Raw genomic sequence first — 111,511 nt, forward strand, 5'->3', positions numbered from 1 at the left:
GCCGCCGGGTCCACGCTGCGCGTCACCGCGGCCCACCCCGGCTACACGTCCACCGGGATCCAGGGCGGCACCGGCAACGCCGCCTTCACCCGGCTCGCCCAGGTCGGCAACGCGCTCCTGGGCATGCCCGCCTGGCAGGGCGCGCTGCCCACGCTCTACGCCGCGACCATGGACCTGCCCGGCAACAGCTACGTCGGGCCGCACCGGGCCCGCGAGCTGAACGGCTGGCCGACGCTGGTCGGACGGTCCCGGACGGCCAGCGACCCCGACCTCGCCCGGGAGCTGTGGGCGGCGTCGGAGCGGCTGACGGGTGTCGCGTGGGCCCTCGGCGGACCCGGCTGAGCGAGGGCTACTCGGCGGTGACCGAGGTGATCTCGACCTTGTCCTTGGGCGAGCCGTCGGGGCCGCCGTCGGTGGTGCCCTTGTCGGCGATCGCCTTGACGACCTTCAGGCCGGCCTCGTCGATGGTGCCGAAGACGGTGTACGACGGGGGCAGCGGGCTGTCGCCGTACACGATGAAGAACTGCGAGCCGTTGGTGTTGGGGCCGGCGTTGGCCATGGCGAGCGTGCCGGGGCCGTAGGTCTCGGTGCCGTCGAGCTCGTCGTCGAACGCGTAGCCGGGACCCCCCGAGCCGGTGGCCGTCGGGTCGCCGCACTGCAGGACGAAGATGCCCTGCGTGGTGAGGCGGTGGCACTCGGTGTCGTCGAAGTAGCCCTGGTCGGCCAGCGAGACGAACGAGTTGACCGTGCAGGGCGTCTTGTCGGCGTCCAACGTGGCCGCGATGTCCCCGGCGTTCGTGGCGATCGTGGCCGCGACCTCGCCGCTGACCGCCGCCTTGTCCGGCGGCAGGTCGACCTTCTTGGCCGGTGCCTGGCCGTCGGCGGTGTAGGTGCACGCCGGGCCGGTGGCCTCGCGGGTCGGGGCGGAGGCCTTGCTGGTCGGGGCCGTGTCCGTGGCGCTCGACGAGTCGTCCGAGGAGCAGCCGGCGAGGGCGAGGACGGCCACGCAGGTGGCCAGGGCGGCGAGGGGTCGCTTCAGCATGGGGACGATCGTAGAGGGGCGGTCTCAGGCGTTCAGCCCGCGGGCCGCCACCCGCCACGCCCGCAGCTCGCCCGACTCCTCGGCGTACACCGTGTCCACGAGGTTCACCGCGGCGCACACGTGGTTGGGCACGACGTCGACCTGGCTGCCGAGAGGCGGCAGCGGGGCGCCGCCGAGGTCGACGACCGCGTGGTGCTCGGACAGGAGGACGATCCGGGCGTCCGGGTGGTCGAGCAACCGCCCGAAGCCCGTGGCGTACGGCGCCCGGTCGGCGCCCAGCACCTTGCTCCCGGCGTCGAGCACCACGCGGCCGTGCGCGTGGCTGACCACGGTGCTGCGGCAGGTCAGGGCGATGTCCTCGGGCGGGCAGCTCCCGAGCTCCCACTGCTGGGCGTCCCCGAAGACGTAGACGCCCGGGCGGAGCTCGCTCAGCACCCCCGTGTCGGCGTGGGCCAGGCTGGGCGTGGAGCCGCCGCTGAGCACCTCGGGCTCGAGGCCGACCGCCCGCAGCGCCGCGGCGGCCCGGGCGAGGGCGTCGGCCTCGTCGGCCGCGGCGCCGGCGAGCGCGTCCGGGGCGTAGCTGTGGCCGGGGAACGTGAAGACGCCGCGGACGCCCAGCCCGGTGCGGGTCGCGGTGGCGGCGACGGTGCCCGCCTCGTCGGGGGCGACCCCACTGCGGTGGTGGCCCGAGTCGACCTCGACCAGCACCTCCGCCGTGGTGGCGCCGAGCAGCCGGGCCGCGTTGGCGACGCCCTCGACCGAGTCGACGCCGAAGGCGACCCGCGCGTCGATCGCGAGGTCCCGCAGGCGGGTCGCGCTCGCGTCGTCGAGCCAGAGGGGGTAGGCGATGAACACGTCGGTGACGCCGTTGCGGACGAAGGTCTCGGCCTCGCCGATCGTGGCGACGGTGATGCCGACCGCGCCCGAGGCGAGCTGCAGCCGGGCGATCTCGACGCTCTTGTGGGTCTTGACGTGCGGCCGCAGCGCCACGCCCGCGGTGGCGGCGTGCTCGGCGACGCGGCGGACGTTGCGGCGCAGCCGGGGCAGGTCGACCCGCAACCAGGGTGTCGAGGGGGTCGGCGCCATCACTGCTCCTCGTGCGTGTCCGGGTCCCCGTCGAAGAGCCGGCCGTCCGGACGGCCGAGCGCCGTGATCGCCGCGACCTCGTCGTCGGTGAGCGCGAAGCCGAAGACGTCGAGGTTCTGCCGCTGGCGCTCGGGGGTGGCCGACTTGGGGATCGGCACCGAGCCGAGCTGCACCTGCCAGCGCAGGATCACCTGGCCCGGGGTGACGTCGTACTTCTCGGCGGCGGCGGCGACCGGCGGCTCGGTGAAGGGTGCCTGGCGCTTGCCCAGCGGGCTCCAGGACTCGGTGCGGATGCCGAGCCGCTCGTGCACGGCGCGCATCTCGACCTGGGGGAAGTAGGGGTGCAGCTCCACCTGGTTGACCACCGGCGTCACGCCGGTCTCGTCGATGATCCGGGTGAGGTGCTCCTCGGTGAAGTTCGAGACGCCGATCGAGCGGATCAGCCCCTCCTTCTGGAGGTCGACCAGCGCCCGCCACGCGTCGGGGTAGCGGCCCACGCCCGGGTTCGGCCAGTGGATCAGGTGCAGGTCGAGGTGGTCGAGGCCCAGCCGCTCCAGCGAGGCCCGCACGCTGAGCAGCGCGTCGTCGTAGGCGTGGTGGCGGCCGGGCAGCTTGCTGGTCACCACGATCTCGTCGCGCGGCACGCCGGAGCGGCGGATCGCCTCGCCGACCTCCTGCTCGTTGCCGTAGTTCACGGCCGTGTCGAGCAGGCGGTAGCCGTTCTCCAGCGCGGACACGACGGCGGAGATGCCGTCGTCGCCGGTGAGCGGGTAGGTGCCGAAGCCGATCGCCGGGATCGTGGTGCCGTCGTGGAGGGAGTACGTCGGGAGCTCAGCCATGCCGCCCAATCTACGACGGGTCCGCGGCGGGCCTACGAGGACGCGGGCACGGCCGTGTGGTCGGGATCGCCGTGCGTGCGGCGGTCCTCCTTCATCTCCGCCTCGAACAGGTGGCGGCGACCGCCGACCAGCTCCTCGCGCGCCCGCTCCTCGAGCGAGCGGAACGCGGCGTAGTAGCCGTCGTCGTACTCCTCGACGACCTGGAAGGTCCAGCGGCCCTCGAGGATGTTGCGGCCCACCAGCTCGCGCTCGATCCGGTCCGCGAGCTCGGCGTGCCCGGCCTCGCGCAGCCCGTCGACGCCCTCGCCGAGGGTGAGGTCGGCGGTCCCGGACAGGCGGTGGAAGGCGTAGAGGTGGCCGCGCGCCGCCTCCACCGCCTCGAGCGCCTCGGAGACCTTGCCCAGCGCCTCGACGGTGGCGTCGGAGACGCCGTCGGGGCGGCGGTGCTCGGGGGAGGGGCGGTCGGCGTGGGCGGACGGGTCGGTCATGGGGTGGCCTCCAGGGCGGCGAGCAGGGCGGACGGGTCGGCGACCGTGACGGTGGCGCCAGGGTGGCGGATCAGGCCGGTGGGGTCGATCCCCTTGACCGGCGTGCGGAAGGTGACGCAGACGGCGCGCTCGCCGTTGGTCGCGAAGGTGACGCCACGGTCCGTGAGCGACAGGTGGGCCGGGCCGGCGGTGCGCAGCCACGCGAAGCCGCCCGTGACGGTCGCCGACGCGACGTTGGCGAGCGGCGTGCGCAGCGACCACGGGCCGAAGCGGACGCGGAGCTGGCCGTCGGCGACCTCGACCCAGGTGGTGGCCGGCACGACGCCGAAGAGGAGGGCGGGCAACCGGTAGGACCGGTCGAAGGCGAAGCGGAACCGGCTCATCCCGTGAGCCTAGGGGCGCGCCCGGCACGGCCGATCCCTCCCCGCGGGTGAGGAGCCGCCTTGGGCCGGGCCCCTAGGTTGGCGCCATGACCAACGAGAACCTCGAAGCAGTCCAGGCCGTCGTCGACCGCGTCTCGTCCTACCAGGAGAGCGCCCCCGAGGGGACCGTCGAGAAGGAGCTCCGCGACGGCTTCGCCGAGACCGGCGTCCAGGTCGACGACGCCGACGTGGCCAAGCTCGTCGCCGCGATCGAGGCCGGCGACGGCAGCGTCTCGGCGCAGGACGTGCTGGCCTGATCCTGGACGGCCTGGGTCGCGTCTGGGACGACGTCGTCGGCACCCAGCCGCCACCGACGTCGCCGGTCGTGTGGGTGACCGGCCTGGTGGCGCTGGTGCTCGTCGCCGTGCCGGTGACCTGGTCGATCGGCCGGCACGTCGTGACGATCGCCCACGAGGGCTCACACGGAGTCGCGGCGCTCCTGAGCGGCCGCCGGCTCGCCGGCATCCGCCTGCACTCGGACACCTCGGGGCTGACGGTCTCCCGCGGCCGGCCGACGGGCCCGGGGATGGTCGCGACGGCGGCCGCCGGCTACGTCGGCCCGGGGCTGCTGGGTCTCGGCGCGGCGTACCTCCTGCGCGAGCGGCACGCCCTCGCGGTGCTCTGGCTGGCGGTGCTGCTGCTCGGCCTGCTGCTGCTCCAGATCCGCAACTTCTACGGGCTGTACGCCGTGCTCGTCGCCGGCCTGGGCGTCTTCGCCGTTTCCTGGTGGGCCGACGAGCAGCTGCAGTCGTGGGTGGCGTACGCCGGCACGTGGTTCCTCCTGCTGGCGGCGCCGCGACCGGTGCTCGAGCTCCAGGCGCAGCGCCGCCGCGGCCGCGCCCGCACCTCGGACGCCGACACGCTCGCCCGGCTGACCCGCGTCCCCGGGCTGGTCTGGGTGGGCGTCTTCCTGCTCGTGACCGTCGGCTGCCTGGTGCTCGGTGCCGGGTGGCTGCTGGCCCGCGCGCGCTGAGGCCGGGTCAGGGCAGCTGCACGGCGAGGGCGACGACGTCGTCGAAGCCGCTGCCGAACTGCATGCTCACCGCGTCGATGACCGCCTGCGGGCCCTCGTGGTGCCGGGCGGCGAGGACGTCGCCGAGCTCGTCCATCTGGACGTCCAGGTCGACGCCGGGCAGCTCGATGACGCCGTCGGAGTAGAAGAGCACCGTCGAGCCGGTGGGCACCTCGATCGTGCTGTCGTGGCGCCGGCCGTCGTACAGGTCGCGGTAGCCGAACAGCAGGCCCTGGTCCTCGGCGCTGAGCTCGAGGCGCCGGACCGAGCCGTCGGGCCCGGCCAGCAGCGGTGGCGGGTGGCCGGCGGAGGTCCAGGTCATCGACCAGGCACCGGTCGTCGCGTGCCGCGAGAGGAACGCGAGCACGGCCGTGCCGCGGGCGTCGACGTCGAGGGCCTGGCAGGCCGACTCGAAGTGGGTGAAGACGTCGGCCGGCCCGGCTCCCGGGCGGTCGAAGGCGGCCTGGCGAAGCATCGCGCGGGCCTGGCCCATGACGGCGGCCGCCGGGATGTCGTGGCCGATCACGTCGCCGACGGTCACGGCGACGACCAGGTCGTGCTCGGGGTCGGTCGGGGGCAGCACGATGGCGTCGTACCAGTCGCCGCCCACCCACTCCTCGGCCGTGGCGGCGACGTAGCACGCGGCCATCGGTAGCCCGGGCACGTCCGGCAGGGTGGTCAGCATGGCCTGCTGCAGCTGGTGGGCCACGCCGGTCCGCCGCTCGATGAGCTGGGCGCGCTCGAGCGCCTGGCCGACGTACGACCCGAGCGCCATCGCCATCAGGCACTCCTGCTCGTCGAGCGCGCGGGGCACGTCCCAGAGCATCTCGATGACGCCCACGAGCCCGCTCGACCCGGTGACCGGCACGCAGAGGACGGCGCGGACCTCGGAGTCGGCGTGGTGCTCGCGCAGCGCGGCGAGGTCCTGCACGCCGAAGGCGACCGTGGCGTCCTCGGCGAGGTCGTCCTGCGCCACGAGCGCGCCGCGCTCGGCCGCCTCGAGCACGGCGGGGGAGATCCCCTCGCCCTGCAGGTCGTCGATCAGGTGCAGCCAGACCAGGCGGAAGCCCTCGATCCCGTCGACCAGGTGCTGGAGGCGGGTGCGGACGCCGAGCTCGGTGCGCGTCTCGTTGAGCGACTCGGCGATGGACAGCATGCGTCGCGAGCGCGCGATCTCGGTCGTGAGCTGCGCCTCGATCCGGTCGCGGCGCTCGCGGTCGCGCTGGGCATCCAGGCGGGCGACCCGGAGCCGGATCTCGTTGCTGCAGTCGCGGGCGAGGTCCTCCAGCAGGGTGAGGTGCTCGGGGGTCCAGTCCCGCGGCTCGCCGTCGATCGCGCAGAGGGAGCCGAGGACGTAGCCGTCGTCGTCGGTCAGCGGGAAGCCGGCGTACGCCACCACGCCGAGCTCGGAGACGGCCAGGTTGTCGGCGACGAGTGGCTCGCGCGACGCGTCGGAGATGACCAGCGGCTCCGCCGAGGTGACGACGTGCTGGCAGAAGGAGTGGCTCAGCGGGGTCGCCCGCCGCTCGGCCCACGGCATCGGCAGTCCGCACATGCCGGGGAACAGCTGCTCGTCGCCTGTCACCAGCGACACGAGGGCCACCGGCACCTCGAGGAGCTCGCGGACCCGGTGGGCGAACCGCTCCATCGCCGGGTCGGACTCCTGACTCAGCCCGAGCTCCCGGAGCGCGGCGATCCGCCCGGCGTCGCCCAGGGGGCGTCGGGAGGGGTCGGCGTCACGCCGGGCCGAGTCCGAGAGAACGGTCACGACCAAAACGCTACCGGGCCCGGAGCCGCTCCGTGCCGTTCTGGGTGAACGGGGCGGGGCTAGGTTGGCCACGTGAAACTGGGAATCCACTACGCCAACTTCAGCCACCCCGACTGGTCCGCGCGCCTCACCGAGCGCCTCACCGAGACGGCGCGGGTCGCCGACCAGGGCGGCGTCGACCTGCTGACGGTGATGGACCACTGGTTCCAGATGGAGAACCTCGGCGGCCCGCCGGAGCCGATGCTGGAGGGCTACACCACGCTCGGCTACCTCGCCGCCGTCACGGAGCGGGTGCGGCTCAGCCTGCTGGTCACGGGCGTGACCTACCGGCACCCGGGTCTCCTCGCCAAGACCGTCACCACGCTCGACGTGCTCTCGGGCGGCCGCGCGATGCTCGGCATCGGGGCGGCGTGGTACGACCGCGAGCACCACGGCCTCGGCGTGCCCTTCCCCTCGACGTCGGAGCGCTTCGAGCGGCTCGAGGAGACGCTGCAGGTCGTGCACCAGATGTGGAGCGACGAGGACGGCGCGTACGCCGGCACGCACTACCGGCTCGCCGAGACGGTCTGCGTCCCGCCGCCGGTCCAGCGCCCGCACCCGCCGATCCTAATCGGGGGCAGCGGCGAGAAGAAGACGCTCCGGCTGGTCGCGCAGTACGCCGACGCCTGCAACCTCTTCGGCGAGAGCGCCGAGGTCGTCGCCCACAAGCTCGACGTGCTCCGCGGCCACTGCGACACCCTCGGCCGCGACTACGACGAGATCGAGAAGACCGTCATCGCGATGGGCGACCCGCTCGGCGACCCGGACGGCTTCGTCCGCGACGCCGCGGCGTACGCCGCCCTCGGCATCACCCTGCTCACCACGATGCCGTCCGGCGACGACCCGGTCGCCGGCACCACCGAGGTCTGCGAGCGGATCGTGCCGCGGCTGGCCCAGCTGGGCTGACCCCGGCGCTCGCTAGGGTCGGGGCGTGGCTCTCGAACGACTGGCGCTGATCTCGGACGTGCACGGCAACCTCACCGCCCTCGAGGCGGTGCTGGCGGACATCGACGCCCGGGGGATCACGCGGATCTTCAACCTCGGCGACTACGTGGGCAAGGGTCCGCGCGGCCGCGAGGTCGTCGAGCTGTGCCGCGAGCGGTGCGAGGTCAACATCCTGGGCAACTGGGACGACTTCCTCCCGGACCCGGCTCGCGAGTTCGACAACGACGCGTTGCGCTGGTGGCTCGACCAGCTGGGGCCGGGGCAGGGCGAGTGGCTGCGCGCGCTGCCGTTCAGCCACGACTTCGTGATGAGCGGGCGCCGGATCCGGCTGTTCCACGCCTCCGAGGAGACGGTGCACCGGCGGGTGCGCTTCGACCACGACGAGGCGGAGTTCCTCGGCCTGTTCACCAACACCCCGGCGACCGGCGACGGCCCCGTGCCCGACGTCGTGGGGTACGCCGACACCCACGACCCGTACTACGAGACCGACCGCGAGCGCCGCACCGTCTTCAACACCGGCAGCGTCGGCAACTGCATGGGGGATCCCACCCCGGTCTACGTCGTCCTCGAGGGCGAGATGGACTCCGAGGTCGACGCGCCGTTCTCGATCACGTTCGTCCGCGTTCCCTACGACTGGGAGGCCGAGCTGGCCGTCGCGGCCGAGATGGGGCTGCCGCACCTCGACGGCTACACCGTCGAGATCCGCGACGGCGTCTACCGCGGCAACCTCGCGGCCGGCGAGGAGCCGGACTACCACCGCTCGCCCCGGCCGTGACCCGACGCGTCCTCGTCTACGGCGTCACCGGGTCCGGCAAGAGCACCGCCGCCGCCCGGATCGCCGAGCGGACCGGCCTGCCGCTGACGCTCGTCGACGAGCTCACCTGGCTGCCCGGCTGGGTGCCGCTCGAGGTCGAGGCGCAGCGCGAGCTCTTCGCGGAGATCGTCGCGGGGGAGCGGTGGGTGCTCGACTCGGCGTACAGCCACTGGATCGACCTCGTCCTGGCCCGCACGGACCTGGTCGTCGGCCTCGACTACCCGCGCTGGCTCTCGCTCTCCCGGCTGGTCCGGCGCACCGTGCGGCGCGCGACCGACAAGCGGCCGGTCTGCAACGGCAACACCGAGTCGTGGCGCCAGCTCCTGTCGCGGGACTCCATCGTGGGCTGGCACTTCCAGTCGTTCGCGCGCAAGCGCGCCCGGATGCGGGCGTGGGCCGGCGACCCGACGAAGCCCGAGGTGCTGCTCTTCCGGCGGCCCCGTGACCTGGAGCGCTGGATCGCGACGCTCGGCTGAGCCGTCAGGCCCCCGCCCGGGCGCGGGCCGCCTGGCGCACCAGGTGGTCGCGCTCGGCGACGACGGTGGCGCGCCGGGCCGCCTCGGCGTACGCCGTCGCCGCGGCCGCCAGGTCGCCGCCGAGCTCGTGCAGGTGACCGCGGACCGCGTGCCAGCGGTGTCGGTCACCGAGCACGTCGCGCAGCCGCTCGGTCTCGCGGAGCCCGGCCTCGGGACCGAGCGCGTGACCCACGGCCACCGCCCGCGCCAGCACGGCGGCGGGATCCCGGCGGACCGGGTCGTCGGTGAGGGCGACGAGGTCGTCGTACCACGCCAGCACCTGGGGCCAGTCGGTCTCCTCGGCGCTCGCGGCGTCGTCGTGCAGGGCCGCGATGGCCGCCTCGACCTGGTAGCGGCCGGGCCGCCCCGCGGCCAGCGCGGACTGCAGCACGCGCACCCCCTCGGCGATCTCCCTCGTGTCCCAGCGCGAGCGGTCCTGGCGGTCGAGCGTGACGATCCGGCCCTGCGCGTCGAGCCGGGCCGGGAGACGAGCGTGGTGGAGCAGCATCAGCGCCAGCAGCCCCCGCGCCTCGGGCTCGTCGGTCGCGAGGGTGAGCTGGCGGGCCAGCCGGATCGCCTCGGCGGCCAGGTCGACACGACCCGCGTGCGCGGTCGAGTAGACGAGGTAGAGCACCCGGAGCACGACGGCCAGGTCGCCGGGCCGGTCGAGCCGCACCCCGGCGAGCGAGCGCTTGGCCCGGCTGATCCGCTGCGCCATCGTCGCCTCGGGCACGAAGAAGGCCTCGGCGATCTCGCGGGTGGTCAGCCCGCCCACGGCCCGCAGCGCCAGCGCCACCTGGGAGGCGGGGGAGAGGTCCGGGTGGCAGCAGCAGAACAGGAGCAGCAGGGTGTCGTCGCCCTCCTCCGTCACCCCGGGCTCCGGCGCGGCCGCGGTCGGCTGCTCCCGGCGCCGCCGGGCCGCCTCGCTGCGGCGGGCGTCGACGAGCCGCCTCGTCGCCACCGTGGTCAGCCATGCGCGCGCATCCCGCGGCGGGTGGTCGGGCCACACGCGGAGCGCCTCGAGCAGCGCCTCCTGCAGGGCGTCCTCGGCCGCGTCGAAGTCCTCCCCACGACGCACCAGCCCCGCGAGCACCCGGGGGACGAGGGCGCGCAGGGCGGCCTCGTCCACGACGGGTGTCGGGTGCTCGGTCATCGGTCCGGTCGTCCGGTCAGTCGTCGGCGGGACCGTCGGACATGACCTCGCGCACGTCGATCCACTCGTACATCGGCTCGCCGCCCTGGCCCGGCTCCGAGGAGACGTACGCCGCCAGCTCGAGCGCCCGCTCGCGGGACTCGACGTCGACCATGTACCAGCCGGCCACCAGGTCGCTTGTCTCGGGCGAGGGGCCGTCGGTGGTGACCGGAGCGGCATCCGGGCCGCCGTACCGCACGAAGGTGCGCTCGGGGGTGAGCGCCTGCGCGTCGACGAACTCGCCGGTCTCGACGAGCATCTCGCTGACGTGCCGCAGGAAGGCCATGTGCGCCTCGACGTCCTCGGGCGCCCACTGGTCCAGCGGGGGAGAGGGACGGTGCTGCTCGGGGCCACCGCGGTAGTGCTTGAGGAGCAGGTACTTCGGCATCGTTGCCTCCTGGGTCGTGGGCCGCGTCCGTCACGGTCCTCACGTGGTGAGCGGAGCGGGGCGGCGGTCCTCGACATGCAACCACGGGTCTCCGACGAAATTCTCGGAGAAGATCTTTAGCGTACCCTTGCGGGTACGTACCTAACCGGATACATTCTTTCCCATGGACGCCATCCTGCACGCACTCGCCGACGGCAGTCGGCGCACCGTGCTCGAGATGCTCCGCGAGGGCCCGGCGACCGCCGGCGACCTCGCGGAGGCGCTGCCGATCGCCCGCCCGGGCGTGTCGCGGCACCTGCGGGTGCTGCGCGAGGCCGGCCTGGTCGACGTCCGCCAGGAGGCGCAGCGCCGGATCTACAGCCTGCGACCCCAGCCGCTCGCCGAGGTGGACGACTGGCTGGGGGAGTACCGCGCGTTGTGGCAGCACCGCCTCGACGCCCTGCACACCGAGATCGCTCGGGGGAAGAAGGAACGGACATGACGAGCACGGAGACCACCAGCACCGGGACCATGCGCGACCTCGACGGCGTCACGGGCGCCGTCCGCGTCGAGGACGTCTACGACACCGACATCGACGACCTGTGGGCCGCGTGCACCACGCCGGCGCGGCTCTCGCGCTGGATCGCCGAGGTGGCGGGCGAGCTGCGCGAGGGCGCGACGTTCGACGCGGTGCTGACCAGCACCTGGTCCGGCCCGGTCCGGATCGACGTCTGCGACGCGCCGAGGCACCTGCTGCTGACGATGGAGCCGGGCGCCGCCGACGAGACCCGGGTCGAGGCCTGGCTGACGACCGAGGGGAGCGGCACGCGGCTCGTCGTCGAGGAGCGCGGGCTCCCGCTGGACAAGATGCACTTCTACGCGGCCGGTTGGCAGGCGCACGTCGACGACCTCGGTCGCTCGCTGGTCACCGACGGCGCCGTGCACCCGGACGGCTGGTCCGCCGAGGCGCCGGCGGCGGGTTGGCGGGCGCGCTGGGACGAGCTGACCCCGGCGTACCGCGAGGCCTCGGGCGGCTGAGCTGAGGTGATCTAGGGTCCTCCTGACCGTCCGACCTCGGGAGTCCCATGAGAGCCGACCACTACGACTCGTTCGCGGAGAGCTACGCCCACCAGAACGAGACCGGCCTGTTCAACGCCCACTACGAGAAGCCCGCGATGCTCGCGCTCGCCGGTGACGTCGCCGGGCGCCGCGTCCTCGACGCAGGGTGCGGCGCCGGCCCGATGGCCGCGGCCCTCCGCGAGCGCGGGGCGGCCGTGACCGGCTTCGACGCCAGCCCCGCCATGGTGCGGCTGGCCCGGAGCCGTCTCGGGGACGACGTGCCGGTGCTCGTGGCCGATCTCACCGCGCCGCTGCCGTTCGGCGACGAGGAGTTCGACGACGTCGTCGCGTCGCTGGTGCTGCACTACCTGGAGGACTGGTCGGGACCGCTCGCCGAGCTGCGCCGCGTGCTGCGGCCCGGTGGGCGGCTGCTGGTGTCGGTGAACCACCCCGTCATCCGGCCGGTCGTGTACCCCGACGAGGACTACTTCGCGACTTCGGCCTACACCGAGGACTACGAGTTCGGCGACCAGACCGTCCCGCTGACCTTCTGGCACCGGCCGCTGCACGCGATGACCGACGCGTTCGGTCGGGCCGGCTTCCGCATCGTGACGATCGGCGAGCCGCCGTACGACCCCGCGACGCCGCGCGAGCTGCTGCCCGAGGGCCTCGGCGACCGGACGGCGTTCCTGTGCTTCCTGTTCTTCGTGCTGGAGACGGCGTAGGCGAGGGGAGTGGTGCCCATGGACGATCCGGACCCGGGCTCACGCGGCGACGCGAGCGCGCCGTGGCAGACGCTCTCGGCGGGCTTCGAGCAGGCCCGTGCGCGCGAGGACTCGTTGGACCGGCTGGTGGAGTGGCCGGCGCAGCGCGCGCTGCTCGGTGACGTCACCGGGCTGGCCGTCCTCGACGCCGGCTGCGGCAACGGGGCGAAGATCGTGCAGCTCGCCGACGAGGGCGCGGCCGCGGCGGTCGGCGTGGACATCAGCGGCAACTTCCTCGACGTGCCAGCAGGCGTGGAGCTGCTGGTGGGCGACCTGTCCGACCTGGCCGCCGTCCCGGGGCTCGCGGGACGGCGCTTCGACCGGATCCTGTTCCTGCAGTCCTTCGGGTACGCCGCCGACGGCGTGCGGGCCCTGCGGACCGCCCGGCAGATGCTCACCGAGGACGGCTTCATCCTGCTCACGCGCACGCAGCCGGTCCGCTACGCGCTGGAGCAGGCGGAGCGGAACGGCACGTCGCTGGGCGAGGAGTACTTCGCCACGGAGCCGTTCACGTACCGCCACCGTGGCTGGGACGAGCAGGTGGTGCTCACCAAGCGTCCGTACACGATGTCGGACCTGCTCAACACCTTCAGTGCCGCCGGCCTGTGGCCGGAGACGACGGTCGAGCCGCAGCTGTCCGCCGAGGCCGCGGAGCGTCACCCGCACAAGCAGGCGGTGCTGAACGCCTACCTCGGCATCCTGGTGTTCAAGCTGCGGCCGCTGCCGACCGCGTGGTTGGAGGAGCGGCTCGATCAACACTAACTGACATAATGCCAGTTATCGGCGGTATGTCGTGAGGGCAGCCGTACGCCTCTTCCGGGCGCTCAGACGACGCCCGCACCACAGTGCCACGACACCGGCGCCCGCCACCGCGAACGTCGCGGCCGCCGCGAGCTGACCCAGCTCCAGCGCCGGCGAGTCGGGACGCTCGGCGTCGACGAGGTCGAACGACCGGCCCCAGAGGAACCAGTACGCCACGAAGCCGACCCCGGACGCGACGCCCAGGCTGGCCGTCGAGAACGTCACCCAGCGAGGCTGGGGCGAGCTCAGCAGCATGATGCACGTCGTCAGGACCAGCAACGGCGCACCCGCGAGCGCTGCGGTGAACGCGAGGTCGCCCAGGGTCTGCACGGCTCCAGTCTGCGTCACCCGGCGTGCCGGGTTGTCGCAGCCCCACCGGATCAGGCCGGGCCGGAGCTCTCGCCCTGGAGCCGGTCGATGTGCTCGGACGCCTCGGCCTTGGTGAGCGACGCCGGCAGCGTCTCGCCGTGGTCGCGGGCCAGGGTGTCGAGGTAGCTCTTCTGGGCGCCGGTCATCGGCTCGTCGCCGGTCACCCAGTCCTGCGGGTCCTTCTCGGTCGTGTTGTTGGCGTCGCCGCCGATGGTCTCCTCGGTGGCGCCGATCTCTTCGGTCGAATGCGTGTTCGATTCAGTCATGGGGCGACCGTACCCGGCCATCCCCACGACAAACCCACGGACGTGGAAGAGTCCTTCACTCGTAGTGGTACCGGCACGCCGCGACCCGGATCTCCCCGTCCGCCATCTTGTAGACCAAGCGGTGCTCGTCGGTGATGCGCCGCGACCAGTAGCCGTGGAAGCCGTGCTTGAGCGGCTCGGGCTTGCCGATCCCCTCGTTGCCGCCGCGCTGCACGTCCTTCAGCAGCGTGTTGATGCGGCGCAGCACCTTGCGGTCCTGGGTCTGCCACCACACGTAGTCCGCCCGGGCCGCCTCGTCCCAGACGAGCCTCACTCGACGAGGTCGTGGGGCGTGCCGGCGCCCGACTCGAGGCGCTCGATGGAGGCCAGCAGCCGGCGGGCGTTGGCCGGGTTGCGCAGGAGGTACGCCGTCTCCTTGAGCGACTCGTAGTCCTCCAGCGAGACGATCACGACCGGCTCGTGACCCGCCCGGGTGATGACGACCTCCTCCCGGTCGTCCACGACCGCGCTGAGCGTCTCGGCGTAGCGGGCTCGGGACTCGGAGTAGGACATGGTGCGCATCGGGGCTCCTCGTGACGGCGTACAGAAAAGTGTACGTCGAACACCTGTCGGACGCCAGGTCCGTCAGACTGGCTCCATGTCCTCCTCTCGCGCGCTGAGCTTCGGGTCGGTGGCGGCGACGTACGAACGCTTCCGGCCGGGCTACCCCGACGCGCTCGTCGACGCGGTCCTGGCGTACGCCGGCAGGCCGGTCCGCACGGCGCTCGAGGTCGGCGCCGGCACCGGCAAGGCGACGCGGGCCTTCGCCGCCCGCGGCATCCACGTGACGGCCACCGACCCGGACGCCGCGATGCTGGCCGAGCTGCGCCGGCACGTCCCGCCGTCCGTGACGACCCTGCGCGCGGCCTTCGAGGACCTGCCGCTGACCGAGCGGCGCGACCTGGTGCTCGCCGCGGCGTCGCTGCACTGGACCGAGCCGCTCGGCCGCTGGGAGCGGATGGCGGCGCTGCTGCACCCGGAGGGCACGGTCGCCTCCTTCGGCGGACAGCTGCACCTGGCCGACCCGCGGGTCGAGCAGGACGTGCGCGCGGCCCGGGCCGAGCACCTGGTCGAGGACGGGTTCCCGTCGCCGGACGGCACCGCGGACGAACAGGCGGAGACGGCGATGGAGTGGCCCGGGACCGAGCTGCTGGTCTCGGACCTCTTCACCGACGTGCGGCAGGTCGTCGTGGAGCGCCGCCTGGAGCAGTCGCGGGAGGAGTACGTCGGCCACCTGTCGACGATCTCGGCCTACCTCCAGCTCTCCCCCGACGTCCGCGCGCTGGTCCTCGACCGGATCCGGCAGGCGCTGCCGGAGCGCGTCGTCCTCGACGGCGACCTCACGCTGCACCTGGCGCGCCGGGCGTAATCCGGTGGCACTCCGCACGCGGGGTGACGAAGACTCCGTGCCATGACGTCGAGCGATCTCTGGGACGAGGACACGGCCGCGCGGTACGACGAGGCCTCGGCCGACATGTTCGCGCCGGACGTGCTGGACCCGGCGGTCGACCGCCTGGCCGCGCTGGCGGGCGGCGGCCGGGTGCTCGAGCTCGCGGTCGGCACGGGACGCGTGGCGATCCCGCTGGTGGCACGCGGCCTCGAGGTCGTCGGCATCGAGCTGTCGCAGCCGATGGTCGACCAGCTGCACCGCAAGTCCCCCGACCTGCCGGTCACCGTCGGCGACATGGCGACGACGACCGTGCCGGGCGAGTTCGCCCTCGTCTACGTGGTGTGGAACAGCATCAGCAACGTGCGCACCCAGGACGAGCAGATCGCCTGCTTCGCCAACGCGGCCCGCCACCTGGTGCCCGGTGGGCGCTTCGTCATCGAGCTGTGGATCCCCGGGATCCGCCGGTTCCCGCCGGGCCAGGCGGCCGTGCCGTTCCACCTCGACGAGCGGCACGCGGGCTTCGACACCTACGACATGGCCACCCAGCAGGGCACCTCGCACCACTACACGCGCCAGCCCGACGGGACCACGAGGTACGGCGCGAGCAACTTCCGCTACATCTGGCCGGCCGAGTGCGACCTGATGGCGCGCCTCGCCGGCCTCGAGCTCGAGAGCCGCCACGCCGACTGGCAGGGCGCGCCGTTCACCAACGACAGCGAGAGCCACGTGTCGGTCTGGCGCAAGCCCGCCTGACCCGGGCGCTCAGCCGCCGACGTACGCCGCCAGGTGCTGCCCGGTGAGCGTCGAGGCGTCCGCGACGAGCTGCGCCGGCGTGCCCTCGAAGACGACGAGACCGCCGTCGTGACCGGCGCCGGGGCCGAGGTCGATGATCCAGTCGGCGTGCGCCATCACGGCCTGGTGGTGCTCGATCACGACCACCGAGCGCCCGGACTCGACGAGCCGGTCCAGCAGGCCGAGCAGGTTCTCGACGTCGGCGAGGTGCAGCCCGGTGGTCGGCTCGTCGAGGACGTAGACGTCGCCCTTCTCCGCCATCTGCACCGCCAGCTTGAGCCGCTGCCGCTCCCCTCCCGACAGGGTCGTCAGCGGCTGGCCCAGGGTGACATAACCCAGCCCCACGTCCGCGAGCCGGTCGAGCACCTTGGCGGCCGCCGGCGTGGCCGCGTCGCCGGAGCCGAAGAACGCCAGGGCCTCGTCGACCGACATCGCGAGCACCTCGGCGATGTTCCGGCCGCCGAGGGTGTACTCCAGCACGGCCGCCTGGAAGCGCCGCCCCTCGCACTCCTCGCACGGCGACTCGACGGTGGCCATCACGCCGAGGTCGGTGAAGATGACGCCCGCGCCGTTGCAGGACGGGCAGGCGCCCTCGGAGTTGGAGGAGAACAGCGCCGGCTTGACGCCGTTCGCCTTCGCGAAGGCCTTGCGGATCGGCTCGAGGAGACCGGTGTACGTCGCCGGGTTGCTGCGCCGCGAGCCCTTGATCGCCCCCTGGTCGATCACGACGACGCCGTCGCGACCGGCCACCGAGCCGTGGACCAGCGAGCTCTTGCCGGACCCGGCCACCCCGGTGACGACGGTCAGCACGCCCAGCGGCAGGTCGACGTCGACGTCGCGCAGGTTGTGGGTGGAGGCGCCCCGGACCTCGAGCGCCCCCGTGGACTCGCGCACCGTCTCCTTGAGCCGGGCCCGGTCGTCGAGGTGGCGACCGGTGGTGGTGTCGCTGCCGCGCAGTCCCTCGACCGTGCCCTCGAAGCACACCTCTCCCCCGCCGGAGCCGGCGCCGGGGCCGAGGTCGACGACGTGGTCGGCGATCGCGATCGTCTCGGGCTTGTGCTCGACGACCAGCACGGTGTTGCCCTTGTCGCGCAGCTGCAGCAGCAGCGCGTTCATCCGCTCGATGTCGTGCGGGTGCAGCCCGATCGTCGGCTCGTCGAAGACGTAGGTGACGTCCGTGAGCGACGAGCCGAGGTGCCGGATCATCTTGGTCCGCTGGGCCTCTCCCCCGGACAGGGTCCCGGCGGGTCGGTCCAGCGAGAGGTAGCCGAGCCCGATCCCGGTGAACGAGTCCAGCAGGTGCTGCAGCCCCGCGAGCAGCGGCGCGACCGACGGCTCGTCCAGGTCGCGGACCCAGGCCGCGAGGTCGCTGATCTGCATCGTGCAGAGGTCGGCGATGTTCCTGCCGTCGATCTTCGAGGCCAGCGCCTCCTTCGTCAGCCGGGTGCCCCCGCAGTCCGGGCAGGACTGGAAGGTGACGGCGCGCTCGACGAAGCGGCGCACGTGCGGCTGCATCGCCTCGGGGTCCTTGGACAGCATCGACTTCTGGATCTTCGGGATGATCCCGTCGAAGGTCAGGTTGATGCCCTCGACCTTGATCTTGGTCGGCTCCGCGTAGAGCATCGTCTCGAGCTGCTTCTTGGTGAACGACGCGATCGGCTTGTCCATCGGCAGCCCGACGCCCTCGAAGAGCCGGCCGTACCACCCGTCCATCGAGTAGCCCGGGATCGTCAGGGCCCCGTCGCTGAGCGACTTCGACGCGTCGTACAACGCCGTCAGGTCGATGTCGCTCACGTTGCCGGTGCCCTCGCACCTCGGGCACATCCCGCCGAGGTAGACCGCGTCCTTGACCGCCTTCTTCTCGACCCGGCCGGCCTTCTCGGTCGACATCATCCCGCTGGCGCGGCGGGTGGGGACGTTGAAGGAGAAGGCGGTCGGCGGGCCGACGTACGGCGCCCCGAGCCGGCTGAACAGGATGCGCAGCATCGCGTGGGCGTCGGTGGCGGTCCCGACGGTGGAGCGCGGGTTGGCGCCCATCCGCTCCTGGTCCACGATGATCGCGGTCGTGAGGCCCTCGAGCCGGTCGACGTCCGGGCGGGACTGCTGCGGCATGAAGCCCTGGACGAACGCGCTGTAGGTCTCGTTGATCATCCGCGACGACTCCGCGGCGATCGTGGCGAAGACCAGCGAGCTCTTGCCGGAGCCGGAGACGCCGGTGAAGACGGTCAGCCGGCGCTTCGGCAGCTCGACGGTGACGTCCTTGAGGTTGTTCTCCCGGGCGCCCTGCACCCGGATCAGGTCGTGGGTGTCGGCGGCGTGGGGTGCGGTCCCGGTCGTCTTCGCGGCCATGCGGGTGTCGGCTCCTCGGTGCGGGTGGCGCTGGATGGTCGATCAGTCCTCGGGGAGCTCGGCGAACTCCCGCTTGGTGTTCTTGTACCAGCCCATCGCCTTGACCGGGTGCTTCCAGCGGCCCTTCATGGCCGCCAGGGCCGGCTCGTGGGCGGTGTCGCCGGCGGCGACCGCCTCGCGCAGGTGCCGGTCCTGGGCCTTGATGACGTCGTCGGCGGACTCACCGCTCAGGCCGACGTCGCAGGCACCGCCGAGCTGGCGACAGGTCATGGTCCTCACGAGATCGCCCGGATCCGCACGAGGTTGCCGGCGGGGTCGCGGAAGGCGCAGTCCCGCAGCCCGTACGGCTGGTCCGTCGGCTCCTGGACCACCTCCACGTCGTGGTCCTGGACACGTTCGAAGGTGCCGTCCAGGTCGTCGGTGGCGAGCAGGATCCAGCCGTAGGTGCCCTTGGCCATCATCTCGGTGATGGTCCGGCGCTCGTCGTCGGTGATCCCGGGATCCACGGCGGGCGGGCCGAGCAGGATCGAGGTGCCGGGCTGGTCGGGGGGCCCGACGGTGATCCAGCGCATGCGGCCCTGGCCGACGTCGGTGCGGACCTCGAAGCCCAGGACGTCGCGGTAGAACGCGACCGACGCGTCGGCGTCGTCGTGAGGGAGGACGGTGGTGTGGATGGTGAGGCTCATGCGTCTCACGCTAGGGGTCCCCGCGCCGCCGCGGCTTCTCGATTCCTGACGGATGGCGCCCGCACGGGTCGCGTGACCTGCTTGGCCAGGCAGGGGGGCATCCCCTCGGTCGTGGCCACCCCGTCGCGCCGGTACACGCTCGGCGGGACGCCCACGAGCTCGGTGAAGCGGGTGCTGAAGGTGCCGAGCGACGAGCACCCGACCGCGAAGCACACCTCGGTGACGCTCAGGTCGCCGCGCCGCAGCAGCGCCATCGCCCGCTCGATGCGCCGCGTCATCAGGTAGGCGTAGGGCGACTCGCCGTACGCCGCCCGGAAGGCGCGGCTCAGGTGCCCGGCGGACATGTGCTCGCCGCGCGCCAGCGCCTCGACGTCCAGGGGCAGGGCGTACTCGCGGTCCATCCGGTCCCGCACCCGCCGCAGCCGTGCGAGGTCGCGCAGGCGCTGGTCCTCGGGGCTGCCGGTCACGACGCCGATCGTGCCACGCCGTGCCGGCGCGCGGCCGGTGTGGCAGCGTGCCGTCCATGAGCAGGGCGTACGACGAGGACCCGGTCGACCCGCACTTCGGCGTGCCCCGCCTCGCCGCGGTGTACGACGCCCTCGACCCGGACCGCTCCGACCTGGACGCCTACGTGGCGCTGGTGGACGGGCTCGGCGCCACGTCGGTGCTCGACGTCGGCTGCGGGACCGGTGTCCTGGCCTGCCTGCTCGCCGGTCGGGGTCTCGACGTGACCGGGGTCGACCCCGCCGGGGCATCGCTGGACGTCGCGCGCGCCCGCCCCGGCGCCGAGCGGGTCACCTGGTGCCACGGGGACGCCACCGCGCTGCCGCCGCTGCAGGTCGACGTCGCCGTGATGACGGCGAACGTCGCCCAGGTCTTCCTCACCGACGAGGCCTGGGCCACGACGCTCGCGGCGGTGCACGCCGCGCTGCGACCCGGCGGGCACGTGGTGCTCGAGACCCGGGTGCCGGAGGCCGAGGCGTGGCGGGGCTGGACCCCGGAGCGGACGCACCGCCGGGTCGAGGTCGCGGGCGTCGGTGCGGTCGTCACGCGGACCGAGGTGACCGACGTGGCCCTCCCCCTGGTCTCCTTCGCGCACACGATCCACTTCGAGGCCGACGGGGCGACGTACCACTCCCCCTCCACGCTGCGCTTCCGCACGGCCACCGAGATCGGCGACAGCCTGGTCGCCGCCGGCTTCGAGCCGCCGGAGCTCCGGGAGGCGCCCGACCGGCCGGGGCTCGAGATCGTGGCGCTCGCGCGACGGCGTTAGCAGGGCATTCGCGGCCTGTCGGACAGTGCCCGTGGCGTGTCGTGACCATGGCGCATGGCCCGTTCGGGCCATGCCACCCCGGTCATTCCTCCAGACCTCGTCAAGGAGTCCTCAAGTTCCGGACATCGGTGTCCGGATCGGGGCATGGTGGTCCACAGAGCGTTGTGGGGACGCTCACCACCCCCGAGGAGAACCTGTCATGTGGGACACCGTCCAGAGCACCAGCCACCACCTGTCGCACGACCTGCCGTGCGGCCGCTGCGGGCACGCGATGCACACGTTCCTGGCCTGCTCCGACGCCTGCGCCTGCCAGCCGGCCGAGATGCCCGGCGCGCGCGGCCTGCACCCCGTCCCGGCCTGACCTCTCCGGGCTGCCAGACCGACGCTCAGCCCAGTCCACTGACCGTCGCGACGCGACGCAGCAGCGGCAGGTCCTGACGGTCCACGATCTCGCCGGCGTTCCACCACATCGCGAGCCCGCTCGGCCGGAGCTCCAGGATCGCCAGGTTGTTGTCGTACCACGGCCCCTGGCTCAGCCGCCACGCCAGCGGCGAGCCCGCCACGTGCGCGGCCCGCGAGAGCATCCGGACCACCCGCCCCACGGGTCGCCGGGCCGCCGTCTGCGTCAGGGTCTCCATGAAGGCCGGCAGCGGGTTGCGGATCGGTGAGCACACCGCCTGCAGGATCGCGGTCGACACCCGGGCGCCGCCCTTCGCCGGCCACGCCTCGGCGACGTAGCTGTGGTGCACGTCGCCGGACAGGAACGTGATCGTCCGCGGCGGTCGGCCGCGCTCCCCCGACGCCACCTCGAGCACGATCCGCGCGACGTCCTGGAAGCCCTGCTGGAAGGCCGCCCAGTGCTCCATGTCGGTGGCCTGGCGCAGCTTCTCGCCGACCACCCCGACGGCCCGGCCCCAGGCGCCCTCGCTGACCGCCTCGTTGAAGGCCTCCGCGTGGTGCAGGCCCGGGGCCAGCAGGAACGGCAGCGAGGTGCCGATCAGCACGTGGTCGAAGTCGCCCTGCAGCTGGTCGTCGAACCACGCCATCTCGTCCTCGTCGAGGATCGAGCGGCTGTCGGGATCGAGCACCCGCGCCGCCCGGGAGTCGACGACGACGAGCCGCGCCTGCGTGTCGAAGTCGCGGGCGAAGCTCCAGCGGTAGGTCTCCGGGTGCTGGTCGGCCCGGTCGGCGAGGGCGTCCAGCTCGGCGGTGACGTCGAGCTCGTCCGGCCCCTCGTGGCCCACGATGCGCTGCCACAGCGGGTCGGCGGCGCGGTCGTCGGGTCCGAGGTTGCCGAGGTGCTGGTAGACCCAGTACGACGCCAGCCCGCCGACGATCCGGTCGTGCCACCAGCGGGTGGCCTCCATCTCCTGCTTCCAGGTCCAGCTGGTGTTCCAGTCGTCGCGGATGTCGTGGTCGTCGAAGATCATCGCGCTGGGCAGCGTCGAGAGCAGCCAGCGGTTGGCCGGGTCGCTCCAGGCGAGCGCGTAGAGGTGGGCGTACTCCTCGAAGTCCTTGAGCTCCTCGCCGGGCGGCTCGTCGAGCGAGCGGCGCGAGGAGATGAACTCCTGCATGGCCTCGCTGGTCTCGTCGGCGTAGACCTGGTCGCCCAGGAACAGCACCAGGTCCGGCCAGCGCTCGTCCTCGTCGAGCAGCTGTGGCGTCACGCCCGCCATGTGCAGGGCGTAGGACCGCAGCGCGTCGACGCCGAAGTCCGCATTGCCCCGCTCGTCGTGCGGCACGCTGACACGGCAGGACCCGAAGGCCATCCGCAGCGGCTTGCCCGGCTCCAGCGTGGCGATGACCGACGGTGGCAGGTCGCTGTCGCGGGGCGGCCAGACGGCCGTGCCGTCGATCTCCACGGCGTACGGCAGCCTGCTGCCCTGCGGCAGCCGGGTGAGCTCCACCAGTGCGTAGTGGTGGTCGTGCGCGGCGAAGGTCCGGGCCGCGGCCCGGTGGTCGCCGGCGGTGACGGTGACCGTGGCGGCCGCCGCGGTCTCGACCCAGACGGTCGCGGACGTGGCGTCGACAAAGCGGACGAGGGGTCCGAGGACGAGGGGCGTGCTCAGGGTGTCCTCCCGGGGTCGGGACCGAGGCGGGCCGCGGTCAGGGCTGGATCAGGACCTTGATGGCCTCGCGCTGGTCCATCCGACGATAGGCCTCGGCCACCTCGTCGAGCGGCAGCGTGGCGTCGAAGACCAGTCCGGGGTCGATGGTGCCGTCGAGCACGAGCTGCAGGAGCTCGGGGAGGTACTTCCGCACGGGCGCCATGCCTCCCGCCAGGCCGATGTTCTTCTGGAACATCCGGCGCACCGGGAGCTCGACGCCGTGGGGCACGCCCACGAAGCCGACCGTGGAGCCGGGCCGCGCGATCGCGAACGCCGTGTCGATGGCCTGGCCGGTGCCGACGCACTCGAGGACGGAGTCGGCCCCCACTCCCCCGGTGATCTCCATGATCGCGGCGGTGCCCTCGTCGCCGCGCTCGGCCACGACGTGCGTCGCGCCGAACTGGCGGGCGATGGCCTGGCGGGGCTCGTGCCGCGACATCGCGACGACCTTCTCGGCCCCCATGACGTGGGCGGCGAGCACGCCGCAGAGACCGACGGCGCCGTCGCCGACGACGACCGCGGTGCCGCCCTTGCGGACGCCCGCGGCCACCGCGGCGTGCCAGCCGGTGGCCATCACGTCGGACAGCGTGAGCAGCGACGGGATGAGCGAGGCGTCGGGCTGTCCGTCGGTCTTGACGAGGCTGCCCTCGGCCTGCGTGACCAGGGCGTACTCCGCCTGGCCGCTCACGGTGAAGCCGAGGTTCTCGCAGCCGGCGTGCGCACCGGCGGCGCAGTGCGGGCAGGTGTTGTCGCAGTGGTCGAACGGCACGATGACGAAGTCGCCCGGGCGGAAGGAGGTGACGGCCGAGCCGACCTCCTCGACCACGCCGACGCACTCGTGGCCGATCGTGTTGCCGGGGGTGATGTCGTTCTCGCCGCGGTAGCCCCACAGGTCGCTGCCGCAGACGCAGCCGGCGGTCACCTTGATGACGGCGTCGGTGGGGGCGGTGATGGTCGGGTCGGGGACCTCGCTGACCCGGATGTCACCGGGTGCGTGGATGGTGGTTGCGCGCATGCTGGCATCCTTGCACCCGCCTCCTCGCCGCCGGTCTGCACCACGGGCACGCCGAGGTCACGCGGGTTGTTGCGTTATCTCATATCTGAGATACCTTGATTTCATGACCGAGGGATACAAGGGCCGGATCGGGAACCTGATCCGCGACGCCCGCAAGCACCGTGGCCTCACGCAGCACCAGCTCGCCGACCTGCTGGCCACCAGCCAGAGCGCGATCAACCGGATCGAGAAGGGCCACCAGAACCTCTCGCTCGAGATGCTGGCCCGCATCGGCGCCGCACTCGACTCCGAGATCGTCGCGCTGGGCGCCGGCCCCACCCACCTGCGCGTCACCGGGCCGACCAGGCTCGCCGGCACCATCGACGTGAAGACGTCGAAGAACGCCGGGGTCGCGCTGCTCTGCGCCTCGCTGCTGAACCAGGGCCGGACGACCCTGCGCAAGGTCGCCCGCATCGAGGAGGTCAACCGGCTGCTCGAGGTGCTCGGCAGCATGGGCGTGCAGACCAAGTGGCTCAACGCCGACAACGACCTCGAGATCATCCCGCCGAAGCACCTTGACCTCGGCCGGATCGACGAGGCCGCGGCCCGGCGTACCCGCTCGGTGATCATGTTCCTCGGCCCCCTGCTGCACCGCCAGGACGCGTTCGACCTGCCGTACGCCGGCGGCTGCAACCTCGGTGAGCGCACCGTCGAGCCGCACATGGCCGCCCTGCGGCCCTTCGGCCTGGAAGTCAAGGCGACCGACGGGATGTACCACGCCAGCGTCGACCGCGCCGTCGAGCCGGTCCGCCCGATCGTGCTCACCGAGCGCGGCGACACCGTCACCGAGAACGCCGTGATGGCCGCCGCCCTGCACCCCGGCACCACGATCATCCGCAACGCGTCGTCGAACTACATGGTCCAGGACCTCTGCTTCTACCTGCAGAAGCTGGGCGTGACCGTCGAGGGCATCGGCTCCACCACGCTGACCGTCACCGGCCTCGAGACCATCGACGTCGACGTCGACTACGCCCCCAGCGAGGACCCGATCGAGGCGATGTCGCTGCTGGCCGCCGCGATCGTCACCGACTCCTCGATCACGATCCGCCGGGTGCCGATCGAGTTCCTCGAGATCGAGCTCGCGCTCCTCGAGGAGATGGGCTTCCAGTACGACCGCACCGAGGAGTACGCCGCCCTCAACGGCAACACCCGCCTCGTCGACATCACCACCAGGTCCTCGGTGCTGCGGGCGCCGCTGGACAAGATCCACCCGATGCCGTTCCCGGGCCTCAACATCGACAACCTGCCGTTCTTCGCCGTCATCGCGGCCGTCGCGGAGGGCCAGACCCTCCTGCACGACTGGGTCTACGAGAACCGCGCGATCTACCTCACCGACCTCAACAAGCTCGGTGGCCAGGTCAAGCTGCTCGACCCGCACCGCGTGATGATCGAGGGGCCCACGCACTGGACCGGCACCGAGATCGTCTGCCCGCCCGCCCTGCGCCCCGCCGTCGTGATCCTGCTGGCGATGCTCGCCTCCAAGGGCACGTCGGTGCTGCGCTCGACGTACGTCATCCACCGGGGCTACGAGGACCTCGCCGAGCGGCTGAACCTCCTCGGCGCCAACATCGAGCCCTTCCGCGACATCTGAGGTCCCCCGGCCCGAGCCTGCGAGGGCGGGGGGAGCCAGGTCGAGTAGCCGCGCGAGCGAGGAACGAGCTCGCGACCGGCGTATCGAGACCCGGTGACCGCAGCGGGTCGGATCGGCGAGGGTCTGGGTCTCGATACGGTCGCTGCGCGACCTACTCGACCAACGAGAGGGCGCGACCTACTCGACCGACGAGAGGGAGCGCGGGGTCTCGATACGGTCGCTGCGCGACCTACTCGACCAACGAGCGGCCCGCGTCAGCGGAAGAGGGTCTCGATCCAGGCGCGGGCGGGGGTCTTGCCGGCCGGCGGGGCCTCCATGTCGGCGGTGATGCGCGGCATGGGCGTGGTGTGCTGGCCCGCGTGGCGGTGCCAGTCGGTCTCGGCCTCGATGAGGGAGCCGAGGTCGGCACGGGAGAGGAACACGCCGTGCCCGTCGGGGCACTGGGCGACCTCCGCGTCGCCGCCGAGGGCACGCGCGGCCATCTCGGATCCGCAGCGGGGACAGGTCAAGGACTCCATCCCGCGACGGTACCGCTCTCCCCCGGTGACCGGGCGGTACGCGCGCCGGTCCGTGGCGGCGCGAAATGCGGGCTCGCGGACCGGGCGGCGGTGAATACTGCTCGGGTGACCCCGCCCCGCACCGGACGTGCCTACCTGGACGACGTCGGGTCGGTCGACGGAGGCGGCTCCACCGGGGTGCTGGCGTTCGCGCACCGCGGCGGTGCCTACCACCCCGGGCTCGAGGGTCTCGAGAACACGATGGCGGCCTTCCGGCACGCGGCGGGGCTCGGCTACGGCTACCTCGAGACCGACGTGCACGTCACCAGCGACGGCGTCCTGCTGGCCTTCCACGACCGGGTCCTGGACCGCGTCACCGACCGCCGCGGCGAGATCGGCTCCCTGACGCACGCCGAGGTCGAGGAGGCGCTGGTCGGGGGCCGCGAGCGGGTCCCGACGCTGGCCTCGCTCGTCGAGGCGTTCCCGACCGCGCGCTTCAACATCGACCTCAAGTCCGAGCGCGCGGTGGCCGCGCTGGCCGCCTTCGTCGAGGAGTACGCCGTCCACGACCGCGTCCTCGTCGGGTCGTTCTCCCCGCGGCGGCTCAACGCCTTCCGCCGGCTCACCGCGGGGCGGGTGGCGACGTCCGCCCACCCGGGCGAGATCGCGGCCTTCCGGCTGCTGCCGAGCGGCCGGCTGGCCGACCGCGTGACCCGGGGCCGGGTCGCCGCCCTGCAGGTGCCGCACCGGCGCCACGGGTTCACGATCACGACGCCCGGGCTGGTCCGCCGCGCGCACGCGGCCGGCAAGCACGTGCACGTCTGGACGATCGACGACCCGGCCGAGATGCGGCTGCTGCTCGACCGCGGCGTCGACGGCCTGATGACCGACCGCACCGACCTGCTCAGGGCCGTGCTCACCGAGCGTGGCCAGTGGATCCAGCACGACGGAGGGACCAGCCGATGACGTCACCCGGAGGCATCGCCGACCTGGGGCCGCTCAACCGGGCGCGCGAGCAGAAGGCGTGGTACTGGTACGACTGGGCCAACTCGGCGTTCTTCACGACCACGCTGACGGTGCTGTTCGCGCCGTACATGATCGAGGTCGCGGGCAAGGCCGCCGGCTGCGCGGACCCCGACGAGACCTGCGCGCGGACCGTCAGCCTGCTGGGGCTGCACCTGGCCGCGGGCTCGCTGCCGTTCTACCTGACCAGCTTCGCGACGATCCTCAGCGCGTTCGTGCTGCCGGTCGTGGGCGCGATGGTCGACCGGTCGCCCCACAAGAAGCGGCACATGGCCGGCTTCGCCTGGTCCGGCGCCGCGGTGGCCTCGCTGATGTTCTTCATGCAGGGCGAGAGCTGGCAGATCGGGGCCGTCTCCGTCGTCGTCAGCAGCATCCTGGCGGGCTGCTCGCTGGTCAGCTACTCCGCGATCCTGGTCGACATCTCCACCGAGGACGAGCGCGACCGCGTCTCGTCGAAGGGCTGGGCGTTCGGCTACCTCGGCGGAGGCACCCTGCTGCTGGTGAACCTCGGCATCGTCCTCGGCCACGACGCGATCGGCCTGGACAAGGGCATGGCGGTGCGGATCTCGCTGCTGTCGGCCGCCGTGTGGTGGGCGGCGTTCACGATCATCCCGTTCGTGCGGCTGCGCGACCACGCCCCGGTCAACGTCGTCCCGGAGTCGGGATCGCTCTTCCAGCGCAGCTTCGGCCAGCTGTTCACGACGCTGCGCGAGCTGCGCGGCTACCCCATGACGCTGACCTTCCTGCTGGCCTACCTCTTCTACAACGACGGCATCCAGACCGTGATCTACGCCGCCTCGACCTACGGCTCCAAGCAGCTCGACTTCGGCCAGTCGGTGCTCATCGCGACGATCCTGCTGATCCAGTTCGTGGCGTTCGGCGGGGCGCTGTACTTCGGCCGGCTCGCCGAGCGGTACGGCGCCTACCGCTCGATCGTCTGGGGCACCTACGCCTGGATGGTCATCGTGGTGGTGGCGATGTTCCTGCCCGCCCGCAACATCGCGCTGTTCCTCCTCGTGGGCGTCGCCATCGGCATCGTGCTGGGCGGCACCCAGGCGCTCTCGCGCTCGTTCTTCAGCCTGCTGATCCCCCGCGGCCGCGAAGGCGAGTACTTCGCGCTCTACAACGCCGCCGAGCGGGGCACCTCGTGGTTCGGGACGCTCCTGTTCGGCGTGGTCTTCCAGCTCACGGGCTCCTACCGCCCGGCGATCTTCGCGCTGATCGTGTTCTTCGTCATCGGCGCCGTGCTCCTCGCGCGGCTGGACCCGGAGCGGGGCATCCGGGAGGCCGGCAACGCCGTCCCGCGCGCGGTGTGACCCCGGCCGGAGCCTGCGGCCGGGCGTGAATTCCCGGAATCTTCGGGACCCCACTACCGTTGAACAGATTGAGACCCCACTCGCGTGGGTAAGAACCCCCCGACGTCACGACTCGGGGAGTGCACCGTCTCAGGTCATGTCAAACGGGGGAAAGAACACCTAGGAGGTGGCTCATGGCAGAGCGCACACTTCGTGGAGCGCGACTCGGGGGCCAGAGCTTCGAGGACGAGCGCGGCATCGAGTTCGCTGCACGTCAGCAGGTCGGCTACCGCTGCAAGCAGGACCACGAGTTCGAGATCACGATGTCCGTCGAGGCCGACATCCCGGCGGTCTGGGAGTGCCCTCGCTGCGGCGAGGAAGCCCTCAGCACGCAGGGCATCGAGAAGGAGGTCAAGGCCGAGAAGCCCGTCCGCACGCACTGGGACATGCTGCTCGAGCGCCGCTCCGAGAAGGAGCTCGAGGACATCCTCAAGGAGCGCCTCGAGCTGCTCCGCGGCGGCGAGATCGGCCCGGCCCACCTGCACCGCGCGAACGCCAAGAAGCGCAAGGCGTCCGCCTGACGAGTCCTACTCGTCCACGACCTCGCCCCGGACCACGGATCCCTCGGATCCAGGTCCGGGGCGATTCGCGTTCCCGGGCACGTGCCCGGTCGACACGCGTGAGGACAGCAGCCGCCGGGCGACCAGCTGGGTCAGCAGCCGGCGCGCGACCGGGCGGGTGACCGGCAGGATCAGCAGGATGCCGAACACGTCCGTGACGAACCCCGGGCTGAGCATCAGCGTGCCGCCCACCAGGATCAGCGCGCCGTCGGCGAGCTCGCGGGCCGGCATCCGGCCGGTGTCCAGCGCCGTGCGGAGCGCCTGCCAGGCCCGGCCGCCCTCGCGCTTGATCAGCCAGCTGCCGAGGATGCTGTCGAGGATCAGCAGCAGGATCGTCCACCAGGGGCCGATCACCTGCCCGACCTGGATCAGCACGTAGATCTCCGCGAGCGGCACGACCACGAACAGCGCGAACAGCACCCAGGTGACGGTGCGGCGGCGGCTCATCGCCGACCCCGTCCCGACCCGAGGGCGGCGCGCACCCGGCGGCTGCGCTCACGCAGGCCCCACTCGGTGATCCGCTTGAGCGACTCCGTGGCGACCGCGCCGCTCATCTTGGAGTCGCCGCGCACCCGCTCGACGAACTCGATCGGGACCTCGCGCACGGTCAGCCCCGCGTTCAGGGTCCGGGCGACCAGGTCGGTCTGGAAGACGTAACCGGTGGACCGGACCGTGGCGAGGTCGATCTTCTCCAGCGTCGTGCGCCGGAAGAGGCGGAACCCGGCCGTGGCGTCGCGGACCCGGACCCCGAGGAGCAGCCGGACGTAGAGGTTGCCGCCGCGCGAGAGCAGCTCGCGCCGCCGCGGCCAGTTCACGACCGATCCCCCGGGCACCCAGCGCGACCCGATGACCAGGTCGGCGTCGGCCAGCGCGGCGTACAGCCGGTCCAGCTGCTCGGGCTGGTGGGAGCCGTCGGCGTCCATCTCCCCGATCACGTCGTAGCCCGCGTCGAGGGCGTGCGCGAAGCCGTGGAGGTACGCCGCCCCGAGGCCGCCCTTCGCGGTGCGGTGCAGCACCGACACGTGCGGGTCCGCGGCGGCGAGCTCGTCGGCGATCCGACCGGTGCCGTCGGGCGAGTCGTCGTCCACCACGAGGACGTCGAAGTCGGGCTGCGCGCGCCGCAGCCGCTCCACGATCCAGGCGAGGTTCAGGGCTTCGTCGTAGGTGGGGACCACCATCACGACGCGACCCAGACCCTCGAGGGGAGCGTCCTTGCTCACGGTGCCGCCTTCAGTCGTCCGGGGTGGCGGGGGCCGACCGGCCTCGAGCTCGTGGGGCGCGTGCGGTCACCTGCCGGTGGTGCCTCCGACGATACGGGACGAGGACCAGCAGCAGCCCCACCAGTGTCAGGCCGACGCAGGCCCGGCCGGTCCAGGGCCCCAGGCGCACCGCCGGCGTGATCGAGGAGTCCAGACCCACCCGCTCGACCAGCACGTCCTGGGTGCGGATCCCGGCCCGGTCCAGCACGGAGCCGTCCGGGGCGATGATCCCCGAGACGCCGTTGGTGGCCGCCACGACGACGTACCTCCCCGTCTCGATGGCGCGCAGCCGGCTCATGGCGAACTGCTGGTCGATCTGGTCGGTCTGGATGAACGTCGCGTTGCTGGTCTGCACGGTCACCAGCTGGGCGCCGCGGGCCACCTGGGCGTACAGCCCGTCGTCGTACCCGACGTCGAAGCAGATGGCGTCGGCGACCGGGACCCCGGCGATGTCGAGCGGGGCGGTGCGGGTGCCGCTGAGCATGTCGCGCGGGATGATCGCGAGCCGCCCGAGGTTCTTGCCGTCGAAGAAGCGGCGGAAGGGGATGTACTCGCCGTAGGGCACCGGGTGCCACTTGGTGTAGCGGTCCGCCGCGCCGGTGCCGGGGTTCCACACGATCCCCTGGTTGAGCACGAACCGCTCCCCCGCGTCGACGATGGCGCCGACCAGGATCGGCACCCCGATCGCGGCGGAGGCGGCCCGGATCCCGGCCAGGGTCTGGTCGTCCGCGAACGGGTCGACCGCGGTGGAGTTCTCGGGCCAGACGACGAAATCGGGCTTCGGCACCGTCCCGGCCCGCACGTCGTCGGCGAGGTCGATCGTCGCCTGGACGTGGTTCTGCGTGACCTGCCGGAAGTCGTAGAGGATGTCGTTGCCGAGCGGTCCGGGCACGTCGCCCTGCACCGCCGCAACGGTGACGTGCGCCTCCGGCGTGGAGGTGTACGGCGCCAGCGTGGGCGCCACGGCCATCCCGACGACCGCCGCCAGGCTCACCGCGGCCACCGCGCGCTGCCGGCCGCGCGCGACGACCAGCCACGCCAGGAGCGTCGCCGCGAGCGCGAGCAGCAGGCTGACCCCGGTGGAGCCGACGTACGCGAGCCCGTCGGCGACCGGGGTGTCGACGACCGCGAACGACAGCCGTCCCCAGGGCATCCCGCTGAACGGCCAGGTGCTGCGGATCGCCTCCATCGCGACCCACGCGGCGGCGATCGACAGCGGCCAGCGGCGCAGCCGGCCCAGGAGCGCGGCCACGGAGCCCAGCAGCCCGTAGAACAGCGCCTCGACGCTGGAGAGGCCGATCCAGGCGTCGGTGCCCACGGCCCGCATCCACCAGATCAGCACGAAGTAGAAGCCGATGCCGAAGACCAGGCCCGGGACGAAGCCCTTGGGACCGCTCAGGCCGCGGGTGCTGAGCACGAAGCCGGCGACCGCGAACGGCACCAGGACGGGGAGCGCCACGGGCTCGAAGGCCAGCGCGAGGGCCACGCCGGAGGCCAGGGCCAGGAGCATCCGGAGCAGCACGGGGCAACCGTAGCGAAGGGGGCGGCGTCGCCTGCCTCCCGGAGCGTGCGTGCAGAGCTCCGGAAGGGACCCCCACCCTTCGGTCCAACCCGAGAACGACCGGCTGCCGTGGTCGAATTGTTGTCTAGGGGACGTGGGTCCCTTCCGTGTCTGCTCTCGCGGAACGGACCGACCTCCGTGAACCGGCTCTGACGGGTGATTGGCACCCCACCCTCGACCCGGCCACTCGGACGTCGGTCCGCCGGCACGATCTGCATGAGCGGACGCGCAAGATTGGATCGAGACAACCCCGGCTGTCAACCACCTCGTGACCTGCACAAACAGGCGTTGGTGCAGGTCAGCGCGGCCCGGTGCGGCCCGAAGATTTCGGCAAAATCTCACCTCGGACCGGCGTGTCGGCCCGGTCCCGTCGTCCCGGGTGTGCGATCAGCCCGGGACGACCACGGTGCCGGTCGCCGAGGTGGCCAGGATCGGCTCCTCCAGGAGCGTGGCGGCGCCGGGGGCGGCGTCCGTGGCCGCGCCCCGCGCGACCACGTGGACCGCGAAGTCCATCACCCGCGAGCGGGTGCCGACGCGGATCAGCTCGCAGGTGATCTCGAGGACGTCGCCGGCGCGGACCGGCGCGCGGAACTGCACGTCGGCGTACGACGCGAAGAGGCCCTCGTCGCCGTCGGTGACGATGCACATCTCGGTCGCGACGTCGCCGAAGAGCCCCAGGCTGTAGGCGCCGTCGACGAGGTTCCCGGCGTAGTGCGCGTGCGAGTAGGGGACGTAGCGGCGGTGGACCACGCGGGTCCCGACGGTGGCGGTCACGATGCCTTCCTCTCCTGGGTGCGGGTGCTCATCCGGTGGACGATGAACGAGGCGACCTCTCCGGGGGTGGTGCCCCGGCCGAAGATCCGGTCGACGCCTAGCTCGTCGGCCATCGCCTCGTCGAAGCGCGGGCCGCCGACGACCAGCAGCGGTCGCTTGTCCGACGGGTAGGACTCGCGGAAGGCCGCCGACATCTCGCGGGTGTTGAGCAGGTGCGCGTCGCGCTGGGTGACGACCTGGGAGACGAGGACCGCGTCGGCCTTCTCGGCGCGGGCCCGCTCGACGAGCTGAGGCACGGAGACCTGGGCGCCGAGGTTCACGACCTTGACCTCGCGGTAGTACTCCAGGCCCTTCTCCCCCGCGAACCCCTTGATGTTGAGGATCGCGTCGATGCCGACGGTGTGGGCGTCGGTGCCGATGCAGGCGCCGACCACCACCAGCCGCCGGCGCAGCGAGCGCTTGATCGCGGCGTTCGCCTCCTTGGGCGTGAGCAGCGGGTAGTCGCGCTCGACGACCACGACCTTGCTCGGGTCGACGAGGTGGTTCACGCGGCCGTAGACCACGAAGAACGTGAAGTCCGGTCCCATCGGCTTCGCGTGCACGACCAGCGCCGGGTCCATGCCCATCTTGTTGGCCAGCTGCGCGGCGGCGCCCTCGGCGACCTTGGAGTGCGGCATCGGGAGCGTGAAGCTCAGCTGGACCATGCCGTCGCCGGTGGTGTCGCCGTACGGCCGGATGATCGGGCCGCCGGTGGTCGTCTCGGTCACTTGCCCTCCAGGAGCTCGGTCGCGGGGTTGTAGTACGCGCTCGACTTCTTCGCGACGCCGTCGAGGCCGCGACCGGCGTCGGCGGGCCGCTTCATCAGGCCGAAGGTGCCGTCCGCGATGGCGTCGAGCAGGCCGTTGTCGTGCTCGAGGATCCGGGTCATCAGGTCGATCGACTCCCCCAGCACCTGGCGGGCGCGGGTCGCGATCACGCCGTCCGGCGCCGGGTGGAAGTCCTCGTGCAGGCGCCCGGCCGACTCCAGGACGTAGCGGACGTTCTGCAGCGCCAGGTCGCGGTCGGAGATCCAGGGGGTGACGACCGCCTCGGTCATCATGCCGACGAGCAGGATGCCCTGGCCGGTCAGCGCGCCCGCGAGGTTGAAGAACCCGTCCAGGAGGTAGCCGCGGAAGACGTCGCCGGTCATGTGGCGGGTCGGCGGCATCCACTTCAGCGGCGCCTTCGGGAAGAGCTCGCGCGCCAGCAGCGCGTGCGCCAGCTCGAGGCGGAACGAGTCCGGGACCTCGGGGTCGATCTCGAAGGCGTGGCCCAGGCCGAGCTGCCAGTCCTCGAGGCCGGCCTCCTTGGCGAAGTACTCGTTGAGGAGCTGGCTGGTCGTGACGGTGTGCGCGGCCTCGATCGCGTCGGCCGTGGTGAGGTAGTTGTCCTCGCCGGTGTTGATGATGATCCCGGCTCGGGCGTGCACCTGGCGGCTGAAGCGCTGGTCGACGAAGGTGCGGATCGGGTTGATGTCGCGGAAGAGGATGCCGTACATCGAGTCGTTGAGCATCATGTCGAGACGCTCCATGCCGGCCAGCGCCGCGATCTCCGGCATGCAGAGCCCGGAGGCGTAGTTCGTCAGCCGGACGTAGCGGCCCAGCTCCTTGCTGGACTCGTCGAGGGCCGCCCGCATCAGCCGGAAGTTCTCCTGCGTGGCGTAGGTCCCGGCGAAGCCCTCGCGGGTGGCGCCCTCGGGGACGTAGTCGAGCAGGCTCTGCCCGGTCGAGCGGATCACCGCGATCACGTCGGCGCCCTCGCGGGCGGCCTGCTGGGCCTGCGGGATGTCCTCGTAGATGTCGCCGGTGGCGACGATCAGGTAGATCCACGGCTGGCGGGGCGCGTCACCGTGCCGCTTGATCATCCGCTCGCGCTCGACCCGGCGGGTGTCCATCAGCTTGATGCCGCGCCCGACCTGCCGGCGCGAGGCGGCCCGGGCCCGGTCGGCGTCCTTGCCCTCGGGCAGCCGGAAGCGGACCGACCCGGCGCTGGCCTTCTGGGCGAGCGTGGTCAGGTCCTCGGCCTCGCCGCGGAGCAGGGCGTCCCAGACGGGCAGGGCCACGCCGTGCTCGAGCCCGCCCTGATCGGCGAGGTCGGCGCGGACGACGTCCGAGAGCCGGTTCACCCACGGGGTGCCCTCGGCGTCGGCGCCGCCGAGCCCGCCCAGGCGCAGCGTCGCGCGCTCGACGGCCACGGTGGTGTGCTTCTTCGCCGTGGTGACGATGGGGCGCCCGACCCGGCGCGCGAGCGCGCGGGCCTGGCGGACCGTCGTCGGGTCCAGGCTGAGCTTGCTCGGACGGGGCTTGCCGGTCACGGGTGGGTCTCCTCGGAGTCGTGGATCGTGCGGCCGCTCGCGAGCAGCCGGCGCAGGACGGGCAGGTCGCCGCCCGGGGTGAGGTCGGGCAGGCCGTCGGCGGCGAGGCCGCCGGGGACGTCCCACACGGCGAGGTCGGCGCGCTGGCCGACCCGGAGCAGGCCGCCCTCGTCGTCGCGGGCGGCGTACGTGCCGCCGCGGGTGTGCGCGTGGAACGCCTGGGCCGGGCTGAGCCCCTGCCCGGGCGCCTGGTGGTGGACGGCGGCCCGGATCGCGGCCCAGGGGCCGAGCGGGGTCACCGGGGAGTCGGAGCCGAAGGAGAGGCGGACGCCGCCGGCCGCGAGGTCGGCGAACGGGTTGGTGTCGCGCCAGCGCTCACCGAGGCGGGCGGCGTACATGCCGTCGGGGCCGCTCCAGAGCGCGTCGAACATCGGCTGCACGCTCGCCACGACGCCCAGGCGGGCCATCGTCGCGACCATGTGCGGCGCGGGCATCTCGACGTGCTCGAGGCGGTGCCGGGCGGCGCGGATCCGCTCGGCGCCGAGGACGGCCTCGGCCGCGCAGAGCCCCTCGTCGATGGCCGTCAGCGCGGCGTCGCCGATGCAGTGGAAGCCCGCCTGCAGGCCGGCCTCGGTGCACGCGACCACGTGGTCGCGCACCTGGTCGGCGGTGACGTAGGCGTGGCCGCAGGTCTGGTCGCGGTCGGTGTACGGCGTGCTGAGCGCGGCGGTCCGGGAGCCGAAGGCGCCGTCGGCGACCAGGTCCCCCGCGAGGCCGGCCACCCCGAGCCGGGCCGCGGTGTCCACGGCCAGCAGCTCGCCCCAGTAGGCGGTCGCCCGCAGACCCACCTCGGCGGCAACCCGGCGCACCACCTCGATCTCGGTCTCGGGGCCGATGTGGGGGGCGGCGTTCTCGTGGAAGCCGACGATGCCCTGCGCGGCCATCGCCCGGCAGGCGGCCCGCGCGGCCGCGAGGCGGTCGTCGGGGCCGATCAGGCCCTCCAGCACGTTGCGGACCGCGTGGTGGGCGTCGCGCTCGACGCGGCCGTCGGTCGTCCAGCCGTCCAGCTGGTCGAGGCCGGGGACCAGCGCGGCCAGCACCGGCGAGATCACCGAGGAGTGCCCGTCCACGCGGGTGAGGTAGCTGCGCCGGCCGGGCGCGGCCCGCTCGAGCTCGTCCCCGGTCGGCACCCGGCCCTCGGGCCAGCCGGTCTCGTCCCAGCCCTGGCCGACGAGGACGCCGGCCTCGGGGGTGACGGCCGCGTGCGCGGCGAGCGCGTCGAGGGTGTGGCGCAGGCTCGGCGAGCCGGTGAGGTCCAGCCCGGTCAGCGCGAAGCCGGTGCGCACGGTGTGCACGTGGGTGTCCACGAACGCCGCCGTCACCAGGGCGCCCCCGAGGTCGAGCTCGGCTCCCCCGGCGTGGGCGGCCGCGGCGTCGTCGTCGCCGACGAACGCGATCCGCCCGTCGCGCACCGCCACCGCCGTGCTGCCGGGCCCCCCGTCGTACACGCGGGCGTTGCGGAGCAGCAGGCTCTCCCCCGCGGAGCCTGCCGTCATCGCGCGGCCTCGTGCGCGAGCCGCGCCTCGAAGAGCGAGCGGACGCCGGCGTCGGAGCGCAGCAGGTCGAAGGCGTAGGCCGCGTGGCCCGGCACGTAGCCGTTGCCGACCAGCATCGTGACGTCGGCGGCGAGCCCCTCGGCGCCGAGCGCGGCGGCGGAGAACGACGTCGCCATCGAGAAGAAGATGACCGACCCGCCCTCGGCGGTGGCCAGGATCGCGCCGCCCTCGCAGCCGGGGACGTCCACGCACACGACGGTGACGTCCGCCGGACCACCGGCGCCGGTCACGGCGTCGCGCAGGCCGATCGGGTTGCGGGCGTCGGCGACCACGACCTCGTCGGCGAGTCCGGATGCGCGCAGCAGCTCGGCCTCCGCGTCGTGCGGCACGACCCCGATGGTGCGGGCGGCACCGGCCCGCCGGGCGGCCGCGAGGCTCAGCGAGCCGGACTTGCCGCCGCCCCCGATCACGGCCACCGTCGGGGCGGTGCCGCGGGCGGCGTACCCCTCGACGACGCGGGCGGTCAGGGCCGGTGCGCCGCACACGTCCATCACCGACAGGGAGAGGTCGTGGGGCAGGTCGTCGGGGATGACGGCGGCGATCGAGCGCCCGAAGAGCACGGCGTAGCCGTCGCACGGCACCTGCTCGCCCGTCGCGTCCCAGCGCGCCAGGCCGTCCTCGATGACCAGCGGGGTCAGCGTGAGGGAGACCAGCGTCGCGACCCGGTCGCCGACGGCGAGCCCGAGGGGGGACCGCTCCCCCACCTCCTCGACGGTGCCGATGAGCATCCCGCCCGACCCGGTGACCGGGTTCTGCATCTTGCCGCGCGTCGCGACGATGTCGAGGACCTCGGCCCGGATCGCGTCCCGGTCGGTGACGGCGTACTGCGTGTGCGCCCGCTCGAGCTGGCGGAAGGAGGCCGCGTCGAGGTTGAGCTTCTCGACCCGGATGCGGACCTCGTCGGGCCACACCTCGCGGCGGGTGTCGAGGCGCTGGGCGGCCTGGGGCAGGACGACCGTGTCGTCGAGGACGCGGTGCAGACCGGTCGGATCGCTGTCGAGGGCCACCATGGCGGAGGTTCCTCCGTAAATTCAGGGCTGGGACGGGAGATCGTACGGCGCGCCATTGGACTAGCCGGACATTCTCCTCGTACTCTGGCAGAGGTGGCCCAGCCCACACAACTGAACGCGCCGCCGTGCGACGTCCCCACACCCTTCGCCGCAGACCCGGGAGTCCCCATGAGTATCGAGACCGCCATCGGCCTGGAGACCGGCCAGCCCTACCCCTACCAGCGCACCGAGCTCGTGGAGCCCGACTGGACCCGCTTCCCGGGCTGGAAGGACGTCACGGCCGCTGACTGGGCCTCGGTCCAGTGGCAGCGCGCGCACTGCGTCAAGAACGTCAAGCAGCTGCGCGAGCTGCTCGGCGACCTCGTCGACGACCGCTTCTACGCCGACCTCGAGCGCGACCAGGCCGAGCGGGCCACGATGTCGATGCTGGTGCCGCCGCAGATGATGAACACCATGGTGCCGCTGTCGGTCCCGGCCGGCCCCGGCTCGCTCACCGACGCGTTCTACGCCGACCCGATCCGGCACTACATGATCCCGGTGTTCAGCGACCGGCGCACCGACTGGTCCTCGCACCCGCACGCGACGCGCGACTCGCTGCACGAGCACGACATGTGGGTGGCCGAGGGCCTCACCCACCGCTACCCCACCAAGGTGCTGGCCGAGCTGCTGCCGACCTGCCCGCAGTACTGCGGCCACTGCACCCGGATGGACCTGGTCGGGAACTCGACCCCGGTCATCGAGAAGCTGAAGTTCGTCGCCAAGCCCCACGACCGCCTCGGCGACATGATGGACTACCTGCGCCGCACCCCCTCGGTGCGCGACGTGGTCGTCTCCGGCGGCGACGTCGCGAACATGCCCTGGCCGCGGCTCGAGGACTTCCTCACGAAGCTCCTCGAGATCGAGAACATCCGCGACATCCGGCTCGCCACGAAGGCCCTGATCGGGCTCCCCCAGCACTGGCTGCAGCCGGACGTCGTGGCGGGGATGACGCGGGTGGCCGGCCTGGCCCGCTCGCGCGGGGTCTCGATCGCGATGCACACCCACGCCAACCACGCGAACTCCGTCACCCCGCTGGTCGCCGAGGCGGCCGGTGCGATGCTCGACGCCGGCCTGCGCGACGTGCGCAACCAGGGCGTCCTGCTCAACGGGGTGAACGCCGACCCGCACGCGCTCCTGGACCTCTGCTTCGGGCTGCTCGACGGCGCCCGGATCATGCCCTACTACTTCTACATGTGCGACATGATCCCGTTCTCGGAGCACTGGCGGGTCTCGGTCGCCGACGCCCAGCGGCTGCAGCACCACATCATGGGCTACCTCCCCGGCTTCGCGACGCCGCGCATCGTCTGCGACGTCCCGTTCGTCGGCAAGCGCTGGGTGCACCAGCTCGCGGACTACGACACCGAGCGCGGGATCTCCTACTGGACCAAGAACTACCGCACCTCGATCGAGCAGACCTCCGAGGACGCGCTCTCGCGGACCTACGAGTACTACGACCCGATCCACACCCTGCCCGAGGCCGGCCAGGCCTGGTGGGCCGAGCACGGCAACCTCGACGAGTCGGCGCTGAAGGCGGCCGAGGTGGCCGAGGCGTCGCGCCGGATGGCGGCCCTGCAGGCGTACTGACACCGGTCCGGACGAGCCATCCCGCAGCTGGTCACCCCGGTGCCCGGGCTGGTCAGGTCGGGCCAGACCAGACCACCTGAGCGTGCCATGGACCCCGGTCCGGACGCCGGATGACGATCGAGCCACTGCCCGGCGCTCGACCGGGCGCCTCTACGTCCGGGAGCTCTGTCATGCGTCGTGTCTCTGCGGTGGTCGCCGTCTCGGTGGCCGCCTTCCTGCTCGCCACCAACCCCGTCGTCGCCGACGCCGCCAAGATGATCACCGGCGCCTCGATCAAGGACGGCACCGTCACCACGAAGGACATCAAGAACGGCTCGCTGCTCAAGGCGGACTTCAAGTCCGGGCAGCTGCCCGCGGGCGCCCAGGGACCGGCCGGGCCCACCGGTCCGGCAGGCCCGACCGGGGCCACCGGCGCGGCGGGCGCCGACGGTGCCACCGGTCCGGCCGGCCCGACCGGGGCCACGGGCGCGGACGGTCCCGCGGGCCCGCAGGGTGCGCAGGGGCCGCAGGGTGCCCAGGGACCGGAGGGAGCCCAGGGGCCGCAGGGACCCGCCGGACCGATCGGGCCGATCGTGCGCTTCTCGGCCAGCGTCGCGACGGTGCCGGCCAACACGTCGGGCACCGTGTGGGGCTTCGTCGGTGGCACCAGGCAGATCACCCTCACCAGCAGCTCGCGCCTCTCCGGCGTCGTCTCGGCGACGCTGGCAGGCGCCTCCGCCACGACGGCGGACCTGGGCCTCTGCACCCAGCAGGCCGCCGGCCCCATCCTCGAGTTCGGTAACGACTACCACGAGAACCTGGGCCTCGGCACGACCAACAGCCTCATCACGATGTCGAGTGTGTCCACGAGCTCCTACCCGGCCGGGACCTACACCGTCGGGATGTGCATCCGCCAGCACGCGGCGAACATCACCGGGAACTGGACCTCGGGCTTCGTGCAGGCGCTGCCCACGAACGCGGTGAGCCGCGCGGTCGCCGAGAAGCGCTGAGGGACCGCCCGGTCCGACCGGCACCCGCCAGGGACGCCGGCGACCCCATGGCCTGATCGGGCCAGGAGGCCATGACCTGATGAGGTCATGGCCTCCTGACCGGACGGAGGTGACGATCGAGGGACCGCCCGGTGCTCGGCCGGGCCCACTCGTCCGGGAGCTCTGTCATGCGTCGTGTCTCTGCGGTGGTCGCCGTCTCGGTGGCCGCCTTCCTGCTCGCCACCAACCCCGTCGTCGCCGACGCCGCCAAGATGATCACCGGCGCGTCCATCAAGGACGGCACCGTCACCACGAAGGACATCAAGGACGGGTCGCTGCTCACGGGCGACTTCAAGTCCGGCCAGCTGCCCGCCGGCGCCCAGGGCCCGGCAGGGCCCACCGGCCCGGCCGGCCCGACCGGGGCCACCGGCGCGGACGGCGCGACCGGTCCGGCCGGCGCCACCGGCCCGGCCGGTCCCACCGGACCGGCCGGCCCGACCGGGGACACGGGCGCGGACGGCGCCACCGGTCCCCAGGGGCCGCAGGGTGCCCAGGGGCCGCAGGGTGCCCAGGGACCGCAGGGTCAGACGGGACCCCAGGGCCCGCAGGGACCCGACGGTCCCACCGGTCCGCAGGGGATCGTGACGGTCAAGCGGCTCAACGGCGCCGTGCCCGTCATCCCCGCCTCGCCGGCCAACTTCGTCTTCGCAGGACCCACGGTCAACCTCGCGGTGGAGCCGGGCCAGACCGTCCTCGGAGGAGCATCGCTGGCCCTGGCCGTCGCGAGCGGCGTCGCCACGTCGACTGTTGACATCGACCTCTGCTACCAGCCGAGCGGATCGACGACAGTGACGAACTTCGTGGGCTTCTCGTACGTGAGGGGCCAGGTGACCACCACCCGGACCATCCAGTCCGCCACCGCTGCCGTGAACCCGTCGGTGTCCACCACGTGGAAGCTCGGCGCCTGCGTGCGGACCACCGAGGCGCTGGGCAACAACGACTACGTCTCGGGCTGGTTCCAGCTGGTCCAAGGGGCCTCCAGCGCCAACAAGGTCGACAAGGCCGACGCGCGACGATGACGGGCCGCCGCCCGGTCCTCGACGCTCCGGCGTCAGACCGGGCGGTTCTCGTACGGCGTGGACAGCACGATCGTGGTGCGCGTCGACACGTTGGCGGCCGCGCGGATCCGGGCCAGCAGGTCCTCGAGGTCGATCGGCGCGGCGACCCGGACCTTGAGGATGTAGGACTCGTCGCCGGCGACCGACCAGCAGGACTCGATCTCCGCGACGTCGCGCAGCCGCTCGGGTGAGTCGTCGGGCTGCGACGGGTCGATCGGGCGGATCGAGATGAAGGCCGTCAGCGGCAGGCCGAGCTGGTCGTGGTCGATGCTGGCGCCGTACCCCGTGATGGTGCCGCGGGCCTCGAGCCGCTTGACCCGCTGGTGCACCGCCGAGGTCGACAGGCCGGTCGCCTTGCCCAGGTCCGTGAAGGACATCCGGCCGTCCGCGGCGAGCAGCTCGAGGATCTTGCGGTCGGTGGCTTCGACGTCGGAGGTCACGCTCGCCAGCCTAGGGCAACCTGCCGGTGCGGCATGGCAGGATCGGCGCGTGACCAGCCCCGAGACCGGCCGCCTGATGCTCCTCGACACCGCGTCGATGTACTTCCGCGCGTTCTTCGGCGTGCCGGAGGTGCTCGCCGACGACGGGACCCCCGTGAACGCCGTACGGGGCCTGATGGACTTCATCTCCCGGCTCGTCACGGAGTACGACCCCACCCACCTGGTGTGCTGCTGGGACAACGACTGGCGTCCGCAGTGGCGCGTCGACCTGATCCCCACGTACAAGGCCCACCGGGTCGTCGAGGAGGTCGCGACGGCCCCCGACGTCGAGGAGGTGCCGGACCCCCTCGAGGTGCAGATCCCGGTCATCCTCGAGGTGCTGGACGCGTTCGGCATCTGTGTCGTGGGGGCGGACGGCTACGAGGCCGACGACGTCATCGGCACCCTGGCCACCGGTGCCGGGCAGCCGGTCGACATCGTCACCGGCGACCGCGACCTCTTCCAGCTCGTCGACGACGAGGCGGACGTCCGGGTGCTCTACATCGCCCGGGGCGTGCGCAACCACGAGCGCGTGACCAACGAATGGGTCCGGGAGAAGTACGACATCGACGCCGCGCAGTACGCCGCCTTCGCCACGATGCGCGGGGACGCCAGCGACGGGCTGCCCGGCGTGGCCGGCGTGGGCGACAAGACCGCCGCCACCCTGCTCAACCGCTTCGGCGACCTCGACGCGATCGTGGCGGCCGCGCTGGACCCCGACTCCGACATGGGTCCCGGCCCGCGCGGGAAGCTCAAGGCGGCGGCCGACTACCTCGAGGTCGCCCCGACCGTCGTGGCCGTCGCCCGCGACATCGACCTGGGCGAGCACGACACCGTCCTCCCCCGCACGCCCCGCGACCCGGACAAGGTGCTCGAGCTGGCGCGCCGCTACAACCTCGAGAGCCCCTCCCAGCGCCTCGTGGAGGCGCTCACCCGCTAGGTCCCGACCCCTCCCGCCGGAGCCCGCGACGACCTACCATCGGACCATGGTCCGCCGTGGCGTCCTCGCCGGTGCCGCCACCGTCCTGGTGCTCGCGGCCACCGCGGGCACGCCGGCGGTCGCCGGCCCGCAGCCGTGGGGCCGTCCGACGACCGGCCACGGGCACGAGCGACCGGGTCACCACTCCGACCGCCCCCGTCTCCCTCTCGAGCCTCCCCCGGGCCTGCTGGTCCCACGGGTCGAGCCCGCGGAGCCCTGCATGCTCATGGTCTCGACGTACCGCGGGCGGGAGATCGGCCCGTGCGACCCGCCGATCGGCTCGACGGAGAGTCGGATCGTCCCGGTCCACGGCCCCTGAGGGCTCGCCGGGCAACCGGAGGGCTCGTACCGTGGTCGGCATGACCCGGATCGCGATCGTCGGGGGCCACGGACAGGTGGCCCAGCACCTCATCACCGAGCTCAGCCGGACGGGGCACACCCCCGTCGCGCTGGTGCGGAAGGAGGAGTACCGCACCGAGCTCGAGGGCCTCGGGGCCGAGGTCCGGCTCCTGGACATCGAGCAGCAGGACGCCGCCGGCTTCGCCGAGGCCTTCGCAGGCTCGGACGCCGTGGTCTTCGCGGCCGGCGGCGGCGCCGACGGTGACATCGAGCGCAAGCGCACCGTCGACCTGGAGGGCTCGCTGAAGTCGGTCGAGGGCGCGCGGCTGGCCGGGATCGACCGGTTCGTGCAGATCTCCGCGATCAGCGTGGACGAGCCGCTGCCCGAGGACACCGGCGACGTCTGGCGGGCGTACGTCGAGGCGAAGCGCGACGCCGACGCCGCCCTCCGCGCCAGCGACCGGGCGTGGACGATCATCCGACCGGGCCGGCTGACCGACGACGCGGCGACCGGCCGGGTCGCCCTGGGCCCGGACGTGGAGCGGGGCGACGTGGCCCGCGCCGACGTGGCCGCCACGGTCGCCGCCGTGCTCGGCGAGGACGCGACGATCGGGCAGCAGTGGAACCTCGTCGGCGGCGACGTGCCGGTCGCCGAGGCCGTGCGTCAGTCCGCCAGCCCGGAGTAGGCCACCACGCCGCGCCGCAGCCGGCGTACGACCTCGCGCGCCGTGGCGCGCAGGGGGACGTCGCCGGCCGCGTCGGCGACCTGCCCCGCCACGTCGAGCAGCTGCTTCATCCAGCGGACGAAGTCACCGGCCGCCAGCTCGCTGGCCCCCAGCAGGTCGTCGAGCTCGTCGCCCTCGGCCCAGCGGTAGGCCAGCCACGCGAACCCGAGGTCGGGCTGGCGCAGGAAGTCCAGCTTGTGCGACCGCTCGAGGGCGTCCAGCTCGCCCCACAGCCGGGTCATCTCCCGCACGGCCTCCTTGACGGCGCCCGTCGGGAGCCGCGGTGAGGACGAGTCGTCCGCGCGCCGGGCCTCGAAGACCAGCACCGACAGGGCGGCGGCGAGCTCGGAGGCGTCGAGGTGGTCCCACAGGCCGTGGCGCAGCGACTCGGCGGCCACCAGGTCCATGTCGGAGTAGAGGCGCTGCAGGTGCCGGCCACGCGGGGTGACGGTGTCCCCGTCGAGGTAGTCCAGCGCCGTGAGGACGTCGCAGACCCGGTCGAACTGGCGGGCCACGGTGTTGGTGCGCTGCTCGACCCGGCGCTTGAGGGTCGCCGCGTCGCGGTCCAGCTTGAACCAGCGCTCCGCCCAGCGGGCGTGGTCCTCGCGCTCGGGGCAGCCGTGGCAGGGGTGCGCCTTCATCTCGTTGCGGAGCCGGGTGATCTCCTCCTCGGTGCCGGCGGACCGGGCCGGGGCGGCGGAGCGCGGCGCCGCCACCTTGCCGGGCGGCGGCGGAGCGAGGTCGTGCGTGCGGGACCGGAGCGCCGAGGCCAGGTCCCGGCGCATCTGGGGGTTCCGTCCGCTGAAGTTCCGCGGGATCTTCAGGCGGGTGAGGGCCGCGACCGGCACCGGGAAGTCCATCATCGCGAGGCGGCGCGCCTGGCGGTCGGCCGTGACGACGTACGGGCGCGGGCCCTCGGGCGTGAAGCCCGGGTCGATGACGACGGCGTACCCGGCGAACTTCCCGGTCGGCACCTCGATGACGTCACCGGGCTTGAGGAGCGCCAGCGAGGCGAGCGCCTCCTCGCGACGGTCCGAGCGACGCTCGCGGGCGGCGCCCTTCTCGGCCTCGCCGACGCGGCGGCGGAGGGCGGCGTACTCCATGAAGTCGCCCAGGTGGCAGGTCGCGGCCTCGGCGTAGCCGTCCAGGGCCGTCTGGCTCTTCGACAGCTGGCGGGCCAGGCCGACGACCGCCTTGTCCGCCTGGAACTGGGCGAACGACTGCTCGAGCAGCTCGCGGGAGCGCTCGCGGCCGAACTGGTGCACGAGGTTGACGGCCATGTTGTACGACGGGCGGAAGGACGACCGGAGCGGGTAGGTGCGCGTCGAGGCGAGCCCGGCGACCTCGCGCGGGTTCATCCCGGGCTGCCACAGCACGACCCCGTGGCCCTCGGTGTCGAGGCCGCGGCGACCGGCCCGGCCGGTGAGCTGGGTGTACTCCCCCGGCGTGATGTCCGCGTGCGTCTCGCCGTTCCACTTCGAGAGCTTCTCGATGACGACGGTGCGGGCGGGCATGTTGATGCCCAGCGCGAGGGTCTCGGTGGCGAAGACGACCTTGCAGAGCCCACGGATGTAGAGCTCCTCCACGATCTGCTTGAACGCCGGCAGCATCCCCGCGTGGTGGGCGGCGACGCCGCGCGTCAGCCCGTCCAGGAAGTCGTGGTAGCCCAGGACGTGGAGGTCCTCCTCCGGCAGGTGCCGGCAGCTGTCCTCGACGAACTGGTGGATCGTGTCGCGCTCCTCGGGTGAGGTGAGCCGGGTGCCGGCGTTGAGGCACTGCGTGACCGCGGCGTCGCAGCCGACCCGGCTGAAGATGAACACGATGGCCGGGAGCAGGCCCTCGCGGTCGAGGCGCTCGATGACGTCGAAGCGGCTGGGGATCCAGACCCGGCGGCCGTTGCCGACCTGCTTGGCACCGGCCGACCCGGCGCGCTGCTGCGGCGTCTTCCCGCGGCCCTTCTTGGGCGCGCGGCGGTCCTTCATGTGGCTGCTGGCCCAGTCGTCGCGGGCGATCTTCTGGAGCTCGTTGTTGACCGGTGCGCCCTCCTTGACGAAGCCCGCGGCCGCGTCGACGTCGGAGGAGGCGAACAGGTCGAGCAGGCGCTTGCCCACCATCACGTGCTGGTAGAGCGGCACCGGCCGCCTCTCCTCGACGATCGTGGTGGTGTCGCCGCGCACGGTGGCCAGCCACTCGCCGAACTCCTCGGCGTTCGAGACCGTCGCGGACAGCGAGACCAGCGACACCGACTCGGGCAGGTGGATGATCACCTCCTCCCACACGGCGCCGCGGGCACGGTCGGCCAGGTAGTGCACCTCGTCCATCACGACGAAGCCGAGGCCGAGGAGCGTCCGCGAGCCGGCGTACAGCATGTTGCGCAGCACCTCGGTCGTCATCACGACGATGGGCGCCTCGCCGTTGACGGAGTTGTCACCGGTGAGCAGGCCGACCTGGTCGACGCCGTAGCGGGCGACGAGGTCGTTGTACTTCTGGTTCGAGAGCGCCTTGATCGGCGTCGTGTAGAAGCACTTGCGGCCGGTCTCGACCGCGAGGTGGACCGCGAACTCCCCCACGATCGTCTTGCCGGAGCCGGTGGGGGCGGCGACGAGGACGCCGCGGCCGTCCTCGATCTCCTTGCAGGCGCGGGCCTGGAAGTCGTCCAGCGGGAAGGAGTAGAGACTCTCGAAGCCCCGGAAGACCGGGTGCTGGCGGCCGTTGCGGTAGTCGGCGTACCGCTCCGCCGGCGAGAGGTCGTCGGCCGTGCTCATGTCCCCACCCTACGGGCGGGGCTACACCAGGACGGTCAACGCACCGGGGGCGCACTCGATCGTGAGCGGCAGCGGGCCGAAGCGCTCGCCGTCGGCGTACGACACGATGCCCGGCGCCGCGACGGTGACGGTGCGGACCCGGTGGTGCTCGTACTGCGGGACGGTGGTGTGGGTGCCCTTGAACAGCTTGGGGTAGGTGCGGATCAGCATCGGCTTGCTCATCGGCTTGATGATCACCACGTCGAGCAGACCGTCGTCGAGGACGGCCCCCTCGGTGATCCGCAGGCCGCCGCCGAACGACGGGCCGTTGCCGACCGCGACCAGCATCGCGTCGAGGCGCAGCACCTCCCCGTCGAGCTCGAGCACGTAGGGCAGCGGCTCGAAGGTGCGCAGCTCGGCGAGGGTGGCCAGGTTGTAGCGCATCTGGCCCTTGGGCCAGGTCATCCGGTTCGCCCGCTCGTTCACGATCGCGTCGAAGCCCGCCGAGAGCACGGCGACGAAGTACTTCGACCCGCTGCGGGCCAGGTCGATGGTCCGGGTGGTGCCGGCGAGCAGCCGGTCGGTCGCGGCCAGCGGGTCCTTGCGCGGGAGGTCGAAGTAGCGCGCGACGTCGTTGCCGGTGCCGGCCGGGACGATGCCGAGCGGGGTGCCGGTGCCCGCCACCGCCTGGACGCCCAGGTGGACCATGCCGTCGCCACCGCACACGACCAGCGCGTCGACGCCGTCCGCGACCGCTCCGCGGGCCAGGTCGAGCGCCTCGTCGACGTCGCGGCCCTCGAGGTCGCGGACGGTCAGACCGGCCGCGCGGAGCCGGGTGAGGGCGATGTCACGGGCCTGGGCGCCCTTGCCCTTGCCGGACGTCGGGTTGGTGAGGAGTGCGATCTCGCGCAGGGAGCCGGCCACGGGCCGAGACTAGGGCACCCGGGGCGTGCGCCGCTGGCTCTCCGCACCGATGCGCAGGCGCGCGGCGTACCGCTCCGGGGAGGCCCCGACCGCCTTGGCCAGCCGGCTCAGGGCGTCGAGGACGCCGTCGGCGGAGACGCCGGTCCCGGGCACCGCGAGCGTGAGCCGCCCGTCGTACGTCGCGAGGAGGATCTGGCCGTGGCGCCAGGCCTGGTGGGCGCGCAGCCGGGCCTGGTCGTCGGCGACGGGCGAGGGGTAGGCCTCGTCGACGGCGAGCAGGTCGCAGGGCACCGGCTCGTGGCCGTCCTCGCTGGTGAGGCGGCCGCGCACGTGGTGCCCGGTGCGGAGACCCACGTCGGGCGTCCAGGTCACCTCGGACTCCCCCAGCCAGTCGGGGAGGTCGAAGGGGTCGAGGTCGTCCAGCGGCGGCGGTGCGGCGCTCACAGCGTCGACAGCTCGTCGTCGCCCCACTGGTCGGTCCGGTCGGCGCCCCGGCCGCGGCTGCGGTCGATGATGCGCGCGATCACCTCGGACACGGCGAAGAGGATCAGCATCGGGATCGCGAGCATCAGCATCGAGAACGGGTCCGTCGAGGGGGTCGCGACCGCGGCGAAGATCATCGTGCCGAGCACGATCCACGGGCGGGCGCGACCGATCGAGCGGCCGGAGATGATCCCGGCGAGGTTGAGCAGGACCACGAAGAGCGGGATCTCCATCGCGATGCCGAAGACGAGCAGCATCCGGGTGATGAAGGAGAAGTAGGTCGCGAAGTCGACGAGGTTCACCACGTTGTCCGGCGTGAAGTTGATCAGGACCGCGATGCCCTTGGGCAGGACGTAGTAGCCCAGGGCCACGCCGCCGATGAAGATCGGGCCGGCGATGCCCGCGAACACCCGCGACCACTTGCGCTCGCCGGGGTGCAGGCCGGGGACGATGAAGGCCCAGATCTGGTAGAGCCAAAAGGGGCTGGCCGCGACGATCGCGACGACGCCGCAGAGCTTGAGCTGGAGCAGCAGGCCCGCGGTGATGTTGTTGACGACCAGCTGGCTGTCCACGTCGCCGCCGAGCTTGGCCTGGGCGTCACGGTACGGCGTGGAGACCAGCTCGAGCAGGTGGTCGTAGAAGTACAGCGCGATGCAGAACGCGACGACCAGGAACAGCGCCGACTTGAGCAGGCGCGCACGGAGCTCGCGCAGGTGGTCGGAGAGTGCCATCCGGCCGTCGGCCCCGACGGGGTGGACGGGGCGGAAGCGGAACAGTCCGACGACGCCGGAGAAGGCCACGGCGTGGCGTCAGGCCGTGGTGTCGTCGCGGCGCTCGCGCGTGATGCGCTCGCGCTCGATGCGGTCCCGCTCGGCGTCGAGGAGCTTCTGGCGCGCCTCGAGCTCCTTCTCCTCCGCGGTCTTCGTGTCGTCGTCGTCACCGTCGACGAGGCCCTTGGTCTCGGCCTTGAAGATGCGCAGGGCACGGCCGCTGCCGCGGGCCAGCTCGGGGAGCTTGGACGCACCGAACAGCAGGACCACGACAGCCAGGATGAGCAGGAGCTCCGTGGTGCCGAGACCGCCGATCAGGAGTGGCCCAGTCACGTGCGCAGTCATGGTGTCCTCACGTTGTCGAAGATGGTTGCTTCATCGTAGCCCGGCCTCCATCAGTAGAGACCGAGGGCGTCCTGTGCCGCCGCTGTGAAGGTGTGGGCGTACTCCTCGGGGCTGACGACCGAGGCGTACGGCGCCAGGCGGAGCAGCAGCCGCTGCAGCCACCGCTCGTCGGCGACGAGCAGCTCGACCTCCAGGGAGCCGCCCTTGCGGGGCCGCACCTTCTCGACGGGGTAGTACTCGACGATCCAGCGGGCCTGGGGGGCCAGGCGCAGCGTGACCCGGGTGGTGTCGGTGGCCCGCGCGAAGATGCCGTCACCGAGGTCGCGAGGCGCCTCCGGCTCCGTCTCGACGGCGGCGTCGAGGACCTCCGCACCCCGGATCCGGTCCAGTCGGAAGAGCCGCGGCGCCTCGGCGCTGTGGCACCAGGCGTCGAGGTAGGTGAAGCCGTGGGCGGTCACGATCCCCCGCGGGTCGACCGTGCGCTGGGACTCCTCGTCGCGCGAGGGGACGAAGTAGTCCAGGCGCACCTGGCGTCGGTCGTCCACGGCGCCCTGGAGCCGGCGCTGCAGGGCCGAGTCGTCGCGACGCACCGGCTCCTCGCCCGGGTCGATCCGGGGCGCGGCGGAGCCCTCGGCCGCGGCGGCCTCGAGCTTGGCCAGGGCGCGGTCGACGACCTCGCGGGTCTCGTCGCGGGCGCCGTTGCGCAGCGCCCGCAGCGCCACGATGATCGCGGTCGCCTCGGTGGGGCTCAGGCGCAGCGGGCGGGCGAGGTAGTCCGCGTTCGACACCCGGATCACGCCGTCGGCCTCGGGGCCCTCGAGCGCGTCGAGGTCGACGTCGATCAGGTCGTCCGGGTAGCCGCCCGGCAGGCCGCACATGAGCAGCACCTTGAGGTCCTTGAGCAGCTGCTCGGCGGGCACGCCCAGGGCGCTGGCGGCGTCGTCCAGGCGGACCTGGCCGTGCGCGTGCAGGAACGGCACCAGCGTGAGCAGCCGGGCGACCTGGTCCTTGGCCCCCTCGTTCGCGGGGCGGGGCGTGCTCACGAGGCGGCCTCCACGACGGCCCGGAGCCGCTCGACGACCTGGTCGCGCAGCGCGGCCGGCTCCTCCACGAACACGTCGGCGCCGTGGCCGAGCAGCTCGTCGGCCATGCCCTGGTGGTCGCGCGTCACGACGACGCGGTCCCAGGCCGTTCGGGTGTCCGGGCCGGCGACCCCGCTCTCGACGGACTCGGCGTTGCGGCGCAGCACGTGACCCGAGCCCGCGCGCACGAGCACGACGGCCCGCTCCGACGTCGGCGCGGGGGCCAGCCGGCGGGCGGTGGCGCGCACGTCGGTGCCCGGCGGGACGTCGTACGACCCGGCCTCGCCGACCTTGCGCGCCTCGCCGACCACGCGGGAGAGCCGGAAGACGCGCTCGTCCTCACGGTCGGTGTCCAGGCCCACGACGTACCACCGTCCGGAGTAGCGCACGACGCCCCAGGGCTGCAGGTGCCGGGTGGTGGTGGCGCTCTGGCCGGAGCGGCGGTACTCGAACTCCACCGGGTGCCGCTCCTGGGTGGCCTCCCAGAACACGTCGAAGGACGGCTCGTCCGCGCTCAGCCGCGGCTCCGCGATGTCGAGCGCCGAGACGTCGAGCGGCAGCCCGAGGGCGGTCAGCTTGCGCACCGCCTCGGTGGTCGCCTCCGCCAGCCGGGCGTGCTCCCAGACCTTCGTGGCCAGCCCGATCACCGACGCCTCGTCGGCCTCGAGGCTGATCTCCGGGAGCGCGAACTCGTCGGGACGGACGCGGTAGCCCGGCTCGTCCTCGAAGAACGCGTCGATGTGGCCGACCTCGATCGGCACCCCGAGGCTGCGCAGCTCGTCCTTGTCGCGCTCGAACATCTTCTCGAAGGCGTCGTCGCTGGAGCCGGGGTACAGGATCTCGCGGATCCGGTCCTTGGAGACGTAGCTGCGCTGCACGAGCAGCATGATGAGCAGGTTGAGCAACCGCTCGGTCTTGCGCACCGTCATCTCGCCCCCGCTCCCGCGTCGTCCCGGACCGTCAGGTCACTTCGCCGAGATGATGTCGACGACGAAGTAGAGCGTGCTGTTGGCCGGGATGTTCGCCTGCTCCTGGGCGCCGTAGCCGAGGCCCGGCGGGATCTGCAGCAGGACGCGGCTGCCGACCTTCACCCCGGTCAGGCCGGCCGTCCAGCCCTGGACGACCTGGGCGAGCGAGAACGGCACGGGCTTCTTGGAGTAGCTCTCGTCGAAGGGCTTCTTGGCGCCGTACACCTGGCCGAGGTAGTTCGCGGTCACGGTCATGTCGGCGGTCACCGTCTTGCCGGTGCCCTGCTTGACGACCGCGCGGAGCAGGTCGCCGTCGGCCTTCGGCTCCGGCAGGCCCTTGAAGTCCAGGCCGGTCGGCTCACCCTTCTTCTCGATGATGCCGGGCAGCTTGGACTCGGGGACGTCCTTCGGCTTCGGCTCCTCGTAGAGCGACATGATGTCGATGATCACGAGGACGGAGTCCTTGTTGCCGATGTTGAGCTGCGGGTTGCCGGTCTCGCCGAACGCCTTGTCGGCGGGGGCGGTCACCGCGATGCGGGAGCCGATCGTCGCGTCCTTCATGGCGTCCGCGAACACCGGGCTGAGCTGGTCGTTGAGGGTGATCGTCTCGGGCTGGCCCTGGTCGTAGCTGCTGAAGGACTTCTCCTTCGTGAAGCCGTTCCCGATCCAGATGTTGGCCTCGACCTTGTCGCCGTCCTTGAGCGCGTCGCCGTCGCCGGTGGTGAGCGCCGTCGAGACGATGTCCTTGCTCGACATCTCGGACTTCCACGTGACCTTCGGCTCGCTGCCGACGTCCCCCGTGATCGAGACGGCCTTGAGCCCCTCGGCGGAGCCCGCGGCGGCGGAGTCGTCCCCGCTGTCGCCGCACGCGGTCAGCGTGGCGGCGCAGAAGACGAGGGGCAGCAGGAGGAACGGGAGGCGACGGAGTCGTCGTGACACGGGGCTCACCTTCACAGTGCGGGGTTCGGAACGGCGTCGCACCACGTGGGTACGGCGCGGATCACCCTAGCCGGACCGCCTGAGAGGATCCGGCAGCCGGGCGGGTCACATGCCGTCGATCAGGCGCTGCACGCGCTCGTCGTACGCCCGGAACGGGTCCTTGCACAGCACCGTGCGCTGGGCCTGGTCGTTCAGCTTGAGGTGCACCCAGTCGACGGTGAAGTCGCGCCGGCGCTCCTGGGCCTTGCGGATGAACTCGCCGCGCAGGCGGGCGCGGGTGGTCTGCGGCGGCACCGACTTGGCCTCGAAGATCTTCAGGTCGGTGGTCACCCGGGCGACCATGCCGCGCTTCTCGAGCAGGTAGTAGAGCCCGCGGCCGCGGTGGATGTCGTGGTAGGCGAGGTCGAGCTGGGCGATCCGCGGGTGGCCCAGGGGCAGGCCGTGCTTGGCGCGGTACTGCTCGATGAGCTTCCACTTGATGACCCAGTCGATCTCGCGGTCGACGAGACCGAGGTCGTCGGACTCCACGGCCTTGAGACCCCGCTCCCACAGGTCCAGCGCCGCCTCGATGACCGGGGTGCTGATCTGGCGTCGGTCGACGAAGTCGCGGGCCTTGGCGAGGTACTCCCCCTGGATGTCGAGGGCGCTGGCCTCGCGGCCGTTGGCCAGGCGCACCTTGCGGCGGCCGGTGACGTCGTGGGAGATCTCCCGGATCGCGCGAATGGGGTTCTCCATCGTGAGGTCGCGCATCACCACGCCCTCCTCGATCATCCGCAGGACCAGGTCGCAGCTGGCGACCTTGAGCATCGTGGTCGTCTCGCTCATGTTCGAGTCGCCCACGATGACGTGGAGCCGGCGGTACTTCTCCGCGTCCGCGTGCGGCTCGTCGCGGGTGTTGATGATCGGGCGGCTGCGGGTGGTGGCGCTGCTGACGCCCTCCCAGATGTGCTCGGCGCGCTGGCTGACGCTGTAGCTCGCGCCCCGCGGCGTCTGGGTGATCTTGCCGGCCCCGACGATGATCTGCCGCGTGACCAGGAACGGGATCAGCACGTCGGCCAGCTTGCTGAACTCACCGGCCCGCCCGACGAGGTAGTTCTCGTGGCAGCCGTAGGAATTGCCGGCCGAGTCGGTGTTGTTCTTGAAGAGGTAGATCTCGCCCTGGATCCCCTCGTCGTGCAGGCGCTGCTCCGCGTCCAGGAGCAGCCCCTCCAGGACCCGCTCCCCCGCCTTGTCGTGGGAGACCAGCTCGACCACGTCGTCGCACTCGGGCGTGGCGTACTCCGGGTGGCTCCCCACGTCGAGGTAGAGCCGTGCGCCGTTGCGCAGGAAGACGTTGCTGCTGCGTCCCCAGCTCACCACCTTGCGGAAGAGGTACCGCGCGACCTCGTCCGGGCTGAGGCGCCGCTGCCCCTTGAACGTGCACGTGACGCCGTACTCGTTCTCGATCCCGAAGATCCGACGGTCCATGCGAACCACCCTAGGCGCAGGACGGTCGTGTGTACGGGAGGCGCTGGGTTTCTGTGGGGGGTTCGGGGGTGTGGGGGTGCGGTTTGGTCACCAACCGCAACATTTGCGGCCGCGATCATGCAGTTCGTGACCAATCGACGAGGGTGGTCTGGCGTCGCCAGCGGTTCATCACCCGCTCCCGGCCGCGCTCCGAGTAGAGCGAGTTGTCCACCAGCCGGCGCCATCGCGCCAGACGCTGCAGGTCGTGGCTGCGGCCCACGGCACGGTCGATCTCGTGCATCGCCACCGCCGGGTGGTTGAGCAGGTCGTCGAGGACGAAGCCACGGCGGACGTACGCCGTGCCCGTCCAGCCGCGCTCCCGTCTCAGATCGGTCCGGTGCTGTCCCTTGCCCCGGTGGTGCTCACCGTCGTACTCGTGCACCGACGTCGTCCCGGTCACCAGGAGGTCGGCGCGACCGAGCATCTGGCCGGCCTCGTCGTAGAGGTCGACCTGCGGCTCGACCGCGACACCCAGGCAGTCGTGGAACAGGCGCAGGCAGCTCTCGCCGCCGGAGTCCGACTTCTTGCAGGACAGGGCATACGCCTCACGGAGCATGCGAACACCCGGGCGTCCGCTCTCGAGCAGGGCCTGCATCCGTCGGTCGTCGAGGTGGCCGAGTCGACGGGCGGAGTCGATCACGATGACGAGGTCCAGGAGCCCCAGGTCACGAGCCATCCGCAGGAGAATCTCCTCGGCCAGGTCGACCGGCAGGCCCTTCGCCCAGCCCGGCGCCAACGCTCGCACCAGCCGCGAGCAGATGAGTCCGTGACGTCGGGGCCGGCTGGGGTCACCCGTCACCGCTGCGAAGACCGGCACCTGCTCGGGCAGCTTGGGGAGCTGCCAGCCGAGCAGCCGCGCGGCCGTGACGTGCGTGAAGACGGCACCCTCCGGCAGCACGAGCAGGTAGGCCCTCAGGTCCCGGAGGAACTCCTCCTCGTCGGTGAGACCGTCCTTCTTGGGGACGGAGAGGCCGTGGCTCACGCGCCGGTACGCCGCCAGCCGGACCTCGCCGCGGATGGGGTTGTCGTCGTCGAGGTCGTCCTCGGATGCTTCCTGGGTCATGGCGAGAAGCGTCCGACGGCAGCGGCGTCGGTGGGAGACGGCCACCGCCGGCTGGGGACAACCGCGGCGCCGACCTCAGCTGTGAATGGAACGTGGTCCCTGGGCACCCCACGATTGGTCCCCAACCGCATGTTTCCGGGGCCGGATGCTGCGGTTGGTGACCAAACCGCAAGGTCCAGCACCCCACATGCGGGCGGGGCCGCTCAGCCGAGCGGCGGGGCGGTGGGGGGCTCGCCGGTGGTGGGGTCCTCGAGGGGCGGGGTGGCGCCGCTCTCCTGGTCGGTGGGGTCGGCGGGGTCGTCGGTGGTGATGACGGGCGACGCCGTGCCGGGGGCCTGGTCGCCGTCGTGGGCGGTGTCGGCGACGGCGGGGCCGCGGTTGCCGAGCAGCTCGAGCAGGCGTGCCGGGCGCAGCCGGCTGAACTTGCGGGGCTGGGTGCGGGTGCGGTCGAGCACGGCGACCTCGAGGTCCTCGGCGGGGATCACGCGGTCCACCGAGCCGCCCTTGTCGTCGGCGCTGTGCCCGAGCGCGGCCACGGCCACGCGCAGGGCGTCGGCGAGGGAGGCGCCCTCGGTGTAGTGCTCGCGGAGGTACGTCGCGACGGTGTCGGCCGCGCCGCCCATCACGGCGTACCGGTGCTCGTCGGCGACCTGGCCGTCGTAGGTCAACCGGTAGATCTGGTCGTCCTCGGGGGCGTCGCCGATCTCGCCGACGAAGATCTCCACCTCGTAGGGCTTCTCGCCGCCGCTGGAGAAGATCGTCCCGAGCGTCTGGGCGTAGGCGTTCGCCAGGCCGCGGCCGGTGACGTCGCGCCGGTCGTAGGCGTAGCCGCGCATGTCGGCGAGGCGGACACCAGCGATGCGGAGGTTCTCGAACTCGTTGTAGCGGCCGACCGCGGCGAAGGCGATCCGGTCGTAGATCTCCGAGACCTTGTGCAGCGCCTGGGAGGGGTTCTCGGAGACGAAGAGCACGCCGTCGGCGTACTGCACCACCGCGACGGAGCGGCCGCGGGCGATCCCCTTGCGGGCGAAGTCGGCCCGGTCCTTCATCAGCTGCTCGGGCGAGACGTAGAACGGCATGCTCATGACCGGCTCCCCTCGAGCGGCGCGGCGGGTCCGTCGGGTCGTTGCATCCGCCCGGCGATGACGCGGTCGGCGATGGCCGCCACCTCGGTGTCGGACATCCGGCGGCCGCCGTCGGCGGTGATGACTTGGACGACCGGGAAGATCCGGCGGGTGATGTCCGGGCCGCCCGTCGCGGAGTCGTCGTCGGCGGCGTCGTACAACGCCTCCACCACGGCCTCGACGGTCTGCTCGGCGGTGAAGTCGTCGCGGTAGAGCTTCTTCAGCGAGCCGCGCGCGAATAGCGAGCCGGAACCCACGGAGTGGAAGGCCGTCTCCTCGTAGCGGCCGCCCGTCACGTCGTAGCTGAAGATCCGGCCCTGGTCGTGGTTGAGGTCGTAGCCCGCGAAGAGGGGGACGACGGCCAGCCCCTGCATCGCCATCCCGAGATTGTTGCGGATCAGCGCGGCGAGCCGGTTGGCCTTGCCGTCCATCGAGAGGGTGCTGCCCTCGATCTTCTCGTAGTGCTCGAGCTCGGTCTGGAACAGCCGCACCATCTCGACCGCGAGGCCGGCGGTGCCGGCGATGCCGACCGCGGAGAACTCGTCGGCCGGGAAGACCTTCTGGATGTCGCGCTGGGCGATGATGTTGCCCATCGTGGCGCGGCGGTCACCCGCCATCACCACCCCGCCGGGGAAGGTCGCGGCGACGATCGTGGTGCCGTGCGGCGCGAGGTCGCCGGCGTGGCCCTGCGGCACGGCCCGGCGCGACGGGAGCAGGTCGGGCGCCTGGGCGGCGAGGAAGTCGCTGAAGGACGAGCTGCCGGGGACGAGGTACGCCGCCGGCAGTCGCGGCGCGTCCGTCATTCTCCGCCCTTCTGGATGAACGACTTCACGAAGTCCTCGGCATTGGCCTCGAGGACCTCGTCGATCTCGTCGAGGATCGAGTCCACGTCGCTGTCGAGGACTTCCTTGCGCTCGGCGACATCGGTCTCGGGGGCGACCTCGGTCGCCTCCTCCGTCTCGGAACTCTTGCGCGGCTGCTTCTGCTCCTGGGCCATGACCCGACCCTATCCAGTCGCCCCGACAAATTCAGTCAACGAGTCAGCGCGGTGAACAACGCCTCGGCCGTCTCGCTGCGGTCGAGCAGCTCCCCCACGTGCGCGCGGCTGCCGCGCAGCGGGTCGATGGTCGGGATCCGCTGCAGCGACTCGCGCCCGGGCAGGTCGAAGATGACCGAGTCCCACGACGCCGCGGCGACGTGCTCGGCGTACTTCTCAAGGCAGCGCCCCCGGAAGTACGCGCGGGTGTCCTCGGGCGGGTCGTGCATCGCCCGGGTCACCTCGTCGTCGGTGAGCAGCCGCTCGATCCGGCCCGCCGCGACGAGGCGGTGGTAGAGCCCCTTGTCGGGACGGATGTCGGAGTACTGCAGGTCGATCAACTGCAGCTTCGCGTCGTCCCAGCCGAGGCCGTCACGGTCGCGGTACTGCTCGAGCAGCTTCAGCTTCGCGACCCAGTCCAGCTCGCTGGCGAGCAGCATCGGGTCGCGCTCGAGCCGGTCCAGCACCGACTCCCAGCGCTCGAGGACGTCCACGGTCTGCGGGTCGGCGTCGGCGCCGAGCCGGTCCTCGACGTACTTCTTGGCGAGGTCGAGGTACTCGAGCTGCAGCTGGACGGCCGTGAGGGTCCGCCCGTCGCGCAGCGTCAGCCGGTGCTGGAGGGTGTGGTCGTGCGAGACCGCCCTCAGCGAGGAGACGGGCCCGTCGACGCCGAAGTCGTCGGCGATGAAGCGGTCCTCGATCATGGCAAGCACCAGCGCGGTCGTGCCGACCTTGAGGTACGTCGACACCTCGGCGAGGTTGGCGTCCCCGATGATCACGTGGAGGCGGCGGTACTTCTCCGGGTCGGCGTGCGGCTCGTCACGGGTGTTGATGATCGGTCGCTTGAGCGTGGTCTCCAGGCCGACCTCGACCTCGAAGAAGTCGGCGCGCTGGGTCAGCTGGAAGCCGTGCTCGCGGCCGTCCTGGCCGATCCCCACGCGGCCGGCCCCGGTGACCACCTGGCGGCTGATGAAGAACGGGGTCAGGTGCTTGACGATGTCGGCGAACGGTGTCGAGCGGCGCATCAGGTAGTTCTCGTGGGCGCCGTACGACGACCCCTTGTTGTCGGTGTTGTTCTTGTACATCGCGATCGCCACGCCGCCCGGGAGCTGGCCGGCGCGACGCTGGGCGTCGAGCATGACCTGCTCGCCCGCCTTGTCCCAGCGGACGATGTCGAGGGGCGTCGTGCACTCGGGGGTGGAGTACTCCGGGTGGGCGTGGTCGACGTACAGCCGCGCGCCGTTGGTCAGGATCACGTTCGCCAGGCCGAGGTCCTCGTCGGTCAGCTGGCTCGGGTCCGCGACCTGACGGGCCATGTCGAAGCCCCGCGCGTCGCGCAGCGGCGACTCCTCCTCGAAGTCCCAGCGGGCCCGGCGTGCCTTGACCGTCGCCGACGCGTAGGCGTTGACCACCTGCGACGAGGCGACCATGGGGTTGGCCAGCGGCTGGCCCTGGACCGAGATGCCGTACTCGATCTCGGTCCCCATCACGCGGCGCACACTCATGACCCGAGCCTACGCGGCGTACGTCGTCCCCGGTGGCGCACGGCCACCGGGGACGGACGCGTCAGCGCAGCCCGGCGAGCAGCTTCCTCGCGCCAGGTCGCGGTGTGAAGACCGACCCGGTCATCGGCACCGTCTTCGTGGTCTTCTGCAGGGTGAAGGCGGCCGGCTGGAGCACCGTCGTGTTCCCGGAGAAGGAGCAGCCCCAGATGACCTGGTGGCCGGCCGGCAGCGTGACGACGTTGGACTGGTCGATGTTGAGGTCCTCACTGCTGTCGCTGCGGAAGGCCACCGCCCAGTAGCCGGAGTAGTCCATGGCCGCGAACTTCGTGTAGTCGATGAAGAGGCACTGGTAGTTCGCGCCGCTGTCGGGCGACATCAGGCCGTGCATCGACGCGACGTAGGTGCCCGCCGGGATGGCCGTGGAGGTGAAGTACTGGTTGCCGGTGATCGGCTGGTTGGGCGTGCCGACGGTGGCGCGCATGATCGTGGGCGACAGCTGCTCGGCGTGGCGTCCGTCGAGGGCGTCGGCGTTGAGCTTCTTGACGAGCTTGGAGTTCGAGACCGCCAGGGCGGGGAACTTCTTCTTCGAGATCAAGGAGAGCGCCGGGCCCTTGCCGGTGTTCTTGATGACCGTGGTGTCGCCGGCGCGCGGGGACGAATGCCCCGAGCCTGCGTAGCTGAGGGAGCCGGCCCCGGCCGCGACGAGGGCGGCGGCGGACAGGACCGAGGCGACGGCGCGCCACGAGGGACGTGAGAGGGACATGACACTCCTGGGAGGGACGAGAGGCGTGCCAGGTTGCGCGCCCCGCCCAGTCGACTCCCCCTCCTCGCGGCGGGCAATGGCCCGTGTTGGGGATGCGCCCACGACACGAACGGGGGCCACGCTCCACTCGTTCGGGCCATCCGGAGCCGCGGCACCTGACCCGTGCGGGCTGGCCCGGAGGGACCCCTTCGGTGCCGGACGCAGCGTGAGAGGCGTGCGCGACACGCTCGCGATCCCGTCGACGGCGCGGAAGTCGAAGTTCAAGGGGATGGCGAGGGTGGACCCGGTGGCGAAGCAGCCCACTACCCAACTCCTCGCCCTTGGTCACGGCGTGATTGGTGACGCCGGACGGGATGGCGGTCCCGGTGTCGCCCTCGACGAGGGAAACGCCGGGGGGAGGACGAGGCGCGCCTGGTCGCGCACGTCGACCGGTCGATCGCCGTGGTCCCCAAGGTCGGCAATGGCCCACCTTGACGGGTTCGCCCGCGCACCCGGGGGGCGTCGCCGCCGCCCGGACGGGTCAGGCCCGGGCACTCCGGGTAGCCCGCTCGGGGCAGCCCGTTCGGGCTGGCCCGCACCCGGGTCGAGGCAGCGTGCGGCCGAGGATCAGCGGCGCCGCTCGGGCGAGCTGAGCACGGTCAGGGTCATGACCACCACGACGATGACGAGTCCGGCGATCGCGATCCACATGTGAGCTCCTTCGAAGACGGAGCCCGAGGGTAACCAGCACGGCCGGGTCGCCCGAGGGCGACCCGGCCGAGTGCGGGTGGCGGGTGCGGCGTACGCCGGCTCAGAGGTACTGGCCGGTGTTCGACACCGTGTCGATCGAGCGCCCCGGCTCGGTGCCCTGCTTGCCGGTGATGAGCGTGCGGATGAAGACGATCCGCTCCCCCTTCTTGCCGGAGATGCGGGCCCAGTCGTCGGGGTTGGTGGTGTTCGGGAGGTCCTCGTTCTCCTTGAACTCGTCGACGCACGCCTGGAGCATGTGGGAGACCCGCAGCCCCCGCTGGTCGTGGTCGAGCAGGTCCTTGATCGCCATCTTCTTGGCGCGGTCGACGATGTTCTGGATCATCGCGCCCGAGTTGAAGTCCTTGAAGTACAGGACCTCCTTGTCGCCGTTGGCGTAGGTCACCTCGAGGAAGCGGTTCTCCTCGGTCTCGGTGTACATCCGCTCGACGGTCGCCCGGATCATGCCGGTGACGCAGGCGTCGCGGTCGCCGCCGAACTCGGCCAGGTCGTCCGCGTGCAGCGGCAGCGTGGCGGTGAGGTACTTGCTGAAGATGTCGCGTGCCGACTCCGCGTCGGGGCGCTCGATCTTGATCTTCACGTCGAGGCGCCCGGGCCGCAGGATCGCCGGGTCGATCATGTCCTCGCGGTTCGAGGCGCCGATCACGAGGACGTTCTCGAGCAGCTCGACACCGTCGATCTCGCTCAGCAGCTGCGGGACGATGGTGTTCTCGACGTCCGAGGAGACCCCGGAGCCACGGGTGCGGAAGAGCGAGTCCATCTCGTCGAAGAACACGATGACGGGGGTGCCCTCGCTGGCCTTCTCACGGGCCCGCTGGAAGACCAGGCGGATGTGGCGCTCGGTCTCCCCGACGTACTTGTTGAGGAGCTCGGGCCCCTTGATGTTGAGGAAGTAGGACTTGCCCTCGTGGCCGGTCTTGGCCGCGACCTTCTTGGCGAGGGAGTTCGCGACCGCCTTGGCGATCAGCGTCTTGCCACAGCCGGGAGGGCCGTAGAGAAGCACGCCCTTGGGCGCCTTGAGCTCGTGCTCGAGGAACAGCTCGGGGTGGAGGTACGGCAGCTCCACGGCGTCGCGGATCTGTTCGATCTGGTTGATCAGGCCGCCGATCGCGGAGTAGTCGATGTCCGGGACCTCCTCGAGGACGAGCTCCTCGACCTCGGACTTCGGCACCTTCTCGTAGACGTAGCCCGCGCGCGTGTCGAGCAGCAGCGAGTCGCCCGCGCGGATGGTGTCGTGGCGCAGCGGCTCCGCGAGGCGTACGACGCGCTCCTCGTCGGCGTTCGCGATGACCAGGGCGCGCTCACCGTCCTCGAGGAGCTCCTTGAACATCACGACCTCGCCGACCTTCTCGAACTCGAGGGCGGCGACGACGTTCAGGGCCTCGTTGAGCATGACCTCCTGACCGCGCTGCAGCGCGTCGAGGTCGACCGACGGGCTGGCGTTGACCCGGAGCTTGCGGCCCCCGGTGAACACGTCGACCGAGTCGTCCTCGTTGCGCGCCAGGAAGGTGCCGAAGCCGGCCGGCGGCTGGGCCAGCCGGTCGACCTCCTCCTTCAGCTTCATGATCTGGTCGCGGGCCTCGCGCAGCGTCTGGGCGAGACGTTCGTTCTGCGACGTCACCCCCGCCAGCGAGCGCTGCGTGTCGGCGAGCCGGAGCTCGAGGCCGCGGGACTGGGTCGGTGCGTCGCTCAACCGGCGGCGGAGGTCGGTGACCTCGGCCTCCAGGAAGCGCACCTGGCTCACGAGCTCGTCGGGGCTGCGGCCGCCTGTGCTGGAAACGCCTTCCGATGTGGACATCAGCGTCACCTCCTGTGCTGGCGACACTACCCGCGCACCGGGTGCTCACCAGGGCAGAAACCCCGGTGTTGATCACGATTTGGACGCGGGTGGGTCTGCGGTTGGTGACCAAACCGCAACTCAGGCGGCCTCGGACTTGCGGTTGGTGACCAAACCGCAGCGCAGACCGGCTGCGACTTGCGGTTGGTGACCAAACCGCAGCGCAGACCGCCTGCGACTTGCGGTTGGTGACCAAACCGTAACCCAGACGGCCTCGGACTTGCGGTTGGTGACCAAACCGCAAGGCCAGCGACCTACTCGGCGGGGACGTCGGCGGGGCGGGGGCCGGTGTAGTCGGCACCGTAGGCACCGGGGGCGGGACGGCGGGTCTTGCGGGGGGCCCGCTCACCGGGGGCCATCCGGCGGGCGGTGACGAGGAAGGCGGTGTGGCCGATCATCTTGTGGCCGGGGCGGACGGCGAGGCCCTCGACGTGCCAGTCGCGCACGAGCGACTCCCAGGCCTGGGGCTCGGTGAAGCCGCCGTGGAGGCGGACGGTCTCGACGAAGCGGGACAGCTGGGTGGTGGTCGCGACGTAGGCGCAGATGATGCCGCCGGGCAGCAGGGCGTCGGCGGCGGCCTCCACGCACTCCCAGGGCGCCAGCATGTCGAGGATGATGCGGTCGGCGCGGACGCCGGAGCGGGGCAGCTCCTCGGCGAGGTCGCCGAGGGAGAGGTTCCAGGCGGGGTGGTCGGAGCCCTCGGGGCCGCCGAAGAACTGGCCGACGTTCTTGCGGGCGACGTCGGCGAACTCCTCGCGACGCTCGTACGACGTCACGCGGCCGAACGGGCCGACCGCGCGCAGCAGGGAGCAGGTGAGGGCGCCGGAGCCGACGCCGGCCTCGACGACGTGCGCACCGGGGAAGATGTCGCACATCGCGACGATCTGGGCGGCGTCCTTGGGGTAGACCACGGCCGCGCCGCGCGGCATCGACACGACGAACTCCGCGAGCAGCGGCCGGAAGACGAGGTACTCACCGCCGGACGAGGAGGTGATCGTGAAGCCCTCCTCACGCCCGATCAGGTCGTCGTGGGCCATCCCGCCGCGGTTGGTGTGGAAGGTCTTGCCGGGCTCCAGGCAGATGTTGTGGCGCCGGCCCTTCTGGTCGGTCAGCCGCACCCACTCGCCCGCGCGCAGCGGCCCGCGGTGCACGCCCGACCAGGCCTCGACCGGCACGTCGTCGTACGCCTCCGGGGACGGCGCGGAGGACGCCGTGGGAGACGCCGCGGCCTCCTCCGACGGGGTCGTGGGGCTGGCGTCGGGAGGGGTGGGGACCGCGTCGGACATGGCGGAAACCCTAGTGCTGGGCCTGCCGGAAGGCCTTATCGACGTCGGCGGTCGAGAGCACGCCGTAGATCGCGCCGTCCTCCTCGACGAGGAGGTACTCCGCCGACGGCTTGCGGTTGATCGCGGAGATCAGGTCCTCGCCGGTGATGGTCGCGGGGAGCGTCAGCCCGTCCTCGAGCGTGCGGGCCACGGTGGAGACCGCCACCCAGGGACGCCGGTCCTCCGGCGTGGCGAGCAGCGCGGCCTCGTTGACGACGCCGACGGGGCGACCGCCGGTCGTGGTCGTCACGATGCTGCCGGCGTGGGCGTCCTGCGCCCGTCGCACGGCCTCGGCGAGCGGGAGGTCGTCGGGGACGGCGAGGGTACGCCGGGCGAGCTCGCGCGCCACGATGCTCGGCAGCCGGGAGCGGATGCGGGCCGACGCCATCGCGGCGGTCGAGCCGGACCAGAGGAACGCCGAGACGATGAACGCGAGCAGGAAGTCGAGGATCTCGGGCGGGGTGCCGAGGACCCGCTCCTGCAGCAGCGGCCACCCGAGCACGGCGACGGCGGTCAGGCGACCGCCCCAGCCGGCCACGAGCGTGCCGCGGTGCACGTTGCCGGTGACGCCCCAGACGAGGGACTTGAGCACCCGGCCCCCGTCCAGGGGCAGCCCGGGGATCAGGTTGAGCACGCCGACGAGGAGGTTCGCGCCGGCGAGCCCCTCGACAGCCATCAGCAGCAGGCCGTCGGGCGTCACGAACCACAGCCCCACGGCGGCACCGCCCACGGCGAGGGAGGTCAGCGGCCCGACGACCGCGATCCAGAACTCCTGGCGCGGGCGTCGCGCCTCCCCCTCGATCGAGGTCATCCCGCCGAGGAAGTGCAGCGTGATCGAGGTGACCGGGAAGCCGAAGCGCCGGGCCATCAGGGCGTGCGACGCCTCGTGCAGCAGCACCGAGAGGTAGAGCACGACGGCGAAGGCCAGGCCGGCGACGTACTTCAGCGGCCCGAGACCGGGCGAGACCGCCTCCACGCGCGGCGCCATCACGATCGCGATCAGCCCGGCCACCAGGAACCACGTCGAGGACACCAGCACGTCGCTGCCGGCGATCGTGCCGACCTTGAACGTGCCGGGCGGACGGGTCCGCTGCTGGGGCTCTCGGTCGGACACGCCCCGAGGCTATCCGACGCGCCCTCGCCCGCTCGGCCCGACTGTCCACGCCCTCGCCTACTGTGAGCGGCGTGAGCGTGCAGCAGGAGTCCCCCGCCGAGCGGATCTCGACCCCGGTCGACGGCGTGACGGTGCTCGGTGCCCTCTCCCCCAGCCGGGCCGGCGACTTCATGACCTGCCCGCTGCTCTACCGCTTCCGCACCATCGACAAGCTGCCGGAGCCGTTCTCCCCGGACGCCGTGCGCGGCACCGTGGTCCACCAGGTGCTCGAGGACCTCTTCGACCTGCCCGCGGCCGAGCGCACCCCCGAGACCGCCGGCGACATGCTGGTGCCGACGTGGCACCGGCTGCTCGACGAGAGCCCCGCCCTGGCGGAGATGTTCGGGACCGGCGAGGACGGCAGCGGGCCGGAGGTCGCGGGCTGGCTGGTCTCCTGCCGCACGGTGCTCGACCGCTACTTCACGCTCGAGGACCCGACGCGCCTCGAGCCCGCCGAGCGGGAGCTGTACGTCGAGACGCTCCTGGACTCCAAGCTCCTGCTGCGCGGCTTCGTCGACCGCATCGACGTCGCGCCGTCGGGGGCCATCCGGGTCGTCGACTACAAGACCGGCCGGTCGCCGGGGCCGCTGTTCGAGGGCAAGGCGCTGTTCCAGATGAAGTTCTACGCGCTCGTGCTCTGGCGGCTGCGCGGGGTGCTGCCGGCGATGCTGCAGCTGGTCTACCTCGGCAACGGCGAGCTGCTGCGCTACGTCCCCGACGAGGACGACCTGCTCGCGACCGAGCGCAAGGTCGAGGCGATCTGGCGGGCCATCCGGCTCGCCGAGGAGACCGGCGACTGGCGCCCCAACCCGGGTCGCCTCTGCGACTGGTGCGCCCACCAGGCGCTCTGCCCCGCCTGGGGCGGCACCCCGCCGCCGCTGCCCGAGCGGGTGGCGAGCACGCCGGACCCCGACGCCTAGCGGTCCTCGCCCCACACGGCGGCCAGGTCCACGTCCACCAGGGTGTCGCGGAAGACCCGCCGCGGTCCGTCGAGCACCGGGACGTGGTTCTCCACGACCAGGACCGTGCAGCCGGCGGCCTCGGCCGACTTGGCGCCGGTGTTGGAGTCCTCGATCGCCAGGCACTGCTCGGGGCGCAGGCCCAGCGCGGCCGCGGCGGTGAGGTACGGCTCGGGGTGCGGCTTGCCCAGCTCGACGGTGTCGCCGGTGACGATCACCCGGAACGTCTCGGCGGGCAGGTGGCCCAGGATCGGCGCGACGAAGCGCTCGTACGACATGGTCACCAGCGCGCACGGCACACCCGACTCGCGCAGCGAGGTCAGCAGCTCCAGGGCGCCGGGCTGCCACGGCACGGCCTGGCGGACCCGGTCGACCACGCCGTCGAGCAGCTCCTCGACGATCTGCTCGGGCGACCGGTCGATCCCCATGTGCTCACGGATGTAGCGACCCGACTCCAGCAGGTCGTTGCCCACCAGGTTGAGGGCGTGCTGCTTGCTCCACGTGCCCCCGTGCCGCTCGGCGATCTCGAACTCGACGTCGATCCAGTAGGGCTCGGTGTCGACGAGGGTGCCGTCCATGTCCCACAGCACCGCCGCCGGCGCGGCCGGGCGGTTGCGCTCCCCCACCGCTCAGTCCTCCGGGTCGTAGCCGAGGTTCGGCGAGAGCCAGCGCTCCGCCTCGGCGAGCGTCCAGCCCTTGCGCTGGGCGTACTCCGCCACCTGGTCGCGACCGAGCCGGCCGACGACGAAGTACTGCGACTGCGGGTGCGAGAAGTACCACCCCGACACCGCCGCGCCCGGCCACATGGCCATCGACTCGGTCAGCTGGATCCCGGCGTTCTCCTCGACGTCGAGGAGCTCCCACAGGGTCTGCTTCTCGGTGTGCTCGGGGCAGGCGGGGTAGCCCGGGGCGGGCCTGATGCCCTCGTACCGCTCCGCGATCAGGGACGCGTTGTCGAGCTCCTCGTCCGGGACGTGGCCCCAGAACTCCGTGCGGACCCGCTGGTGCAGACGCTCGGCGAACGCCTCGGCCAGCCGGTCGGCCAGCGACTCGAGCAGGATCGCGGAGTAGTCGTCGCTCTCGGCCCTCATCGCAGCGATCCGGTCCTGCGAGCCCAGGCCCGCCGTCACCGCGAACGCGCCGACGTGGTCGGCCAGGCCGGTCTCCCGGGGCGCCACGAAGTCGCCGAGCGACCGGTTGGGCACGCCCTCGCGGTGGTCGCCCTGCTGGCGCAGGTTGTGCAGCGTCGTGAGGACCTCGGTGCGCTCGTCGTCGGCGTACACCTCGATGTCGTCGCCGACCGCGGCCGCGGGGAAGAACCCGAAGACGGCGTTCGCGGTGAGCCACTTCTCCTCGATGATGCGGTCGAGCATCTGCTGGGCGTCGTCGTAGAGCGCCTTGGCCGTCTCGCCGGTCGTGGGGCTGTTGAGGATGTCGGGGAACTTGCCCTTCATCTCCCAGGCGTTGAAGAACGGCTGCCAGTCGATGTAGTCGCGCAGCTCGCCGATGTCGTAGTCCTCGAGCACGTGCAGACCGGGCGCCTTCGGCTGCGGGGGAACGTAGCCGTCCCAGTCGATCGGGGTCCGGTTGGCGCGTGCCTTCTCCAGCGAGACCATCGGGCGGTCGTGCTTGGTCGCGTGCCGGGCGCGCAGCGAGTCGTAGTCGTCCTGGAGGTCCGCGAGCAGCTGGGGCCGCTGGGCGTCACTGAGCAGGGCCGCCAGGGTGGGCACCGAGCGCGACGCGTCCTTGACCCAGACCACGGCGCCGTCGTACTTCTGGTCGACCTTGACCGCGGTGTGGGCGCGCGACGTGGTGGCGCCGCCGATCATCAGCGGGATCGTGAAGCCGCGGCGCTGCATCTCGGTCGCGACCGTGACCATCTCGTCGAGCGAGGGCGTGATCAGGCCGGAGAGCCCCACGGCGTCCGCACCGATCTCGACCGCGGTGTCCAGGATCTTCTGGGCCGGGACCATCACGCCGAGGTCGATGACCTCGTAGTTGTTGCACTGCAGCACCACACCGACGATGTTCTTGCCGATGTCGTGGACGTCGCCCTTCACCGTGGCCATCACGATGGTGCCGTTGGTGTCCTTCGCGGTGGCGTACTCCGGGTTGTCGAGCTTCTCCTGCTCGATGAACGGGATCAGGTAGGCCACGGCCTTCTTCATCACCCGCGCGGACTTCACGACCTGCGGCAGGAACATCTTGCCGGCGCCGAAGAGGTCGCCGACGACGTTCATGCCGTCCATCAGCGGGCCCTCGATCACCTCGATCGGGCGGCCGCCGCGCGCGGCGATCTCGGCGCGCAGCTCCTCGGTGTCGCTCTGCACGTGCGCGTCGATGCCCTTGACCAGCGCGTGCGTGATCCGCTCGCCGACGGGCAGCGCGCGCCACTCCTCCTCGGTGGCCTCGACGGCCTGCCCGGCGCGGTTGTGCGTCTCGGCGATCTCGAGCAGCCGCTCGGCGGCGTCGGGCCGACGGTTCAGGACGACGTCCTCGATGCGCTCGCGCAGCTCGGGGTCGACCTCGTCGTAGGTCACCAGGGCGCCCGCGTTGACGATGCCCATGTCGAGGCCGGCCCGGATCGCGTGGAAGAGGAACACCGCATGGATCGCCTCGCGGACCGGGTTGTTGCCGCGGAAGGAGAAGCTGACGTTGGAGATGCCGCCGGAGACCAGTGCACCGGGGAGGTTCTCCTTGATCCAGCGGGTGGCCTCGATGAAGTCCAGGCCGTACGACGCGTGCTCCTCGATCCCGGTCGCGACCGCGAAGACGTTCGGGTCGAAGATGATGTCCTGGGCCGGGAAGCCCACCCGGTCGACCAGGATCCGGTAGGCGCGCTCGCAGATCGCCTTGCGGCGCTCGAGGTTGTCGGCCTGGCCGTCCTCGTCGAAGGCCATCACCACCGCGGCGGCGCCGTACTTGCGGCACAGGGTCGCCTGCTCGATGAACTTCTCCTCGCCCTCCTTCATGGAGATCGAGTTGACGATCGGCTTGCCCTGCACGCACTTGAGACCGGCCTCGATGACCTCCCACTTGGAGGAGTCGACCATCACGGGCACGCGGCTGATGTCGGGCTCGCTGGCGACCAGCTTGAGGAAGCGGTCCATGGCGGCGACGCCATCGATCATCCCCTCGTCCATGTTGACGTCGATGACCTGCGCGCCGTTCTCGACCTGCTGAGCGGCGACGGCCAGGGCCGTGTCGTAGTCGCCGTCCTTGATCAGGTTGCGGAACCGCGCCGAGCCGGTGATGTTGGTGCGCTCGCCGACGTTGACGAAGAGGCTGTCCTCGGTGACCGAGACGGGCTCGAGCCCGGCCAGGTGCAGGCCCGGGTGGGGCTCGGTGGGTGCCCGCACGGTGGCGGTCGAGACGGCCTCCCGGATCGCGGCGATGTGCTCGGGCGTGGTGCCGCAGCAGCCGCCCACGATGTTGACGAGGCCGCTGGTGGCGAACTCCCCCACCGTGCCCGCCATCTGCTCGGGCGACTCGTCGTACTCGCCGAAGGCGTTGGGCAGGCCGGCGTTGGGGTGCGCGGAGACGAAGGTGTCGGCGAGGCGGCTCAGCTCGGCGACGTACGGCCGCAGCTCGTCGGCGCCGAGGGCGCAGTTGAGGCCCACCGCGAGCGGGGCGACGTGGCGCACGGAGGTCCAGAACGCCTCGGTCACCTGGCCCGAGAGCGTGCGGCCGGACGCGTCGGTGATGGTGCCGGACATGATGACCGGCCAGCGCCGGCCGTGCTCCTCGAAGAGCGTCTCCAGGGCGAAGATCGCGGCCTTGGCGTTGAGGGTGTCGAAGATCGTCTCGACGAGCAGCAGGTCGGCGCCGCCGTCGACGAGGCCGCGGGCCTCCTCGAGGTACGCCGACACGAGCTCGTCGTAGGAGACGTTGCGTGCCCCGGGGTCGTTGACGTCGGGCGAGATCGACGCCGTGCGGTTGGTCGGCCCGAGGGAGCCCGCGACGAAGCGCGGCCAGTCGGGCGTCGACAGCTCGTCGCAGACCTCGCGGGCGATCCGGGCGCCACGGAAGTTGATCTCGTAGGCGAGGTCCTGCATGCCGTAGTCGGCCTGGGCGATGGAGGTCGCCGTGAAGGTGTTCGTCTCGACGATGTCCGCGCCGGCCTGGAGGTACTGCCGGTGGATCGAGGCGATCATCTCGGGCTGGGTCAGGTTGAGCAGGTCGCTGTTGCCCTTGACGTCGTGGGTCCAGTCGGCGAAGCGCTCGCCGCGGAACTCGGTCTCACCGGGCTGGAAGCCCTGGATGAGGGTGCCCATCGCGCCGTCCAGCACCAGGATCCGGTCGCGCAGCAGCGCCCCCAGCGTCTCGGTGGCATCGGGTCGCAGCGCCGGTGCCGGGAGCCCGTGATCGGGACCGGCGGCGGGGGCGGATGACTCGGGCAACGTGGCTCCTCTCGTGGCGGTCAGCCACGCGTCAAGCGTAGGCAGGGTGTCCACGAGGTGGACGTCGTTCCCGCATCCTGACACCGGCATCGTCCCACCGGCCGCGAGGCAGCACGAAATCCCCGGGACGTGGTGACTAGGCTTCAGTGGTGATCGAGATCGTGGACGCTCCCGACCTGGTGGACCCGTTGGTCATCGCCGCCTTCGAGGGCTGGAACGACGCCGCCGACGCCGCCTCGTCGGTCGTCGACCACCTCATCAGGGTCTGGGACGCCCGGGTCGTCGGCTCGATCGACCCCGAGGAGTTCTACGACTTCCAGGTCAACCGACCGGTCGTCGGGACGGACGAGAACGGCTACCGCCGGCTGACCTGGCCCAGCACCCAGATCGCGATCGCCTCGCCGCCCGACCTGGACCGCGACGTCATCCTCGTCCGCGGGATCGAGCCGAACATGCGCTGGCGGCAGTTCTGCGCCGAGCTGCTGGCCGCCTGCGACGAGCTGGGGGCCGAGCTGGTCGTGACGCTCGGAGCACTGCTGGCCGACACCCCCCACACCCGGCCGATCCCCGTGACCGGCACCGCCACGGAGCCCGAGCTCGTGGACCGCCTCAAGCTCGAGCAGTCGACGTACGAAGGCCCGACCGGCATCGTGGGCGTCTTCCAGGACGCCTGCATCCGCCTCGACATCCCCGCGGTGTCGTACTGGGCGGCGGTCCCCCACTACGTCGCGCAGCCGCCCTGCCCCAAGGCGACGCTGGCGCTGATCGGCCAGCTCGAGGAGCTGCTCGAGGTCAGCATCCCGCTCGGCGACCTGCCCGAGGACGCCCGGGCGTGGGAGCGCGGGGTGGACGAGCTCGCCGAGGAGGACGAGGACGTCGCGGACTACGTCCGCGCGCTCGAGGAGACCCGGGACACGACCGACCTGCCGGAGGCGTCCGGCGAGGCGATCGCGCGGGAGTTCGAGCGCTACCTCAAGCGCCGCGGCGACGAGGACTGACCCGGCTCCGGATCAGAGCGAGAAGCCGAGCGAGGCGTCCAGCAGGGCGACCATCGCCACGGCCGCCTCGCGGTCGCTGGTGTCCGCACGGACGCCGAGGCCCAGGGTGGCGGCCACCCACGCGTCCACGGCCGCGACGGCCCGCGGGGCGTCGAGGTCGTCGGCCAGGGCCGCCAGGACCTCGTCGACGACGGGCCCGGCCGGCGCCCCCGCGCCGAGCGCGAGCGCCTGGCGCCAGCGGCCGACCGTGTCGACGGCGTCCCACAGCTCGGCGTCGGTCCACTCCCAGTCGGAGCGGTAGTGGTGCCGCAGCAGCACCAGCCGGATCGCCATCGGGTCCACGTCGCTGTTGCGCAGCGCGGAGACGAAGACCAGGTTGCCCCGCGACTTCGACATCTTCTCGCCGTCGTAGGCGACCATGCCGGCGTGCGCGTAGGCCAGCGCGAACGGCGTGCCGGGGTCGGCCACCTGCGCGTGGCCGGCGCACATCTCGTGGTGCGGGAAGACCAGGTCGCTGCCGCCGCCCTGGACGTCGAAGGCGCCGCCGAGGTGCTCCTGCGCGATGGCGGTGCACTCGATGTGCCAGCCGGGCCGCCCGGGGCCGAACGGGCTCTCCCACGAGGGCTCGCCCTCGCGCTCGCCGCGCCAGACGACGCAGTCGAGCGGGTCCTTCTTGCCCGGGCGCTCGGGGTCGCCGCCGCGCTCGGGGAAGATCCGCAGCATCTCCTCGCGGTCCATCCCGGACTCGTCGCCGAAGGCCGGGTCGGCGGTGACGGAGAAGTAGAGGTCGTCCTCGACGCGGTAGACCGACCCGGCGGCCTGCAGCCGCTCGATGAGGGCGATCACCAGCGGGATCGACTCGACGGCCCCGATGTAGTGCGCGGGCGGCAGCACGCGCAGCGCCGTCATGTCCTGACGGAACAGCTCGGTCTCGCGCTCGGCCAGCTCGACCCAGTCGACCTTGACCTTGGTCGCGCGCTCGAGCAGCGGGTCGTCGACGTCGGTGACGTTCTGGACGTAGGTCACGTCGTGGCCCGCGGCGCGCCAGGCCCGGTTGAGGAGGTCGAAGGCGACGTACGTCGCCGCGTGGCCGATGTGCGTGGCGTCGTACGGCGTGATGCCGCAGACGTAGAGCCGCGCGGGGCCGTCGGGGGTGGCGGTGACGCGGCCCCCGGTCGCGGTGTCGTGGACGCTCACGCGCGGACCCTGGACGGGCAGGGCGGGAATCTCCGGGGCGGTCCACGTACGCATGCGGGCAGCCTAACGGTGGTTTCGAGACGGTCGCTGCGCGACCTCCTCAACCACCGGCGGGCCGTCGCTGCGCGACCTCCTCAACCACCGGCGGGCCGTCGCTGCGCGACCTCCTCAACCACCGGCGGGCCGTCGCTGCGCGACCTCCTCAACCACCGGAGCTAGAAGGGCGGCCACGGGATCGCCGGCCACTCGCCGCGCGGCGACGGCATCGCGCCGTGCGCCAGCAGCCGGTCGCACCGGCGGGCCACCACGTCGATCTCGAGGTCGGTGAGGTGGCCGGCGAGGGCGTCGCCCAGCGCACCCCCGAGCTGCTCGCGGACCGAGCGGACGGTCGCGACCTCGTCCTCGTGCAACGGGTCGCCCATCCACCCCCACAGGACCGTGCGGAGCTTGTGGTCGGTGTGGAAGGTGACGCCGTGGTCGACGCCGTACCGGTGCCCGTCGGTCATCTCCAGGACGTGCCCGCCCTTGCGGTCGGCGTTGTTGACGACGACGTCGAAGACCGCCATCCGCCGTAGCGGGGCGGTGTCCTCGTGGACGAGCGAGATGGGCTGGTCGTGACCGTCGATGCCGTCGAAGACGTGCCGGAAGCCCGCGGGGACCTCCCCCTCGGGGACCAGGTCGACGGCCGACTGGTCCTCGTCGGGCTCCTGCCAGACCTGGACCATGCCGGGGCCGTGGGGGCCGTCGCGCAACCAGGTGGTGGGGACGACGTTCCAGCCGAAGGCCTCGGAGACGAGGTACGCCGCCACCTCGCGGTCCGCGAGGGTGCCGTCCGGGAAGTCCCACAGCGGCCGCTCCCCCGCGACCGGCTTGTAGACGATCCGGGTGCCGCCGGGGCCGCCGAGCTCGCCGACGAAGGTGGCGTTCGACGCGGGCATGATCCGGCCGTGGAGCACCAGCTCGTCGTCGAGGAAGCCGGGGATCCCGGCGGCTGCGGTCACGGGTCCCGGCGGCGGAAGCCGTTGGCCCGGACGCAGAGGTGGCCGTCTGGGTCGACCGGGTTGCCGCAGAACGGGCAGCTGGGCCGCCCGGCCTCGATCACCGAGGCGGCGCGCTTGACGAAGGCCCGGGCCATGCCGGCCGGGAGCCGGACCAGGAAGATCTCTTCGGGGTCGGGCTCCTCGAGGTCCTCGTCGAGCTGGTCGGGCGACACGACCGCGGCCTCGGTGAACGGGAAGACCTCGATCACGATGCGCTCGTCATCGGGGTCCCACGACAGGGTCATGGTCCCGGCGCGGAACTCCTCGTCGATCGGCTGCTCGAGCGGCTGGGTGTCCTCGAGTCCGAGCGGCGCGACGGCGGGGATGGTCGCGTCGGTGCTCTGGCTGGCCATCACCTCGTCGAGCAGCTCGTCGATGCGCTCGGAGAGGGCCGCGACCTGCTGCTTCTCGAGCGACACGCTCACGATGCGCACACCGGAGCGGGCCTGCAGGAAGAACGTGCGCTGCCCGGGCTCGCCGACGGTGCCGGCGACGAAGCGCTCCGGAGGGTCGAAGGAGTGGACGACGGGTGCCATGCGACCAGCCTAGGGGCGGGCCGGGAGCGCCCCGGGACCGGCGCCCCCACCGACGGCGGCGTCGGTGCTGCGCTTCTGGCGGCGGCCCGGCTTCGGGGCCAGCCAGGACAGGTCGCCCTCGTGGGTGTTGGTGGCCAGGACGTAGGGCCGGGTGGCGGTGTAGCGCACGACCGAGACCGACGCCGGGTCGACGTGCAGGCGCTGGAAGAGGTCGAGGTGCATGCCGAGGGCGTCGGCCAGCAGCGACTTGATGATGTCGCCGTGGCTCACGGCCACCCACACCGCGCCGGGACCGTGCTCGGCCTCGACGGCGGCGTCGTGACGGCGTACGGCGCTCACCGCGCGTGCCTGCATCGCCTGCAGCGACTCGCCGCCGGGGAACGCGGCCGCCGACGGCTGGGCCTGCACGGTGCTCCAGAGCTTCTCCTTGGCGAGCTCCTTGAGCGGCCGGCCCTGCCACTCGCCGTAGTCGCACTCGGTGATCCCGCGCTCGGTGGCGACGGTGAGCGGGTGCGGCTGCGCGCCCAGCACGGCCTTCGCCGTCTGCCGGCAGCGCTCGAGGGGGCTGCTGACGATCGCCGCGAGCGGCACGACGGCGAGCCGCTGACCGGTCCGCTCCGCCTGCCCCTGCCCGGTGTCGTCCAGCTTCACACCGGCGAGCCGGCCGGCCAGGACACCCGAGGCGTTCGCGGTGGTCCGGCCGTGTCGCACGAGGATCACGGTTGCCATGTCGGCGAGCCTAGTGGGACTAGCCTCAGCCTGTGATCGTCGACAGCGCGCTGTACCGCAAGGGGGTCCGGGTCCCCGTCGACTGCGCACCCCAGGACCTGCACGAGATGCGCTCCAAGGTCACCGAGGACGGCGACTTCGTCTGGATCGGGCTGCACGAACCGGCCGAGCACGAGCTCGAGGACGTCGCCGTGGCCTTCGGGCTCCACCCCCTCGCGGTCGAGGACGCCCTGCACGCGCACCAGCGGCCCAAGCTGGAGCGCTACGACGACAGCCTGTTCCTGATCCTCAAGACGCTCTGGTACGTCGACGAGGACGACGCCGTCGAGACCGGCGAGATCAACATGTTCGTGGGCCGCGACTTCATCGTGACGGTCCGCCACGGCCAGGGCTCCGAGCTGCACTCGGCGCGGCGCTACCTCGAGTCCAAGGAGTCGGTCCTCACCCACGGGCCCTCCGCGGTCGTCTACGCGGTGTGCGACCGGGTCGTCGACGGCTACACCGAGGTCGCGTCGGAGCTGGAGATCGACGTCGACGAGGTCGAGGCGTCGGTGTTCTCCCCCGAGCGGACCCGCGACTCCGAGCGGATCTACACGCTCAAGCGCGAGATCGCGGAGGTACGCCGGGCCGTGATGCCCCTGCGCGAGCCGATGCGCCGCTTCGCGACGGGCGTCGTGACCGGCATCCACGAGGACGCCGCCCCGTTCTTCCGCGACGTCGCCGACCACCTGACCCGGGTCGCCGAGGTCGTGGACACCCTCGACAACCTCCTGTCGACGGCCTTCGACGCCCACCTGGCCGCGATCTCGGTGCAGCAGAACGAGGACATGCGCAAGATCTCGGCCGGCGTCGGCCTGGTCGCCGCCCCGACGCTGATCGCCGGCGTCTACGGCATGAACTTCCAGCACATGCCGGAGCTGGGGTGGTACCTCGGCTACCCCATGTCGCTCGCGCTGATGGCGCTGACGTCCGGCGCGCTGTGGGTCTTCTTCAAGAAGTCCGGCTGGCTGTAGGCCGCGGCGCGTCGGCCTAGGTGGCGCTCATCGTCCCGGTCGCGAGCAGCACCAGCAGCAGCGCGCCCAGGGCGAGGCGGTAGGGCACGAACCACGCGATCGAGTGGCCGGCGACGAACTTCAGCAGCCACGCGACGGCGGCGTAGGCCACCAGGAACGACACGAACGTGCCGACCAGGACCGGCCCGACGCCGATGTGGCTGCCGTGCAGGTCCTTGAGCTCGAACAGGCCGGCCGCGACCAGCGCCGGGATCGACATGAAGAAGCTCAGCCGGGTGGCGGTCACCCGGTCGAGCCCGCGGAAGAGGCCGGCCGAGATCGTCGCGCCGGAGCGCGAGACGCCGGGGATCAGCGAGACGACCTGGAGGAAGCCCACGGCGAGGGCGTCCTTGAGGCCGAGGTCCCGCTCACCGCGGTCCTGGCGCCCGACCCGCTCGGCGAACCACATGACGGCGCTCCAACCGATCAGCCCGAAGGCGACCACCCACAGCGAGCGCAGGTCGCCGGTGATCAGGTCCTTGAGCAGCAGCCCCGCGAGCCCGACCGGGATGGTGCCGACGATGACGTACCACCCCATCCGGTGGTCGAGCTGCCCGCGGTACTCCGCCTTGAACAGCCCCAGCACCCAGGCCCGGGCGATGTTCCAGATGTCCTGGAAGAAGTACACGATCACCGCGGCGATCGCGCCCATCTGGATCACGGCGGTGTATGCCGTCACCGCCGGGTCGGCCACGTCGAGCCCGAGCAGCTTCTCGGCGATGGTCAGGTGACCCGTGCTGGAGACGGGGAGGAACTCGGTCAGTCCCTCGACGATGCCCAGGATCACGGCGTCCAGATAGTTCATGGGGATGACCCTAGCCAGCCGGGGCTGTCCGCCACCTGACCGGATGCCCCTCACCGGATCGCGTGTCCACCCGGCGTGCCGCGGTCCCGCGTCGAGGACCCGCCCGATACTTTGTCGCCATGCAGCAGCGGTCGGTCGGCGCGACCGGACTCCGGGTCTCCCGGCTCGGTCTGGGGACGATGACGTGGGGTCGGGACACCGACGAGCACGAGGCCCGCGACCAGCTCATCGCGTTCGCCGAGGCCGGGGGCACCTTCCTCGACACCGCCGCCGGCTACGGCAACGGCGCCTCCGAGGAGCTGATCGGCACCCTGATCGGCGACGTGGTCGCCCGCGACGAGGTCGTGCTCGCCACCAAGGCCGGCATCGGCTCGAACCGCAGCGGCGAGCGCGCCTACAACGTGGGTCGCGGCCACCTCCTGTCGACCCTCGACGCCTCGCTGCGCCGTCTCGGCGTCGAGCACGTCGACCTGTGGCAGGTCCACATCTGGTCCGACGACACCCCCCTCGAGGAGACGCTCAGCGCGCTCGACCTCGCCGTCACCAGCGGGCGGGCGTCGTACGTCGGGGTCTCGAACTACACCGGCTGGCAGACCGCGCAGGCGGCCACCTGGCAGCGCGCCGTCCCGGGTCGCACGCCGCTGTCCTCGACCCAGGTCGAGTACTCCCTGCTCAACCGCGGCGTCGAGCACGAGGTGCTGCCCGCCGCCGAGGCGATGGGACTGGGCGTGCTGCCCTGGTCCCCGCTGGGCCGCGGAGTGCTCACCGGGAAGTACCGCTCCGGCACGCCCGCTGACTCGCGCGCCGCGTCCTCGCACTTCGCGAACTTCGTCAACGCCTACCTCGGCGAGCGCTCGCGCCAGGTCGTCGAAGCCGTGGCCCGGGCCGCGGACGGGCTCGGCTGGAGCCCGCTCGAGGTCGCCCTGGTCTGGGTCCGCGACCGGCCCGGCGTGACCTCACCCGTCGTCGGTGCCCGCACCGCCGCGCAGCTGCGGGGCGCCCTCGGCGTCGAGGAGCTGAGCCTGCCCCCCGAGATCGTCGAGGCCCTCGACGACGTGTCGGGGGACTGAGCGTGTCGCGCGCCCTGGCCCGTCCCCTCAACCGTGGTGTCGAGTGGGAGTTCGAGCGGATCACGCTGTCGCGGGATTTCTCGCGCAACGTGGTGACCCGCCTGCTCGTCGAGCGTGCCGAGCAGGGCGGCTGGGAGCTCGACCGCGTGCAGATCGGGGCCGACGGCAACCGCCGGGTCGTGCTGCGCCGCAAGATCATCCGGCAGCCGCGGCCCCTGAGCCTCTAGCGCGCTGCTAAATGTCCTCGAGGAAGCGGTCGAAGACCCGCGCCCCGAACTCCAGCGCGTCCACGGGCACCCGCTCGTCGACGCCGTGGAAGAGCGCGGTGAAGTCCAGGTCGGCCGGCAGCCGGAGCGGCGCGAAGCCGTAGGAGCGCATGCCGAGCTTGCGGAAGTGCTTGGCGTCGGTGCCGCCGCTCATGAGGTACGGCGCGATGATCCCCTCGGGGTCCTCGGCCAGGATCGAGCGGTGCATGGCGGCGACCAGGTCGCCGTCGTACGGCGTCTCCCAGGGCTGCTGGTGGCTGAGGTAGTCGACGTCGATGCCCTCGCCGACCAGCTCGGCCAGGGTCGCGAAGAACTCGTCCTCGAAGCCGGGCAGGAAGCGGCCGTCGATGTGCGCGGTCGCCTCGGTGGGGATGACGTTCACCTTGTAGCCGGCGCCGAGCATCGTCGGGTTCGTCGTGTTGCTGATCACCGCGCCGAGCATCCGCGCGGCGCCGCCGAACTCCTCGATCAGCGCGGGCGCGTTCTCGGGGGTGGCCTCGGTGCCGGCCAGCTCGGCCACGGCGGCGAGCAGGACCTCCATGGTCGGGGTCAGCCGGACCGGCCACTCGTAGGCGCCGATCCGGGCGACGGCCCCGGCCAGGCGGGTGACGGCGTTGTCGCCGTTGATCATCGAGCCGTGGCCGGCTCGGCCGCGGGCCGTGAGCCGCATCCAGGCCATGCCCTTCTCGGCGGCCTCGACGAGGTACATCCGTCGGCCCCGGACGGTGGTGCTGAAGCCGCCGACCTCGCCGACCGCCTCCGTGCACGTCGCCAGCTCGTCGCGGGCCTCGGTGAGCAGCACCTCGGCCCCCTTGTGGCCGCCCGCCTCCTCGTCGGCGGTGAAGCACAGCACGACCGGGCGCTCCGGCACCCGCCCGGCGCGGGTGCGGGCCCGGACGACCGAGAGCAGCATCGCGTCGAAGTCCTTCATGTCGACCGCGCCGCGGCCCCAGACGTAGCCGTCCTGGACCTCGCCGCTGAACGGGTCGACCTGCCAGTCCTCGGCGGCCGCGGGCACGACGTCGAGGTGGCCGTGCAGCAGCAGGGCGCCGCGGTCGGAGGTGGAGCCGTCCGTCGGGCCACCCCAGGTCGCGACCAGCGACGTGCGGCCGGGCTCCGACTCGATCAGCCGGCTCTCGATCCCGACCTCGTCGAGCAGCGTGGCGACGTACTCCGCCGCCTTGCGCTCCCCCGGCCCCTCGTCCTCGCCGTAGTTCGAGGTGTCGATCCGGATCAGGTCCCGGCAGAGCTCGACGACCTCGCCTGCCGGGTCGTGCGTGGGGTCCTGGGGCGTCTTCTCGCGGTGGTCGGACATGACCTCAGCATGCCACTCCCCCGACCCTGTCCCCGATGTGAGAGTTGGGCCCCGGCTTTGCTATGGTTCCGAGGCACTCGTCCGGGTGGCGGAATTGGCAGACGCGCTAGCTTGAGGTGCTAGTGCCCGTATTAGGGCGTGGGGGTTCAAGTCCCCCCTCGGACACTGGAAAGGCCCCGGCTCCACGGGGCCTTTTCTTCATTTGCGCCCGGCGCGACCGCTCCCAGTGCGGCGACTCTCAGCGCGGCGACTCTCAGTGCGGCGCCCGCGGCATCCGGTAGGTCACGGTCGCCAGGTTGCCGTCGTACTGCTGGGTGTCGAAGAACGGAAGGTAGACCCCGAGCTTCCCGCTGCGCTGCAGGATCCGGCCGCCCTTGACGACGAGCCTCCCGGCCAGGACGGGCTCGCCGTAGCGGATCTCGGTGCGCTGCTGCTTGCGACGGTCGCTGGCCCAGAGCCCCTCCTCCCGGCTGGCCGTCAGCATCGGGATCTCGTAGTAGTCCAGGTGCGTCGTGCCGTCGGCGTGGACCTGGCCGACGAGGTAGTTGAACGCGGCGCGGAAGACGCTGCCGTGGCTGATCTGGATCGGGCCGCGTCCGCGGCCGGCGACGACGGTCGTGTCGTGCACCTCGCCGCAGAAGTAGAAGTCGGCGCCCGTGTCGGCCAGGGCGCGGTAGAGCGCCGAGTGCTCCCCGCCCGACACGTGCAGCCCGCCCGTGGAGAAGGTGCGCACCGGCCGGACGAGCGGGGCGTGCCCCTGCACGATGACCACCCGCCCGGCTCGCTTGGCCGTCCGCACGGTGTCGCGCAGCCAGGCGAGCTGGACCTGGTCGAGCCCCATCTCGACGCCGCCGGGGTGGTGCCGGAAGACGTCGACGGTGACCAGCGTGAGGTGCGGCCCCAGGTCCACGGCGTACGCCGTGTCCTCGGCGGCCGAGCCGCGCGGGCGGTTCGAGAAGCGGTGCCCGCCGCCGCTGGTCCGGGTGAAGTGCCGCGCCCAGACCTCCTTGGCGTGCGGGACCAGGTGCCAGCGGTTGTCGGGCTCCCCCGCGTGCGGCCCCTCGGTGAGGTGTCCGGACGGGCTCCAGCGGTCGTCGACGTCCTCGGCGAAGCGGTCGTCGAGGATCTCGTGGTCGCCGAGCGCCGGGTAGAGCCGCAGGCCGCGGTCCGCGAAGAGCCTGCGGTAGTAGCCGTAGTAGACGTCGCCGGCTGCCGTGATCGCCGAGCGGCAGCCGGCCAGGCTCACCGGATCGGACCCTTGGCTGACCTTGCCGAACAGCCGGCGGTCGTCGCTGTCGATGTTCCAGTGGCCCTCGACCAGGTCTCCCGCCACGAAGACGGCGTCGGGCCGGTGCGCGGCGACGGCGCCCAGGCAGGTGTCGATCGCCGTCTCCCACGAGGAGTTCACCGAGTTGGCGCCGCCGTCCCAGGTCGGCAGCACCGACAGGTCGGCGACGTCGCCGTTGAAGAAGTCCGGCGTGGACACGAAGGTGAACGCTCCCCGTCGGGGCCGCAGCAGGTGCCCGACCGCGGGACGCGGCCGCTCGCCCCGGCCGAGGCGACCGGAGGAGAGCACACCGGCGCCGAGGCCGGCGGTGCGGAGCAGGGAGCGGCGGGAGAGCACGTGGGAGGTCCTCCAGGTCGGGTGGCTGTCTCTCGTGGGATGCGCGAACTCGCTCCATGGTTCCCCAGCCACCCGAATCGGCGAAGTCCGCGTGGCAGGGTGGACGCGTGGTCCACCTCTCCGACCCCCTCACCCGCGAGCGCGCACTCGCCTGGGCGCGCGGCCAGTCCGACGACCCGGAGCTGCGGCCCTACCCGCACGAGGAGCTCGAGTCCGACGAGGTCTCGGGCGGGTGGGCCTTCGCCGACGGCAGGCGTCTGTACGTCGCCGGGCGGGACGGCTCGACGGGCGTCTCGCTGCTCGGCCACCGCGATCCGGAGGACACGATCGCGGCCTGGCTGGTGACCCGCCGGCACGCGAACCGCACGCTCGCGCCCGACGACCTGGGACCGTGGCAGCAGGCAGCGGTGCGAGCCGTCGAGCGGGGGGTGACGGTCGCCGCGCTGGACGACCCGCGCATCGCCACGGCCGACGACCGGGACCATGCGGACTGGATCTGGCTGTCCCTGCGCCGTTCGCGGGTGGCGCCGCTGCGTGCACTGGCCGCGAACGACCGCTTGATGGGACCGCCGCAGCCGCCGGGTCGCGGCGGGCGGCTCACCCACGCTTGCCCCCTCTGCGGCCGGCCGGCCCCGCACCAGGAGCGCTACCCGCGCGCGGTGTGCGACGACTGCCACGAGGCCACGCTGGACGCCAAAGGGCGCCGGGTCCGGGGCCGCAACGTGAGCATGAGCGGTGGCTTCGAGGCGCGGTTCTGCGAGCCGCTCCCGGGGTCGGCGCCCGGCCCGGAGGGCGACGGCGGACCGTGCCCGGAGGTCACGCGCAGCGGCTCGGTGTGGGTCCACGGGCACGCATGCCGCATGGGCGAGGCCCGTTTCGGAGGGATCGTCGTCGAGGCGCTCTGACCGTCCCCCGGGTCGGGCCCTCGACGGGGTGGCAGCCCCGGTCGCCTAGCGTGGACGCATGCAGACCCCCTTCCGCGTCGGCTTCGTCACCGGTGCGACCCCGGACAAGTGGGCGGGCGTGTGGCGCCAGCGCCGCTTCCGCGAGCCCCTCGAGCTCGTGCCGGTCACGCAGGACGAGCAGGAGGACGCGCTGCGGGCCGGGGAGCTCGACATGTGCCTGGTCCGGCTGCCGGTCGACCGCGACGGCCTGCACTGCATCCCGTTGTACGACGAGCTGCCGGTCGCCGTCGTCGGGGTCGAGCACGTCGCGAGCGTGGTCGAGGAGCTCAGCGTGGAGGACCTCGCGGACGAGCAGCTCGTGCGACCCCACGAGTCCGGGTGGACCCCGACGGCCCCCCAGCTGGACTGGCCCCCGATGACGGTGCCCGATGCCGTCGAGGTGGTGGCCAGCGGGACCGGCGTCGTGATCGTGCCGATGTCGATCGCCCGGCTGCACGGACGCCGGGACACGGCGTACCGCGTGGTCACGGACCTGCCGCCCACCACGGTCGGGCTGGCTTGGCGCACGGACCGCGACGACGAGCAGATCCAGGCCTTCATCGGCATCGTGCGCGGGCGGACCGAGCGCAGCTCGCGCGGCTGAGCGGGCCGGCGGGCCCTGCGACCCGGGTCACAGTGCGGGAGATCACGATCACGCCGAACACGCGTGTGACCTGCGACGACGCGGGAACGGTGGGGAACGCCCGACCGTTCAGCTTGTGCTCAGGAACGCGCACTGACACGGTCGAACATTCCCCTACTCGACCGTAACGAAGGAGGCGGCGCTCCCCTGCGCCGACTGACGTGACGACAGACCAGGCACCCGCCCGCACCGCGTCCCCCGACGCCCCGCCGGCACCCACCACCGCCCACCCCGAGCCCGTCGACGAGCTGCACCCGGCCCTCGACCCCCACGTCGAGGAGGCCGGCCACGCCCGGGCCGGGCTCGACAAGGTGGTCTTCGGCGTGACCGCCGCGATCGCCGTGGCCTTCCTGGTGTGGGGCTTCGTCAGCACCGACTCGCTGGCGAAGGTCTCGGGCGACTCCCTCTCCTGGACGATGGCCAACACCGGCTGGCTGTTCGTGACCACCTCGAGCGCGTTCGTGGTCTTCGTCATCTGGCTCGCGATGAGCCGCTACGGCAACATCACCCTCGGCCGCGACGGCGAGGAGCCGGAGTTCAGGACGGTGTCGTGGGTCGCGATGATGTTCAGCGCCGGCATGGGCATCGGCCTGATGTTCTACGGCGTCAGCGAGCCGATCACGCACTTCGCCACCCCGCCCCCGGGCACCGGCGCGGCCGGCAACCCCGAGGCCGTGCAGAACGCCATGGCCACGACGCTCTTCCACTGGACCCTGCACCCGTGGGCGATCTACGCCGTCGTCGGCCTGGCCATCGCGTACGGCGTCTACCGCAAGGGCCGCCTGCAGCTGATCTCGGCCGCGTTCGAGCCGCTGCTCGGCAAGCACGCCAACGGCCCCGCCGGCAAGGTCATCGACATGCTGGCGATCTTCGCCACGCTCTTCGGCTCCGCCGCCTCGCTCGGCCTCGGTGCCCTGCAGATCCGCTCGGGCCTGCGCATCGTCAGCGGCTGGAGCGCCACGGGCAACGCGATCCTCGTCGTCATCATCGCGGTGCTGACCGTCGCGTTCGTGCTGTCCGCCGTCACGGGCGTCGCCAAGGGCATCCAGGTGCTCTCGAACATCAACATGGTGCTCGCGGTCGTGCTCGCGCTGTTCGTCTTCTTCGTCGGCCCGACGGTCTTCATCCTGAACCTCGTGCCGACCTCGCTCGGCAGCTACGTCCAGGACCTCGCGATGATGTCCGCGCGGACCGGCGCCGAGGGCGGCGACACGAACACCTGGCTCCAGTCGTGGACGATCTTCTACTGGGCCTGGTGGCTCTCGTGGACGCCGTTCGTCGGCATGTTCATCGCCCGCATCTCGCGCGGCCGCACGATCCGCCAGTTCGTCTCCGGCGTGCTGCTCGTGCCGAGCCTCGTCAGCCTCGTGTGGTTCTGCATCTTCGGCGGCGCCGCCATCAAGCTGCAGCAGACCGGCACCGACATCGCGGGTGCCGGCGGCGTGGAGTCGCAGCTGTTCACCACGCTGCAGGCCTACCCGCTGGCCACCGCGACCAGCATCCTGGTGATGGTCCTGGTCGGCATCTTCTTCGTCTCCGGTGCCGACGCGGCCTCGATCGTCATGGGCACGCTCTCCGAGCGCGGCACCATCGAGCCGAGCAAGCCCACCGTGGTCTTCTGGGGCGTCGCGACCGGCGCGGTCGCCGCGGTGATGCTGCTGGTGGGCGGGGCCGACGCCCTGTCGGGCCTGCAGACGATCACGATCGTGGCGGCCCTGCCGTTCGTCCTGGTGATGGTCGGCCTCGCGGTGTCGCTCGTGAAGGACCTGCGCAGCGACCCGCTCATGGTGCGCCAGCAGTACGCCGCGGAGGCCGTCGAGGCCGCCGTGATCGCCGGCGTCACCGAGCACGGGGACGACTTCGTCCTCTCCGTCGACCGCGACCCGGCCGCCGAGCCGGCGCAGGAGCCGGCGCGCAGCTAGCTCCCCGAGGCAGCAGGACGGGGGCGGTCCGCCAGCGGACCGCCCCCGAACACGTGCTCAGGCCTCGGCGGCGTCGAGCAGCCCCTGCACCTCGCCGCGGGCGGCGTGGATCTCGACGAGCTGCTGCTCGGCCATCGAGCGCAGCTCGGAGGAGAGGTCCTCCGCGAGCGCCTTCTCGTACTCCTTGATGGCGTGGTCCTCACCCGTGAGGGCCGTCTTCAGGATGCTCTCGGGACCGGACCCGGTCACGGCGTCCTTGAGCTTCATCCAGCCGCGGTGCACCGCGGCGGCCGTCGAGCCGCCCTCGTCCACGTCGTCGCCGTACTTCCCGGCGAGGCCGCGGAGGTCCACGGCGTACTGCTGGCGCTGCTGCGCGAGACGCGTGAAGACCGCTGCCAGCTCGGGGCGGTCCCCGTCGGCCAGGTCCTTCGCCCCGCGGGTGTAGCCCTCCTTGCCGTCCTCGGCCGTCTCGACCAGCTCTTCGGTGTACTTCTCGTCGACAGACATCGCTCTCCCTCGTTGTGGTGTGGTGAGCCCGTGCCCGACCGGCTCCACCTCAAACGGGGGTCGCCCGACGCGCCGTCTTCACCAAGAGGTGGCGAGCGGCCGCCCCTCGTGGAAGCCGGCGGCGGACTGGATGCCCAGCACCGCGCGCTCGTGCAGTTCCTCGAGCGTCGTGGCGCCGGCGTACGTGCACGCCGAGCGGACCCCGGAGCAGATCTGGTCGATCAGGTCCTCGACGCCGGGCCGCGCCCGGTCGAGGTACATCCGCGAGGACGAGATGCCCTCCTCGTAGAGCCCCTTGCGGGCGCGGTCGTACGCCGACTCGGTGGACGTCCGGTTGGCGACGGCGCGGGCCGACGCCATCCCGAAGGAGACCTTGTAGGAGCGTCCGTCGGAGTCCTGCATGAGGTCGCCGGGCGACTCGTGGGTGCCGGCGAACCAGGACCCGATCATCACCGAGGACGCACCGGCGGCCAGCGCGAGCGCGACGTCGCGCGGGTGCCGGACGCCGCCGTCGGCCCAGACGTGGGCGCCGAGCTCCCGGGCGGCGGTGCTGCACTCGAGGACCGCGCTGAGCTGGGGGCGCCCCACGCCGGTCATCATCCGGGTCGTGCACATCGCGCCGGGACCCACGCCGACCTTGACGATGTCGGCGCCGGCCTCGACCAGCGCGCGTACGCCGTCCGCGGCCACGACGTTGCCGGCGGCCACGGGCACCTGCGGGTCGAGCGCGCGCACCGCGCGCAGCGCCTCGAGCATCCGGTCCTGGTGCCCGTGGGCGGTGTCGACGACCAGGCAGTCGACGCCCGCCTCCAGCAGCTCCGCCGACTTGCGCGCGACGTCGCCGTTCACGCCCACCGCCGCGGCGATCCGCAGCCCGCCCCGCGCGTCCACGGCCGGGGTGTAGAGGGTCGCCCGGAGCGCGCCCGTGCGGGTCAGCACGCCGAGCAGCAGTCCGTCGTCGTCGACGGCGACCGCGAGCCCGGCGTGGGCGGCGTCCAGCGCGTCGAAGGCGGCCCGCGGGTCGGTGTCGGCGGTGATCGTGACCGGGGCCGGGTTCATCACGTGCTGGACCTGGGCGAAGCGGTCCACCTCCACGCAGTCCGCCTCCGCGACGACGCCGACGGGGCGCCCGTCCTCGACGACGACCGCGGCCCGGTGGCTGCGCTTCGGGATGAGGGAGAGCGCCTCGGCCACGGTCTGGTGCCGCGTCAGCTCGATCGGGGTGTCGAAGACCAGGTGCCGCGACTTCACGAAGCGCACCACCTCGGCGACGACCGGGATCGGGATGTCCTGCGGGATCACCGTCAGGCCACCGCGGCGGGCGACCGTCTCGGCCATCCGCTTGCCGGCGATCGCCGTCATGTTCGACACGACCAGCGGCAGGGTCGCGCCGGTCCCGTCGGAGGTGGCCAGGTCGACGTCGTACCTGCTGGCCACCGCGGAGTGCCGCGGGACCATGAAGACGTCGTCGTAGGTCAGGTCGTGCGGCGGGGCCGCGTCATGGAGGAAGCGCACGGGGAGCGAATCTACGCGAGGGTGCGGCCGAACATCTCCGCCGTCGCCCGCGCGGTGGGCTGGCCGGCGTCCGGGTCGGCCCCGAGCGCGAGCAGCGCGGCGACCACGTCGTCCTCGCCCTTGAAGACCGCCCCGGCCAGCGGCGTCTGGCCGCGGTCGTTCGTCCGGTCGACCTCGGCGCCGCGCTCGGCCAGGCCGGCGACCACCGCGGCGTGGCCGTGGTACGCCGCCAGCATCAGCAGCGTGTTGCCCGAGGCATCCGTCAGGTCGGCGGGCACCCCGGCGTCGACGTAGGCCAGCAGCCGCTCCCCCGCGCCCTCGCGGGCCAGGTCGAACATCTGGTGGGCGAGCTCCACGAGCTCGGGGCTGGGTCCGGCATCCGACATGGGGCCAGTCAAGCAGCGGCCCCCACCTGCCGCCCTAGAGTTGCCGCCATGTCCTTCGTCGAGCCCGGTGACACCGCGGACCTGACCCGGGAGCTCCGTGCCGAGTTCCGCAGCACCTTCGACCGTGACCCCGACGTCGTCGGCCGCGCCCCCGGCCGGGTCAACCTCATCGGCGAGCACACCGACTACAACGCGGGGCTGGTGCTGCCGCTCGCGCTCCCCCACGCGACCTACGCCGCGATCGCCCGTCGCGACGACGACCGGGTCCGGATCGCGAGCCGCCAGGAGCCGACGCCCTGGGAGGGCGCGCTGGACGCGGTCGGCCCGGGTCGCGTCGAGGGCTGGCCGACGTACGTCGCCGGCGTGCTGTGGGCGCTGCGCGAGGCCGGCCACGACGTCCCCGGGGTCGACGTGCTGGTCGACGGCCGGGTGCCGCTGGGCGCGGGTCTCTCCAGCTCGGCCGCGCTCGAGTGCGCCGTGGCCGTCGGGGTCGCCGACCTGCTGGGTCTCCTGCTCACCCGCGACGTGCGTCGCGAGCTCGTGGCCGCCTGCATGCGCGCCGAGACCGAGGTGGCCGGCGCGCCGACCGGGGGCATGGACCAGACCGTCTCGCTGCTCGCCGAGGCCGGTGCCGCCCTGCTCATCGACTTCGACGACCACACGACCGCGCCCGTCGACCTGGGGCTGCCGGCGGCCGGCCTCGCGCTGCTCGTCACCGACACCCGGGTCTCGCACGCCCTGGTCGACGGCGGGTACGCCGCCCGCCGGGCCGACTGCGAGGCGGCCGCCGCGGCCCTGGGCGTGGCGTCGCTGCGGCACGCGGACCTCGACGCGGTCGAGGCCCTCGCCGACGAGCAGGTACGCCGGCGGGCGCGACACATCGTGACCGAGATCGTCCGGGTGCGGGAGACCGTCGACGCGGTCGGCGCCGGCGACTGGGCCGCCGTCGGACGACTCTTCGCGGCCAGCCACGTCTCGATGCGGGACGACTTCGAGATCTCCTGCCCCGAGCTGGACACCGTCGTCGAGACCGCGCTCCAGGCGGGCGCGACCGGCTCCCGGATGACCGGCGGCGGCTTCGGCGGCTCCGCCGTCTCGCTGGTCCCCGTGGAGCGCGTCGAGGCCACGGTCCGGGCGATCGACACCGCGTTTGTGGCGGCCGGCTACCGCGCGCCCCAGCACCTGCTGGTCGAGCCAGCAGCCGGGGCGGGCCTGGTCGAGGACGGGCCGGTCGAGGACGGCAGCGCCTAGGACGAGGCGGGGGCTCCGGGCACGGCCCGCACCAGGCGCTCCGCCAGCGCCCGCAGCTCCGCGGCGACCTCCGCGGACCCGACGAGGGTGAACGGCAGCTCCAGGGCGGCCAGCTGGCCGGCGTACCACCCCGGCTCGTCGGTGCTGCCCCGCAGCACGCAGCGGTGCTCGTCGACGGCCTCGAGCCGTCCCAGGCTGCGGGGCACGCACCGGGAGGCGACGTCGAAGCCGACCTCCAGGTGCACCTCGACCTCGTGCGCCCACCCCACCGCGAGGTGCTCCTCGACCTCGCGCACCGGGTCCAGCCCGGCCGGGACCTCGCAGGCGTCGGCCGTCACGTCCACCCGCTCGACGCGGTCCAGGCGCAGCACCCGGCGACCGTCGGCGCTGCGGGACCAGCAGAGGAGGTACCACCGCCCGTGGCGCACCACGACCGCCCACGGGTCGACCACCATCTCGCGCGGCGGCCGCGAGGCCGACGAGCGGTAGACGAGACGGACCCGGTGGCCGCTCTCGCAGGCACGCGCCAGGTCCGCGGTGCGCTGGGAGTCCGGGGTCGCCGCGGCGTCGCTGGGGTTCTGCGCCACCACCCGGCGCATCGCCTCCGCGGAGGCCGCCGCCGGCTGCGGCAGCACGCGGGTGATCTTGCCGAGGGCGCTGGCCGCCGGCTGGTCGGAGTCGACGGGGCCGTGCCACCCGCGGAGCACCGCCATCACCAGCCCGAGCGCCTCCTCGGGCGTGAACATCAGCGGGGGCACCCGCGCGCCGCGGCCGATCCGGTACCCGCCGTACGGACCCGTCGCCGACTCCACGGGCATCCCGGCCTCGCGCAGGATGCCGACGTAGCGCCGGGCCGCACGGTCCGAGACCCGCAGCCTCGAGGCCAGCTCGTCGCCGGTGATCCCGGGGCGGGCCTGGATCGCCTCGAGCGCCAGCAGGGCGCGGGCGGTGGGGCTCTGGTCGGTCGTCATCTGGCGGGCTCCTCGTCGCGGAAGCGGATCGTCCGGGACCGACGCTAGCGTCCCGGGCATGACCGATGAAGCCACCACCTTCGACCACCAGGACCTGACCGGCGCCGAGTTCTCCCACGTCGACCTCAGCCGGGCGGTCTTCCGCAACGTCGACCTCACCGGCGCCCGGCTCCTCGGGGTCGACCTCGTCGACGTCGAGATCCACGGCGACGTCGACAACGTCGTGGTCAACGGCGTCGACATCGCGCCGCTGGTCGAGGCCGAGCTCGACCGCCGCCACCCCGGCCGGGCCGCGATGCGTCCGACCGACGTCGCGGGCTACCGAGCCGCGTGGGACCTGCTCGAGTCGCTGTGGGCCGACACCGTCGCGAAGGCCCGCACGCTCCCGCCCGAGCAGCTGCACGCATCGGTCGACGGTGAGTGGTCCTTCATCCAGACCCTGCGCCACCTCGCCTTCGCCACGGACTCGTGGGTCAACCGGATGATCCTCGGCGACCCGCGGCCGTGGCACCCGCTGTCGCTCCCCTGGGACGACATGACCCCCGACCCGGCCGTGCCGTGGGACCGGGACGCCCGTCCGTCGCTCGAGGAGGCGCTCGCGCTGCGCGAGGACCGCTTCGCCACGGTGCGCCGGGTCCTCGACGACCTCACCGAGGAGCAGCTCGCCAGCGAGACGACCCCGGTCGAGGGTCCGGGCTGGCCGCCGCCGCGCGCGTTCCCCGTGCAGCAGTGCCTGCGGATCGTGCTCAACGAGGAGTGGCACCACCGGATGTACGCCGAGCGCGACCTCGACGCGCTGCTGGCCCGGGCCTGAGCGGTCCGCGGCCGCCGGCCCGCGGGCTCAGGTCGCGGAGACGCCGATCCGGCCCTCGCGGAAGGCGTGCACGAAGTGCGCGTGGTCCTCGCGCACCTGCTCGGCGTAGGTCATCCCGAAGTCCGTCACCCACGCGATGAACTCGCGCCGACGCCGCTCCACGCTGGCCGCGATCGCCTCCTCGACCTGGAAGTCGACGAGGTCCTGCTCGCTGTCCTCGTCGGACGCGCAGTGGATCTTGGCGGTCGCCCTCCCCAGCAGCCCGACCACGGCCGCGATGTCGTCGGGCTCGGTGAGGTCGCTCCAGTCGAGGTCGACCTCGTACGGCGACACCTCGGAGACGACGTACCCCACGCCGTCGAGCTCGGTGTACCCGAGTAGCGGGTCCGTGTGGACCTGCAGCGCACGCTGGCTGACGACGGTGCGGTGGCCCTCGTGGTCGAAGTACTTCTCCACCTCACCGGTGTCCACGAAGCGGCTCACCGCGGGGATGTTGGCCTGCTTCATCGACAGCAGCACGTCGTTGTCGAGCGCCTGGGTGTAGCCCTCGACGAGGACGTTGTACGCCGGCAGGCCGGCGCTCCCGATGCCGAAGCCGGACTTCCCGGCCACGTCGCGGACCTCGTAGAACAGGTCCCGGTCGAAGCGCTTGTCCTCGGGGATGGTGTCCAGGTAGGCGCCGAAGGCCTTCTCGACCTTGCGCCGCTCCGCCTTGCCGAGCCGCCGCACGGAGGCGTCCTCGCGCAGCATCCGGACGCCGTCCGTCACCACCGTCGCCTCGTCGAGCAGGTCGGCGCGACGGTTGAGGCGCGCGATCGTCAGTGCCTCGAGGATCGGGCCGTGGGTGTTCTCGAGGTGGAGGGCGAAGTCGTCGTCGTCCTCGCTCCTGCGGTAGTCGTCGACCTGGCTGAGGTAGGACCGCAGGTAGGTCCCGATCAGCGACCGGACGCTGTCCTCGGGCAGGGCCTTCTGCCAGCCCACCAGGGCGAGCGACGCGGCGAACCGCTGCAGGTCCCACGTGAAGCGGCCGAGGTAGGCCTCGTCGAAGTCGTTGATGTCGAAGACCATCCGGCCGTCGGAGTTCAGGTAGGTCCCGAAGTTCTCCACGTGCAGGTCGCCGTGGATCCAGATCCGGCCGCTCTGCTCGTTCGCGTAGTCGTCGTCCTGCTGCGTGACGTCGGCGTAGAACAGGCAGGCGCTGCCGCGGTAGAACGAGTGCGGGTCGGAGGCCATCTTGCGGAACTTGCCGCGGAACGCCGCCGGGTCCGCCTTCATCAGCGGGGCGAACGCGTCCTCGAGCGTGGAGACGATCAGGTCGCTGCGGCTGGTCTGCGCGGAGGACGTGGACTTCTTCGTCGACTTCTTCTTCGGAGGCACGCCGTCACTATGCCCGGGCGGTCCGCATCCCAACCGTGGGCGGTCGCAGCCCGCTGTCGGCCATCTCGATGCCGGCCAGCCGCGCGATCACGTCGGTGTCCCCCCGGCGGAGCGCGGCCACCGGGTCGTCGGTGACCCGGGCGATCACGTGCAGCGGCTGGTGCGTCATCGCCCGCAGCGCGAAGAGCTCGAGGTCGGCCGGACCGTCCACGAACCGCTGCGCCGCGGTCGCGTCGCGCACGAAGCGGACCCGGCCGGGCAGGTAGCGGCCGGCGACCACGAGGATCGGGATGACCGCGATCGACAGGCCCAGCCAGAACGCCAGCTTCTCGACCGCACGGACCTCCGCCTGCCCGGCGTCGGCGAGCGCCCGCGACGCACCGGCGGCCTTGTCGAACGGCGTCGCCGCACCGTCGCCGACCACCGGCAGCCCGCTGAGGAAGTCGCCGGCCTCCGTCATCGACTCGGCCAGCCCGGTCGCCGACTGGGTCGTCTGGTCGCCCGGACCGGCCAGCTGCATGGTCCCGTCGTGCACGACGTTGCCGATCCACACCCAGGCGATCACCCAGCACAGGAAGAGCACGTCCGCGACGAGCTGGCGGGCGAACCGGGACGAGGAGTCGGCGTACAGCTTCATGCGCCCATCCGAGCACGCCCGTGGGTGCCGGTACTCACCCGCACGGGTGGTGAGGTCGAGTAGCCGGGCCGATCCCGCGCCGGCCGGCGTTCGTGAGGCTGGGCGCATGAGCACTCCGAACCAGTCCAGGAACACCAACGCCTTCTTCGCGCAGGCCGGCATCTCGTTCGCCATCGCCCTGCTCGCCATGGTCTTCGCGATCCTCTACCTGCCCGTCGATCCCTGGATCCGGGCCTTTCTCGGTCTCGGGACGTTGTTCCTGACGACCTCGGCCTTCACCCTCGCCAAGTGCGTGCGGGACGCCCAGGAGAACCAGTACGTCGTCTCCCGGCTCGACCAGGCCCGCGTCGACAAGATCCTCGCCGACCACGACCCCTTCAAGGCCGTGGTCTGATCACGGCCCGCGGACCAGACGCCTGTCTGCTTCAATCGCGAGCAGGACCTGACCTCCACCGAAAGGGACCCCGTGGCTCACAAGAACCCGCTCGGCAAGATCAAGGACGTGGCCGTCACCAGCCTCAAGGACCCCGTCGGGACCGCGAAGGAGACCGCGTCGCTGGGCCGGCTGATCGCGGGTGAGGTGACCAAGAAGGCCGCCGGAGGCGTCACCTCCCTGGTGAACCGTCGCAAGCCGTCCGCTCCCACCGCGACGCCGGCCCCGGTCCGGGCCACCGCACCCGCGCCGGCAGCGGTGGACCCGACCGCCACGACGGAGCCCGTGGCCCGCCGCGCTGACGAGCCCATCCACGCGCCGGCCACGACGAAGGCGCCCGCGGCGAAGAAGGCCACGGTGAAGGCACCGGCGAAGAAGGCGCCCGCACCGAAGCCCGCGACCGAGCCGGCCGGTTCCGAGGAGCCGCACGTCGACGCCACGCCGGCCGACCTGGCCAAGGTCGTCGCCAAGAAGCCCGCGACCGCCCGGAAGGCCGCGGCGAAGAAGGCGCCCGCCGCGCCCGCGAAGAAGTCGGCCCCCGGCGCGAAGCTCCCGCCGCGCAAGCCGACCCCGGACAGCACGAAGGACTAGCACGACCGTGCGTCTGCCCGACCCGGCGCTGGTCGTCCTCGTCGGCCCGTCGGGGGCGGGCAAGTCGACATGGGCGGCCGGCCGGTACCGCACCGAGGAGGTCGTCTCCTCGGACGCCCTGCGCGGCGTCGTCGGCAGCGGTCCGCACGACCTCGACGCATCGGCGGACGCGTTCGCCCTCCTCGAGACCGTGGTCGCCGCACGTCTGGGACGCGGCCTCACGACGGTCGTCGACACGCTCGGTCTCGACGCGGACCGCCGGCTCGCCTGGCTCGCGGCGGCCCGGGCCGCCGGCCTGCCGGCGGTGGCCGTCCGGATGCACACGCCGGACGCACTCTGCCGGCAGCGCAACGCGGCCCGGGACCGCCCCGTCCCCGCCCCGGTGCTGGCCGCCCAGCTGAAGCGGGCGGCACTCGTCGGGACGGCGCTCGACCTCGAGGGCTGGGACCTCGTGCACGTGGTGGACACCGACGAGGCGCCCCGTGTGCCCGAGGAAGCGCCCCGGCGCGTCGAGGGGCACACGCCGCGACGCGGCCCGGACGACCGGCGCAGCTCACAGGGGCTGCGGGTGGTCCTGCAGGTCTCCCGCTTCCCCTGGGGCGAGGACCCGGCCGGCTGGCTGCGCTCGGTGGCGCTGGCCGCGGACGAGGCGGGCTTCGCGGGGCTCGCACTGATGGACCACCTGATCCAGATCCCCCAGGTCGGGCGCGCGTGGGAGCCAATCCCGGAGCCCTGGGTGACGCTCGGCATGCTGGCCGGTCTCGACACCCGCCTCGACCTCGGCACGCTGGTCACGCCCGTGACCTTCCGGCCGGCGGGGGTGGTCGCCAAGGCCGCGGCGACCCTCGACGCGCTCACGGGTGGCCGCTGCTTCGTCGGCATCGGGGCCGGGTGGTGGGCGCGTGAGCACGCGGCGTACGCCGTCCCGTTCCCCTCGGCCCGCGAGCGGCTGGACCTGCTCGAGGACGCGATCCGCACGATGCGGGCCCTGTGGGCCTCCGGAACCAAGGCGTACGCCGGCGGGCGGGTCGACCTGCCGGAGACGACCGGCTACCCGCGGCCTGCGGGGCGGATCCCGGTCGTCGTCGGCGGGGGCGGCGAGCGCCGCACCCTCCGCATCGCCGCGGAGCTGGGCGACGCGTGCAACGTTGCGTCCGACCCGGAGACGCTCGACCGCAAGATCGAGGTGCTGCGCGCCCACTGCCGCGACGTCGGACGCGACCCGGCCGAGGTGGCGGTCACGGTGCTGGACCTGCCCGTGGTCGGGCGCGACCGTGCCGACGCCTGGGCGCGCGTGGAGCGCCTGCGCGGCCGATCCCCCGCGGCGGCCTTCGCACGGCGCACCCACGCGGGCACCGTGGCCGACCAGCGCGACCGCTACGGGGCGCTGGCCGACCGGGGCGTCGACACGGTGTTCCTGGGTCTCGGGGACCTGGCGGGTCCCGAGGACGTCCTGGCCCTCGCCGACCTGGTCGGGTGACCGGCCCCCCAGCGCGGTCACCCGACCCGTCGGTCGGAGGGGGCTACTTCAGCTCGGCGCTCGAGAGGCCGAGGACCCGGCGGGCCACGATCAGCTGCTGGATCTGCTGGGTGCCCTCGAAGATGTCGAGGATCTTGGAGTCGCGCGACCACTTCTCGAGGAGCTCGGCCTCGCTGTAGCCGATGGAGCCGGCGAGCTCCACGCACGACAGCGTGATGTCCGAGCCGACCCGGCCGGCCTTCGCCTTGGCCATCGAGGCCTCGAGCGAGTTCGGCTGGCGGTTGTCGGCCATCCACGCCGCCTGCAGCATGAGCAGGTGCGCGGCCTCCCAGTCGGCCTCCATCTGGAGGAACTTGGCGGCCGCCGCCGACTGGACGACCGCGGGACGGTCGTAGTCGATGACGACGCCCGCGTCCTCGAGGAGCTCGCGGGTGAGGTCGAGCGACGCCTTGGCGCAGCCGACGGCCATCGCGGCCACCAGCGGCCGGGTGTTGTCGAAGGTCGCCATCGCACCGGCGAAGCCCTGCTTCACGTCGACCTCGGGCGAGCCCATGAGGTTCTCGGCCGGCACCCGGCAGTTCTCGAAGATGATCGTCGCGGTGTCGGAGGCCCGGATGCCGAGCTTGTGCTCGAGCCGGTCCACCCGCATGCCGGGCGTGCCCTTCGGCACCACGAACGACTTGATCGCGGCGCGACCCAGGTCGCGGTCGAGCGTCGCCCACACCACGATGTGGTCGGCCCGGTCGCCGGAGGTGACGTAGATCTTCTCGCCGTTGAGGACGTAGTGGTCGCCGTCCAGCGTGGCGGTCGTCTTGATGTTGGCGGAGTCCGACCCGGTGCCGGGCTCGGTGATCGCCATGCCGGCCCACACGCCGGCGAAGCGCTCGGACTGCTCGTCGTTCGCGACCGACGCGATGGCCGAGTTGCCGAGGCCCTGGCGGGGCATCGAGAGCAGCAGCCCCACGTCGCCCCAGCACATCTGCTCGATCGACATGACCGAGGCGAGGTTGGCGCCGTTCTTGACGCCCGCCTTCTCCTCGGGCTTCTCGTCACGGCGTACGCCGGCAGCCCCCGCGCCCTCGGCCGCGCCGGACTCGGAGAGCCCGTCGATCATGGCCGCGAGCATGTCGAGCTCCTTGGGGTACTCGTGCTCGGCGCGGTCGTACTTGCGCGAGATCGGCCGCAGTATGTTCATCGCGACCTGGTGGGCCTGGGAGGCCAGCGGGCGGAACTTCTTGGGATCGTCGAGGTTGATCATCAGACCAGAACACTTCCTTCCATGACGCCGACGGCCCGCAGGTCGCGGTACCACCGCTCCACCGGGTGCTCCTTGACGAAGCCGTGGCCACCGAGCAGCTGGACGCCGTCGAGGCCGATCTGCATGCCCTTGCTCGCGCAGAGGTTGCGGGCGAGCGCGACCTCGCGGGAGAAGTCCTTGCCCGCGGCGGCGCGGGCGGCCGCCTTGTAGGTCAGCAGCCGCATCGACTGCAGCTCGATCGCGATGTTGGCGACCATGAACGCCACCGACTGGCGGTGGGCGATCGGCTCGCCGAACGCCTCGCGCTCCTTGACGTACGGCGTCACGTAGTCGAGCACGGCCTGGCCGGTGCCCACGGCGAGCGCGCACCAGGCGAGACGGGCGAGCCGGACGCACTCGACGTACGTCGTGCCGTCGGTGGCGCCGAGCACGGCGTCCTCCGGGACGACGACGCCGTCGAGGGTGATCTTCGTGAGCGACGCCGCGCGGATGCCCATGGCGGGGTCGCCCTCGACGCTGAGGCCGTCGGCCGACGACTCGACGAGGAAGAGCACCGGCTGACCGTCGAGCATCGCGCCGACGACGAGCAGCTCGGCCTCGGCGCCGCGCACGACCAGCGACTTCACGCCGTTGAGGACGTAGCCGTCGTCGGTGCGCTCGGCCGTGGTGCCCGGGCTCAGCACGTCGAAGAGAACGGTCGGCTCGGTGAGCGCCAGTGCGGCGGCCGGCACGTCGTCGCCCGTGAACGCCGGGAGGTAGGTCTGCTGCTGCGCGTCGGTGCCCCAGAGGCCGATCGCGGTGGCGACCGAGCCGGGAGCGAGGGCCGCGACGGCGAGGCCCATGTCGCCCTTCGCGAGGGCCTCGGCCACGAGGGTGCCGGCCATCGCCGAGCGCTCCTCGGAGATGCCCCCCAGCGACTCCGGGACGCCGAGGATCGGCAGGCCGATCTCCAGGCTGGCCTTGAGGAGGTCCTCGGGCGCGGTGCAGGTCTCGTTGGCGTCGGCGGCGGCCGGGCGGACCACCTCGTCGGCGAACTCGGTCACCACGTCGACGAGCATCTGCTCGTCCTCGGTGGGCGTGAGGTCGAAGACGCCCTTCGGGGCCGCGGCCGGCACGCGGACGCCGGGCTTGCCCTTCTTGCCGGCCTTCGCGAAGGTCCGGCTCGCGGTCGTGACGGTCTGGAAGCCGTTGCGGGTGACGGTGAAGACGGCCTGCTCCGCCTGCTTGCGCAGGCCGATGCGGTCGATCAGGTCGCTCTGGGCGACCCGGCTGAGCGCGGCGACGGCGTACCCGATCGGGTCGCGCGCCTCCTTCGACGTCAGGCCGTGCTTGCCACCGGGCTTGAGGCTCTTGGTCAGGGACATGCAGTCAATGTAACTCGGAGTTACACTCGGCGCTACAGCAGTCGCCGTGTGTCGGGTCACACCAGCGCTCCCGGCGGTTCCGGCGCTGGCTCTTCGGTCGTCGGGCGCTGGCTTTTCGGTGGTCGAGCCTGTCGAGACCTAGGATCCGCACATGCCCGACGACGCACCCCTGGCGCCCCACGGACCGCTCCCGACGGGCGGCTCCGTCCGCCCGATGACGCGCTGGGGCGAGGCCGTCATGCACCGCCCGCAGCAGCTCGTGACGGCGTACGACGACGCGCTCGCCGCGCTGGTCGCCGACATGGTCGCCACGATGTACGCCGCCGACGGGGTCGGCCTCGCGGCCTGCCAGATCGGTGTGGACCAGGCCGTCTTCGTCTTCGACTGCCCCGACGAGAGCGGCACCCGGACGGTCGGCGTCGTCTGCAACCCGGTCCTGACGCTCCCCGAGGTCGGCGACCGCAACCTCGACGACAGCGACGAGGGCTGCCTGTCGTTCCCCGGCGCCTTCGTGGAGTGCGCGCGGCCGGACTTCGCGTCGGTGACCGGCACCGGCGTCGACGGCTCCCCGGTCTCCTTCTCCGGCGACGGGATGCTCGCCCGCTGCCTCCAGCACGAGACCGACCACACGCTCGGCACCGTCTTCGGGGACCGCCTCCCGACCAAGCTGCGCAAGAAGCTGCAGAAGCAGCACGACAAGGCGGTCGACGACTACCCGTCCGGCTGGCCGGCGTGAGCGACCCGACCCGGCCCCGCGTCCGCATCGTCCAGCTGGACCCGGCCACGCTGCAGGCGCTGTCGGAGGGTGACCTCGAGCGGGCGCAGGCGACGGCCCCGGTGCTGCTGAGCGCCTACCTCGTCGCGGCCGAGAGCATCGGCACCTGGCGCTTCCGGGCCAAGCAGGCCGTCGAGACCCCGCAGGACCTGCCCTGGATCACCGGGGTGCTGTGGGACGAGACGGGCGGGCAGGCGGTCGGCAAGGCCGGCTTCCACGCCGCGCCCGACGCCGACGGCATGGTGGAGATCGGGTACGCCGTCGACCCGGCGTTCCGGCGGCAGGGGTTCGCCCGCGCCGCCCTCGAGCTCCTCCTCGACCGCGCGCGCCGCGAGCCGGAGGCCCGCGTCCTGCGGGCGACCGTCGCCCCGGCGAACGCCGCGTCGCTGGCGCTCGTCCACCAGTACCCCTTCCTCGAGACCGGCGAGCAGTGGGACGACGAGGACGGGCTCGAGATCATCTACGAGCTGCCCGTCGACGGCCCGGGGCCGACGGCCCCGTGAAGGCCGTGGGCTGCGCGGTCCTCGTGGTGGTGCTGGCGGCCGGGGGGTTCTTCGGGCTCGCGGCCTGGTTGGTCGTCCGCGGGGACGACCAGAGCGGGCTGACCCAGCGGGTCGAGGCGACGGTCCTGGATCCGCGCGAGGTCGGGACCGGGACCGGCAGCGGCTACCGCTTCGCCTACGCCTACGAGGTCGACGGCCAGTGGTACGGCTACGACCGCTACGTCGTCAACGAGCGCGTGTGGACGCCCGGTGACCCGGTCTCGGTCTGCGTCGACCCCGACGACCCCCACCGGCACGTCGTGTCCCTGGTGCGGCCCTGCGGACAGGAGCGCACCGACGGGAACTTCGTCAAGGAGGCCACCCCGCGGCCCGCCCCGGAGTCACGGGACCAGCCCGCCGCCCGGCAGCCCTAGACGAGCGCCTCTCCCCCACCCGCCGCCAGCGACGACGCGACGACCCGCAGGTGCTCGGCCGCGAGGTCGTCCGGCAGCGGCGGCAGCACGTCGTTCCAGAAGGCCAGCATCGCGCCCCGACCCTGCATCATCCCGGCCGGCCGCCCGAGGGCCCACAGGTGGAAGTGCTCCGACCCGTCGCCCCAGCGGGCGAAGTGCGTGCGCGCCACCCCCGGGATCGCCTTGACCGCGACGCTCAGCCGCTGCATCAGCGGCCCGAGCGAGGCCAGCACCTCGAGCGGCGCGTCGTCGAGGCGGCAGTGCTCGTTCGGCGCCAGCCCGCCGATGTAGGGGATGCCCATGGGCTCGAAGCCGGCGTTGACGTGCCACACGGCGTCGCGCCAGATGGTGAACTCCGACGGCCGGCAGTGCCCGCACTCCGACCTGTCCAGCTCCCCCGCCCGCGGCGCCTCGGGCACCAGCATCGGCTCGAGCGGTCGGAGCGTGACCTCCTCGAAGCACGACAGCCGGTCGTCGACCAGGGGTGCGCCGGACAGGCGCTCCCCGATCGGCATCAGGCGGTGGAAGGGGGAGTCGGCTGCCTCGCTCATGGCGACACCGTACGACGCGGCAGCCGACCCCCTACTTCACCCTGGTGCTGGCCGTGGCCGACGACGTCGAGGTCGTCGCGTTGCCGAGGTAGGAGGCCGTGAGCTTGAGCTTGCCCTTGGCCAGCTTCGGCAGCTTGAAGGACGCCGCGCCGGACTTCAGCGTGAGCGTGACCTTCTTGGCGCCGTACGTCAGGACCACCTGGCCGGTGGCGCCGGTGGCGCCGCGCAGCACCTTGATCCGCACGACCGGGCGGGTGCCCTTCTTGGCGGTCTTCGGTGCCGTGAGGGTGGTCTTCGACGCCACGACCGGAGCCGGGACGGTGAGGGCGAGCGGCGACGAGGACGACGACGCCACGTCCGGGGTCTGGTCGAAGACCGCCTGGTAGGAGTGGTTGCCGGACGCGACCCCCGTCAGCACCAGGGTGCCGCGACCGGCCACCAGCTGCACGGTGCCCACGGGCGTCCCGCCGTCGAGCACGCGGACCGCGCCCACGGGCACCGTCCCGTCCAGGCCGGACACCGTCGTCTCCAGCGTCACCGTCGAGCCGCTGCGCGAGCCCGTGAGCGCCGTGCTGGTCGCCGTGCGCTCGACGGTCGCCGTCACCGGCTCCGAGACCGACGCGGCGTACGACGCGGGCGCGGCCGGCACGAACGTGGCGGTGTAGTGGTGCTGGCCCGCGGTGACCGCGTCGAGCACGAGCCGCCCGGTGCCGCCGGGGCCGACCGGGACGGACCCGATCACGACACCGTCGTCACTGAGCTGCAGCGCGCCCTCGGGTGCCCCCGTCGGCGAGGTGACGGTGCCCGTCAGGGTGACCGTGCGGCGCACCACGTCGGCCACCAGCGTCGTGCTGGTGGTGGCCGTCGACGGCACCGTCGGCACGGTGATCTCGCGCGTCGGCGAGGCCGAGCCGCGGAAGGTCCCGGTCGGGTCGGAGTACGACGCGGTGTAGCGGTGGGCGCCCGGCGACAGGTTCGTCAGCGCCAGGACGGCGTGGCCGTCCACGAGCGCGACCGCGCCGACCTCGGCGCCGTCCTCGAGCACCGCGACGGTCCCACCCGGGACGCCGTCGGGACTGGTGACGTCGATCGTGAGGACCACGGAGTCCGAGCTCCGTTCGGCGGTCATCGACGTCGTGGTCGCACTGGGCAGCATCGCGACACCACGGACGGGCGAGGACGACGAGGAGTGGATCGCCGGGTCCGTCGCGGCGAAGCTCGCCGAGAGCGGGTGGGTCCCGCTGGTAACCTGCGTCAGCGTCGCACTCGCCTCGCCACCGGTCAGCGGCGCGGTCGCCACGACCACGTCACCGTCCCGGAAGGTCACGAGTCCGGTGGGCGACCCGAGCGGCGAGGACACGTGGCCGGTGAGCACCAGCGACCGCCCCACCTGCTGGGCGTCCAGCGACGTGGTGGTGCCGGACGGGGCGACCGTCACCGACCTGGACGCGGAGGACGAGGGCTCGAACCGGTCGCCGGCGGGGACGTACCGCGCCGTGTAGGTGTGCCCGCCACCCACGACGTCGGTCAGCACGCCGGAGGCGTTGCCGGCGCCGAGGGTCGCCTCGGCGACCACCGCACCGCCCTCGCGGAACTGCACGGTCCCTCCGGGGGCAGCGAAGCCCCAGGCGGCCACGACGCTGGCCTGCAGCAGGACCTGGCTGCCGCTGCTGGAGACGGTCAGGACCGTCGCGGTCGCGGTCGCGGGCGCGACGACGTCCTGCGGCGCCGACTGCGAGGGCTCGAACGCCCCCGCGTCGGCGGGGACGAACCGGGCCGTGTAGCGGTGGGTGCCGACGCTGACGTCCGCGACGGACCAGTCGAGCTCGCCGTAGGACGCGGGGTAGGACGCCAGGACCTGGTCACCGTCGAGGACCTGGAGGTGGCCCTCCGGGAAGCCGTCCTCGGCGGAGACCGTTGCGTGCAGGCTGACGTAGCGGTTCTCGTCGATCGTGGCCTGGAGCGTCGTGGTGGTGGGGACGGCGACGGACGCCACCGTCACGGTCTCGACCGGCGAGGTCGACTCGGCGTGGACCGGCCCCTCGGGCAGGAACCGGGCGGAGTAGTGGTGCTCCCCCGTCGAGACGTGGGTGAGCACGGTGCCGGCCGTGCCCGACGTCAGCGGGACCGTGTCGAACGGGTAGCCGTCCTCCAGGAGCTCGACCTGACCCGACGCGGTGCCGGAGGCCGCGGACACGGTGGCCGTCAGGGTCACCGTGCGGCGGTCGGCGGAGCCGGTCAGCTGCGTCGTGGTGGCGACCCGGTCGACGGTCACGGTGCGGTCGCCGGTGCTGGAGCCGGCGTACGTCGCGGAGTCGGCCGGGACGAAGGTCGCCCGGTAGGTGTGCTCACCCGGCACGACGTCGCTCAGGACGACGGCGGCCGACGCGTCGCCGGCGTCCAGCGTGTCGAGCAGGTCGTCGCCCTCGAAGACCCGCACCGAGCCGGTCACGGTGCCGGAGTCGACGGTGACGACCGGGGCGAGGGTGACGGTGCGCCCGTCCACGCTCGGGTCGAGCGTCGTCGTCGAGACGATCGGCGCCACCGTGACGGACCCGACCGAGGAGGTCGAGCCGAGGTACGTCCCACCGGTGGGGACGTACGTCGCGGTGTACACGTGGTCGCCCGGCTCGACGCCCGTGAGGGTCAGCGAGGCGGCACCGTCGCTCAACGGGACCGTGTCGAGGAGCTGCGCCCCCTCGCGCAGCTCGACGGCGCCGGGCGGCGTGCCGTCGGCCGACGTGACGTCGACGCCGAGCGTGACCGTGCGGACGTCGACCGACGTCGTGAGCCCGGTCTGCGTGGCGACCCGCTCGACGGTCACGGACCGCTCCGCGGAGCTCGAGGTGGCCCAGTCGGTCGCGCTGGAGGCGTACGACGCGGTGTAGGTGTGCGTGCCGGGGTGGACCCCCGTCAGGACGAGACCGGCAGCGCCTTCGACCAGGTCGGCCGACCCGACGGGCTCGCCGCCCTCGAGGAACGTCACCGTCCCTGCAGGCGTGCCGTCGGCACTGGTGACGACGGCGCCCAGGGCGACGACGCGGCCCTCGACCTCGGCGGTGAGCGACGTGGCCGTGTCCACCACCCCGACCGCGACGGTCTCCACGGGCGATGTCGACCCGACGTGACGGCCGCCGCTGGGGAGGAACACCGCACGGTAGGTGTGCGTGCCGACGCTGACGCCCGGGATCTCGAGCACGGCGGTGCCGTCGGTGAGCGTCACGGTCCCGACGTACGAGCCGTCCTCGGTGAACTCGACGTCGCCCTGGAGGCCACCGAGGCTGCTGGCCGGCGTGGCGGTCAGCGTCACGGTGCGACCTCGGACGCTCGAGGCCAGACCGGTGGTCGTGGCCACCCGGTCGACGAAGCCCCCGCGCACGTCCGACGCCGAGCCCCGGTGGACGGTGGCGTCGGCAGGCACGAAGGTGGCCAGGTAGGCGTGGTCGCCGGGCTCGACCTCATCGAGGACGACGGTGACCGCACCGTCCACGACGTCGCCGGCGCCGACCGGCTGGCCGTCGTCGGTGAAGAGCACTCGACCGACCGCGGGGTCGCCCACGGAGACCACCGAGGCGTCCAGCGTCACGGTGCGTCCGGAGACGTCGACCGCGAGGTCGGTGGTGGTCACCAGGGTGGCCACGGTCGCGGAGCGCGCCGGCGAGGTGGAGCCGGCGTAGGTCGCCCCGGACGGCACGAAGGTGGCGGTGTACGTCGACGTGCCCGGACGGACACCCGTGAGCTCCTTCGACGCCGCCCCGGCGACCAGCGGGACGGTCGCGAGCACGGTGTCGCCCCGGCGCAGGACGAGGTCGCCCGTGGGCGTGCCGTCGGAGGACGACACCGACCCGGCCAGCGTGACGACCTGCCCGGCCACGGTGACGGCGAGGTCCGTGGTGGTGGCGACCTTCTCGACCACGACGGTCCGGACCTCGGACAGCGACCCGGCGAAGCGCGTGCCGGACGGCACGTACGTCGCGCGGTAGGCGTGCACGCCGGGCAGGACGCCCGTCAGCACCGTGGTGGCCTCGCCCTGGGTCAGCGGCACCGTGGCGAGCAGCTCGTCGCCGTCCCGCAGCTCGATCGCGCCGGTCGGGGTCTCGGACCCGGCCGCGGAGGCGGCCGTGAGCGTGACGGTGCGTCCGGTGAGCGAGGCGGTCAGCGACGTCGTCGTGGCGAGGCGCGCCACCGTGACGGTCCGGGCCGGCGACGCCGAGCCCGCGTGCACGTCCCCGCTCGGGACGAAGGTCGCGGTGTAGGTGTGCTCGCCCGGGTCCACGTCGCCCAGGGTCAGGGCGGCGGTGTCCCCCGCCAGCGGCACGGTGCCGAGCACCTGGTCGCCCTCGCGCAGGACGACATTGCCCGTTGGGGTGCCCGTCGCCGTGGCGACGGTGGCCACCAGCTCCACGGCACGGCCGGTGGTGGTGGCCGTCAGTGCGGTGGTCGTGGCGACCCGGTCCACCGCGACCGAGCGCACCGGGGACAGCGACCCGGCGTAGAAGGTGCCGGACGGCACGAACGTGGCCCGGTAGTCGTGGGCGCCGGGAGTCACGCCGGTGAGCGTGAGCACGGCGGCACCGTCGGCCAGCGGCACGGACCCCAGGAGCTCGGTGCCGTCGCGGAGCTCGACCTCACCGGTCAGCGGAGCCTCGCCGGACGATGCCGGCGTCGCCGTGAGCGTCACGGATCGTCCGTCGACGACGACCGACAGTGCCGTCGTCGTCGCCACCCTGGCCACCGTGACGGTGCGCTCCGGCGAGGAGGACGGGGCGTGGACAGGCCCGGTCGGGTCGAACGTCGCGGTGTAGGCGTGGTCCCCGGGGACCACGCCGGTCAGGACCAGGACGGCGGTGCCACCGGTCGCCGCGACGGTGCCGAGGACGGTAGAGCCCTCGCGGAAGGTCACCGGGCCGGTGGGGGTGCCGGACGCCGAGGTCGGCGTGGCCGTGAGCGTCACGGTCCGGCCGTCGGCGGCAGCGAGCAGTGTCGTCGTCGTCGCCACCCGCTCGACCGTCACGGTGCGCGGTGCGGAGGAGGAGCCGTCGTACGTCGTACCGGTCGGGACGAGCACGGCCGTGTAGGTGTGCTCGCCGGGCACGACGCCCGACAGCGTGAAGGACGCCGTGGAGCCGTCGAGCGGCGCGGTGTCGAGGACCGTGTCACCCTCGCGGAGCTCCACGCTGCCCGTCGGAACGCCCGCGTCACCGCGCACGGTGGCCGTGAGGCTCACGGTGCGGCCGTCGACGACGGTCGCGAGGTCGGTCGTGGAGGCCAGGCGTGCCACGGAGACGGTGCGCGTCGGCGAGACCGAGCCGGCGAACGAGACCGCGTCGACCGGTACGAAGGTGGCGGTGTAGGCGTGCTCGCCCGGCAGGACGCCGGTGAAGGTCCAGGCCACCCGGCCGAAGGTGACGGGGGCGGAGTCCAGCAGCGTCGCCCCGTCGCGGAGCTCGACCGAGCCGATCGGCGCGCCCCCGTCGGCCGTGACGACGGCCTCGAGGGAGACGGTCCGGCCGTCCTTCGTGACGCTGAGGTCGGTGCTCGAGGGGTACCTGACCGTGACGGTCCGCTCCGGCGAGGTCGAGGGCGCGTGGACGGGACCGGTGGGGTCGAAGCTCGCCCGGTAGGTGTGCGCACCGGGCGTGACGTCGGTGAGCGTGAGGACCGCCGTGGCCCCGGTCGGCGTGACGACGCCGAGCACGGTGTCGCCCTCGCGGAAGGTGACCGGGCCGCTGGGCGAGCCCGAGTCGGAGCCCGGGGTGGCGGTCAGGGTGACGGAGCGTCCCTCCACGGTGACGTCGAGGCCGGTCGCGGTGGCGACCCGGTCGACGGTGACAGTCTGCTCGCCGGAGGTGGAGCCGGCGTACGTCGTGCCCGAGGGGAGGAAGACGGCGGTGTAGCTGTGGGCGCCCGGCACGACGTCCGGGACCGCCAGGACGGCGGTGGCGCCGTTGAGCGGGGCACTGCCGACGACCACGTCGCCCTCGCGGAACTCGACGGTGCCGGCGAGCACCCCGGCCGCGGTGGTGGGCGTCGCGGTCAGGGTCACGGTGCGCGCGCTGACCGCGGCCGTCAGGCCGGTGGCCGTGGCCACCCGGGCGATCGACACGGTGCGCGTGGGCGACGTCGACCCGGCGTACGACGTGCCGTCCGTCGGCACGAAGGTGACGGCGTAGGCGTGGTCGCCGGGCGTCACCTCGCTGAGGGTCCAGGAGCCGGCTCCGGCGGTGACGGGCGTCGACCCGAGCAGCGTGCCGCTGTCGCGGAGCTCCAGGGTGCCGGCGGGCGAGCCGCCGTCGGTGCTGACGGTCGCGTCGAGGCTCACCGTGCGACCGGACGCGGTCGCCGCGAGCTCCGTGGTCGACGTGACGCGGACGGTGACCGAGCGCGTCGGCGACGTCGAGGTGGCGTGCGAGGTGCTGCCGGGCACGAACGTCGCGGTGTAGCCGTGCGCGCCGGGGTCGACGCCGGTGAGCGTGAGGGCACTGCCGAGCGGTCGCGTGCCGACGAGCGTGGCTCCCTCACGGAACTCGACGGATCCGTCCAGGGTGCCGTCGGTGGTGCTCGGCGTGGCCGTGAGCGTGACGGTGCGGCCACTGACCTCCGCCGTCAGGGCGGTGGCCGTGGCGGTCGCGAGGACGCTCACGGTTCGCGCGGCCGAGACCGAGCCGGCGTACGACGTCGGGACGGTCGGCACGAAGGTGGCGGTGTAGTCGTGGTCGCCCGTGGCGACGGCCGGCAGCACCGTGCTGGCGGTCCCGCCGGAGACCGGGACGGTCGCGAGGAGCGTCGTGCCCTCGCGGACCTCGACGATGCCGGCGGGGCTCCCGCCGTCGGCCGTGACGGTGGCGACGAGCGTGACCCGGTGGTGGTCGACGCTGGCCCCCAGCGCGGTCGCGGTCGGCGTGGCCTGCACGCTCACCGTGCGCGTGGGCGAGGTCGACGGGGCCTGGCGCAGGTCGTCCGCCGGGACGAAGGACGCCGTGTAGGCGTGCTCGCCCGCCGGGACGTCGGTGAGCGTCTGGGCGGCGGCGCCGCCCACCAGGGCGACGGTCCCGACGAGGGCGCCGCGGTCGCGCAGCTGGACCGTGCCCGCCGAGGCGGGCGCCACGGAGGTCTGCAGCGTCACGGTGCGACCACTGACGGTGACGTCGAGGCTGGTGCTGGTGGGGGTCGCGGCGACGTCCAGGGCCAGGTCGGCGGACTGCGACCCGGCGAAGCGGGTCGGGTCGGCCGGGACGTGCTGGGCGCTGAAGTGGTGGGTGCCCCGGGTCAGGTCCGTGAGGGTGAGTCGGGCGGTCGAGGCCACCAGCGGGGCCGATCCGACGACCGTGGTGCCGTCGAGGACCTGGACGGTGCCGGACGGGGTGCCGGACGCGGCGGTCACGGCGACGTCGAGGGTCGCGGTCCGCCCGGACACCTGGCCGGAGAGGGTGGTCGTGGTCGCGGTCGGGGGCGGCGGGGCGTCGACCGTGACGCTGCGCGCCGGCGAGGTGGAGGCGGCGTACCGGTTGGTGTCGGTCGGGACGAAGGTCGCGGTGTAGCTGTGCGCACCCGGCGTGACGCCCGTGAGGGTCAGGCCGGCAGCGCCGCCGGTGACGCTCGCGGTGCCGACGAGGGTGGCGTCGTCGCGGAACTCGACGGTGCCGGTCGCGGTGCCCGCCGTGACCGCGACGGTGCTGCTCAGCTGGACGCTCTGGGCGTTCGGCGTCGCGGTCAGCGTCGTGGTGCTGGGCGTGGCGGCGATCGACCGCACGACGGAGGCCTGCGACCCGGCGTAGAGCGTGCTGTCGTCCGGCACGAACTTCGCCGAGAAGGTGTGGTCGCCCTTCAGGAGGTCCGTGACGGTGAGGCTCGGGGCGTTGCTGCTCCCGTAGATGTCTCCGTAGCCGAGCAGGACGGACCCGTCCCGGAACTCGACGTAGCCCGTCGGCTGCCCGATGGTCGAGGTGACCGTGCTCGTCAGCGTCGCCGAGCGCCCGCTGGTGCTCACCGCGAGGGCGGAGGTCGTGGGGCGGGCGCCGGTGTCGGTGCCGGTCCAGGTGAGCCCGAACTGCCCGACGCCGGCGGCGAACGTGCGGTAGCCGTCGACGGCGATCGCGTAGGTCACGCCCGCGGCGGCTTCGAAGGTCACCGAGGCCAGGTGGCCCCCGGACGGCGTCTCGTCGTTCGTCGCGATCGTGGAGAAGCCGCTGAGATCGCCGTAGTAGACGCCGAGGGTGGTGTCGCGGCCGGTGACCGTGGAGGTGGTGGAGAAGGTGGCCGGACCGCTGGCCGGAGCGGTCCAGGAGTACCACAGCGACGCGCCGCCGGCGCCGGTCCGGGTGGCCGCGGGCGTGGGGTCGCCCGGCTCGGCCGAGGACTCGAGGTTGGTCCCCGTCACGGTGCCGCTGACCCCCGGCAGGGTGGTGCGTCCGGCGAAGGCGTCGTTCGCGGGGCGGTCCGGCACGACGACGGTCACCGTGACGACCGGACCGCGGCCGGCCTGCGACACCGCCGCGACCCCGAGCGTGTGCACGCCGGGCGTCAGACCGGTGATCCCGACGGCCGTCCACTGCGTGCCGCCGAGGTACCGGCTGTCGGCGAAGATGTCGTACGACGAGACGGGGTAGCTGCCGGCGGCCGCCGGCGCGGAGTAGCTGAGCACCCCGGACTGCCCCAGGCTGTCCCAGCTGCCCGTGACGGCCTGCGGTGCTCCCGGCTTGACGATCCCCGAGGCGGTGGTGGCCGAGACGGTCGCCGTCGTGCCGGGGCCGCGGGCGTTGAGCGCCGTGATCTTGAAGGTGTACGCCGTCGAGGCGGCCAGGCCGCTCCACGTGTAGGACGTCGTGCCGGCCGGGAGCTGCACGGCGGTGTCGTCGTCGCCCGTGCGGGTGACGACGTAGCCGGTGACCGGACTGGAGCCGGGGCTCGTCGGCGCAGCCCAGGCGAGCGCGACGGTCGCCGCGGTCGCGTCCGGGGTGGCCGTCACGCTGGTCGGTGCGGTCGGCGTGCCCGTGGGCGCCGCGCCGTTGCAGCCGGTCACGGACATCGTGTAGGCGCCGATCGAGCCGTAGTCGTCATAGCCGTCGCCGGCCCAGGTGCCGTTGCCCACGCCGTCGACCGAGGCGTAGAAGGTGCCGCTGAGGGCCTTCGTCACCGAGGCGCTCATGCCGACCGCGTTGCTCACGTCGGTCTGCGCCGAGGCGGGGTCCGCGCTCGCGACCTCGTTGCCGGCGGCGTCGAGGATGCGGAGCTTGACGTCGAGGTCCGCGAAGGTGCCGATGGTGTTGGCAGCCACCGTCACCGTGCCGGTGCAGGTGCCGAGGAGGTAGGTGTCCACGTCGTTGCGGGTGGCGACGTACGCCGTCCCGCTGGGCAGCGGGGCCGCAGCGACGATGCTCGGCCCGGTCTCGTCGGCGCGCAGGCCGAGGACACCCCGGATGATCGCGAGGTCGTCCTCCTGGTTGTTGGCGGCGGTGTAGTCGCCCTTGCTCCACTGGCTGACCGGGTGCGAGTAGCCGACGCCCATGATCGGCGCCCAGACGCCGTGGCCGGCGTCGTAGCCCTGAGTGGCGTTGCCGTCGTGGGACAGGCCCAGGTTGTGCCCGACCTCGTGGCTCGCCGCCTCGGCGATGTTCTTGGGCGAGTTGCCGAGCAGCTGCGGGAAGATCCAGGCCGGCTGGTGGTAGCCGTAGCCGTCGCCCCCGGCGCTGTCCACGAAGTTGAAGACGCCGAGGTAGGCGACGCCACCGCAGCTCGACGAGCAGATGGCCTGGGCCGCCGCTGTGCTGGGGGTGATGAGGACGTGCGAGCCGTAGACCTGGTCCCCGGCCGAGGAGCGGTTGATGGCGGCGGGTCCCGGGTCGGCCGTCGTGACGTCGACGTCGAACGCCGCGTAGTCCTCGGCCACCGAGGACCACACCGTCTGGATGCTGGTCAGCTCGTTCGTGTCGAAGCCCGGGGTGTTGTTCGGGTCCCAGGCCGGCTGGGTCACCGGCACGGTCGGGTAGGTCGTGTGCCACTGAGTGCCGCTGGCGCTCCCGCCGTCGAAGTCGAGGTAGATGGTGCGCTGCGCGCCGGGCTTGCTGTGCAGCTGGAAGGTCTGGTCGAGCGGTGCACTGGCCTCGACCGGGTCCTTCGCCGGCGCCAGGGCAGGCTCGTCCTTGAAGAAGACGGCACCCTCGGGGTCGAGCCAGGCGGTCCGGTCCGACAGCAGCAGGTCGACCAGCGCGTCGGTCGTGGTGTCGTTGAGCGCTGCGGCCTCGTCCACCTGGTCGCCGAGGAGACGGATGGCGGTGGCGCCCCGGACAGCGCGCGGCAGGTCGACCTGCCGCTGCTCCTCGCGCTGGGACCGGGAGACCCGCGTCAGGTCGGGCGTCGCGACCGCCGTCCCGGCCTGCGTCGTGCGCTGCTGGGTCGCCGGGCGGGCCCCGGGCTCCGCCGAGCTGCCGGTGGCAGCCAGGACCGAGAGGACGAGGGACAGCGAAACGATGGCGCCGAGACGGCTGCCCGTCTGACGACGCACGTGGGCTCCTTGGTGAGAGGGCTAGACATTCGCACGCCGGCCCCCGGCGCCGCAGCGGAATCAGGAGGAAAGGTAAAGAAGTGTGACGCGATCGGCCCGTCAGCGCCGGGCGGTGACATAGCACGCGACCGCCGTGGCCGCCGCGACGTTGAGCGAGTCGATGCCCTCCCTCATCGGGATGATCGCCCGGCGGTCCGCGGACTGCTCCCAGCGCGGCGAGAGCCCGTGGCCCTCGGACCCGAGCACGAGGGCGACCCGGTCGAGCCCCGCGACCGCGTCCTCGACCGGGGTGGCGTCTTCGGTGAGGGTCAGGGCGACGGTGGTGAAGCCGCGTGCGGACAGCGACGGCAGCGCGTCGTACCAGTCCGGCAGCCGGGTCCACGGCATCGTGAAGACGGCGCCCATCGCCACCTTGATCGAACGGCGGTAGAGCGGGTCCGCGCACCGGGGGGCGAGCAGCACGGCGTCGAAGCCCAGGGCGGCACCGCTGCGCAGGATGGCGCCGACGTTGGTGTGGTCGATGATGTCCTCGAGCACCAGGACCGAGCGCGCGCCGTCGAGGACCTCGTCGACCGACGGCAGCGGGAGCCGCTCGAGCGAGGCGAGCGCGCCACGGTGCACGTGGAAGCCGGTGACCTCCTCGGCGAGCGCCTCGCTCATCACGAAGCAGGGCGCCTCGGTGGTCGCCAGCACGTCGGCCAGGCCGTCCAGCCACCGCGGGGCCATGAGGAACGAGCGGGGCGTGAAGCCGGCCTCGACCGCGCGGCGCACGACCTTCTCGCCCTCGGCCAGGAAGAGCCCGTTCTCGGCCTCGAGGTGCTTGCGCATCTGGACGTCGCGCAGGTCGCGGTAGTCGGTGAGCCGCGGGTCTGCCGGGTCGGAGATCTCGTGCAAGGTGGCCATCAGGGTCTCGGCACGCCGGTTCGTGCCTCACCGGCTGCCCGACCGCCGAAGGCCTCGGGGTGCGCCACCGCGACGACCTCACCGACCACGATGATCGCGGGCGCCTTGACCGCCTGGGCCTCCAGCTCGTGCGCCAGGGTGCCGAGCGTCGCCAGCACGGTCCGCTCCCCCGGCATCGTGCCGTCGCAGACGACGCCGACGGGCGTCGAGGCCGCCCGACCGCCCGCGACCAGGGCCTCCGCGATGGCCGGGGCGTTCTGCACGGCCATCATCAGCACGACGGTGCCGTTCAGCCGCGCCACCGCGTCCCACACGACCTGCGACTCCGGGTGCCCGGGCGGCAGGTGCCCGGAGATCACCGTGAACTCGTGCGCGATCCCGCGGTGGGTGACCGGGATGCCCGCGATGCCCGGCACCGCGATCGGGCTGCTCAGCCCGGGGATCACCGTCACCGGCACCCCGGCCTCCCGGCACGCGAGCACCTCCTCGTAGCCGCGGCCGAAGACGAAGTTGTCGCCGCCCTTGAAGCGCACCACCCGCTTGCCGGCCAGGGCGCGCTCGACGATGACCCGGTTGATCTCCTCCTGCAGCGCCGAGCGGCCCCGCGGCAGCTTCGCGACGTCGATCAGCTCGACGTCGGCGGGCAGCTCGCTCAGCAGCTCGCGCGGGGCGAGCCGGTCCGCCACGACGACGTCCGCCTCCATCAGCGCCTTGCGGCCGGCGACGGTCATCAGGTCGGGGTGACCCGGTCCGCCGCCGACGAGCACGACGCCCGCGCTGCGGTCGCGCTGGTGCCGGGCCACGATCGTGCCCTCGCGCAGGCCCTCGAGGATCTCGTCGCGCACGGCCGCGGACCGGCGCGGCTCGCGGTTGCCCAGGACGGCCACCGTGACCCCCGCCTCGCGGCCCACCGCCGGGGTCCACGCGGTGGCACGGGTGGCGTCGTCGGCGCGCACGCAGAAGATCCGGCGCTCCTCGGCGGCCTGGCTGACCAGCTCGTTGGCCGCCCGGTCGTCGGTGGCGGCGATGACGTACCACGCACCGTCGAGGTCGGTGGCCTCGAAGCCACGCTCGTGCCAGGTGACCTCGCCGGCACCGACCAGTCCCTCGATCGCCGGGGTCACGACCGGTGACACCACGGTCACGACGGCACCGACCGCCAGGAGGGCCGGGACCCGTCGCTGCGCGACGTGCCCACCACCGGCGACCACGACGCGGCGGCCGGCCAGGATCAGGCCCGAGGGGTACGGCGGGAAGTCGTCCACGTCCCCCATCATCCCCGCCCCCGTTCCCGGGCGCGTTGGGACGGCCCAGCCGGCGGACTAACGTGGCAGCGACCCGATCCCTGAGCTAGGAGCGACATGAGCCTCGACCGTCCCGTCAGCCCGAACCCGTACGACCTGCTTCCCGCGGTGCCGTCGTTCACCGTCACCAGCGACGACGTCACCGACGGCCAGCCGCTGAAGGACGACCAGGTCGCGGACGCCGGCAACACCTCGCCCCAGCTGTCCTGGTCCGACGTGCCCGAGGGCACGAAGAGCTTCACGATCACCTGCTTCGACCCCGACGCCCCGACCCCGAGCGGCTTCTGGCACTGGGTGCTCGTCGACGTGCCCGCTGACGTGACCTCGCTCGACACCGGCGCCGCGGCCGGCGACCTGCCCGGCCAGGCCTTCCACTGCCGCAACGACGGCGGCGAGCAGGGCTTCATGGGTGCCGCTCCTCCGCAGGGCGACCAGGTGCACCGCTACTTCTTCGTCGTGCACGCGGTGAAGGAGGAGACGCTGGGCGTCGACGCGGACGCGTCGCCGGCCGTCGTGTCCTTCAACCTGGCCTTCAAGACCGCCGGCCGGGCGATCCTGCACGGCACCTACCAGCACTGAGCACAGCGGCGAGGGCTCAGGCGGTCGGGGACGACCCCGCCCGCTTGAGCAGCTCGTCGAACGAGACCGGGTCGGTGAACCCGTCGCGCACGACGTGCAGGCCGCGACGTCCGGTGAGGAGTCCGGCCAGCTCGCCTGCCGCCCGCTCGATCCGCTCCGAGAGCCGCGGGTCCGCGAAGTCCTCGCTCGCCGCGAACACCCCGGTCGGGACGACGACGGCGCGCAGGTAGGCG

Annotated in this window: 109 protein-coding genes and 1 tRNA gene (2 of these 110 running past the window's edge); 42 read left to right on the forward strand and 68 right to left on the reverse strand. The window is 72.6% G+C overall.

Annotation, left to right across the window (positions count from 1 at the left end; genetic code table 11):
* A protein-coding gene (locus tag H5V45_RS00465; protein WP_185251122.1) for an oxidoreductase crosses the window boundary here: on the forward strand, positions 1-342 show its 3' end. It extends 570 nt beyond the left edge of the window; the window shows 342 of its 912 coding nt (coding positions 571-912); the start codon falls outside the window, past its left edge; the stop codon is at positions 340-342.
* Positions 343-349: 7 nt separating this feature from the next.
* Here the strand turns inward: H5V45_RS00465 and H5V45_RS00470 are convergent, their stop codons facing one another.
* From H5V45_RS00470 to H5V45_RS00490, 5 genes are read right to left on the reverse strand one after another with little or no spacing between them, the layout of a single operon-like run.
* A complete protein-coding gene (locus H5V45_RS00470) occupies positions 350-1,042 on the reverse strand; it encodes a peptidylprolyl isomerase (protein WP_185251123.1) in 693 nt (230 codons plus the stop codon).
* A gap of 24 nt (positions 1,043-1,066) precedes the next feature.
* Positions 1,067-2,128, reverse strand: a complete 1,062-nt coding sequence (locus tag H5V45_RS00475; RefSeq protein ID WP_185251124.1) for an alanine racemase — start codon at positions 2,126-2,128, stop codon at positions 1,067-1,069.
* Positions 2,128-2,967, reverse strand: coding sequence for an aldo/keto reductase (locus H5V45_RS00480; RefSeq protein WP_185251125.1), 840 nt, complete (start codon positions 2,965-2,967; stop codon positions 2,128-2,130). The genes H5V45_RS00475 and H5V45_RS00480 overlap by 1 nt, the downstream gene beginning before the upstream one ends.
* 32 nt (positions 2,968-2,999) lie before the next feature.
* Positions 3,000-3,455 (reverse strand): hypothetical protein, encoded by a 456-nt coding sequence (locus H5V45_RS00485; protein WP_185251126.1) that lies wholly within the window; start codon positions 3,453-3,455, stop codon positions 3,000-3,002.
* Positions 3,452-3,838, reverse strand: a complete 387-nt coding sequence (locus H5V45_RS00490; RefSeq protein ID WP_185251127.1) for a hypothetical protein — start codon at positions 3,836-3,838, stop codon at positions 3,452-3,454. The genes H5V45_RS00485 and H5V45_RS00490 overlap by 4 nt, the downstream gene beginning before the upstream one ends.
* An 86-nt stretch (positions 3,839-3,924) precedes the next feature.
* Between H5V45_RS00490 and H5V45_RS00495 the strand changes: the two genes are divergently transcribed.
* Positions 3,925-4,134, forward strand: coding sequence for a hypothetical protein (locus H5V45_RS00495; RefSeq protein ID WP_185251128.1), 210 nt, complete (start codon positions 3,925-3,927; stop codon positions 4,132-4,134).
* 74 nt (positions 4,135-4,208) lie between these two features.
* Positions 4,209-4,850, forward strand: coding sequence for a M50 family metallopeptidase (locus H5V45_RS00500; RefSeq protein ID WP_343061350.1), 642 nt, complete (start codon positions 4,209-4,211; stop codon positions 4,848-4,850).
* Between the two features lie 7 nt (positions 4,851-4,857).
* On the opposite strand, the gene H5V45_RS00505 is transcribed toward H5V45_RS00500, so the two are convergent.
* Positions 4,858-6,657 (reverse strand): SpoIIE family protein phosphatase, encoded by a 1,800-nt coding sequence (locus H5V45_RS00505; RefSeq protein WP_185251129.1) that lies wholly within the window; start codon positions 6,655-6,657, stop codon positions 4,858-4,860.
* A 72-nt stretch (positions 6,658-6,729) separates the two neighbouring features.
* Between H5V45_RS00505 and H5V45_RS00510 the strand changes: the two genes are divergently transcribed.
* From H5V45_RS00510 to H5V45_RS00520, 3 genes are read left to right on the forward strand one after another with little or no spacing between them, the layout of a single operon-like run.
* Positions 6,730-7,602: a TIGR03560 family F420-dependent LLM class oxidoreductase gene (locus H5V45_RS00510; protein WP_185251130.1), complete on the forward strand. Its 873-nt coding sequence runs from the start codon at positions 6,730-6,732 to the stop codon at positions 7,600-7,602.
* Positions 7,603-7,627: 25 nt separating this feature from the next.
* Positions 7,628-8,416 carry a metallophosphoesterase family protein gene (locus H5V45_RS00515; protein WP_185251131.1) on the forward strand — a complete coding sequence of 263 codons (789 nt, stop codon included), beginning with the start codon at positions 7,628-7,630 and terminating at the stop codon, positions 8,414-8,416.
* Positions 8,413-8,931, forward strand: coding sequence for a P-loop NTPase family protein (locus H5V45_RS00520; protein ID WP_185251132.1), 519 nt, complete (start codon positions 8,413-8,415; stop codon positions 8,929-8,931). The genes H5V45_RS00515 and H5V45_RS00520 overlap by 4 nt, the downstream gene beginning before the upstream one ends.
* A 4-nt stretch (positions 8,932-8,935) precedes the next feature.
* On the opposite strand, the gene H5V45_RS00525 is transcribed toward H5V45_RS00520, so the two are convergent.
* Together H5V45_RS00525 and H5V45_RS00530 are read right to left on the reverse strand one after the other, a co-directional pair.
* On the reverse strand, positions 8,936-10,123 hold the full coding sequence (locus tag H5V45_RS00525) for an RNA polymerase sigma factor (RefSeq protein WP_185251133.1): 1,188 nt from the start codon (positions 10,121-10,123) through the stop codon (positions 8,936-8,938).
* 16 nt (positions 10,124-10,139) lie between these two features.
* Positions 10,140-10,550 (reverse strand): YciI family protein, encoded by a 411-nt coding sequence (locus H5V45_RS00530; RefSeq protein ID WP_185251134.1) that lies wholly within the window; start codon positions 10,548-10,550, stop codon positions 10,140-10,142.
* Positions 10,551-10,713: 163 nt separating this feature from the next.
* On the opposite strand from H5V45_RS00530, the gene H5V45_RS00535 reads away from it, so the two are divergent.
* Genes H5V45_RS00535 through H5V45_RS00550 form a run of 4 tightly spaced genes read left to right on the forward strand, consistent with a single transcriptional unit; the run spans position 10,714 to position 13,114 of the window.
* Positions 10,714-11,031 carry an ArsR/SmtB family transcription factor gene (locus H5V45_RS00535; RefSeq protein ID WP_185251135.1) on the forward strand — a complete coding sequence of 106 codons (318 nt, stop codon included), beginning with the start codon at positions 10,714-10,716 and terminating at the stop codon, positions 11,029-11,031.
* Positions 11,028-11,567, forward strand: a complete 540-nt coding sequence (locus tag H5V45_RS00540; protein ID WP_185251136.1) for an SRPBCC domain-containing protein — start codon at positions 11,028-11,030, stop codon at positions 11,565-11,567. The genes H5V45_RS00535 and H5V45_RS00540 overlap by 4 nt, the downstream gene beginning before the upstream one ends.
* A 47-nt stretch (positions 11,568-11,614) precedes the next feature.
* On the forward strand, positions 11,615-12,313 hold the full coding sequence (locus H5V45_RS00545) for a class I SAM-dependent methyltransferase (RefSeq protein WP_185251137.1): 699 nt from the start codon (positions 11,615-11,617) through the stop codon (positions 12,311-12,313).
* Between the two features lie 18 nt (positions 12,314-12,331).
* On the forward strand, positions 12,332-13,114 hold the full coding sequence (locus tag H5V45_RS00550) for a class I SAM-dependent methyltransferase (RefSeq protein WP_185251138.1): 783 nt from the start codon (positions 12,332-12,334) through the stop codon (positions 13,112-13,114).
* A 15-nt stretch (positions 13,115-13,129) separates the two neighbouring features.
* Here the strand turns inward: H5V45_RS00550 and H5V45_RS00555 are convergent, their stop codons facing one another.
* From H5V45_RS00555 to H5V45_RS00570, 4 genes are read right to left on the reverse strand one after another with little or no spacing between them, the layout of a single operon-like run.
* Positions 13,130-13,483 carry a hypothetical protein gene (locus H5V45_RS00555; protein ID WP_185251139.1) on the reverse strand — a complete coding sequence of 118 codons (354 nt, stop codon included), beginning with the start codon at positions 13,481-13,483 and terminating at the stop codon, positions 13,130-13,132.
* A 50-nt stretch (positions 13,484-13,533) separates the two neighbouring features.
* Positions 13,534-13,788, reverse strand: a complete 255-nt coding sequence (locus tag H5V45_RS00560; protein WP_185251140.1) for a DUF3072 domain-containing protein — start codon at positions 13,786-13,788, stop codon at positions 13,534-13,536.
* Positions 13,789-13,843: 55 nt separating this feature from the next.
* Entirely contained in the window at positions 13,844-14,101 is a 258-nt protein-coding gene (locus H5V45_RS00565; RefSeq protein WP_185251141.1) for a Txe/YoeB family addiction module toxin, read from the reverse strand.
* A complete protein-coding gene (locus H5V45_RS00570; RefSeq protein WP_185251142.1) occupies positions 14,098-14,349 on the reverse strand; it encodes a type II toxin-antitoxin system Phd/YefM family antitoxin in 252 nt (83 codons plus the stop codon). Before H5V45_RS00570 ends, H5V45_RS00565 begins: the two co-directional genes overlap by 4 nt.
* 76 nt (positions 14,350-14,425) lie before the next feature.
* On the opposite strand from H5V45_RS00570, the gene H5V45_RS00575 reads away from it, so the two are divergent.
* Both H5V45_RS00575 and H5V45_RS00580 read left to right on the forward strand, forming a co-directional pair.
* A complete protein-coding gene (locus tag H5V45_RS00575; RefSeq protein WP_185251143.1) occupies positions 14,426-15,196 on the forward strand; it encodes a class I SAM-dependent methyltransferase in 771 nt (256 codons plus the stop codon).
* A gap of 42 nt (positions 15,197-15,238) precedes the next feature.
* The gene (locus tag H5V45_RS00580; RefSeq protein ID WP_185251144.1) at positions 15,239-15,970 is read left to right on the forward strand and encodes a class I SAM-dependent DNA methyltransferase; all 732 of its coding nucleotides are present in this window, start codon (positions 15,239-15,241) and stop codon (positions 15,968-15,970) included.
* A gap of 9 nt (positions 15,971-15,979) precedes the next feature.
* On the opposite strand, the gene H5V45_RS00585 is transcribed toward H5V45_RS00580, so the two are convergent.
* From H5V45_RS00585 to H5V45_RS00600, 4 genes are read right to left on the reverse strand one after another with little or no spacing between them, the layout of a single operon-like run.
* Positions 15,980-18,358, reverse strand: coding sequence for an ATP-binding cassette domain-containing protein (locus tag H5V45_RS00585; RefSeq protein WP_185251145.1), 2,379 nt, complete (start codon positions 18,356-18,358; stop codon positions 15,980-15,982).
* Positions 18,359-18,400: 42 nt separating this feature from the next.
* Positions 18,401-18,628 (reverse strand): hypothetical protein, encoded by a 228-nt coding sequence (locus tag H5V45_RS00590; RefSeq protein ID WP_221633842.1) that lies wholly within the window; start codon positions 18,626-18,628, stop codon positions 18,401-18,403.
* Between the two features lie 5 nt (positions 18,629-18,633).
* Positions 18,634-19,044, reverse strand: coding sequence for a VOC family protein (locus tag H5V45_RS00595; RefSeq protein WP_185251147.1), 411 nt, complete (start codon positions 19,042-19,044; stop codon positions 18,634-18,636).
* Between the two features lie 5 nt (positions 19,045-19,049).
* Positions 19,050-19,445: a helix-turn-helix transcriptional regulator gene (locus tag H5V45_RS00600; RefSeq protein WP_221634070.1), complete on the reverse strand. Its 396-nt coding sequence runs from the start codon at positions 19,443-19,445 to the stop codon at positions 19,050-19,052.
* 122 nt (positions 19,446-19,567) lie between these two features.
* On the opposite strand from H5V45_RS00600, the gene H5V45_RS00605 reads away from it, so the two are divergent.
* Both H5V45_RS00605 and H5V45_RS00610 read left to right on the forward strand, forming a co-directional pair.
* Complete coding sequence (locus H5V45_RS00605; protein WP_185251149.1) at positions 19,568-20,317, forward strand: class I SAM-dependent methyltransferase; 750 nt, start codon at positions 19,568-19,570, stop codon at positions 20,315-20,317.
* 199 nt (positions 20,318-20,516) lie between these two features.
* Complete coding sequence (locus H5V45_RS00610) at positions 20,517-20,678, forward strand: hypothetical protein (protein WP_185251150.1); 162 nt, start codon at positions 20,517-20,519, stop codon at positions 20,676-20,678.
* Between the two features lie 25 nt (positions 20,679-20,703).
* On the opposite strand, the gene H5V45_RS00615 is transcribed toward H5V45_RS00610, so the two are convergent.
* Together H5V45_RS00615 and H5V45_RS00620 are read right to left on the reverse strand one after the other, a co-directional pair.
* On the reverse strand, positions 20,704-22,386 hold the full coding sequence (locus tag H5V45_RS00615) for an alkaline phosphatase D family protein (protein WP_185254383.1): 1,683 nt from the start codon (positions 22,384-22,386) through the stop codon (positions 20,704-20,706).
* Between the two features lie 37 nt (positions 22,387-22,423).
* Positions 22,424-23,440, reverse strand: coding sequence for a zinc-dependent alcohol dehydrogenase family protein (locus tag H5V45_RS00620; protein ID WP_185251151.1), 1,017 nt, complete (start codon positions 23,438-23,440; stop codon positions 22,424-22,426).
* A 103-nt stretch (positions 23,441-23,543) separates the two neighbouring features.
* Between H5V45_RS00620 and H5V45_RS00625 the strand changes: the two genes are divergently transcribed.
* The gene (locus tag H5V45_RS00625) at positions 23,544-25,070 is read left to right on the forward strand and encodes a helix-turn-helix domain-containing protein (protein WP_185251152.1); all 1,527 of its coding nucleotides are present in this window, start codon (positions 23,544-23,546) and stop codon (positions 25,068-25,070) included.
* A 254-nt stretch (positions 25,071-25,324) separates the two neighbouring features.
* On the opposite strand, the gene H5V45_RS00630 is transcribed toward H5V45_RS00625, so the two are convergent.
* Complete coding sequence (locus H5V45_RS00630; RefSeq protein ID WP_281385808.1) at positions 25,325-25,588, reverse strand: zf-TFIIB domain-containing protein; 264 nt, start codon at positions 25,586-25,588, stop codon at positions 25,325-25,327.
* A 105-nt stretch (positions 25,589-25,693) separates the two neighbouring features.
* On the opposite strand from H5V45_RS00630, the gene H5V45_RS00635 reads away from it, so the two are divergent.
* The 3 genes from H5V45_RS00635 (at position 25,694) to H5V45_RS00645 (ending at position 28,466) form a co-directional block, all read left to right on the forward strand.
* Positions 25,694-26,533, forward strand: a complete 840-nt coding sequence (locus H5V45_RS00635; RefSeq protein WP_343061352.1) for a glycerophosphodiester phosphodiesterase family protein — start codon at positions 25,694-25,696, stop codon at positions 26,531-26,533.
* Positions 26,530-27,906 (forward strand): MFS transporter, encoded by a 1,377-nt coding sequence (locus tag H5V45_RS00640; protein ID WP_185251154.1) that lies wholly within the window; start codon positions 26,530-26,532, stop codon positions 27,904-27,906. Before H5V45_RS00635 ends, H5V45_RS00640 begins: the two co-directional genes overlap by 4 nt.
* A gap of 173 nt (positions 27,907-28,079) precedes the next feature.
* Positions 28,080-28,466, forward strand: coding sequence for an RNA polymerase-binding protein RbpA (locus tag H5V45_RS00645; RefSeq protein ID WP_185251155.1), 387 nt, complete (start codon positions 28,080-28,082; stop codon positions 28,464-28,466).
* Between the two features lie 6 nt (positions 28,467-28,472).
* Here the strand turns inward: H5V45_RS00645 and H5V45_RS00650 are convergent, their stop codons facing one another.
* From H5V45_RS00650 to kdd, 8 genes are all read right to left on the reverse strand, one after another.
* Positions 28,473-28,952 (reverse strand): FxsA family protein, encoded by a 480-nt coding sequence (locus tag H5V45_RS00650; RefSeq protein WP_185251156.1) that lies wholly within the window; start codon positions 28,950-28,952, stop codon positions 28,473-28,475.
* A complete protein-coding gene (locus tag H5V45_RS00655) occupies positions 28,949-29,725 on the reverse strand; it encodes a polyprenol monophosphomannose synthase (protein WP_425491417.1) in 777 nt (258 codons plus the stop codon). Before H5V45_RS00655 ends, H5V45_RS00650 begins: the two co-directional genes overlap by 4 nt.
* A 10-nt stretch (positions 29,726-29,735) precedes the next feature.
* Entirely contained in the window at positions 29,736-31,286 is a 1,551-nt protein-coding gene (gene lnt / locus H5V45_RS00660; RefSeq protein WP_343061353.1) for an apolipoprotein N-acyltransferase, read from the reverse strand.
* A gap of 426 nt (positions 31,287-31,712) precedes the next feature.
* Entirely contained in the window at positions 31,713-32,099 is a 387-nt protein-coding gene (gene kal / locus H5V45_RS00665; protein WP_343061354.1) for a 3-aminobutyryl-CoA ammonia lyase, read from the reverse strand.
* Complete coding sequence (gene kamE / locus H5V45_RS22500) at positions 32,096-32,866, reverse strand: lysine 5,6-aminomutase subunit beta (protein ID WP_343061355.1); 771 nt, start codon at positions 32,864-32,866, stop codon at positions 32,096-32,098. The genes kal and kamE overlap by 4 nt, the downstream gene beginning before the upstream one ends.
* Positions 32,863-34,452, reverse strand: a complete 1,590-nt coding sequence (kamD, locus tag H5V45_RS00675; protein ID WP_185251157.1) for a lysine 5,6-aminomutase subunit alpha — start codon at positions 34,450-34,452, stop codon at positions 32,863-32,865. The genes kamE and kamD overlap by 4 nt, the downstream gene beginning before the upstream one ends.
* On the reverse strand, positions 34,449-36,008 hold the full coding sequence (locus H5V45_RS00680) for an amidohydrolase (protein ID WP_185251158.1): 1,560 nt from the start codon (positions 36,006-36,008) through the stop codon (positions 34,449-34,451). The genes kamD and H5V45_RS00680 overlap by 4 nt, the downstream gene beginning before the upstream one ends.
* Positions 36,005-37,078, reverse strand: coding sequence for an L-erythro-3,5-diaminohexanoate dehydrogenase (gene kdd / locus H5V45_RS00685; RefSeq protein ID WP_185251159.1), 1,074 nt, complete (start codon positions 37,076-37,078; stop codon positions 36,005-36,007). The genes H5V45_RS00680 and kdd overlap by 4 nt, the downstream gene beginning before the upstream one ends.
* Before the next feature lie 168 nt (positions 37,079-37,246).
* Between kdd and H5V45_RS00690 the strand changes: the two genes are divergently transcribed.
* The 3 genes from H5V45_RS00690 to H5V45_RS00700 all read left to right on the forward strand — a co-directional run bounded on the left by H5V45_RS00690 (position 37,247) and on the right by H5V45_RS00700 (position 40,748).
* Positions 37,247-38,701, forward strand: a complete 1,455-nt coding sequence (locus H5V45_RS00690) for a KamA family radical SAM protein (RefSeq protein ID WP_185251160.1) — start codon at positions 37,247-37,249, stop codon at positions 38,699-38,701.
* 170 nt (positions 38,702-38,871) lie between these two features.
* Complete coding sequence (locus tag H5V45_RS00695; RefSeq protein WP_185251161.1) at positions 38,872-39,690, forward strand: collagen-like protein; 819 nt, start codon at positions 38,872-38,874, stop codon at positions 39,688-39,690.
* Positions 39,691-39,857: 167 nt separating this feature from the next.
* Complete coding sequence (locus tag H5V45_RS00700; RefSeq protein ID WP_185251162.1) at positions 39,858-40,748, forward strand: collagen-like protein; 891 nt, start codon at positions 39,858-39,860, stop codon at positions 40,746-40,748.
* A 32-nt stretch (positions 40,749-40,780) separates the two neighbouring features.
* Here H5V45_RS00700 and H5V45_RS22160 read toward each other — a convergent pair whose 3' ends face one another.
* The gene (locus H5V45_RS22160) at positions 40,781-41,227 is read right to left on the reverse strand and encodes an AsnC family transcriptional regulator (RefSeq protein ID WP_185251163.1); all 447 of its coding nucleotides are present in this window, start codon (positions 41,225-41,227) and stop codon (positions 40,781-40,783) included.
* A gap of 76 nt (positions 41,228-41,303) precedes the next feature.
* Here H5V45_RS22160 and H5V45_RS00710 point away from each other — a divergent pair, with 76 nt between their 5' ends.
* From H5V45_RS00710 to H5V45_RS00720, 3 genes are read left to right on the forward strand one after another with little or no spacing between them, the layout of a single operon-like run.
* Positions 41,304-42,206 (forward strand): 5'-3' exonuclease, encoded by a 903-nt coding sequence (locus H5V45_RS00710; RefSeq protein ID WP_185254389.1) that lies wholly within the window; start codon positions 41,304-41,306, stop codon positions 42,204-42,206.
* Positions 42,207-42,252: 46 nt separating this feature from the next.
* Positions 42,253-42,564: a hypothetical protein gene (locus tag H5V45_RS00715; protein ID WP_185251164.1), complete on the forward strand. Its 312-nt coding sequence runs from the start codon at positions 42,253-42,255 to the stop codon at positions 42,562-42,564.
* Positions 42,565-42,604: 40 nt separating this feature from the next.
* Positions 42,605-43,270 carry an NAD(P)H-binding protein gene (locus tag H5V45_RS00720; RefSeq protein ID WP_185251165.1) on the forward strand — a complete coding sequence of 222 codons (666 nt, stop codon included), beginning with the start codon at positions 42,605-42,607 and terminating at the stop codon, positions 43,268-43,270.
* Here the strand turns inward: H5V45_RS00720 and H5V45_RS00725 are convergent.
* The 18 genes from H5V45_RS00725 to H5V45_RS00810 all read right to left on the reverse strand — a co-directional run bounded on the left by H5V45_RS00725 (position 43,249) and on the right by H5V45_RS00810 (position 63,584).
* A complete protein-coding gene (locus tag H5V45_RS00725) occupies positions 43,249-46,074 on the reverse strand; it encodes a DEAD/DEAH box helicase (RefSeq protein ID WP_185251166.1) in 2,826 nt (941 codons plus the stop codon). The genes H5V45_RS00720 and H5V45_RS00725 overlap by 22 nt on opposite strands.
* Before the next feature lie 21 nt (positions 46,075-46,095).
* Positions 46,096-46,977, reverse strand: coding sequence for a diacylglycerol kinase (locus H5V45_RS00730; protein ID WP_343061357.1), 882 nt, complete (start codon positions 46,975-46,977; stop codon positions 46,096-46,098).
* Between the two features lie 9 nt (positions 46,978-46,986).
* On the reverse strand, positions 46,987-47,421 hold the full coding sequence (locus H5V45_RS00735) for a hypothetical protein (RefSeq protein ID WP_185251167.1): 435 nt from the start codon (positions 47,419-47,421) through the stop codon (positions 46,987-46,989).
* Complete coding sequence (gene tatC, locus H5V45_RS00740) at positions 47,418-48,260, reverse strand: twin-arginine translocase subunit TatC (protein ID WP_185251168.1); 843 nt, start codon at positions 48,258-48,260, stop codon at positions 47,418-47,420. The genes H5V45_RS00735 and tatC overlap by 4 nt, the downstream gene beginning before the upstream one ends.
* Positions 48,261-48,269: 9 nt before the next feature.
* Positions 48,270-48,563, reverse strand: coding sequence for a twin-arginine translocase TatA/TatE family subunit (gene tatA, locus H5V45_RS00745; protein WP_425491418.1), 294 nt, complete (start codon positions 48,561-48,563; stop codon positions 48,270-48,272).
* A gap of 62 nt (positions 48,564-48,625) precedes the next feature.
* Positions 48,626-49,618, reverse strand: coding sequence for a WYL domain-containing protein (locus H5V45_RS22505; protein WP_185251169.1), 993 nt, complete (start codon positions 49,616-49,618; stop codon positions 48,626-48,628).
* Positions 49,615-50,586 (reverse strand): helix-turn-helix transcriptional regulator, encoded by a 972-nt coding sequence (locus H5V45_RS00755; protein WP_185251170.1) that lies wholly within the window; start codon positions 50,584-50,586, stop codon positions 49,615-49,617. Before H5V45_RS00755 ends, H5V45_RS22505 begins: the two co-directional genes overlap by 4 nt.
* Positions 50,587-50,622: 36 nt before the next feature.
* Positions 50,623-51,564, reverse strand: a complete 942-nt coding sequence (locus tag H5V45_RS22510; RefSeq protein ID WP_185251171.1) for an FKBP-type peptidyl-prolyl cis-trans isomerase — start codon at positions 51,562-51,564, stop codon at positions 50,623-50,625.
* A 105-nt stretch (positions 51,565-51,669) separates the two neighbouring features.
* Positions 51,670-53,031, reverse strand: a complete 1,362-nt coding sequence (pafA, locus tag H5V45_RS00765) for a Pup--protein ligase (RefSeq protein ID WP_185251172.1) — start codon at positions 53,029-53,031, stop codon at positions 51,670-51,672.
* A gap of 115 nt (positions 53,032-53,146) precedes the next feature.
* Positions 53,147-54,133, reverse strand: a complete 987-nt coding sequence (locus H5V45_RS00770) for a hypothetical protein (protein ID WP_185251173.1) — start codon at positions 54,131-54,133, stop codon at positions 53,147-53,149.
* A 203-nt stretch (positions 54,134-54,336) separates the two neighbouring features.
* Positions 54,337-55,218: a proteasome subunit alpha gene (prcA, locus tag H5V45_RS00775; protein WP_185251174.1), complete on the reverse strand. Its 882-nt coding sequence runs from the start codon at positions 55,216-55,218 to the stop codon at positions 54,337-54,339.
* Positions 55,215-56,060 (reverse strand): proteasome subunit beta, encoded by an 846-nt coding sequence (gene prcB / locus H5V45_RS00780; protein WP_185251175.1) that lies wholly within the window; start codon positions 56,058-56,060, stop codon positions 55,215-55,217. The genes prcA and prcB overlap by 4 nt, the downstream gene beginning before the upstream one ends.
* Positions 56,057-56,254, reverse strand: a complete 198-nt coding sequence (locus H5V45_RS00785) for a ubiquitin-like protein Pup (protein ID WP_185251176.1) — start codon at positions 56,252-56,254, stop codon at positions 56,057-56,059. The genes prcB and H5V45_RS00785 overlap by 4 nt, the downstream gene beginning before the upstream one ends.
* Positions 56,255-56,289: 35 nt before the next feature.
* The gene (dop, locus tag H5V45_RS00790; protein WP_185251177.1) at positions 56,290-57,798 is read right to left on the reverse strand and encodes a depupylase/deamidase Dop; all 1,509 of its coding nucleotides are present in this window, start codon (positions 57,796-57,798) and stop codon (positions 56,290-56,292) included.
* Positions 57,799-57,859: 61 nt separating this feature from the next.
* Positions 57,860-58,561, reverse strand: a complete 702-nt coding sequence (locus tag H5V45_RS00795; RefSeq protein ID WP_185251178.1) for a hypothetical protein — start codon at positions 58,559-58,561, stop codon at positions 57,860-57,862.
* A gap of 790 nt (positions 58,562-59,351) precedes the next feature.
* Positions 59,352-61,106, reverse strand: a complete 1,755-nt coding sequence (gene arc / locus H5V45_RS00800) for a proteasome ATPase (RefSeq protein WP_185251179.1) — start codon at positions 61,104-61,106, stop codon at positions 59,352-59,354.
* 293 nt (positions 61,107-61,399) lie between these two features.
* Complete coding sequence (locus tag H5V45_RS00805; RefSeq protein WP_343061630.1) at positions 61,400-62,296, reverse strand: tRNA (adenine-N1)-methyltransferase; 897 nt, start codon at positions 62,294-62,296, stop codon at positions 61,400-61,402.
* A gap of 145 nt (positions 62,297-62,441) precedes the next feature.
* A complete protein-coding gene (locus H5V45_RS00810; RefSeq protein WP_185251181.1) occupies positions 62,442-63,584 on the reverse strand; it encodes a M50 family metallopeptidase in 1,143 nt (380 codons plus the stop codon).
* A gap of 71 nt (positions 63,585-63,655) precedes the next feature.
* Between H5V45_RS00810 and H5V45_RS00815 the strand changes: the two genes are divergently transcribed.
* Positions 63,656-64,543, forward strand: coding sequence for a RecB family exonuclease (locus H5V45_RS00815; protein ID WP_343061358.1), 888 nt, complete (start codon positions 63,656-63,658; stop codon positions 64,541-64,543).
* On the opposite strand, the gene H5V45_RS00820 is transcribed toward H5V45_RS00815, so the two are convergent.
* Positions 64,540-65,208, reverse strand: coding sequence for an HAD family hydrolase (locus H5V45_RS00820; RefSeq protein WP_343061359.1), 669 nt, complete (start codon positions 65,206-65,208; stop codon positions 64,540-64,542). The genes H5V45_RS00815 and H5V45_RS00820 overlap by 4 nt on opposite strands.
* 3 nt (positions 65,209-65,211) lie before the next feature.
* Entirely contained in the window at positions 65,212-68,856 is a 3,645-nt protein-coding gene (gene metH, locus H5V45_RS00825) for a methionine synthase (RefSeq protein ID WP_246415952.1), read from the reverse strand.
* Between the two features lie 275 nt (positions 68,857-69,131).
* Here metH and H5V45_RS00830 point away from each other — a divergent pair, with 275 nt between their 5' ends.
* Complete coding sequence (locus tag H5V45_RS00830) at positions 69,132-69,980, forward strand: PAC2 family protein (RefSeq protein WP_185251183.1); 849 nt, start codon at positions 69,132-69,134, stop codon at positions 69,978-69,980.
* Between the two features lie 12 nt (positions 69,981-69,992).
* On the opposite strand, the gene mshC is transcribed toward H5V45_RS00830, so the two are convergent.
* The 4 genes from mshC to H5V45_RS00850 all read right to left on the reverse strand — a co-directional run bounded on the left by mshC (position 69,993) and on the right by H5V45_RS00850 (position 73,482).
* Positions 69,993-71,231 carry a cysteine--1-D-myo-inosityl 2-amino-2-deoxy-alpha-D-glucopyranoside ligase gene (gene mshC, locus H5V45_RS00835; RefSeq protein WP_185251184.1) on the reverse strand — a complete coding sequence of 413 codons (1,239 nt, stop codon included), beginning with the start codon at positions 71,229-71,231 and terminating at the stop codon, positions 69,993-69,995.
* 161 nt (positions 71,232-71,392) lie between these two features.
* Positions 71,393-72,178 (reverse strand): SCO1664 family protein, encoded by a 786-nt coding sequence (locus H5V45_RS00840; RefSeq protein ID WP_343061360.1) that lies wholly within the window; start codon positions 72,176-72,178, stop codon positions 71,393-71,395.
* Positions 72,175-72,753: a DUF3090 domain-containing protein gene (locus H5V45_RS00845; protein WP_185251185.1), complete on the reverse strand. Its 579-nt coding sequence runs from the start codon at positions 72,751-72,753 to the stop codon at positions 72,175-72,177. Before H5V45_RS00845 ends, H5V45_RS00840 begins: the two co-directional genes overlap by 4 nt.
* Before the next feature lie 9 nt (positions 72,754-72,762).
* Positions 72,763-73,482, reverse strand: coding sequence for a histidine phosphatase family protein (locus H5V45_RS00850; protein WP_185251186.1), 720 nt, complete (start codon positions 73,480-73,482; stop codon positions 72,763-72,765).
* A gap of 32 nt (positions 73,483-73,514) precedes the next feature.
* Here H5V45_RS00850 and corA point away from each other — a divergent pair, with 32 nt between their 5' ends.
* Complete coding sequence (gene corA, locus H5V45_RS00855) at positions 73,515-74,495, forward strand: magnesium/cobalt transporter CorA (RefSeq protein WP_343061361.1); 981 nt, start codon at positions 73,515-73,517, stop codon at positions 74,493-74,495.
* 16 nt (positions 74,496-74,511) lie between these two features.
* On the opposite strand, the gene H5V45_RS00860 is transcribed toward corA, so the two are convergent.
* Positions 74,512-75,339 (reverse strand): undecaprenyl-diphosphate phosphatase, encoded by an 828-nt coding sequence (locus H5V45_RS00860; RefSeq protein ID WP_185251187.1) that lies wholly within the window; start codon positions 75,337-75,339, stop codon positions 74,512-74,514.
* 119 nt (positions 75,340-75,458) lie between these two features.
* Between H5V45_RS00860 and H5V45_RS00865 the strand changes: the two genes are divergently transcribed.
* The gene (locus H5V45_RS00865) at positions 75,459-76,409 is read left to right on the forward strand and encodes an aldo/keto reductase (protein WP_185251188.1); all 951 of its coding nucleotides are present in this window, start codon (positions 75,459-75,461) and stop codon (positions 76,407-76,409) included.
* Between the two features lie 2 nt (positions 76,410-76,411).
* Complete coding sequence (locus H5V45_RS00870; protein ID WP_185251189.1) at positions 76,412-76,636, forward strand: DUF5703 family protein; 225 nt, start codon at positions 76,412-76,414, stop codon at positions 76,634-76,636.
* A gap of 7 nt (positions 76,637-76,643) precedes the next feature.
* Here H5V45_RS00870 and H5V45_RS00875 read toward each other — a convergent pair whose 3' ends face one another.
* Positions 76,644-77,990, reverse strand: coding sequence for a M20/M25/M40 family metallo-hydrolase (locus H5V45_RS00875; RefSeq protein WP_185251190.1), 1,347 nt, complete (start codon positions 77,988-77,990; stop codon positions 76,644-76,646).
* 79 nt (positions 77,991-78,069) lie between these two features.
* On the opposite strand from H5V45_RS00875, the gene H5V45_RS00880 reads away from it, so the two are divergent.
* Positions 78,070-78,155 (forward strand) — tRNA-Leu (locus H5V45_RS00880).
* Positions 78,156-78,243: 88 nt separating this feature from the next.
* Here the strand turns inward: H5V45_RS00880 and H5V45_RS00885 are convergent.
* A complete protein-coding gene (locus tag H5V45_RS00885) occupies positions 78,244-79,614 on the reverse strand; it encodes a metallophosphoesterase (protein ID WP_185251191.1) in 1,371 nt (456 codons plus the stop codon).
* 107 nt (positions 79,615-79,721) lie between these two features.
* Between H5V45_RS00885 and H5V45_RS00890 the strand changes: the two genes are divergently transcribed.
* From H5V45_RS00890 to H5V45_RS00900, 3 genes are all read left to right on the forward strand, one after another.
* On the forward strand, positions 79,722-80,519 hold the full coding sequence (locus tag H5V45_RS00890; RefSeq protein ID WP_185251192.1) for a hypothetical protein: 798 nt from the start codon (positions 79,722-79,724) through the stop codon (positions 80,517-80,519).
* Between the two features lie 58 nt (positions 80,520-80,577).
* Entirely contained in the window at positions 80,578-81,162 is a 585-nt protein-coding gene (locus H5V45_RS00895) for a LysR family substrate-binding domain-containing protein (protein ID WP_185251193.1), read from the forward strand.
* Positions 81,163-81,362: 200 nt separating this feature from the next.
* The gene (locus H5V45_RS00900) at positions 81,363-83,123 is read left to right on the forward strand and encodes a BCCT family transporter (protein WP_185251194.1); all 1,761 of its coding nucleotides are present in this window, start codon (positions 81,363-81,365) and stop codon (positions 83,121-83,123) included.
* Positions 83,124-83,180: 57 nt separating this feature from the next.
* Here the strand turns inward: H5V45_RS00900 and H5V45_RS00905 are convergent, their stop codons facing one another.
* The 3 genes from H5V45_RS00905 to H5V45_RS00915 all read right to left on the reverse strand — a co-directional run bounded on the left by H5V45_RS00905 (position 83,181) and on the right by H5V45_RS00915 (position 85,531).
* Positions 83,181-83,630 (reverse strand): ferritin-like domain-containing protein, encoded by a 450-nt coding sequence (locus tag H5V45_RS00905; RefSeq protein WP_185251195.1) that lies wholly within the window; start codon positions 83,628-83,630, stop codon positions 83,181-83,183.
* 78 nt (positions 83,631-83,708) lie between these two features.
* Positions 83,709-85,145: a GuaB1 family IMP dehydrogenase-related protein gene (locus H5V45_RS00910; RefSeq protein ID WP_185251196.1), complete on the reverse strand. Its 1,437-nt coding sequence runs from the start codon at positions 85,143-85,145 to the stop codon at positions 83,709-83,711.
* 11 nt (positions 85,146-85,156) lie between these two features.
* Positions 85,157-85,531 carry an ankyrin repeat domain-containing protein gene (locus tag H5V45_RS00915; RefSeq protein ID WP_185251197.1) on the reverse strand — a complete coding sequence of 125 codons (375 nt, stop codon included), beginning with the start codon at positions 85,529-85,531 and terminating at the stop codon, positions 85,157-85,159.
* 48 nt (positions 85,532-85,579) lie between these two features.
* Here H5V45_RS00915 and galK point away from each other — a divergent pair, with 48 nt between their 5' ends.
* A complete protein-coding gene (gene galK / locus H5V45_RS00920) occupies positions 85,580-86,782 on the forward strand; it encodes a galactokinase (RefSeq protein ID WP_185251198.1) in 1,203 nt (400 codons plus the stop codon).
* On the opposite strand, the gene H5V45_RS00925 is transcribed toward galK, so the two are convergent.
* Positions 86,779-87,753, reverse strand: coding sequence for a helix-turn-helix transcriptional regulator (locus tag H5V45_RS00925; protein WP_185251199.1), 975 nt, complete (start codon positions 87,751-87,753; stop codon positions 86,779-86,781). The genes galK and H5V45_RS00925 overlap by 4 nt on opposite strands.
* A gap of 58 nt (positions 87,754-87,811) precedes the next feature.
* Here H5V45_RS00925 and H5V45_RS00930 point away from each other — a divergent pair, with 58 nt between their 5' ends.
* Entirely contained in the window at positions 87,812-88,567 is a 756-nt protein-coding gene (locus H5V45_RS00930) for a DinB family protein (RefSeq protein WP_185251200.1), read from the forward strand.
* A 27-nt stretch (positions 88,568-88,594) separates the two neighbouring features.
* Here H5V45_RS00930 and H5V45_RS00935 read toward each other — a convergent pair whose 3' ends face one another.
* Both H5V45_RS00935 and H5V45_RS00940 read right to left on the reverse strand, forming a co-directional pair.
* Complete coding sequence (locus H5V45_RS00935; protein ID WP_343061362.1) at positions 88,595-89,944, reverse strand: DUF2252 domain-containing protein; 1,350 nt, start codon at positions 89,942-89,944, stop codon at positions 88,595-88,597.
* 7 nt (positions 89,945-89,951) lie between these two features.
* The gene (locus H5V45_RS00940; protein ID WP_185251201.1) at positions 89,952-90,581 is read right to left on the reverse strand and encodes a hypothetical protein; all 630 of its coding nucleotides are present in this window, start codon (positions 90,579-90,581) and stop codon (positions 89,952-89,954) included.
* Positions 90,582-90,687: 106 nt separating this feature from the next.
* On the opposite strand from H5V45_RS00940, the gene H5V45_RS00945 reads away from it, so the two are divergent.
* The 3 genes from H5V45_RS00945 (at position 90,688) to H5V45_RS00955 (ending at position 93,085) form a co-directional block, all read left to right on the forward strand.
* Positions 90,688-90,975, forward strand: a complete 288-nt coding sequence (locus H5V45_RS00945; protein ID WP_185251202.1) for a YiaA/YiaB family inner membrane protein — start codon at positions 90,688-90,690, stop codon at positions 90,973-90,975.
* Between the two features lie 72 nt (positions 90,976-91,047).
* Positions 91,048-91,605: a hypothetical protein gene (locus tag H5V45_RS00950; protein ID WP_185251203.1), complete on the forward strand. Its 558-nt coding sequence runs from the start codon at positions 91,048-91,050 to the stop codon at positions 91,603-91,605.
* Between the two features lie 7 nt (positions 91,606-91,612).
* Positions 91,613-93,085 (forward strand): LLM class flavin-dependent oxidoreductase, encoded by a 1,473-nt coding sequence (locus H5V45_RS00955; protein ID WP_185251204.1) that lies wholly within the window; start codon positions 91,613-91,615, stop codon positions 93,083-93,085.
* Positions 93,086-93,128: 43 nt separating this feature from the next.
* On the opposite strand, the gene H5V45_RS00960 is transcribed toward H5V45_RS00955, so the two are convergent.
* On the reverse strand, positions 93,129-94,343 hold the full coding sequence (locus tag H5V45_RS00960; protein ID WP_185251205.1) for an acyl-CoA dehydrogenase family protein: 1,215 nt from the start codon (positions 94,341-94,343) through the stop codon (positions 93,129-93,131).
* Positions 94,343-95,707, reverse strand: coding sequence for an acyl-CoA dehydrogenase family protein (locus H5V45_RS00965; protein WP_185251206.1), 1,365 nt, complete (start codon positions 95,705-95,707; stop codon positions 94,343-94,345). The genes H5V45_RS00960 and H5V45_RS00965 overlap by 1 nt, the downstream gene beginning before the upstream one ends.
* 151 nt (positions 95,708-95,858) lie before the next feature.
* Between H5V45_RS00965 and def the strand changes: the two genes are divergently transcribed.
* Genes def through H5V45_RS00980 form a run of 3 tightly spaced genes read left to right on the forward strand, consistent with a single transcriptional unit; the run spans position 95,859 to position 97,398 of the window.
* Positions 95,859-96,443 (forward strand): peptide deformylase, encoded by a 585-nt coding sequence (gene def / locus H5V45_RS00970; protein WP_185251207.1) that lies wholly within the window; start codon positions 95,859-95,861, stop codon positions 96,441-96,443.
* Positions 96,440-96,985 (forward strand): GNAT family N-acetyltransferase, encoded by a 546-nt coding sequence (locus H5V45_RS21615; protein ID WP_185251208.1) that lies wholly within the window; start codon positions 96,440-96,442, stop codon positions 96,983-96,985. Before def ends, H5V45_RS21615 begins: the two co-directional genes overlap by 4 nt.
* On the forward strand, positions 96,982-97,398 hold the full coding sequence (locus tag H5V45_RS00980; RefSeq protein WP_185251209.1) for a DUF3592 domain-containing protein: 417 nt from the start codon (positions 96,982-96,984) through the stop codon (positions 97,396-97,398). The genes H5V45_RS21615 and H5V45_RS00980 overlap by 4 nt, the downstream gene beginning before the upstream one ends.
* On the opposite strand, the gene H5V45_RS00985 is transcribed toward H5V45_RS00980, so the two are convergent.
* The 4 genes from H5V45_RS00985 to cobA form a co-directional block, all read right to left on the reverse strand.
* Positions 97,395-97,988, reverse strand: a complete 594-nt coding sequence (locus H5V45_RS00985) for a hypothetical protein (RefSeq protein WP_185251210.1) — start codon at positions 97,986-97,988, stop codon at positions 97,395-97,397. The two genes, H5V45_RS00980 and H5V45_RS00985, sit on opposite strands and share 4 nt — an antisense overlap.
* A gap of 31 nt (positions 97,989-98,019) precedes the next feature.
* Complete coding sequence (locus tag H5V45_RS00990) at positions 98,020-108,492, reverse strand: Ig-like domain repeat protein (protein WP_185251211.1); 10,473 nt, start codon at positions 108,490-108,492, stop codon at positions 98,020-98,022.
* A gap of 99 nt (positions 108,493-108,591) precedes the next feature.
* Positions 108,592-109,395, reverse strand: coding sequence for a TrmH family RNA methyltransferase (locus H5V45_RS00995; RefSeq protein ID WP_185251212.1), 804 nt, complete (start codon positions 109,393-109,395; stop codon positions 108,592-108,594).
* On the reverse strand, positions 109,395-110,660 hold the full coding sequence (gene cobA, locus H5V45_RS01000) for a uroporphyrinogen-III C-methyltransferase (protein WP_343061363.1): 1,266 nt from the start codon (positions 110,658-110,660) through the stop codon (positions 109,395-109,397). Before cobA ends, H5V45_RS00995 begins: the two co-directional genes overlap by 1 nt.
* Before the next feature lie 96 nt (positions 110,661-110,756).
* Between cobA and H5V45_RS01005 the strand changes: the two genes are divergently transcribed.
* On the forward strand, positions 110,757-111,278 hold the full coding sequence (locus tag H5V45_RS01005) for a YbhB/YbcL family Raf kinase inhibitor-like protein (protein ID WP_185251213.1): 522 nt from the start codon (positions 110,757-110,759) through the stop codon (positions 111,276-111,278).
* A gap of 16 nt (positions 111,279-111,294) precedes the next feature.
* On the opposite strand, the gene H5V45_RS01010 is transcribed toward H5V45_RS01005, so the two are convergent.
* Positions 111,295-111,511, reverse strand: the final stretch of a protein-coding gene (locus H5V45_RS01010) for a CE1759 family FMN reductase (protein ID WP_185251214.1). Its footprint extends 392 nt past the window's final position; the window shows 217 of its 609 coding nt (coding positions 393-609); its start codon lies beyond the right edge, outside the window; its stop codon occupies positions 111,295-111,297.

The organism is Nocardioides luti (assembly GCF_014212315.1).
Taxonomy (GTDB): domain Bacteria; phylum Actinomycetota; class Actinomycetes; order Propionibacteriales; family Nocardioidaceae; genus Nocardioides; species Nocardioides luti.

What these genes read in the sequence shown, in the direction of transcription:
- H5V45_RS00550 (WP_185251138.1), top strand. Translation starts at nt 12,332, where the DNA reads ATGGACGATCCGGACCCGGGCTCACGCGGCGACGCGAGCGCGCCGTGG.
- H5V45_RS00960 (WP_185251205.1), bottom strand. Translation starts at nt 94,343, where the DNA reads ATGATCAACCTCGACGATCCCAAGAAGTTCCGCCCGCTGGCCTCCCAG.
- metH (WP_246415952.1), bottom strand. Translation starts at nt 68,856, where the DNA reads ATGGGCACCCTCATCCAGGGCTTCCAGCCCGGTGAGACCGAGTTCCGC.
- H5V45_RS00650 (WP_185251156.1), bottom strand. Translation starts at nt 28,952, where the DNA reads ATGAGCCGCCGCCGCACCGTCACCTGGGTGCTGTTCGCGCTGTTCGTG.
- H5V45_RS00630 (WP_281385808.1), bottom strand. Translation starts at nt 25,588, where the DNA reads ATGGAGTCCTTGACCTGTCCCCGCTGCGGATCCGAGATGGCCGCGCGT.
- H5V45_RS00925 (WP_185251199.1), bottom strand. Translation starts at nt 87,753, where the DNA reads ATGACGACCGACCAGAGCCCCACCGCCCGCGCCCTGCTGGCGCTCGAG.
- H5V45_RS00560 (WP_185251140.1), bottom strand. Translation starts at nt 13,788, where the DNA reads ATGACTGAATCGAACACGCATTCGACCGAAGAGATCGGCGCCACCGAG.
- H5V45_RS00785 (WP_185251176.1), bottom strand. Translation starts at nt 56,254, where the DNA reads ATGGCCCAGGAGCAGAAGCAGCCGCGCAAGAGTTCCGAGACGGAGGAG.
- H5V45_RS00945 (WP_185251202.1), top strand. Translation starts at nt 90,688, where the DNA reads ATGAGCACTCCGAACCAGTCCAGGAACACCAACGCCTTCTTCGCGCAG.
- arc (WP_185251179.1), bottom strand. Translation starts at nt 61,106, where the DNA reads ATGTCCACATCGGAAGGCGTTTCCAGCACAGGCGGCCGCAGCCCCGAC.
- H5V45_RS00695 (WP_185251161.1), top strand. Translation starts at nt 38,872, where the DNA reads ATGCGTCGTGTCTCTGCGGTGGTCGCCGTCTCGGTGGCCGCCTTCCTG.
- H5V45_RS00715 (WP_185251164.1), top strand. Translation starts at nt 42,253, where the DNA reads ATGGTCCGCCGTGGCGTCCTCGCCGGTGCCGCCACCGTCCTGGTGCTC.
- H5V45_RS00540 (WP_185251136.1), top strand. Translation starts at nt 11,028, where the DNA reads ATGACGAGCACGGAGACCACCAGCACCGGGACCATGCGCGACCTCGAC.
- H5V45_RS00535 (WP_185251135.1), top strand. Translation starts at nt 10,714, where the DNA reads ATGGACGCCATCCTGCACGCACTCGCCGACGGCAGTCGGCGCACCGTG.
- H5V45_RS00530 (WP_185251134.1), bottom strand. Translation starts at nt 10,550, where the DNA reads ATGCCGAAGTACCTGCTCCTCAAGCACTACCGCGGTGGCCCCGAGCAG.
- H5V45_RS00710 (WP_185254389.1), top strand. Translation starts at nt 41,304, where the DNA reads ATGCTCCTCGACACCGCGTCGATGTACTTCCGCGCGTTCTTCGGCGTG.
- H5V45_RS00645 (WP_185251155.1), top strand. Translation starts at nt 28,080, where the DNA reads ATGGCAGAGCGCACACTTCGTGGAGCGCGACTCGGGGGCCAGAGCTTC.
- H5V45_RS00595 (WP_185251147.1), bottom strand. Translation starts at nt 19,044, where the DNA reads ATGAGCCTCACCATCCACACCACCGTCCTCCCTCACGACGACGCCGAC.
- pafA (WP_185251172.1), bottom strand. Translation starts at nt 53,031, where the DNA reads ATGGACCGTCGGATCTTCGGGATCGAGAACGAGTACGGCGTCACGTGC.
- H5V45_RS00865 (WP_185251188.1), top strand. Translation starts at nt 75,459, where the DNA reads ATGCAGCAGCGGTCGGTCGGCGCGACCGGACTCCGGGTCTCCCGGCTC.
- H5V45_RS00700 (WP_185251162.1), top strand. Translation starts at nt 39,858, where the DNA reads ATGCGTCGTGTCTCTGCGGTGGTCGCCGTCTCGGTGGCCGCCTTCCTG.
- mshC (WP_185251184.1), bottom strand. Translation starts at nt 71,231, where the DNA reads ATGCGTACGTGGACCGCCCCGGAGATTCCCGCCCTGCCCGTCCAGGGT.
- H5V45_RS00605 (WP_185251149.1), top strand. Translation starts at nt 19,568, where the DNA reads ATGAGCAGGGCGTACGACGAGGACCCGGTCGACCCGCACTTCGGCGTG.
- H5V45_RS00795 (WP_185251178.1), bottom strand. Translation starts at nt 58,561, where the DNA reads ATGTCCCTCTCACGTCCCTCGTGGCGCGCCGTCGCCTCGGTCCTGTCC.
- H5V45_RS00570 (WP_185251142.1), bottom strand. Translation starts at nt 14,349, where the DNA reads ATGCGCACCATGTCCTACTCCGAGTCCCGAGCCCGCTACGCCGAGACG.
- H5V45_RS00680 (WP_185251158.1), bottom strand. Translation starts at nt 36,008, where the DNA reads ATGACGGCAGGCTCCGCGGGGGAGAGCCTGCTGCTCCGCAACGCCCGC.
- H5V45_RS01005 (WP_185251213.1), top strand. Translation starts at nt 110,757, where the DNA reads ATGAGCCTCGACCGTCCCGTCAGCCCGAACCCGTACGACCTGCTTCCC.
- H5V45_RS00620 (WP_185251151.1), bottom strand. Translation starts at nt 23,440, where the DNA reads ATGCGCGCAACCACCATCCACGCACCCGGTGACATCCGGGTCAGCGAG.
- H5V45_RS00580 (WP_185251144.1), top strand. Translation starts at nt 15,239, where the DNA reads ATGACGTCGAGCGATCTCTGGGACGAGGACACGGCCGCGCGGTACGAC.
- galK (WP_185251198.1), top strand. Translation starts at nt 85,580, where the DNA reads ATGTCCTTCGTCGAGCCCGGTGACACCGCGGACCTGACCCGGGAGCTC.
- H5V45_RS00625 (WP_185251152.1), top strand. Translation starts at nt 23,544, where the DNA reads ATGACCGAGGGATACAAGGGCCGGATCGGGAACCTGATCCGCGACGCC.
- H5V45_RS00495 (WP_185251128.1), top strand. Translation starts at nt 3,925, where the DNA reads ATGACCAACGAGAACCTCGAAGCAGTCCAGGCCGTCGTCGACCGCGTC.
- H5V45_RS00895 (WP_185251193.1), top strand. Translation starts at nt 80,578, where the DNA reads ATGCAGACCCCCTTCCGCGTCGGCTTCGTCACCGGTGCGACCCCGGAC.
- H5V45_RS00720 (WP_185251165.1), top strand. Translation starts at nt 42,605, where the DNA reads ATGACCCGGATCGCGATCGTCGGGGGCCACGGACAGGTGGCCCAGCAC.
- dop (WP_185251177.1), bottom strand. Translation starts at nt 57,798, where the DNA reads ATGAGTGTGCGCCGCGTGATGGGGACCGAGATCGAGTACGGCATCTCG.
- kdd (WP_185251159.1), bottom strand. Translation starts at nt 37,078, where the DNA reads ATGGTGGCCCTCGACAGCGATCCGACCGGTCTGCACCGCGTCCTCGAC.
- H5V45_RS00850 (WP_185251186.1), bottom strand. Translation starts at nt 73,482, where the DNA reads ATGGCAACCGTGATCCTCGTGCGACACGGCCGGACCACCGCGAACGCC.
- prcA (WP_185251174.1), bottom strand. Translation starts at nt 55,218, where the DNA reads ATGAGCATGCCGTTCTACGTCTCGCCCGAGCAGCTGATGAAGGACCGG.
- H5V45_RS00490 (WP_185251127.1), bottom strand. Translation starts at nt 3,838, where the DNA reads ATGAGCCGGTTCCGCTTCGCCTTCGACCGGTCCTACCGGTTGCCCGCC.
- H5V45_RS00610 (WP_185251150.1), top strand. Translation starts at nt 20,517, where the DNA reads ATGTGGGACACCGTCCAGAGCACCAGCCACCACCTGTCGCACGACCTG.
- H5V45_RS00860 (WP_185251187.1), bottom strand. Translation starts at nt 75,339, where the DNA reads ATGAACTATCTGGACGCCGTGATCCTGGGCATCGTCGAGGGACTGACC.
- H5V45_RS00485 (WP_185251126.1), bottom strand. Translation starts at nt 3,455, where the DNA reads ATGACCGACCCGTCCGCCCACGCCGACCGCCCCTCCCCCGAGCACCGC.
- prcB (WP_185251175.1), bottom strand. Translation starts at nt 56,060, where the DNA reads ATGACGGACGCGCCGCGACTGCCGGCGGCGTACCTCGTCCCCGGCAGC.
- H5V45_RS00985 (WP_185251210.1), bottom strand. Translation starts at nt 97,988, where the DNA reads ATGAGCGAGGCAGCCGACTCCCCCTTCCACCGCCTGATGCCGATCGGG.
- H5V45_RS00545 (WP_185251137.1), top strand. Translation starts at nt 11,615, where the DNA reads ATGAGAGCCGACCACTACGACTCGTTCGCGGAGAGCTACGCCCACCAG.
- H5V45_RS00600 (WP_221634070.1), bottom strand. Translation starts at nt 19,445, where the DNA reads ATGGACCGCGAGTACGCCCTGCCCCTGGACGTCGAGGCGCTGGCGCGC.
- H5V45_RS00905 (WP_185251195.1), bottom strand. Translation starts at nt 83,630, where the DNA reads ATGTCTGTCGACGAGAAGTACACCGAAGAGCTGGTCGAGACGGCCGAG.
- H5V45_RS00915 (WP_185251197.1), bottom strand. Translation starts at nt 85,531, where the DNA reads ATGTCGGATGCCGGACCCAGCCCCGAGCTCGTGGAGCTCGCCCACCAG.
- H5V45_RS00755 (WP_185251170.1), bottom strand. Translation starts at nt 50,586, where the DNA reads ATGACGGTGCGCAAGACCGAGCGGTTGCTCAACCTGCTCATCATGCTG.
- H5V45_RS00640 (WP_185251154.1), top strand. Translation starts at nt 26,530, where the DNA reads ATGACGTCACCCGGAGGCATCGCCGACCTGGGGCCGCTCAACCGGGCG.
- H5V45_RS00585 (WP_185251145.1), bottom strand. Translation starts at nt 18,358, where the DNA reads ATGGCCGCGAAGACGACCGGGACCGCACCCCACGCCGCCGACACCCAC.
- H5V45_RS00590 (WP_221633842.1), bottom strand. Translation starts at nt 18,628, where the DNA reads ATGACCTGTCGCCAGCTCGGCGGTGCCTGCGACGTCGGCCTGAGCGGT.
- H5V45_RS00480 (WP_185251125.1), bottom strand. Translation starts at nt 2,967, where the DNA reads ATGGCTGAGCTCCCGACGTACTCCCTCCACGACGGCACCACGATCCCG.
- H5V45_RS00875 (WP_185251190.1), bottom strand. Translation starts at nt 77,990, where the DNA reads ATGTCCGACCACCGCGAGAAGACGCCCCAGGACCCCACGCACGACCCG.
- H5V45_RS00525 (WP_185251133.1), bottom strand. Translation starts at nt 10,123, where the DNA reads ATGACCGAGCACCCGACACCCGTCGTGGACGAGGCCGCCCTGCGCGCC.
- H5V45_RS00930 (WP_185251200.1), top strand. Translation starts at nt 87,812, where the DNA reads ATGACCGATGAAGCCACCACCTTCGACCACCAGGACCTGACCGGCGCC.
- H5V45_RS00845 (WP_185251185.1), bottom strand. Translation starts at nt 72,753, where the DNA reads ATGGCACCCGTCGTCCACTCCTTCGACCCTCCGGAGCGCTTCGTCGCC.
- H5V45_RS00690 (WP_185251160.1), top strand. Translation starts at nt 37,247, where the DNA reads ATGAGTATCGAGACCGCCATCGGCCTGGAGACCGGCCAGCCCTACCCC.
- H5V45_RS00475 (WP_185251124.1), bottom strand. Translation starts at nt 2,128, where the DNA reads ATGGCGCCGACCCCCTCGACACCCTGGTTGCGGGTCGACCTGCCCCGG.
- H5V45_RS00575 (WP_185251143.1), top strand. Translation starts at nt 14,426, where the DNA reads ATGTCCTCCTCTCGCGCGCTGAGCTTCGGGTCGGTGGCGGCGACGTAC.
- def (WP_185251207.1), top strand. Translation starts at nt 95,859, where the DNA reads ATGCCCGACGACGCACCCCTGGCGCCCCACGGACCGCTCCCGACGGGC.
- H5V45_RS00995 (WP_185251212.1), bottom strand. Translation starts at nt 109,395, where the DNA reads ATGGCCACCTTGCACGAGATCTCCGACCCGGCAGACCCGCGGCTCACC.
- H5V45_RS00940 (WP_185251201.1), bottom strand. Translation starts at nt 90,581, where the DNA reads ATGAAGCTGTACGCCGACTCCTCGTCCCGGTTCGCCCGCCAGCTCGTC.
- H5V45_RS00770 (WP_185251173.1), bottom strand. Translation starts at nt 54,133, where the DNA reads ATGACCCAGGAAGCATCCGAGGACGACCTCGACGACGACAACCCCATC.
- H5V45_RS00965 (WP_185251206.1), bottom strand. Translation starts at nt 95,707, where the DNA reads ATGTCCCTGACCAAGAGCCTCAAGCCCGGTGGCAAGCACGGCCTGACG.
- H5V45_RS00725 (WP_185251166.1), bottom strand. Translation starts at nt 46,074, where the DNA reads ATGAGCACGGCCGACGACCTCTCGCCGGCGGAGCGGTACGCCGACTAC.
- H5V45_RS00470 (WP_185251123.1), bottom strand. Translation starts at nt 1,042, where the DNA reads ATGCTGAAGCGACCCCTCGCCGCCCTGGCCACCTGCGTGGCCGTCCTC.